Genomic DNA, 85,037 nt, shown 5'->3' with positions numbered 1-85,037 from the left:
ACCCTCTCCATAAGTTAAATTGTGAACCCATACATTACCTAAAATTACAGAAAAAAGCAACCAATACTCAATACTGTATTGGGTATTTTATAGAGAATAAATTTCAAAGCTCAAAATGCCTATAGTTCATGTAAAATCAGGGGTATAAGAGATAAAAATAAATCTTTGACATTTTTCGTATTGAGTATTGACATCAAGGATAACGATCACGTATAAATGGATCATTATTTAACGCGTACTGTAAAAGAAGGGCAGGGTAGAAACAACCTAGTATCCATTCAGAGGGGCTATGCTTGAATCTAGGTAGAAAGCTAGATTTAAGCTAAGAACGGAAAAGTCGATGAGTAAACGCTGCGTACATTAGTATATGGCCTTTTCGTCGACTTTTTCGTTCAACCTGTGCCAAGTGTAGTTTCCCTCATACATATGAATAACAGTTACGCAAACAATATGTCTCTATATGAGTAACTAAACGGAAATGAAATGAGAAAATAAATGAAATAATAAAAAGAATGGTTATGAAGAGCGGCAACTCCTCATAACCTCAAAACATTTAACAACGAACATAGCTAAATGTCCTAAAATGAGGGAACTGGTAATTCCTTCATTTTTTTGGGATCTGTACGCATTTATTTTAGCTCTGTTCCCTAAAAAACACAATAGGATAAGGATATTATCTATGGGGAATCTTTGCTCAATTTTTCACCTAAGATTTAAGAAACTTGTTACAATTATTAAATCCTCACGTAAAGCGCAACTTATTGATTACATTCTTTTAGGTTGGCAAAGCAGCACTTACAAATTAAAAGGCTCTGAGCAAAAATGGTTTATGAAACCCTACACTCAAATTGTAGCCGACACAGGTATTCCTTTAAGTACTCTAGAACGTTACATTAGAGAATTGAATGATGAAGGCTTTATAACTCGACGCCAAGCGCTTTACAGCAGAACAAAAGAGCATGGTGTGTTCGAGGTCAAGAAAGGCACCTACATATGCATCACAGATAAGCTATTAAGCTTACTAGCACTAGGAGAACACGTAGATAATTTGCCAGAACAACCAACATCAAATCAGGAAACAAAGTGTTTAAAATCAACCCTAAATGAGGGGTCCGAATCCCTCAATATGAGGGAATTATATATAAGTGATCTTTATAAAAAATCTTTAAATAATGTTATTTTTAAAAAAAGAACAACTCATGTGGATAAAAATGAAAATCAACGGTTAGTACAGCAATTTAACGGTGTACAACAGTTCTTATTTTCAGAAATAAAAGAAGAAATTCCTGATGAAGTGAAAAAAATGGTTTCTGGTACCTTTTTTAATCTTACATTTGAACATCAAAAAATATTTTCATGTCCCAAGCAACTGATAGCAGAATATTTATATGCCCTACTCAACGTAGATTTTTACATGCCTAATACCCATTGTTTCAAATATCGCAACAATATTTTGTCTAAATTGGTACGAACAAATACTTGGCGAACACCAAAAGGGTTTTATAAACATTTTTATTTAGGCCAAAGTTTTGATGAAGAGCAAAAAGTACGTGCTGAACAATGGCAACAGAAAAAAGAAGCAGAAATGAAGCCAAGAAAGGAATGTATAAAGTATCAAAATGAATGCTTAGTACAAATTGAAGAGACACTATATGAAAAAGGAACCTTAATTAACGAACTGACAGAAGAGATCTATCGACAATCTGATGAGGAAGTCATAATACAAATTAGAGAGAAAATTCAAACTCTAAGAAAAGATCTAGAATCCTTATGGGCGCAACAAGCTGCTTTAGAACAACAAATACAATATGAGGAACAGTTGTGTGCTTAAACACGAAATAAGGAATAAAATTTATTAGCCTGATTGGTCATTTAACGCAGTCTAGTAGTGAACAGTGGTTTTGCTTCTGTATTTGGCTATCCTGCAATAAAGTTACCCTATATTAATCGAGTTGGAAGGCTTTCTTTTATTTAAATTAAGAAGAGGGGAGGGGGGCTAAGGATTAATTTAATCAGAAAGAATAGTTAATTAGAGTCTTTTGAAAAAAGACGGAGCAGGAGTCAATTAAAGCTTCTGAACAGCAGGAAATCGTCCGCCAGCTGATGTGGAAACAAATGGTTAACAGGCCAAGACTCTACTTTAGGGAAGTTGATGCCGCTATTCAGCGTGTTTTCGCGGTGTATCTGTATCTCTAATGAAGAATATCCTCAATAATGCTGTGCTATAATTGACCAGTAAAAGGAGATAAAGTCTATTGGTAAAACCACTTTATCGCAACGATGAGAGGTGCAGATGGATACTATTGCCGTTATTCTCAATAATAAAGCTCGCAATCACAGTGCAGCGTCACCCTATTTGCAAGGTTTGCATGATGCCGAAATTGCATATCACCTTTATGATAAAGCTCCTGAAGAATTATCAGAAACTATAAAAGAATGTATAAAAACGTATAAGATTATTCTGGTTGGTGGAGGAGATGGAACGATACGGACTGCCGCTCATCATTGTGCCCATACCCCCATAATTTTGGGAGTACTTCCTTTAGGAACTTTAAATCACTTTGCTAAAGAAATGGGGCTACCTATGAGTGTAAATGAGTTCGTTACCTGCCTAAAAGAGCAACAAACGAGCACAATTGACGTAGCTAAGGTAAATGATTTCATCTTTATTAATAATTCATCCATTGGTTTTTATCCCAAATTTGCGGACAAACGAGATCAATACAGTAAATATTATAATAAATGGTTGAGTTATATTCCTGGTTTTTTGGGGAGTATCAAAAAGCATAAGTCATTTAATCTCATCATAAAAAGTAAAAATCGGCAGCTTTCTTTACACACTTCTTTTTTGATGGTGAGTAACAATGTTTATACTTATGAGTTTCCGATAGCAATTAAAAGAGACAGCTTTCAAAAAGCATTATTAGGAATTTATTATTTTAAACAGGGAAAAATTCGCATTTTTAAATTAATAAAGCGTTTATTTAGTAACAAAAACCTTTTAGAAATAAGCCACTCAACACATCCTATTGAAGTGCATTTTCCAGACGAGAAAAACGTTACTATCTCCTTAGATGGTGAAACTGTTCAAGTAAAAACCCCGTTATATTACGAAATATTGCCGGGTTCGTTAACATTATTAATGAGTCCATTATGCGAATAGCTCATATTTCTGACTTGCATTTTGGTATGCATAATCCTGATATTATCGAGCCTTTTATTGATGATTGTGCTTTGTTGAAACCGGAACTTTTGATTATATCAGGAGATCTAACCCAAAGGGGAAAGGCGGAGCAATTTCGGCAATTATCGGAGTTTCTAGGGAGTATAACGATTCCCCAACTGATAGTTCCAGGCAATCATGATATTCCTATGCATAATCCTTTTATGCGTTTTTGTGATCCGTTTAAACAGTTTAAAATGTATATTTCCACTGATTTGGAGGTGAGTTATGAGAGTGATGAAGTTAATATACTAGGTATTAACAGTGTGACACCGTATAAACTTAAAGATGGGGCATTAAGCATTAAGAGCTTAACGCGAATTAAAAATCATTTTTCCGCTCACTCTACGCAATTAAATATTCTGTTTTTTCATCATAACCTTAAATATTTTTCTGGAATGCACCATCCCTTAAATAATGCGGCAGAGTTTTTGGAGTATTTAAAAGACAGTCCCATTCATCTAGTTTGCACAGGGCATTTGCATTACTCTAATTTAAAATTAATTCCTAAAAGGCAAGGTTCTCCATGCGCATTACTGCATGCTGGCTCTTTGTGTTGCCAACGTACTAAAGATGAAAATAATAGTTTTTACTTTATCGACATCGAGCGCTTGTACTGTTCTATTACCCGGCGTATCTACGTAAACAATGCCTTTTCATCTGCAGAACAGTACTCTTTAGATTTTGGGGCTTCGACAATTTAAAAGAGTCTCATCAGCTAATCACAGGATCCTGGAGGTTATAGGAAATTCAAAAGGCCAACGGATTGATTTTGTACAGAAAAATGGTCTTGGTTTATCGATGGTTGTGGTGTAGCCTCGGTCTTTGCAACTGAAGTGAACTTGCTTTTCATGAGTGCACGATGGATTGGAACAGTGATAGTGCGCATGGCCTCGCATGTAATGACGGCAGCTTAAGATTTTATTGATGCTGTAGTCGACGCTCTCTCTGATTCCTCCATGCTCTGAGTAAATTGACGGTAGCGATACCAGTTCTCATCTTTCAGTAGAAGCTTTTTCAGGGTGAGGTGCATACAAAAAACAGAGTAAAATATATAGCCTTAGTTTAACACGAAACACGACAAGTCGCCGCCTACGGCGCCTTGAACTCTAAAATGAGAAATATCTTACATGCAAATAAGCTACTTTGCTGCTGGCTTATTCAAATAGCTTTTCTATAATGAAATCGTTTGGCGCAGCGTCAGTTGACAGGACGTCAGCCTTAAGGCCTTTATTGGCCTTAAGGTGTATTGTCGCTGTGCACAAGCACGACAAAAAAACAGGGTAACTCATCCTTTTTATTTAGCCCGCTATATAGCAATGCTCTATGTTGATTTTTTGATTCCTATCAATGGTAACGCCAAAAGTGCAAAATGTTTCACGAGGCTCGCCGTTAGCTAATTTATTTTCGAATATTATATGACTGTTATCTACGTCTAATTTGAGTAGATAATCAGCTTCTACCCGAATTAAAGATAATGGATGTGACTGCTTATGCGAGTAAGGTTGCTGACAGGATTTATAAAAAACATATGCTTAAGTGAGAAAATTACGATGTACACTTTTGATAATGATGGCGCTATCTTGAAACGAACAGCTAAAGAAGTCAATTTTGGTCGATTTTTGGATAGTGTTAATTTCTAAATAAGAAAAAGCTTGTTTACAAAATTCCTTATATTTTTCAGAACTACCGTTACAGTCTGACATTAGATATGCAGAAAAACTATAATAAAATAATGGATTTATCAGGCTGTGTTGCAAAAAAAATCGATGGACTAAGTATAGACAATGGATTTTTTGTGCAACACAGCCGCCCGTATTATATAATGCAATTTGCAGTTGTATCATTACTTTCAACGGTTCTTTTAGGAATAAATTTCTTAAAGAACTGAAAAATATTAGTTGGTAAAGAGTTATTTCCTGCTGTGTTTGTTGAGGAGGAAAGCTTATTTTTCTCTTCTTTTTCTATAATAAGTTGCTTAATACAATTTGATTTAACTGACGCTGGGGCAAGGAATGACAAAATTGTAGCAACGTTATCTGCAGGCAAAGGCTCCGCGGCCTTATTTTTTCTTCCTTTTGTAGCAAAAGAAATCATGGGTGCTAAAGCTCTGGAAAAATTGGATTCTCCATTGTCTCTCCAATTAAAACGTTCCGGTTCCTTAACATGGTTTTGCAAGGTGTTAAAGAAATTATCCGTTGCTTGTATCTTCTTAAATAATTTATTTTTTTCAACGTTGATATTTTTTACATGAATAGGTATCGCACTTAAAATTTCAATCACTTCACTGTGTTTCTTTTTATAAAATTTGTTATCACCTAAAGAAATAGACGTAACATTCTTTGGAAAAATAGCAAAGGCCTTCTTTAACGTGGAGGTATCCATTTCCCCCAAGCCATTATTACTCAAATTAATAGAAGTTATGTGAGAAGGAATCGCTTCAAAAAGTCGTGACAAGTGCCGTGCTTTAATTAGATGAAGGTTATTAGAGCTAAAATTCAGTGTCGTAACTCCTTTGGGAAGAGAATGCATAAATCTGATTAATGAGTCAATGCCTCTTCCAGCAAGGAGCATCCCACTAAAATCAAGCATCTCTACCGTCTCAGGAATAGCAGCCAGGATTTTTTCCAATTCATTATCATTTTTAGTATCAAAACCAGGAGCTAGCCCAAAGTATTCATTTAATGTTTCTTGCTGCAAATTATTATAAAAATTATCTGCATATAAACTTAGCGAAGTTAGGTGTTTGGGAATATTCTTCATTAGAGCAATTAATAATGTTGTTTCTATTCGGCTCAGGCCATTTCGTTCTAAATTTAGAGTAGTTACATTAACAGAAATCGACTGGAAAATTTCGATGAATCTATCATTCGTGCTTTTTTCATGTAAATAATTTCCCCCAAGATTAAGGCATTTTAAATGATCTGATAACAGAGCTATCGCCTGAATTAATTTGTCGGTCGGTATTATATCTAGTCGGTTATCACTTAAGTTCAGCTCACTAATATTACCGAGATTACCTTGACCTTGATTCGTCTCAGAAATGAAAATTAATTCAAAATCAGTTTTTCTTAAATAAAGTTTGTTATCTCTTAAATCAAGAGCATGCAGCTTATCTCTATTCGCCAGTGTAGTCAAAATCGCTGACAGAGCAGTGGCACTTTTATGCCCCAGATTATTTCCATCCAAATGAATACGAGTGATATTCGTATGAAGCCCACTTAGAGCATGAATCAATTCATCTGTTTTCAATAGATTTAAATCATTGTAACTCAATTTCACTGAGCTAACCCAGCCAGGAATAGCCTTCAAAATGCCCCTTACTTCCGCCGCATTTCGAGTGCCGAATTGAAGAAAACTTAAATCGAGAGCAACAATATAGTCCGGTATCGCCTGGAAAATTTCTATTATTTGCGAAACGCTTTTATTCTTAAGGGCGCTAGAAAAATTAAGCTTGGTGTAACCCAACGGGGTATTTTGCACATTGTGGACTAACTTACTTTGTTTTGCGCTTTTTATATAATACGTCATCTTATGTTCCCTGTTGATTTCCTTTTAAGGACTTGAGGCGTAAATTATACATAAAGAATTTTTTTTATCCATATCGTGGCAGAGATAATGGCTTTAAATTAAAGTGATAATAGATGGATCGGGTTGTTAGGTTGATGATCTCATTACGTTGATCACAAATAGATTTAAAACAAGGCCTGCTTCATGTGGTTCGTAAAAAATTGGAATCCCAGCCAGCCACACTTTTTTGGGTCCAGAGATTAGAGCTCTGCGTCAATTACAACGCGATTATCCAGAAACAGATTATGTTTTTATGACGGAGCGCAAAGCGCCCATTACTGGAGATACTTTCAGAAAAATTATCGCTAGAGCAGGGGACAAAGCGGAGCTTGGCTTGGCGATACATCCTTATATGCTTCGTCACTCAACAGGCTTAAAATTAGCTAATGACCGTCGGGACACTCGCAGTATTCAACATACCATAAGGTACACAGAAATTGCTTCTGTAAAATTTAAAGAATTTTGGGATGATTAATTAGTGCACGGAAATTTCGACGGCTAGCATTTATACCCCCTATTTCTGAAAAACTAGCGCCCAGTAATTTGAGGCACCAGAGGACTCCATAACAATCGTGCATTGGGGAAAATTAGCAACATATTCAGTTAACTCAGTTCGTTCAACCTTCTTTATCAGCACCATGAAGTTGAAAAATATTTTTAGCTATACCTAATACATTAATATTCATTATGAATCTCCCATCCAGTTTCAAACAGTCAATTTGAATACTAGGCTGGTTACTATTAAAGGCTGTGTTGCAAATAATTTTAAAAATGAAGAATCATGAATTTTGGGCGTAGCTCAACTGTATAAACCAAATTGCGCATTTATTAAGGAGCAATTTGGAATTTACAGCTGAGATCTATCCAAAAATTGCTTTTTTGGACAGTTTTTCTTTTTTGCAACGCAGCTCGAGCATCTCTTCTACTTAAAAATTCACGGAGCTTATCCCTATTCATAATTCACCTGATACTAATGAAAAAAGTGATTATCTATTAGTGAAATGGTTTTGCCAATCCTATATGTGCGGATTGCACTGATGTCTCAGGTTCTATTGGCTCGAACTTACAAGGCATCTCGAATTAAAATAGAGCTTTTCTGCATCGTTATCTCACGAGGTTTCATCGCAATGGATGCTTTAAGGGTATAATGTTTATTATTGATTACACTTAAGAGGCTATCAATGAACAAACAAGACTTTTCTTCTTAATAAAATGGTGTATTAGTCTTTTTCATATATATGATTACAGTTCTTAAATTGTTATGTAGCCCCATTGGGCATTAGTGTTGTTGTTAAACGCTTTATTTCGCAATACAGGTTGATTGAATCTAATTTGAGCAGTATAATTATGGCTCATTGTGATTCCAAATGGCGCGGCATGGTTTTAATGCGGGCCAAATATCGATGATTCAATAAAAATAGTTTTATTTTCGATATCCTTCTTGACGGTTCCACTTGCAAATTAATAACAAAGAGAGTTTTAACGTGACAGAAAGTAACAGCAATAATTCTGAATTACCTCATTCATCCAGCTCAGATAAACCAAATACTAAAAAACGTTTACAACCTGAGTCATCAATGGCCCCCAGTGCGCCCACGAAAAAAAATAAACAAGATACAACTCCGTATTCTAAACCTCCTTTAACTTTCGCAGGAGAAGTGTTTCTTTCTTTAAATAAAACCCAGTATTTTACACCAATTCCTTCTTTAAGCTTTCGCTCCTCCCAAAGTCAGCCACAAGAAACTAAAACCCCATCCATCGAGGAAAAGAGCAAAACTTCAATCGGGATTAGGAATGCAGCGAATGGCGACTCAATTTCTGTTTCCTCTGTAAGCTTTCATTCCTCCCAAACTCAACCACAAGAAACTAAAACTCCATTCCTCCCGGAAAATAGCAAAACTTCAATCGGGGTTAGGAATGCAGCGAATGGCGACTCAATTTCTGTTTCCTCTGTAAGCTTTCATTCCTCCCAAACTCAACCACAAGAAACTAAAACTCCATTCCTCCCGGAAAATAGCAAAACTTCAATCGGGGTTAGGAATGTAGCGAATGGCGACTCAACTTCTGTTTCCTCTGTAAGCTTTCGTTTCTCCCAAATTCAACCACAAGAAACTAAAACTCCATTCCACCCGGAAAAGAGCAAAACTTCAATCGGGGTTAGGAGTGCAGCGAATGGTGCCTTAACTTCTGTTTCCTCTTTAAGCTTTCGTCCTTCCAAAAGCCAGCCGCAAGAAACTAAAACTCCATCTATCCAGGAAAATAGTCAAGCTCCAATCTGGGTTTGGAATGCAGAGAATGGCGACTCAACTTCTGTCAAAACCCGTGCTCCGAAGGTGGTGAAAAAAACTACAGATTCTAACGAAAAGCATCTTGATCTTATAAATGTTCTAAATGAAATCGGCACAGAGGGGTTATTAAAAAAATTATCTAATGGTGCCAAAGGATACAATCTATCGAATTACAAAATTAAAGATGCAAAGAAAGATGAATTTATTTCAGCAATTCAAAAGATTCTAGATATAGATAAGGCTGATTTGGTTGAAAAAAATGAGGTATATATCTCCAGGGATACGATAGAAAAATATTTTAAAAAATTTGAAAAAAAGGTAAAACCTTTGTTAGTGCCGAAAGATGACGAGAGAGAACTATTGATATTAAAACTTTTCGTCCGTGCTTTTTCTATTCCCATAGTTGAGGCAATAAGAAAATATAACATTCCGCTAATTAATATGGATGACTATACTGGCGAAGCATATTCAGTTGCCGTGGCAAAACTTTTGAGTTACCACCAAGAGGTGCCCACAGAAAATAACTCATTTGCCTTACGTTTTAGCGGCAAGGGTGGAAGTACGATTTCCGATCGCTTTATTATTCATGAAATATCTAACACTCGGAAAAAAATGAATAAATCAAATCAGGAAACTTGGGATGACGATGTTCAATTGCATATGTCAATTTTTCCTGCACTTGATAAGTTTATCAAGGCAAAGGCTGATGCATTTGAAAATAAGCATATTAAACAACAAATTAATCGCAGATCCCCAGCCACTCATTTTAGACCTAAATCGGTAATTGATCTGTATAATTATTTGGTCCAAGAAAATATTATTAATGCAAATACAGCAATCAATTTTTTCGATTCATCTATAGGGTGGTTAGATAGATTAACGGCAGCTCTTCTTTGCAACAATGGGAAAGCATTTAAGGCCTATGTTGGTTTCGATCCCAATCCTAATGTGATTACTGCAGGAAATCAGCTTGTTGCGGATTTAAAACCAAAATATAACCCTGCTTTTAATGCTCAATTGTATCAGCAAGGAATCGAAACAGCGGATTCAAAAGAGATAGTCAAACGCAGTGGGGGGTATTTTTCATTTGCGTTTACTTCCCCACCATTTTTCGCTGCTCAAGAAAAATATGGTCTCAAGGGAGCTAATGAAAATGCCCAAGTTTGGAGGCTTTATAACACAAAGGATCAGTATAAGAGAGGTTTTTTAAAACCATTATTGGAAACAAACTTTAATATCCTTACTGCTGGTGGCGTTTTTGGATTACATTTCAAAGAAAAAGAGCTCTTGGCAGACGCATTAGAACTCATAAACAAAGACATCAATAATGCTAGCATGCACATGAAGGTGTGGCGTGAAGGAGTTTATTATCCTAAAGGAGGAGAAACAAAATCTTCTGAAATAATTTATTTATTCAGACGCCCCAATCGCATTGAAGAGATACCGACCCCTTTAATATCCGTGGAAGAGGAGAATGCTAATAAATCAACGTCTGTTTATTTTCATAGTGATGCAAGTCTTGAAGGTGAGCATGAGGATGATGGCGTGTTTTTTGAAGAGACTTTAAATCAAGGGGTAAATCAATCGGAGGCTCTTGTGCCGCAAGTTAGCGCATTCAGCTCAAGGATGGTATTTTTTTCTCCTTCCTCATTGAATCAGAATCCTGCCGATTCTATGCCAGCGCAGCTGCGACCTCGGACGACGCCACGCAACTAATATCGAAATGTATAAATACGGGGCTATGTTAGCCCCATTTTAATGATTTCGAGAGAAAAGGCTGGTGGGCTGAGGAATAGTCTTTCCCCCAATTATTCAGAGTCATTATAGACAAAATATTAATACCCTGAGGTATTGAAACTGTGTGGATTTTTAAACATAGGTCAATTGGGCCTCGGTAGCAATTTGTTCCTCTTCTCCATAAAAGCCATGGAATTTATCGCTCTGAGTAAGGTCACTAATGAGGGAGCGATAAACACAACCTCGGTAGAAACATAGACCTGTTAAAGGAATTACGCTGGGTAAAATGGGGCTGAGGTTTCTCCACTCCAAAATTCGCTTTAAAATCATTAATTGGCCAATCATCTGTAGTGTTAACGGATTCGGAATGAGTATATCCCGACAGGTTGCTCAATAGTGGATTCAGCTTGGATTATGAAGTTTTGAATGGCTTTAAATAATGGGGATTCAAGTGATAGATAATTATAAAAAAGATAATAAAAGGTATTACCAGTAAAATCTCAGCCATTTTTTCATGAGAGTAAAAATCTATAAAAATTTTATAAAATTAACTGTCTTAAGTCTAGGAGCGTTTTTCTCTTAATATTATCTTAATATTTGTCAAATATAATAGCAGAAATTCTTAAAATCAACCATTAGGTGCATGTATGACGATTAGAGTTCTTTCTTTTGATTTTGATGGCTGCCTTTTCCATAGAGGATATATAAATTCTGAAGATAAAGATGTTGTCAAAAGTAATGAGGCATTTTTAGAGGCAATTAAAAAGGAAAATGAAGAATTTACTACCGTTTACAGTTTAGTAGGTTCCAATAGACAATCCTATCAAATTGATATAGCTAATTCTTGGGGAAAGGGATCTTGTTTTCCTGCGATAAAAACAGTAAGTGATCATCTGGGTACAATACTAGATACATTTCTTCTTGCTGATATTTTCGGTAATTTGCCAATAGGAACCTCTTATAGCCAGGCAACAAGTAGCACAAAGCATGAGATTGAACATAGTGATTGGATGTTTGATGAGACTAAAACAACGCTTATTTATGCACAAATACATAAAATGGCTAATCAACATCCCAATGAGCCCATTATCCTGGATTTTTATGATGATCGCGGTAATGGAGCAAGAGCTTCCCATGATATTCTTGAACAATTAAGAGATTTTTATACCAAGCATCACGCTTTAATCCCTGTAAATGTGACCTTACGCTTAAATCACTATGCCGGAGGCAACGTTACATTGATGAATGAAATTAAGGGAACAGGATTTATTGATGAAAACTATCAACAAACTGTAAAAGATCTATCTCAGCAAGCAACTACAGATTATAACGATGGGCATTTTAATCCAATTCATGTGGCTACTTATGCAAAGCCTGAGGAACTCAAAAACCGAAAAGCTCGCTCTGTTAGTTCACTTCCTGAGGCGTTTCAAAATATTATTATTGAGAACCCTGTTCCTACTGTATCTGAGGAAGAGTCGTTAGCCCGAAGTAAATTTAATGAGATGTTGAAAGCAATTTCAGAGAAAGCTGAAGCATTAGCTCATACTGGAAATGATCTTTATAATGATGCACTGACGACGCAAAGTGACTCTTATCACAGTTACTTGAATGCTGCTTATGCTGCCCGTAAATTACATACTTCTCTTAATGATGCGGCGCAAACATACTTTCAGGATAATAATAAAGAAGCGTTTAAATCTGCGGCAGAAAATGCAATCAGGGAAGCAAAGGAATCTGAGCTTCAAAATCATCGCGGTTTCTTAAAACAGATTCTAAGTTATAGTAGCCTTGCTGTACTTGCGGTTCTGAGCATCGCGACGCTGGGTGCTGCTTATGTGGTTGCAGGATCTATTAATTATGCACTTAACGGTCAATTTTTCTTCTCTACAAAAATTAATACCGACTCCATTAATAAAGTTACTGAGTTGCAAGATTCGGTAGAAGAGTTAATCGGTTCTCCGTTAGCTATTTAGTCTATTTTTGCGAATAAAAAACCATGTCACTCGACATGGTTTTTTAGTTTTTTTTGCAAAAAAGAATTAAGTTTAAAACCTTAAGTTTTGGCTAGATCTTAACTGGACATATCAAACTGTTCATTGATCAATGACGCCCTGGTACGAGGTCACCAAGAACTAATGGGTTGTGTAAGCTTACCATGATGCTCCGTTGTTTATTTAATTCCGATGCCTTATCGAGGCAAGAAGTGAAAGGAACTTGTTAACCCTATTTCGTTATCCTCATCGGCACTATTACTTGTTTTTCAATTAACTCTATTCTTGAATCACACGCTATCTATTTTAAGGCAGTAGGGTACCAATAAGTTCCTCTAAAGCCATTTTTTCTTTTTAAAATATCTAAATGGCAACCACGCAGAAATAGACATCAATAGCAATGCAATAGGATAACCTACCTCCCAGCGTAATTCTGGGATATGCTCAAAATTCATCCCATAGATGCTTGCAATGAGTGTTGGGGGTAAAAAGATAACAGCAGCTACTGAGAAAATTTTGATAATGCTATTTTGCTCTATATTTATCATGCCTAAAGTGGCATCAAGTAGAAAGTTAAATTTAACGGAAAGAAAGCTCGCATGTTCTCGAAGCGCATCAATATCTTTATGAATTACAGTGAGGAAGGTGCGTGTTCCCTTAGCAGCTTCCGCTGCTTGAGTTTGTTCCCAAAACGATATGAGGCGGGTAAACGTCATTAAACTTTCACTTGTTTTAGTACCAAGATCACCATTCACGCCTATTTGTTGTAGTATTTCTTTATAGCCTGTTCCTGTAGGTGTATTTGTTTTTTGATGGAAAATTAGGTGTGAAATTTCATCATGCTTTCGGCTAATTTTTTCTAAAATATCAGCCAGTCGATCAATAGCTGCGTCCAATAACCCAATTAAAATAACAATAGCATCAAACTCTTTCTTTTTTGAACGTAATAGTTTTGCACTAAATAAATTAAAGGCATGAAGATCAATGTAACGTAAGGTAATCAACATTTTTTCCGTCAGAATAAAGGTAACTACATCAGTTTTAGCTTCAGGTAAATTAGAGAAGGCGACCATGGTTGCTGTCATGTATACTGCATCATTTTCTATATATAAGCGACTGGATGGCTCAATTTCTTCAATTTCCTCTTTAGTAGGAATTTCAATTTTAAATAGTTGTTCTACTATGTGTTCTTCTTCTTTGCTGGGAGAGATCATATCAATCCATAAAGCCTTATGAAGAAGAGGGGCGGTATCAAGGTTTAGATTTTCAGAGACTATACGGGAATCAGTTTGGGAATAGATGATTACCATGTTACTTATCCTTCTCGAATGCTATCAGATTGATTAGACGATAAATTTATATCAATTTCGTTCTTATCTCTAGCTAAGAATTATTTTAGTATGCGTAGGAATAACGCTCCAGCATGTATTATTGATATTAATTTGCTCGTGGTGCACACTGTACTATTGAAAGTCTCTTTTGCCAAATTCCTTCGTGCATGGAAGGGCACGAAATCATCGTTGAATAAATGTCTACTATAGGTTAATGTTGGGCACTTTGATTTTTGGTTTACATCGATGAGATTAACTAGACAGCAAAACAAAAATACTGGAAACCAAGGCACTCGGTTCAATTCATTAATAATGCGAATGGAAGGGTGCAATTTAAAAGCAGATGCTGATAAAAGCACGTACATTTTCTACAGCAAACAGTTAAAAGACAAAGGGCTGGATGAGCTCACCGCTTTATTGACTGGGATGCTGGATAATCGTATTTTCCCTAATACGGTAATTCTAAATCAACTCATTAAACGCCTGTCTCAATTGCATCAACCTCAGTACTCTTTGCTGGTACATCAGATGGCGGTAACCAAAAGCTTGGCCGATGCCATTACTTACGCCAGCACCCTAAATGCGATTGCCAAGAGTAAGAAGCCGGATGCCCAGCTGGCGGTGCAGTTACTTCAGGAAGCCAAGAAGGCCAACTTGGCCAATGCCATTACCTACAACAGCACCCTCGATGCGATTGCCAAGAGTAAGGAGCCGGATGCCCAGCGGGCGGTGCAGTTACTGCAGGAAGCCAAGAAGGCCAACTTGGCTGATGCCATTACCTATGCCAGCACCATCGATGCGATTGCCAAGAGTAAGGAGCCGGATGTAGTGCGCGCGGTGCAGTTACTGCAGGAAGCCAAGAAGGCCAACTTGGCCAATGCCATTACCTACGCGAGCACCCTCGATGCGATGGCTAAGAGCAAGGATCCGGATGCCGCGCGGGCGGTGCAGTTACTGCAGGAAGCCAAGAAGGCACATTTGGCCAATGCCATTACCTACAACAGCACCCTCGATGCGATTGCCAAGAGTAAGGAGCCGGATGCCGAGCTGGCGGTGCAGTTACTGCAGGAAGCCAAGAAGGCAAACTTGGCTGATGCCATTACCTACAACAGCACCCTCGATGCGATTGCCAAGAGTAAGGAGCCGGATGCCGAGCGGGCGGTGCAGTTACTTCAGGAAGCCAAGAAGGCAAACTGGGCTGATGCCATTACCTACAACAGCACCCTCGATGCGATTGCTAAGAGTAAGGAGCCGGATGCCGAGCGGGCGGTGCAGTTACTTCAGGAAGCCAAGAAGGCAAACTTGGCTGATGCCCTTACCTACGCCAGCACCCTCGATGCGATTGCTAAGAGTAAGGAACCGGATGTAGTGCGCGCGGTGCAGTTACTTCAGGAAGCCAAGAAGGCAAACTTGGCTGATGCCATTACCTATGCCAGCACCCTCGATGCGATTGCTAAGAGTAAGGAACCGGATGTAGTGCTGGCGGTGCAGTTACTTCAGGAGGCCAAGAAGACAAAATTGGCTGATGCCATTACCTACAACAGCGCCCTCGATGCGATTGCCAAGAGTAAGCAGCCTGATGCCGAACTGGCAGAAGCCTTGATTAATGAGGCCATAGAGCAATTTAAGCTGGGTGATATGAAGAAGGGGGCAAGACTAAACTTGCATGGAATGTCATTTGGCATGGTCTATTTCGGACTCAAAAGTCGTGTGCAGCAGGAGATGAAGGCAAAGGACTCTATTTCAGCGCTCACTTTAATCTATGGGAAAGGGCTGCATAGTAGTTGTTCAGGGGAAGAGGTTCATCCGGTCAAACAGGCCGTATTGCGCGTGGTCGATGAACTCTCAGACCAAGGGGTTTCTGGTCAAGAAAATAGAACTAATCAGGGGGTATTTGAGCTGTCTATACAACCCCGCCAGGTTCAATCCAACACCGTCAACCCCAACCATTTTTTTGCTCCCGGACTTAATCCTCATTCCAAACCCTTTGTGTTTAAATCCCTGGATGGTATTCAGCCTCGGTTTTAGGCATCTCCCATACTGTTAGAGCCCAGAGTTTGGGCTCTCTTTTTTCTTTACTTCACCTGCGGTTGCGGCTTTGTTTCTTAACCCCCTGCATGGTTACTTTTTCTAAAATTTAGGCGGATCTATAGGTTGCAGGCATCTCCAATGAAGTCATTTTATTGAGTACACCACAACCAATCATGGTCTCTTGTTTTTGTCTTGCAAAATCGCTGGCATGTAGGGTATTCCCTAGAATTTTTTTAAAAAGTTCGCTTGATTAATTAACGTTCAATAGTTGTGTTTTAGTGGATCCTTTACAACTAGTTGCTAACCAAGCAGGAGGGGAACAAATCACCCGTTTACTTACCTGAATCATTTTGCGTAACAATTGTGTCTGCGCGCAGACCTATTGTAGGGAAAGGAAGTGGATAGAGAACTCTCTAGCATAAATGAAGAACAGTTATATTCTGATATCAGTCAATTGATAGAGGTCACTCAGCAACGAACCTTGCATGAAATTAATAGGGCAGGGGTTCTATTATATTGGCATATAGGGCGGCGTATTAATCACGATATATTAAAACATGATCGAGCGGCTTACGGTGCGAATGTTATAAAAACTCTAGCAGATTAGTTACAGACAAAATCCGGAAAAGATTTTGGTTTGCGTGTTATACATCGATGCGCACAATTCGAGAATTTTTTTTCTGATGAGAGGATTGTTTTATCTTTAAGTCAGCATTTGAAATGGACTCATTTTGTGTCTCTACTAAACATTAACAACAAGCTTAAAAGAGAGTTCTACCCTGAAATGTGTCGAATTGAGAGATGGAGTACAAGAGAGTTCTCGAAAAAAATTGACGAGATGTTATTTGAAAGAACAGCAATTGCTAAGAAAGCTGAGGATGTGATTGAAAAAGAAATCTCAAAATTACGTGAAACGAAGATATTAGAGCCTGATTTAAGTATTCAAGACCCCTATATTTTTTCATATTTAAGTTCTGATGTATTAAATGATGAGGAAACTTTAGAAGATGCGATTTTAAAAGACATTGAGGAATTTTTATTAAGTATGGGAAAGGGTATGTAATTATAGGACATTAAGTAATCATTATTAATGAGGTCTTTAAAGTTAACAATTTGAGAACGATACGCCCCTAACATTAACTTAGAAAAATTAACCCGAATTAACTTTAACAGTTATGTTTGACGACCTTTTTAAAAATTGGACGTCAAGTGGTCAGAATAGTAACTAAACCTCCGTTTATTTAACTAAAATTAAATCGAGACTGTAGATAAATTTGTGTAACTGTCTATCCTTAGCCTTTAAGGCTGGTATGATAGACAGTTACACAAATTTATCTACAGTCTCCCGAGATCCTTATAAAAAAGAGGTATGTTCAATTTTTAGTCTCTATGAACCCTCGAGTTAAATGGCATTGTCAGCCGTGTAGAACATCACAGCATTAGAAACCCTCTTGCTAAATGGGGTTTTTAGATGCGAAGCAGCTTGAAAACCTGTAGAAGAAATAAGTAGTCTTCGACTTGCCGTTAGAGGGTGCTATTCATAGAGCGTCCAATATATATTTCAGCTGAGCAAACTGCATCCGTGTTAAAGTGTTTAAAGCATTTTATATAAATAAGTCCTTACTAACTACACATATATTATTTAAAATGTAAAAAATTATTTTCTTTTTGGTGATTCAGGCCTATAAAAGAACATGAACAACATTCCTAAGAAAATAATGAGCAATGAACTACGAAATCGTAGATTGCATGATTATTTGTATGTAATGACATTTTTAGAAGGGGCACTAATACATCCCAATAAACAAACCACTTGATTGTTTATTAAACGGACTCATAATCTTGCTGTGCTTGTAAGTATAATTTTATTAGCTGGGCTAAGTTTTTGGCTTGAACCTTATTCATAATATTTGAACGGTGAGCCTCTACTGTAGAAATGGAAATAGAAAGTTCATGGGCTATTTGCTTATTTAATTTTCCATCGATAATGAGCTTTATAATTTGCTGTTCACGTTTAGATAAACTGTTGATGCGTTTATTGAGGAGGTGCAGTGATTCGTTATTGACAGACTGATTTATATGTTTTTGAACTTTTTCCAAAAGAACCTGTTCGTTGAATGGCTTTAAAAGAAAGTCTTTTGCACCAAGTTTCATTGCTCTTACAGCCATAGGAATATCACCATAGCCCGTAATGACGATTACAGGTAAAAATATTTTTTGTTGTTTTAGTTTCTCTAAAAGTTCTAATCCGCTTATATCCGGAAGACGGACGTCGGTGATAAGCAATCCAGCATTTTTCGGGTCATAATTTTGTTGAAAAGAGGATGCGGTTCTATAGGTTTCTACTTGAAATTGTATAGACTCAAATAGCCATTGTAACGAATCACAGACAGCCGGTTCATCATCGATGATAAAGATGGTTTGCTTATTTGTTTGCATAACAATTCCTAATATCCTTATTCTGAGTCTAAGTTAGCTTTTATAGATATCCCTATAAAACATAGTGAAAACCAGGAGCAATTTACATAAATAGTCCCCTGGAGTTATTCAATTTAAATCATAACTTCTACATCATGTGCTTGCATGCCTTTTGTTCCTTTCGTGAGATTGAAAGAAACTTTTGCTCCAACAGGAAGGGATTTAAATCCGCTACCTAATATTCCACTAAAATGAACGAAGTATTCTTGTCCTTCGCTTTGAATAAAGCCAAAGCCTTTATCATCTCTAAACCATTTAACAGTGCCATTTTTCTTTTCAGACATGATTGTCCCTTTTTCATGAATTAAATATAGTTTGCGAATTATAGATGGATTTTTTTTAAAATTTGTATCGTGGAAAACATTAGTTTTATGAGAAAATATCCTTAAATTAAGTTGGTGATTTTTTCTAGAAAAAGGTCCGTCTTAAACGGTTTTTCTATAAACTCATCAATTTCGTTGTTTAATTGGGAGTTAATAATATTTTCTTTAGCGCAGCCGCTCATCATGAGAATTTTTAGTTTGCAGGAATTGCGCTTAATTTCCTGTACTAATTCAAGCCCATTCATTGAGGGGATGTTCATGTCAACGATCAAACAGCCATCCCATTCGGGAGAATATTGTTGTAATAATTGAATAGGGTGGTGAAAAATTTTTAACTCCAATGCATCTTTGTAAACTGAGCTCAATAGAAAGAATAATGCCTCGCAGAGAGCTTCATTATCATCAACAATATAGAGTTTAATTTTTTTCATTAGATGCATCGAATGGTAGGCTGAGGACAAAGCAAGCTCCTTTTCTATCATCATCTAGAAAAGTGAGTTTTCCACCATGATTTTCAATCAAAGTTCGGCATATATGTAAGCCAATACCATGCCCTTGCTTTTTCGTGGTGAAGTAGGAGGTTAATATTTTATCTATATATTCTTTCGGTACTCCTGGCCCATTGTCCCGAATCGTGACTTGCACGTATTGTTCCGATGTTGATGTTTCAATCGTAAGTTCGGGGTTTGCTTCATTACTATTTTGAAATGCTTCAATACTATTTCGCGTTAAATTTAAAATAACCTGAATAATGTGGGTTTTATTAACAGATACCCAAGGAAGGTTATCTTCTAAATTTAGAGTGATTTTCAATTTAAGATCGAGTAATTCATAGTGAAAAATAGATAGGGCATCATGTATTAATTGATTAATATCTGTTTTTTCCACGTAAACATGTTCCTCACGAATGAATTGTTTCATATTTGAAATAATCTCTCCGGCAAGTTCTGCTTGCGAGGAAATTTTTTCTAATGGGAGTGACAGTGTTTCTGCTAAATTATCGGAGTAAGATTTATTTTTCAGTATAAAAAGACAGCTCTGGCTGTAAGTGGCAATGGCTGTTAAGGGCTGGTTGATTTCATGTGCTAGTGCAGTAGACATTGCATTAATAACACTATTTTTGCATGTCTTTGTAATGTCTGCTTGAAGTTTATGTTGTAACTTATAATTGGTAGTGTCTTTGATGCGGAAAATTAATTCGTTTTTTTGGCTATAAGCATTATATATGGAGTGGAGTCGTATCTCGTAACAGTAATAAATATCACTCTCTTTATTTGGATTTTCAATAGATATGCTAGTTTTTTGGCCTGCAAGAGCATTTTTGCAGGCGTTGATAATTTTTGTTTTTAATCGTGTTTGTTCAGGAAGGGATTTGTCCATATTCATGCCGACACTAATGCTTTGTGACGTCATCCGCAGTAGAAGCTCTGTGAATAATTGATTGCTAATTTTAACATTTAACTCATCATCCAATACGGCAATAGCATCGTCGGCATGATGAAATAATTTATTGATTAGAGTTAAGAGTTCAATATCATGGGTATTACTTTGTGATGGACGTATAGACGTAGTTTCTATTCCATCAATAGCAATAAATTTTTTTCCAACCATGCTGCATTGGAAAATCACATTTCTTGATGTGCCGTCTTGTTGAAAGATTTCGATTTCATATGTTTGTTTTAAATTAGTGTGTACTAATTGTTTGATTTTTTCTATAAATGGTTTTTGGTCTTTTGTCGAAATGTAATTAAGCAAAGATTGATTTATTAATGATTTTCTTCTTGTTCCTAATAGGCGAGATGCGGAACTATTAAGTTTTTTAATAGAAAAGGAAGTATCAATTATAAAAGAAATAAAAGAGTTATGGGGTTTATTTATCAGTTTTAGAGGGGATTTTTTTGAAAAAACCCTAGTTAATATCGATTGGTTTAGCTTATTTATTATATTCACTTCATCCCAATTAATAAGTATAAAAATTTTTCTTTTATAGCAAAGACATTTATAAGAATTTTAACTTAATTTATAGTGCAAAGTTAACGTGTTTAAACGTGTTTAAATGTTTTTGAATTCTAGTAAAAATTAATATTTTGTTGAAAAAGAAAATTAATGTTCTATCAAGGAGAATAATAGTGTTAACGCGTTGTTTTTAGATGAGGACGCCTCATTACTTATTTGTATTCAACTTGTGTAGAATCTGATTTAATTTATTTTTTTCTTGCCTATGTTAACAAAAAAACAAACAAAGTAAAGCTTATGGCCTGGTCAAAAAGCAATCTGTTGGCGGGGTTGATAAAAATAGAAACCTTAGTTAACTAAAAATGGTTCAGAGGGATTGCACCGCCTATTATTCGTTTTATAAGTTACGTGAAAATAATAAATAATAATATTTTGTTGGGGTTTACTATCTATGAGGGTGCTTGTTCTTTTTACCCATGAAACTGCTGTGGTAGTGGCGATACACGCTGTCATTTTATTTATTTAAGGTAAGTATGGAATGTTAATAAAAATCAAATAGATTAAGGATTTCCATAAATTGCCCATGAAAATACTAATTGTATATTTGTTGGCTTTTCTTAATATAGGCTCTTCTTCAGCTTGCGAAGGGTTGGTTTCATGGATGCTAAAAAAAACTTGTTCTCTTTTTTATCGGTGTTTTTTTTATCAGTGCTTTTTTATTCATAAAAGCATCAAACGCTGTGCAAGCTAAAAAAGACAGTGAGGCTTTAACTATTTTACTCACTGTAGATGAGGGAGAAATCGCTGCAGCCGATGAACTATTAAAAAAAGTATGTTCTCCTCAAGTTAAACAGTATGCACAAATGTTAAAAAGGGAACATACAGCAAATATACATAAAGCTATAGAACTAAGTAAAAATGCACAAATAGGGATTACTCCAACAGTAATAACGGGCTCATTAAAAAAGCATAATAAAAAAGAACTGACTCATTTATATTCTTTAAAAAATACTGAATTAGAAAAAGAATACATAAAAATGATGATCCATGGCCATCATAGAGTATTGCATATGATGGATTATAGTTTGCTTAGAACTATTTCTAATCCCGCTTTAGAACGGTTAGCACTTGAAGCTCGACCACAATTAGAAAAGCATTTAAAAGAAGCAAAATTAATTCAAAAAACACTCAACGCTTAGTGTTCTATCAATACTAGGCTAGTAACACCAGCCGTTTATCCAGGAAATGAAATACATTAGGCTTTTTGCTGCGATCTTTGGCGTACGGCATAAATTCAACCAGGCTTACAGAGGAAATTAGCTCGAGTATTTTATCCTACCGTTCTGAAGCTAAAGAAGAATAGTATTTTCCGGATAGGCTTTAAAACCCACCCGAATTTTAGTTAAAAATTTCCAAGATTCATATGATTGGACAAGTCCTCGATACTCTATCACAACCCCCTGGCTTTAATGGAGCATCTTGAAGAGACACATAATGTCTTAAACTGTTTTGATGCACAATCGGAACAAAATAATCCCGATAAACTGCCATATGAATTAAGTTCGTATCACCATAATCAATATCCTCTTCCATAACGGTGTGGCAACCTTGAGTATCTATAAGAAGATGTTCGATAAAAAATTCGTCCTTAATCGAACCATCCTCAAAAAAATCAATGAGATGAACCTTCATGTTATATGTTTCACAAAAGATGCGGCCATCAATATTCCGGTCACCGGCAATAATCGTTTTCTCATGCAAACCTGTATCCGCTTTGATTTCCTCAGCAGTATATTGAATCGTGTTCATATAATTGAGATAATTATAGCGCGCCTGTTGTTCTGCTGCTGATGGATCCATATATCCATATTGAGCTTCCGTTAAAAATCGCTGATATACCCAGTTCTCTTCTTTATTTTTTTCCTCAAGTTTTTGGACGTATTCATGTGATACCAAACGTAACCCTTTCGCACAATAAGTATCATTCATACCCTTTTGATTATTTAGACATTGTGACATGACATTAAAAAAACAGCCGTTATTTGTCCGCATTTTTTGGGAAAATAAACTGGTGGGAAAATGTATTTTCAATAATTCATCCAGCTGTTTTTCTTTTTTATGCCATTTTAAAAGTCCTGTAAGATCGTTAAAGATTCAATGATGCTTAAAGGATATGGGAAATTCAAGTAGAGCGTAGTATTACTATTAATAGTGGCCTAGATATAACCTCAGCGTTTAGTTAGAGAATGAAATGGTTTGGCCATTTTTGTTGCGCTTCTTAGTGTAACTTTTTCCTTCTAATAATTACAGGTTATAGTGATGAGAAGCGTGTCCATTTGCCTTGTAATGAATTAGGCAAAATAATCATAAAAAAATGGGGAAAGTTCTGCTGTAAATCCGGATAAAATGCTGTACAATATGCGACAATTTATTATCCATTAAATTTTATAAGAGTATTATGACTGACTTAAACCTTTATAGAAACATTGGAATCTTCGCTCACGTAGATGCCGGAAAAACCACTACTACCGAACGTATTCTTAAGCTGACGGGTAAAATCCACAGAATGGGTGAGGTTCACGAAGGTGAATCAACAACCGATTTCATGGAGCAAGAAGCTGAGCGCGGTATTACAATTCAGTCAGCAGCTGTAAGTTGCTTCTGGAAAGGTACTCGCTTTAACGTTATCGACACCCCAGGACACGTTGACTTCACTGTTGAAGTGTATCGTTCACTGAAAGTTCTTGATGGTGGTATCGGGGTATTCTGTGGTTCAGGTGGTGTTGAGCCTCAGTCTGAAACGAACTGGCGTTATGCGAACAATTCAAAAGTATCTCGTTTGATTTTCGTAAACAAACTCGACCGTATTGGCGCGAACTTCTTAAAAGTTACCGAGCAAATTAAAAAAGTATTGGGTGCAAATCCTTTAATTATGACTTTACCAATCGGCTTCGAAGATACTTTCGTAGGGGTTGTTGATTTATTATCTCGTAAAGCCTATGTTTGGGATGACTCAGGACTGCCAGAAAATTACAAGGTAACTGATGTACCTGCTGATATGCATGATGACGTGGAAATGTATCGTGCACAATTAATTGAAACAGCACTTGAAATGGATGATGATTTGTTAATGGCTTACTTAGATGGTCAAGAGCCTTCTTTAGAAGACATTAAGCGTTGCATCCGTAAAGGTACGCTTGAATTAGCATTCTTCCCAACTTATTGCGGTTCTGCATTCAAGAACAAAGGTATGCAATTATTATTAGATGCAGTAGTTGATTATTTACCTGCTCCTCATGAAGTTAATCCTCAGCCTTTAACTGACGCTGAAGGTGAGCCAAATGGTCAATTCGCAATCGTTTCTCCTGATGAGCCATTCCGTGCCTTGGCATTCAAAATTATGGATGACCGTTTTGGAGCGTTAACTTTCGTACGTATCTATTCAGGAAAACTAAATAAAGGGGATACAATTCTTAACTCCTTTACAGGTAAAACTGAGCGTGTTGGCCGTATGGTTGAGATGCATGCGAATGAGCGTAGTGAATTACAAAGTGCTGAAGCAGGCGATATTATTGCGATTGTAGGTATGAAAAACGTGCGTACCGGCCACACTCTTTGTGATCCTAACCACGAATGTACTCTAGAAGCGATGGTATTCCCTGAGCCAGTAATCTCTATTGCTGTTTCGCCGAAAGATAAAGGCGCGACTGAAAAGATGGCTGTTGCGATTGGTAAAATGGTTGCAGAAGATCCAACATTTAGAGTAGAAACTGATGAAGATTCAGGTGAAACTATTCTTCGTGGTATGGGTGAATTACATCTTGATATTAAAGTAGACATTCTGAAGCGTACTTATGATGTTGAGTTAGTTGTAGGTCAACCACAGGTTGCTTACCGTGAAACGATTACTAAACAAGTCAATGACAGCTACACGCATAAGAAGCAATCAGGTGGTTCTGGTCAGTACGGTAAGATTGACTATACTATTCAGCCTGGTGAGCCAAACTCTGGATTTACCTTTTCTTCAACAGTTGTGGGCGGTAACGTTCCTAAAGAATTCTTCCCAGCAATTGAGAAAGGTTTCCGTTCAATGATGGGTACTGGTACGTTGGCAGGTTTCCCTGTGCTCGATGTGGCCGTTACCTTGACTGATGGTGGTTATCACCCAGTTGACTCTTCTGCAATCGCGTTTGAAATTGCAGCAAAAGGCGCGTTCCGTCAATCAATTCCTAAGGCAGCACCACAATTGCTTGAGCCTGTTATGAAAGTTGACGTATACAGTACTGAAGATGATGTAGGTAACGTGATTGGTGACTTGAACCGTCGCCGCGGTATGATCTCTGGTCAAGAGCCAAGTGCTGCTGGTGTACGTATCAAGGCCGATGTTCCTCTTTCTGAAATGTTTGGTTACATCAGTACTTTACGTACTCTTACTTCAGGCCGTGGTCAATTCTCAATGGAATTCTCTCACTATGCTCCTTGTCCAAATAGCGTAGCTGAAGCAGTAATTGCCAAAGAAAAAGAAAAGAAAGCCGCTGCTAAGTAATGTAAGTAGTGACTTTAAAAAGCCCTGTCAGTTTATACTGATGGGGCTTTTTTTTATCGTAAATAAACATAAACTATTAAAGACTACTGTTGAGTAGGTAGCTATTTAGTGCACCACGTATGAATCAAAAGATCTCTACAGTGTTCTTAAATGGAGCATGGTCGAGAATTTATTCCAGCAGTCTCAGCCATAGGACTGAAAAACCTTTTTTTGGCAATATCTTCTGGTTCTATTACTTCATCAGCTAAACCAAGCAGGGGACCGAGAATTTCTGGGTATTGCTTATAAAGTTTATTTAATTTGTCGTTTTTGGAACTTTTCGTTGTGAATTCTTGTAGTTGCTCGGGAGTTAGGGCAGTTCCTTGATAAATACATAAGACTAATTGATTGATTCTTGTGTCTATAAATAGAGCCCCAACCTCATTTTCAGTGAGTTGTTTACAGATCCGATTTACATTTTGCAGTTGTGCATACGGTATTGCTAAAAGACGTTCTAAGAATTGAGGAGATAATTCGATTTCTCTCTTCACTGTAGAGGGCTGCAGTAATTTTAATGCTTTGATGATAATCGTGAGTTCATAAATTAAGCGATAATTTGAGGTTGACCTTAATACCGCATCACTTTGTTCATTGAAAATAAATTCCAAACTGCTTTTTGATAAGGGCATATGTGCTAAATGAAGTAAATAAGCAATTGTGATCAAAAAATCACTACTCAATAGCTGTTGATGAGCCTTAATATAATCATGTAGTTTTTCTCCGTTTGCCCCTGCTATTTCTGGTTCCTCACTAAGCATTCGATAAAGATTTTCGATGGTATTTTGAATCAATGGCTTTTTCTCTGAAGCATTGAGAAAAAGAGACAGTATCGTTAGATTTTGCGTGCAATTGATGCGCATAGCTTGAAAGGGAAGGGCTTGGAGGTCAAAGGGGTCATGTACCTCTCTTTCCCATTGCTCTAGAGTATGCACTTGTTGCTGTATTAATTCGGCGATGCAGTATTTTTTACTGAGCACCCTCTTTATCAAAGGAGTGGTAATTAGAGGACAGTTTAGCAATTCACTCAGCAAGGGAATGTTTGAGTAGCATACTAAAGATTCTGCCTGCTGGTTTAAAATGATGAGGTTCGTCAAAGAAATATTTTTCTTCTGTCGGATGACATGGCTCATTAGTTGCAAGTTAAGTTGAATGCCTTGCTCACTTGCGCTAATAAAGTGTCGTGCGATAGAGCGGATGAGTAGTTCTTCATTGTCATTACGTGCATTCTTTAACCCTTTGGCTAATAAAGTTAATAGAGATTTATCTCCGTATAAGTTGGGATAATTTTGAAAACTAACGAGAATGGCAGAAAGATGGGAGGCTTGGGCACTGTAATGAAACAATAAATTAGTATTGAACTTGTTAAGGAGTTTTTTGAATTTTAATTCTTCAAGTGCATGGTAGACATCCAATGCATGGTAAGGATGGCAATGCTCAAAGCGTAAATGATATGGTTCATAGTCAGAAAATTGCTGTGTCAGTTGCTGGATATCAATCCCAAATTGTTGATTAATTTCACTCGCTCGAGCTTTAAACTCAGGAGTCAATTTAATCAGCCCAAAATAAAAGAGTAAGGGGTCTTCAATCAATCGTTGATAAAGAAAGGTAAGAACATAATCGGGTGAGCTGACGCAACCATTGGTACTCGAATCGCCAGGTAGATCATTCAGTTCTTCTATAGACTCTTTCATATTTGGAAATTCCGTTATGGCACTATTCAATTTAGGAATGAGAAAGTCCATAATGAAACGAAACTCATTCGTTGAAAGAAGGGCCAAGGCAATGAAATGATATTGACCGTCATGCGCGGCAATACTGAATGGAGTGCAACTAAGCTCATGTGCTGTTTCCAGATTTTTGCTCACAAATTTGGATGGTAAGCTAATCAGGCGTTTATTTTTCGAATGAAAATCCAGATATAAAGTTTGTGGGCTAATAAGACCAAAACATGGTTCCATTTGAATTTGATGCTGAGGGTTGCACATTCGTGCAATCCATTCCAGAAGATGGATCGGTGGAACTAAATAATGGGTTTTTCCATTATGATCAGCCAAGGTTATCGGTGAACAGATGGTTGTATCATCAGAAGGTAAAAGTAGTGTTTCTAGTAATTCATCTTTAAACGGTTGCTGGGTTTCTTCAATGGCAATAAAGATGCTACCAAGGCCTAGGTTGGCTTGTAATCTTGTTTTTATATGGTCAGGCTCAATGTTTGGATAACCGTATTGTATGTGCTTTATATAGGCATCGAATAGCATTTTATGCTCTGGCCTAGTGAGGTTGATCGCCTCAACCTTGTCATAGCTGCGTTTTGCCAGCAAATACATGTATTGTTGAAGAAAGTCCTGCTTAGTGATTGATAATATAGATTCATATTTTTTCTGGCGGATCTTTGTTAAAAAGCCCGCAATAAATGGTTGGTCTTTTGCTTCTTCTAATTCCTTTTCCAAGTATTGTCGGCAAAGATAAAGGTAAGCCAAGTAGATTTCAATGTCTGGGTGATCAAACAGCGGATGGTCTATTTCACCTTGTTGTATAACCTGTAGTAGTGCTTCTAAATAATCGCGATTAGATATTGGTGGATTGACTCCAGGAGCCAAGGCTTGTTCATCAAAAGTATTAATTAACAGGGTTAATTTACTATTTTTTACATAAGTAAGAAGCATGACAGAAATCCTGGGCGTTATGACTGAGTATTCTGGTGGGGTAGTGTTTTTTTTGGTTGAAATTTTAACATATAGAGGCTTTCTTTGAATAGTCAAAGACAAAATTTATTGAATTTTTCATGGCATGGCTTGGAGTAGTACAGACTATGTTTGCTGGACTTAAAAGCCCAGCCTGCCTTAAGTTATTCGTTATCTTTGTTTTCCAATTTATGACCATCGAGATGGCGCTCTTGACGTTCATTTTCTTGCTTGGCAATTTGCTTTTCCTTTTTGGTCCTGCCAAATTTAACGCGATTTTCAGAAGCTTTCTTTTCTTTTTCTACACGAGCTTTTGCCTTTCTTTTTTTGTTAAGATTAATGATTTCTGCCATAGTACTCTCTATCGATACGCTCTTTATACTATAGCGCAGCCAGCTATGAATCAAAAGGTACGCACGGCTACAATACTAATAATCTATTGACAATTTATGGAGCTTTAAGGAACTATCGCGTGTAGATGATTATTAAAATCAAGTCCCTATGGGACGGTAGTTAGGAACAAATCATGGACAACCTCTACCTAAACTTACAGTAGATGATTCCGTTAAGGAAGCTAGCTGTTTATATGATGTTACGCCGGATCATCAATTTGTTATTGATAATCATCGTGATTACCCACAGATCGCTTTTGCTGCGGGACTATCTGGTCATGCATATAAAATGTGTAATATTCTCGGCCAAATATTGGTAGATCTTGTAACCAAACAATCAACAGAGTTCGATATTTCGTTCTTATCATTAAATCGTTTTTAAGTATATTTTGGCGGCTAGCAACTACATACTCATCGCAACTTTGTCCATACCCCAAGGCTTTCCCTCTGGGGCTAGTGAAGATTTCTTAGCGTCTACGGACCAGTCCGATCCCCCGAAAATAGATTGATATAAGTGCAATTAGTTGATTAAATAAAAAAATTGGTAGGTTATAATGAGAAGAGAACACCTTACCTACTAGCGACAGCATGAATATGGAACCATTATGAGCATTATAGATAGCCGATTAACATCGATTAATTCTTTTGGAGAATTTGATGCATTAAAACAAAACCCTGAATTTTTTGAGGACGTGGTAAGAACAATTCTTGCGCGACACAACTTGCCTTTGTTCTTTGAATATTTATAAAACTATATTGCTGATTTGGTCAGAAGATATATTAACTTCCTGATGAACGTGAATCCTTGTTTTATCCCCAGAAAAGAAGGAGTAGGATGAGAGAGAGTGTCTCACCACATTTTTTGCTTTATCCATCGATTTGTAAAAAACAGGCTCGGCTACAATATCGTGTATCCCACCGATAATCCCACCCAGCGCTCCTAGAAAAACACTCCAACCAACCAACGTGAAAGGAGCACCAACTACAAAACCTAAGGCTAAACCTACAACTGCACCAATAATTGTTCCCCGGCCTGTACCCACTGCAATACGCTGGGTCCAAGGTAGGGTATCTGCACTCATTGTTCTTTCATCGGGCTCTATTTTGCGGGCTAAACACATAATAAATAAACCTGCAAACCAGCCAACGAGGCTACCAAGAGCAGAGCCAATAAGGGCGGCATGAATTAACCCCGCTCCAGGACAGAATGTGTAAGCAAGTACAATACCTATATAGCTAAAAAAATTAGCAGTGCTACGGGCGGCGTAAGACCAGCTGTTTTCAGTAGAGCAGGAAACTCCCCAAGACATTTCAAAATAAGAAGATACTTTTTGACCATAAAAACCTAAACCTAGGCCGGCAATAATTGAAAGAGCGCTTGCACCAAGAGCAATAGCGATTTCGACACTTAGGCCGGGTATAAGTGCAGGTCCTAAAAGTCCACCTAAAACTGTACCTAGAGCCACACCAAGAGTGAGACCTGAGCGAACGTAATTGTTATTAAACAGTGAGCGATCTTCGGTCACCAAAATGCCTCGGGCTTTTTCCTCCTCTTTGTTACGCGTCATATAATTAATAAGTGGTACAAAAGCCATGACCGCAAAAAAGGTAGCTACTGCAGCAATCGCGCTGTAGAGGGTTATATTGCTTGTGCTTGTTAGTGTGTCACAATCATCTAGGTAGGAGGAGAGGCCACCAATAAATTGTCCCATAGAAGCCCCCAGAACAAGGGCTGTTTTAGCATATTTGGACCATCCTTCAGCGCCCATTTGCGCATCAATGCTTTCTTCTTCTTGCGGTAGGCTGCCATCATAATGGTGAAGAATAAAGGCAAATAGACCGATCATTGAACCCATAAGCATGCTGTGCAGGGAAATGGATAGCTTGCGATTCGATAAAGAGCTGTTTAGCGAAGCAAAAATAATTCCTAAGGAAGAGCCTAGGCTTGCGAGGGTTTTTAAGTTTCGATATAAGGGATTTTTTGAATTGGGTTTCGTATATAAATCAAAATGCATACAAATACGATGAATCAGTTGTTCTCCTAATACCCAACAAATAAAGGTGGCAATGGTGTTGCTTAAGTTGAGTTTCATGCTGGAATCACCATCAATATCCTCAAGTGCATAATAGATGGCTATTGCTATGGCTCCTGTCATCGGTTTTGCTAATTCAACATAGCGTGCTTGATAGTTTGCTGTTTCTTTTAATACTAGGCCCATATTTATTAATCCCACTATTAATTGATAATTGGCTATCTTTTTTTCTTACTGACAGCAAGATAAGCATTTGGCGCGCATAATAAATTGATATAAAATAATAAACAATGACCAAGTTTAGAATCACATTGATGCAAAATTTGCATGAATCTAATGGGTATATAAAATGACTGATTTTATAATTAGTGATGCATTGGTATTTTTAAGCGTGGCGGAAGAGGGGAGTTTTGCTGCTGCGGCTAAAAAATTATTTATTTCCTCTTCGGTTATCAGCAAGCGAATTAGCCGTTTGGAAAATCAACTTCGCGTCCAATTGATTCAAAGAACCACGCGCACAATGGCGCTTACTGAAAGTGGTCAGCTCTTTTATGAGCATTGCAAACGGATTAAATCTGAAATTAATGATGCGGCCGATAAAATCCAGCAACAACATCAAATTCCATCGGGGCTTTTGCGGATTAATGCGCCGATGAGTTTTGGCCAGGTTCATCTTATTCCGGCGGTGAATGATTTTCTGGTTTTGTATCCGGAAATGAAAATCGAATTAATTCTTGGCAGTCAATATGCGAATTTTATTTACAAAGGATTAGATTTGGCCATTTTCATTAATGACTTGCCAGATACCTCTTTATTAAAATCGCGAAAAATTGCGATTCGTGACAGTGGTGTTTTTGGTTCTCCAGACTATTTTACACGATTTGGTGTACCTGAAACTCCAGAAGATCTAACACAGCATAATTGTCTTATTTATCAATCTGAGCCAGGAAATTCATTGGGTATAGGGCAAAAACATGAATGGCGTTTTTATGATAAAAAAGAAAAATTGAGTATTCCTGTATCTGGGAATCTACGTATTAATAGTAATCAAGGTTTGGTAAAAGCGGCATTAGCTGGAGTAGGTTTAGTTAAGTTATCTAGTTTTATGGTTACGGAAGAGGTTAAAGCCGGTAGATTAGTTAGTGTGTTAAGTGACTATTGTGCGCATGATATTAATATTCATGCAGCTTATCCAAACCAACGTTATTTACCTTCTAAAGTACGGGTGTTTATTGATTTCCTGTTGGAACGATTTGATTCAGAAAATTATTGGAAAAGTATTTGAGCGGGTGTGTAACCGATGAAATTTATAAAAGTTGTAGCCCGTATTCGCGCGGCGTAATACGGTAGGGGTGCTAATAGGGCTACGGTTATGAATTTTATAATTTATTGATTAAACTCGAGTTTGAATTATTTAACTCGTGCTGTTGAACCTGTTCAAACGGTTTTTGAAGCACGTAACACTGATATAAAGAATCAGGAATAACGGAGTACATGGATGGTGTTCTTTTACTGGTTCCCAAGACGTTTAAATGATATTTCTCTTCAAATTCCTTTTTAGTAAAAAGTACAGGTGATAAGCCTGAGGCCAGCATCATTCCATGAGTACTCAAGAGCGGTAATAAGCGCTCTAAGTTTTTTTCTGCATCGACTCTAGTGACAATATTTTCATTAATAGGGCCTCCAGAAAGGATAATGCCACGAACTTTTTTGCAATATTTTTTATAGTCATCTGATTTGCTAAAACTCTCTACTGTCATATTGATTACTTCGATATCATATTGTGCGTAGGGCGCAAAGTTTATTTGGGCAGTAGCATATTGAGATGGGTCCGGTTCTATAAATATATATTTGAACCCGGCTTGTTCCTGGATGAGTCTATCGATAAGTTTTATCGCTAAACGCCCTTTTCCACCGCCGACGTCCATAAGAACCAGTGGGGTGTGTTTTTGGGCTAAAGGTAGGATATATTGGACAAATTTTTCCACCATAAATACATCGCTTACTTCATCATAGTGTGCTTCGACTTCCGCAGATTCCCAATTACTTTGCCAAAATAATGTGGTCAATGGTTTTACTTGAGTGCGGAATTGTTTTTTAGAGATAACTTCAATATTTTCTTCGGGAATATTATTAATCAATAGTTTAATTGATTCATCAAAATCTTCTGCTTTGCAGAAAAAATGTTTTTTGGCGCATGCTTTTTTAAATTCAAAAGTAATATAATAACTGGCTTCTGAAACCTCCGCGATCATCCCCTCAAACTCGGTAATTTTGAGTACGGAAATTTCATCATGATACGCTGCAACATCTAGGTGGGTTGAGGTTTGATGCGCTGGGCGCAATGCATTTTGAACGTACTGGTTTAATTTAAATTCATTATCTATTTCTAGGATAGTACCGTATTGTGCTATTGCTGTTTTTAGTGTTGCTACATTATAATTTTTAGTTCCAGAAAGACATGGATTTTTCTGGTGAACATCCATACATAGGGCGTACAAATATTGTATTGCATTGGAAATTAGATGGTTTCTATCTTGGTTATGATGCATGTAGTCATTCTCTATATTTAGATAAATAGGCAAATAATAGCACAGTTAGCTTATTAATTGAAATGTTCGCTGGCCTACCCATAAAGCAGAGCAATTCGGTTTAGATACCGAAGATTTTTATAGTTAATTTCATTACTGCAAAAACATTAAAATAGTGGGCTTTTAATCGATTTGTGCCATAGAAGCACTGGATAATTCATACAGTTATTGCAAAGGATAGTGTATAATAAAGCCACAACTAATTTCCGTATTTAAAGTGAGTTCAGATGAGTTACGTAATTTCTGCGCTTTATAAATTTGTATTATTAAGCGACTATTTGCAGTTACAAGAGCCTTTATTAAGTTTTATGAAACTTCATAAAATCAGAGGAACTTTATTATTGGCTGAAGAAGGTATCAATGGCACTGTTGCAGGAACTAGAGAAGCAATCGATGCTCTTTATGGCTGGTTTAATGAACATAGTTCTTTAGTGAATATTGTCTATAAAGAATCTTTTGCTGATGAAATTCCTTTTAATCGAACCAAAGTAAAATTGAAAAAGGAAATTGTCACTTTGGGTGTGGAGGGAGTCTCTCCAAATGATGTTGTTGGAACTTATGTAAAACCTAAGGAATGGAATGCCTTAATTAGTTCCGATGATGTTACTGTCATTGATACGCGAAATGATTATGAAGTACAAATTGGGACTTTTAAAAATGCGATTAATCCAAATACCGCATCGTTTCGTGAGTTTCCCCAATATGTAGCAGAGAACCTTTCACCTGAAACCCATAAAAAGGTCGCGATGTATTGTACCGGGGGTATTCGCTGTGAAAAATCAACAGCTTACTTAAAAATGCTAGGTTTTGAAGAGGTTTATCATTTGGAAGGCGGGATTTTAAAGTACTTAGAAGAAGTGCCGGAAGCTGAATCCTTATGGGAAGGGGAGTGTTTTGTATTTGATGATCGTGTTGCTGTAAATCACTCATTGGAGAAAGGTAGTTACGCCCAATGTCATGCCTGCCGTTTACCGATTAGCGAAGAAGACATGCGTAGTGAGTCTTATGTTCAAGGGGTTAGCTGTCCTCATTGCGTTGATCAGCATACTGAGATACAAAAACAACGCCATCAAGAACGAGAAAAACAAAATCAATTAGCAAAAGCGCGTGGTGAAACACACATTGGTGGCGATGTTGCTGCAATTATTCAGACGCGTAAAGAAATGAAACAAAATCAACGCAGAGCAAGTGCATCAGAGTAAACATGCGTTGGGAAAAGGAGTATGCTGGGCTGAAAAGCCCAGCAGGTATCATCTGTGTTGCTAATAAATAAAAAGAAGCTTCACGCTGTTTTTGAATAAGTATAATAGGTAGAGCTCATACCACAAAAACCAATAGTATTACCGAGAGCCCCTCCAAAACTGTAACCTTGCAGTGAACCATGAAGCCAATTCAGAGATTGTTTGAATAAAATGTTAATCATTTAAATAATTCTCAAAAATAAGAGCTTAAAAACACTTCTAAAGCCCAAATTGGCAATAATGCTAAAGTTAAAGGGACGGTGTCATTTGAAGAATGGAAAATACCATTGAAAAACCACCTAAATATTTGAAATTATTACTTAAAGAAGTAGTGACAGCTCTATCCCTTTGAGTATAATGAGCCCCCAATTTTAAATTAATAAGGATGTTATGAGTCTTACAGCTCCAAATAAGAAACTGACGCTATCTGTAATGTTTGCCTTAAGTTGTTATGCAGCAACTTCAGCTTCTAGTAGTTCCCTAGATAAAGACATGAAAGCCCCTTCCGGCGGCGGCGGTATAACAGGTCTTCTTTTACAGCCCGGCGCAAACAATCTTCAATATGCTGTCTATACGACTCCATTGCCATTACCGGCGCCTAACTGGTATCCCAAAACAGTGAATCCAGAATATCGTGCTTCGTTTGATCTAGAACTAAACTATCACTTTGCTGATCGTGTTGATCAAATCGCATTAGACTGGTTGCATTTTAATAGCAACAGCAATGCCAATTTTGCCGCAACGATTCCCAATACTTCTGTTGGCCCAACCTATTATTTTGGTCCAGCTGAACAGTTCTTATTAAATACATCCGCAAGAAGTTCGGTTAAATTCGTTGTTGATGATGTGGGTCTAGTTGTTAAACATCTCATCGTTGTTAGCAAACCCATTCAGGTAGAGCCATTCTTGGGCGTTGATTTTGTTTCCTTGAAAGAAAACATCACGAATGATTATTTAGGAGCAGATCCTGTATACGGCCCCTACGCTCATAGCACCTATATTGAGTCCCATTATACAGGATTTGGTCCTCGTGTTGGACTTGAGGCTCGTTATTTTGCATCGGCCCACTATGGAATCAATACAACAGTAGCTGCTAGTGTCTTGGTAGGTGGTTTAAGGTCTAGCACTAATTTTAAATCCTGGACTGGATATAGTGGTGCCTTGGAGCACAATAATGTTCCAGCGTATACTACACTATCAAAGTTGAACCAAACGGTGATTGTGCCTAAGTTGGATGCTAAAATAGGGCTGTTCTATACTATGCCATTAAGCTCTGGAGCCAATATCTCAGCAGAAGCAGGTTATATGTTTACTACCTATATTAATGCCATTAACCAAGTACTACCAAGCACTTTAGTTCCTGGTTCATGGGAGGCAGGTTCTGTCGCAACTGTAAACCACGCACAACAACAACAAAGTAATCTATCTTTAAACGGACCTTACCTTAGTTTAGTTTGGAAATAGATTTTAGCATTTCGCTCTGGCTTTGCGCACTTTATTATGTGTTTTGAGTCAGGGCTTAAGTGTATGATAAAACCCGTATGAAATTGTCCTGGCACTCAAACATGCAGGGGCTCTTGATTATTAACGTGTTACTTAGCTAAAGCTCTAACCCAAAGAAAAGAACAAATTAGTATCAGTTACTAATGCTCTAAAAACGAACTACTCTCCTATAACGGAAAATAGTTACGGTAAATTCTTCTGAAAAACATCATTATTTAGGAGAAGTGAAAGTATAGTTTTCTTCCTCATCATCAAGCGCGGTTTTAGAATTGCGAATGCCATGCTGTAAGTTTTCAAAGAAGGCTAGTTTCTTCTTGAATGATGAGGTAATTTCAGCAGTATTTTGTTTTTCCTCACTTTGCTGTGGTGTAACTGCACCCTCTTTTTTAGATTCTGCGGATGTCTCAATAGACGCATTAGCCTCCTTCTGGGCCTCTGGTTTTTTTGGGATTTTACCTGGTACAAACTTATTCTCTGTATTTTCTGTAACCTGATTCACTTCAGTACTAACTGGTGCTGCGGTGATTTCTGGTTTGTAGCCGCTCTTAAGAATGGCTTCTTGAGCCGCTATACCTTGCATGATTGGAAGCATCTGTTGTGCCATTTTAACTATGGTAAAGTCAGCCCCAGTTATTCGATGTAAAAAGTTTTTATGCTCTAAACTATGAGGAATCTTATCAATAAAGTTTTCCAATTGCTTGACTTTCTCTTCTGCAGAAAGAGACTTATTCTGCATAAAACCAACCAAAATTTGCGCAGCCATATGTTTTTTTTGATCGACCGAATTCTTCGAGTTTTCATAATCTTTGCCATAATTAGCGGCAACGTCGACCAGGCTACCTAACATTTTGTGTTCTTCCTGAATTTGCGCATTTAAGCTGTCTTTTCTATCTTGTGTAAATAATCTTAATTTGGTTACCCCAGGATTTTCTTTTTGTTGAGCACTCGGGGTATCCTGTAACGAGGCCGCATTTTTGGCCATATCCAATACCTTTGAATAAATTCCCATAAAAGGAATTGAAACGTGTTTATTTTCATAACTACTTAGGTAGGTTACCTTATCATCAACTTTATACCCATTTAAAAATTCTTTAGTCTCCGAAGGCAGGGTGGCAAAAGCTTTTTTCAGGTTAGGATCCTTTTTATATTCTAGCTCCTCAATCATCAATCGTATGGATGCGGCTGTAGCATAATCTCCCTTTTTAAGTAAGTTCTGCGTTGTTTGAGCCCAATAAATGATGTTTTCCTGCATTTTTCCCGATGACTTTTCATGAATAATGGAGTCTCTTACTTGGTCTTGAATTTGAATGCGTATATCCTCCATTGCTTTCATATTTTCTTTATGATTTGCACGATCATCCATGTTGTAGTTTTGGTAATAACCAGCCGCAACAAGAAATAGCCTGGTTGCCATAACGTCTGGGGGATATTGTTTCATCTCAGTTTTCATGGAACTCAGAACAGTGCTGGCTGGACTATTCTGCTCTTTTTGGGGCTCATTTGATACAGACATGAGAATCTCGACAAGAAAAACACTCATAGAAATTATAGTGTATAATACTTGAACTTTCCGAAAATTTAATAAATTTCTTACTAAAAGTACCTGTCTCGCATAAGTACAAAAGCATCAGTTGCAAAGGAAACAAAGTAAATGGTGTCTCAACTTGATTTTTGTATGGGGAAATCAGCACAATAAATGCTAACCTTTTGGCGAAATTGCTTTTCATGGTTTCAATTAAAGGCTGATTTAGCTTGAGGTTTTTTAAGCGATTATCGAGTGTTTCTGGGGGGTTTTCTTAAAAAAGCGATCAAAATAGCTGCTGACCACACGGGTTATCTGTCTTGCTTTCGGGTGAATTTGAATGACGTAGTTGTTAACCGTTACAAGGCCATCCTGGACTAAACTGTCTAACAATTTAAGCTCATCATCAAAATAATCAAGCGGATAATTAAATAGCCCACATTGTTCGTGGAGATCGACTTTCAAGTAACACATAATTTCATCAATAATTTTTTTTCTTAATTGATCTTCAACAGAAATTTCTATGCCGCGCACAATAGGTAATTGATGGTTTAATATGTCACTTTTATATTGTTTTAGATCGGAAGTATTTTGTGCATATCCGTTGCGTAATTGACTGATTGATGAAACTCCAAGACCAATGAGATGCGGTGCACACTCTACACTATATCCTTGGAAATTACGTTTTAATGTTTTTGCATTCAAGGCGCGTGTCATCGCATCAGTGGGTTTCGCGAAATGGTCCAGGCCAATAGGTAAATACCCGCCTTGTTTTAGCTTTTCAGACGCTGTGGTAAACATTTCTATTCGTGTGGCGTTATTCGGTAGGTCGCTTTCTTGAATCAGTTGCATATGTTTTTTCATCCAGTGGACATGGGCATAGGCAAAAAGAGCGATTCGACTGGGGCTTAACAGAAAGACGGCATCTATATTTTTTTTAATACCTTCTATAGTTTGTTTGGGCAAGCCATAAATCAAATCAAGGTTTATGTTGTTAATCCCATACTGTCTAAAAAGATTAATGCAAGATTGAACTAATTCGAATGATTGCACTCGATTGATTGCCTGTTGAACTTCAAGATTAAAATCTTGTGCGCCAATACTCACGCGACTTACCCGCGCAGTTGCATAGGCTTTTATTTTTTCTTCATCGAGGGTACGTGGGTCGACTTCTATAGCTAGTTCGGCGTGAGGAGATATATTAAACAAAGTGTGAATGGTGTTCATCAAATCTAAAAAGAGCCTAGGTGATAATATTGTGGGTGAGCCGCCACCAAAATGAATGTGTGTTACTCTATTGTTCGATAAGAGTGTAGCAACTAACGCTATTTCTTGTTTCAATAGTTCAATATACGCTTCAATGGATGCTTCTTTATTGGAGACTTTAGTAGAGCATCCGCAATACCAACATAATTGCCGGCAAAATGGAATATGAATATAAAGTGACAGAGTTTCCTGTGAGGGGAGTGCATTAAGCCACTGTGAATAGATTGTACTGTCAATCTCTGGAGAAAAGTGAGGGGCTGTTGGGTAGCTTGTATATCTTGGAACCTGACCTTCATAATTTAATATTAATTGCTCGGAAACATCATTTGAAAACATGCAATCACCATTGTAATAAAGAGACTTAGTAATATTAGGGCGTCAGAGGCATTGCCATTCCCTCGCAGGAGAATGACAAATCCTTATTTGCCCATTTATAAGGTTATGAGTTCTTTTGATCCCTTAACTCTAACCACATTGCATTTAATATTGCAAAGGAACAGGCGAGCCCCGTTCCAAGAATCCAAGAGAAATACCACATTATCTTCTCCTTAATGTTAATATGAAGCCAGTTGTTCTTTAATGGTTTTTTCATTGACCTTACCTCGAAGGACACGATAAACCCACGCAGTGTATGCCAGAATAATCGGCAGAAAAATTACCGTTGCAATCAGCATAATAAATAAAGTCATTTGGCTCGAAGAACTATCCCATACCATTAAGCTGTGATTGGGGTGCGTTGATGAAGGCAGAATGAAGGGAAACATACTTACCCCTACAGTTGCGATTAATGAGCCCACACTCACACTGCTTAATATAAAAGCTATAAGTGTTTTATTGATTAACAGAATGGCTAGCCATGCACATATGATACTCAAAAGAGGCACGAATAAAGTAATCGGTGCTGTTTTATAATTAGTGAACCAAGCGCCGGCTTGTATGCCCACGTTTTTATACAAGGGATTTGATGGGCCATCGTGCGGCATGACATTTTGCAAGGCATAACTATCGAGCGCATTAGTCCAAAAGCCCATGATGATGAATAAGATAGTCATCAATAAAGCAGTATAGCGCGCGCTTTTTCTCGCCTTTTGTTGCAATGTTCCCTCGGTTTTTATCTGTATAAAAAATGCACCATGCATCGCGAGCATTAATACCGAAAGTACGCCACAGCAGAGTGCATAGGGATTCAGCAACTGTAAAAAAGTACCGGTGTACATGGCTCTTAAGCTGTCGTCATAATTAAAAGGGACACCCTGTAGAACATTGCCTACGGCCACGCCGAAAATTAGCGTGGGTACAAATCCACCGATAAAAAGTAGCCAATCCCAGGTGGATCTCCACGTCGGGTTATCCAGCTTAGAGCGATATTTAAATCCAACAGGTCTTAAAATTAAAGACAATAAAACAACTAACATCGCCAGATAAAAGCCCGAAAAAGATAAAGCATAAAGATCAGGCCATGCGGCAAAAATTGCTCCACCACCAAGAATAAACCAGACTTGATTTCCTTCCCAAGTAGGTCCTATCGCGTTAATTAAAATACGACGCTCGGTATCCGTTTTCGCAAGCCAGGGTAACCACATGGCAACGCCTAGGTCAAAACCGTCCATTATCGCAAAGCCAATTAATAAAATGCCTAGTAATAGCCACCAGATTATTCTTAAGGTTTCATAATCTAAAATCATGTTGCACTCCGTAATGAATGTCTTCATCAATAAGGTTTGGAGAAGATATGTAAGGTTCTACTCAATAATCATTCCATCTGGGCCAAGCCGAATGTATTTAACCATTAGGTACAGCTCCACTACAGCCAGGATGGTATAAAACAATACAAATCCTGTTAATGAGGTCAGAACCTGATTTGTTGATAAAGAAGAAGCTCCCATAAAGGTGGGTAAAACTCCTTGCACCACCCAAGGTTGTCGTCCATACTCAGCAACTACCCACCCTAGTTCTGCTGCAATCCATGGTAGTGGTAAAGAATAAAATGCCATCCGGTGGTACCAGCGTGTTGTGTGTAATTTGTTTTTAGCTGCGAGATAAAAACCTAAGGCAAACAGCAAGATAAAATAAAAACCACAGGCCACCATAATTCGGAATGAGAAAAAGAGCGGGGCCACTTTAGGTTTTAAGTCATTAGCAGCTTGATTTATTTGCTCTTCAGTCGCCTCATTAATGTTGGATGCGTATTTTTTAAGCAAAAGGGCATAGCCTAAATTCTTAACATGGCTTTGTAACTGTTCTTTTGCCTCTATATTATTCGGATCATTTTGCAAAGTGTTTAGAGCACTGTAGGCTTGTAAACCATCTTTGATGCGGCTTTTTCCATCCTCAATCAATTCATTAATACCCAACAACGGTGTGTTAAATGAACGGGTTGCGATAATACCTAAGGCATACGGAATTTTAATTGCGTATTTTGTCGTTCTTGTTTGCTCATCTGGAATGCCGAACAGAGTCAAACTAGCAGGTGCCTTTTCTGTTTCCCACATGGACTCCATAGCTGCAACTTTTATTTTTTGATCCTCATTGGCAAGATAACCACTCTCATCGCCAAGAACAACGACGGATAAGGCTGCTGCCAAACCAAATGAGGTTGCAACCGTCATGGAGCGTTTTGCAAAATCCAAGTTGCGATTTCTTAACATAAAATAGGCGCTAACGGAGAGAACAAACATTGAGCCGGTAACGTATCCAGCACTAATGGTATGCACAAATTTTGCTTGACCCACAGGATTAAATAAAATATCGAAAAAGCTGCTCACCTCCATGCGCATAGTTTGATAATCAAAATAGGCACCCACAGGATTTTGCATCCATCCATTTGCAATTAAAATCCATAACGCAGATAAATTAGTACCTAAAGCCAGTAGCCACGTACACAGCAAATGTTGCAGTTTGGATAAACGCTCCCAGCCAAAGAAAAATAACCCGACAAAAGTCGCTTCTAAAAAGAATGCCATCAGTCCTTCAATGGCTAATGGGGCACCAAATACATCGCCCACGTAGCGGGAATAGTAGGACCAGTTTGTGCCAAATTCAAACTCCATTGTTAAGCCAGTCGCCACACCTAGAACGAAGTTGATCCCGAACAAGACGCCCCAATATTTAACCATTTTTCGCCAAATTTCTTTACCGGTCATGACATAAACGGTTTCCATGATCGCTAGGAGGACTGAAAAGCCTAGTGTCAAAGGAACAAATAAGAAATGGTACAATGCAGTTAATGCAAACTGTAATCGAGACAGGTCAACTACCTCTGTTGCTGGAATCATTTAAACACCTCTTGTTTCTTGATGGGAGCTGGTTTTTCTTGTGAGCCGAGTAACCACCTATTGTTTTTTTCAAGCTGGGGATGCATTGTTCGCACACAAACCCACCACAACAAAAATAGAAGCAGTAATTTGATGACTAAAGTCAAAGAAATATCACGTGTAATAGGTTTGATGATGAGTGCTCCCAAATATTAGATATCAGATAAAGCATGCAGCTATTAGCTGCATGCTTACTTTAATTAACTAAACCGATATCCCACGCCTAAACCAACTACCCAAGGATTAATGTTCACTTTGGTGTTCAGTTGAGCAATAGGGGTGTATACTTTTACATTAGAATTGAGCCAGATTTTTTTTACATCGGCATTAATAAAAAAATGCTCATTAATTGCAAAGTCAGCGCCTACTTGTAAGGCTGGGCCAAAACTTGAACTATAATGAATTTTGCTTGCTACGGGGCCATTATTCACGTTAAAGAAATGGGTGTAGTTAATACCGGCACCTGCATAGGGCTTAATACGGGAACTAAGAGCAAAATGATATTGTGCTGTTAGGGTAGGGGGCAACACACTTACTTTACCTAAATTAACGTTACCTAAAACAGTATTGGTCGCTTCCACACTATGCCGTGAAGTTGCTAAAATAAGCTCAGCTGCGATATGAGGGGTAATGAAATAGCTAAAATCTAACTCTGGGACTATTTCATTACTAATTCGAGTGACTTTACCTCCAATTAGGCTAATAGTCGAGCTTGATTCACTAGGTAATACGCCAATGCCGCGTAATCGAATGAGCCAAGGTGAATCGGCCATCGCTGGTATTGTTGTTGAGAGTAAGGCTGTGGCAACTAACCTATTGATTAATTTCTTCATTTTTTTCTCACTTCTGATTTGTATAAGCTGAAAGAATTTTTTATTATGTTTGAACTTCTTTTAACCTCAGTGATCGCTATTAGTTTTGTTTCATTTTATATGCAGCATTCCTGAAAATACCTTGATATACATCATGGAAAAATGTAAAAAGGCTTAGAAACAAGCTAAACTCTACTAATTAGAAATTTACGGCGTCCTGATGCACAAAAAAGATACTCAATCCTGTTCTAATTGCGGATTCTCGCCTTTTTGCACGCTAGAGGAGGCCGAGGCCAACTCGCGATGGGTCAATCAAGTCAGTTCTGCTGTAAAACAACAGCATGTTCTTAAAAAAAAGCAGTCCTTGTATTTTCCCAAAACTACGTTCCATAACCTGTATGCAATTAAATCAGGGTGTTTAAAGACCTATGAGGTAGATAGTGACGGTAATGAATTAATCCGGGGGTTTTATTTTGCAGGCGAAATCTTAGGTTTTGATGCTATTGCCCGAGGAGACTATCGTTACTCAGCGATCGCTCTTTCTGATGCGTTAGTGTGCGAGATTCCCTATATTCATTTTACTGAATTGTTGTGCTCTTACCCCAATCTACAGAAGCAAATTTTATATCTAATTAGTCAGCAATTAGCTATAGGCTCCTATTTAAACTTCATAACAGCAGAGCAGCGTTTAGCCGCTTTTCTTATTGATTTGTCTAAGCGATTAGTTGTATGTGAACAACACAGAGAATTTCTTTTGCCGATGTCTCGCCAAGATATTGGAAATTACTTGGGATTAACGGCAGAAACGATTAGTCGCCTTTTTACTCAATTTAAAAATAATAAAATTATTTCTATTGAACATAAGAAAATTCAATTGCTTCAGCTAGATCAACTTAAATCAATTGCAGGTGTAGTGAATTAAGGGGATTTGATATGTAGGTCAGGCTATGGACTTAATGGCACTTCTTAAGAAAAAACAGACGATTTCGCTCTGTTCATCCCCCCGGGATTTCGCTGCGCAGCGAAATCCTTAAGTAAGTATCATTGCAGACAAACTAGACAATATTATTTAAAAACTACTTATACTGCGAAGGTTTGGTATCTGAGAAATTATATCTCAGGCCAATTAATACTGAATTTACATTCGGCTTATAGTTTCCTCGTAAACTGTCTTCCGATACAGGCTCAATCGAGGTGCGCTTAACACTATTGTATTGCATAAATTGATAGGTTAAGACTAGATCTAGATTGTTATTTAAGCGCGTAATTGCTCCTGCCTTTAATCCACCACCAGTTAACCACTGATTAAAGCTACCACTGACGCCCACATTACCCGCAGTTTCTTCACTTTTTACCACAAAGTAGCTTGGGGAAATCCCAGGACCTACAAAAAGGCGCACAGATTCATTAATTTGATAAGCTGGCAGTAAAAAGAACGAAAATCCATATTGCAATTGCTCTTTTGTAGCAACATTTTGCGTAAAAAACCAATTATTGATTTTATAGCGTGATGCACCGGTAAATAGTTCTGCATCGGCCTCTAAAGCAACTGAAAATCTAGGTTTTAACCATACTTCAAAACCAGCAAGCAGTTGCCCATGAAAATTAGTATAGGCATTATTAAAATGAGCTGTGGTGGGCGTTTCCTCTTCTAGCGGATAGGTTAACTCTTTTTGAACCTTTACTGTATTAATACCTAAATCAATGCCAGTATATACTCCGGCTTCAGCATGAAACGAAAGCATTGAGGCAATAATTATTAGGCTGTATTTATTATTCATGTTCTACCTTTTTTATAAAATACTTGGGATTGTAATTGAGTTGGAGGTACGGCTGACATTCGATGCATCGATGGCAGTAATGGTGACATTGCGTACGCGTTTTGGTGTCAAAATATTACTAATAACAAAGCGGCGACGCTGTAGGTCCAATTTAACTGTAGCGCCAGGCAAACCGTTCACCATGTAGGTTGTATTCGAGGAGGGTGGGCAATCCGCATATAAAACAAAAGCTTCTCTTGTATTCATGCGATTACGATCCGCTCCAGTTAATACCGGCGCTTTTGGCGGTGTAGCAACAATCGAAAAATTATTTTTGGATATATTAAAGAAGGTTCCATTGCTTGCCTGGATCATAATTCGTGCAGCCGAGGTGTTTATATTAGGAACACAGAGGTCCACATGACCATTATTGCTGGTGCCCACGACGAGAGGGGTAGAGTAGCTTACTCCTCCATCAGTGGATAAGAAAACATTCACTGATAGCGCGCTGACTGGGTAAGTACTTGTATTAGCGACATCCCAAGTTACAGTTTGTAGTGATTGCCCTGCCCATTGAATGTTTGCAGCAGAAGGATTAATAACCATAAAAGGCCCTGCATTATCTGCGATCATTACTCTCGTATCCATATATGCATTACACGACCCTCCCGGCGTATTGGCACGTGCAGATACTTTAAAATTCATTACTCGTGAGACGGAGGATAATACCTCCCAGGTAAAAGGGCCTCCATTGGCTAAGGCACTAAGATTAGGAAAATAGCGAGTGGGGCTAGTTTGTGGGGAGATGCTCCGGAAATTGGGCCCCCCTCTGGATGTACCTGTGGGAGGTTGAGGCGTTATTTCATTATCCATCTGTTCCCAGGCATAAGTAATGATACTACCTGAAGAGCCAGGGCTTGCTACTGCCGTTAATGCAAAAGGGGTTTGTGCTGGAATGCTCACGCCACCGTTGGTCTGGTGAATTACTGGGGCACTAGGAATGGGCGAGGTAACAGGGCAATTATGCTCTGGGCTAGAAACAAAATCTCCCATTTGTTTTAGGCTAATACCATTAAAATAAGGATCGGAATGAGCTTGCACATTCGGAGGGGAAACTCCTGCATAGCCCATGATCGTACTACCAGAGCCTGGCTCTACAGCGGTAGCTGGGTTGCGATTGTATGCATTATTTTGCACATGCTCAGCACCAAATTGATGCCCCATTTCATGGGCCACATAATCCACATCAAAGGGATCATCTATGGGTTCAGTTTTGCCTGTGGTCCCCATCGCTTTGCTTTCATTATTACAAACGCTTTCTAGTCGTGCCAAACCGCTACCTGCTGCATCAACAACATGGCCAATATCATAATTGCCAGAGCCAATAATCCCATCTACCGTTACTTGATTCTCAGCAATGAGTTTAGTGGTGTCTCCGCTGGTATAAGGTTGTGTGTCGGGATCGGTAAAGATAATTAGATCATTATTGGCAATAATTTGCATGGTGATTGCCATGTCGATCTCATAGATGCCATTAACACGATTCATTGTCGTTGCTTGCGCACTTAATGCCCCATTTATAGTGCCGCCATAAAATTGGGTATATTGCGCAGTTGCGGCCATGGCTAGGCGGTAGGTTTTGAGTTGGCAAGCATTAAATTGCGCAAATGATGGGCTGTGGCTAGGCGTTTTAAGGCCTAGGTTTATGCTGTGCACATTACATTTAAAATGATTGTTACTAATTAAATCTTTTTTCTTGTAGACCACATAATATTGATGTTTGCCTTTTCCTAAGGGGTCGATAAAAACAGGACTTTTACCTGGGCGCAAAATCATAGAGTGAAAGCCTTGAGCGGTTAAATCCAATTTTACAAACTCGCCGGGATCCGTGATTCCATAAGCATCATAGGTTTTAATCGTTGGGTATCTGGCACCAAGTTCTGGATGCAAGGTGCTGTTTTCAACAATCCGATACAATTTGCTACTTCCGTCGGGTAAGGGGAGTGCTATTTGTGTTGCTACTCCTGATCTTAATCCATCACGATGAGGAACATTTTCCAACTCTGCATACAGTTGGCTTAAATCAATTTGTATTAGACGGTAATGTGTTGCACGAATATTATTTTTACTCTTAGCGCTAAGTGTAGCTGGATTTACATCGTTAAAGAAATTATCAACTATTCTGTCTTGCGCAAAAGCAATGGAAAAAAATAAAGAAAGTAGGGTAGTAAGAAGCGTCCGTGTCATTATAAATTATCTTTAATAATCAATGTCGGTAACTTAACATTAGAATGAGTTGATGGCAATCTCTCTTGGTTGGATGTGACATCTAATTTAAAGATGTTGCGTCATCCCCTAACTTGGGATGACGCCTGCCCGGTGATTAGTACTTAAATGTCCCGTAATAGCCGACCATATTCGCAATAGTTATCGTATTGGCATAATTACTACAAGTACTGTCTCTAGTCATATTCCAGTTAAACAGTCCTGCCAATCCAATATAGGGTGGGAACTCAGGAGAGCAATTAGATTGGTCTACATCAATCCCATTAGCGATTTGTGTTTGCGGATAGCCTATAGCGATAAGCCCCTCAAAAAAGCTCGCGCCCCATTCTTCATCAAAATATGTTTGTATATTGATTAAATCAAAGCTCTTGGCATTTAAAGCATCCACCTGGGTATAGTCAATGCCTCCGGGTTGATTATTATTTCCTGCCGGTGTAATGGTTAAATAATATGGTTTACCATCTTGAAGCGATGCATAATTTAACGCATTTTTTAAATTGGCAATTACGCCATCAAAGTTGGCCTGAGGAATTGAACCACTGGTTCCACCAACGCTTTCATCATCAATATCAATACCATCAAGATTATTGGTACGAATAAATTGAATGACACTGGGTACGAAAATATTCGCATGATTCACGTAATCTGTATTAATTGCGCCCCAATCATCTTGGTTCCATCCTAAAGACATCAATATTTTTATGTTGGAGTTGGCGGCACGCGCTGTTTGCACTAATAACGCCAGACGTGTGGGCTGATCAATTTGTCCGCGCTCGTAAGTAAAAATAGCACCATTTCTCTGAGCATAGGCATGGGCAAAGGCTACAAAAATAGCACTTACTCGATTAAATGGAGGAAAAGGGGCTTGATTGGGTGGTAACCATTGGCCTACACCGGAATTGTAGATTGGGTAGAACGTTCCTGCGTAAGGACGAGGGAATTTGCTGCTTGGAAGAGCTGAGCTTGCAGTTACTGGAATGCGATTTCCTGCCACAGGTACCGAACATGTTGCTCCTTTGTACGCGCAAACTCGCGGCGATAAGGTTGATTGTGAGTTTTGGCCAGTTCCTTGTAAGGACACCATAAACGAACAGCTTGCTCCTGCTGCTAAAGTGGAGCAGGTATTGTTAATTAAAGAAGCGTTCAGCGTTTTGTTTGTGATTCCAAAACCAGGTTCTATAGTAAGCCCATTTAACACTTTTGCGCTGTTGTTTCTCGCATTATAAGTTACATAAGTGGAACCTGTGGGAGAAATTGCAATTGGGCTGGAGCTGCTGGGGGCAATTTCTACAATCGCGGCTGCTTGTGCCGCTGCCGTTAACGAGAACAGACCACAGTAGATTGGAAATAAGATGTGTTTTTTCATGAGTGTATTCGTCCTTGTTAACCCAAAGAAGCTGCCAGGGTAAATATGATTCCCTGTGTATAAAGGTTTTTAACTTTGATGCGATCAGATGAGGTTTGCGCTAAGGACCGACCCAAGGCACCTCGGTCCAAATTAAAATATTGATAGCCAGCAGAAGCATGATATTGAATATGCCGTCGTTGATCATCCCAGAGCAAGTATTGAAGGCCGGTGCCTAACTCATAAGAAAATGTTTGTTTTGTATGATCACTAAAAGGGAGCGCTGGAGATGCACTCAAAGAAGGATCGCTTGGTTTTTCATGATAAGCAGACAATTTATTCCAGCTAGGGCCAATACCAACTAAAGCATAAGGTTTTATGGCATAGCGTGTGTAAAGTGCCTTGGCTTCTACCATTAATGAATTGCTTTTTGCTCGAAAATCATAGTGCAAGGTATCGAAAAGTCCGGCGTTGATAAATGGATATTCTATTCCTTTTACGGGGCCTAGTTGGAAAAAATAACCGGCAAGGCCTAGAGATAATTGATAAGATGGAACGGTGGAATTTTCAAATGTATGACTTGCCCCTATAGCCCAAAAACCCCGTGCGCTTGTTTGGGTTTTGGTGTGATAGGCATTGGTAATTACCTCATTAATTTCCACTAAACGGTTATTTTCAAGAGTTGAAAAATTAGGCCCCCCAGAAACAAAAAAGCTGATTTGGTTGGTATTTCCAGGATTAGAGAACATCAAAAAAATACATGAGGAAACCAGGAGTTTATTCAGACTAACTTCCATATTTATTTATATCCTTATTCTGCTTATTAAAAAAGTATTCGTATAATGATGTCCAGGAGCGCCTTCGTTGTGCTTGGGATGACGTATTTTCCTTAAGCAGATGTCATTAAGTCGGTACAATTTAGGGTGTATCTCTTTGGTTATTGTAACAAAAATCTTTATTTTCATGAATGGATAATATTGTTCATCTTTAGATATTTATTATGATCCTAATATCTTGTCTACAATTAAAATTGACACTAATCTCTTTGCAAACTGCGGGAGTCAGGAAATGGCTAACTGGATGATTTATGGGGCAAATGGATATACTGGAGAATTAATTGCAAGAGAGGCAAAAGCTAGAGGATTGCATCCTATTCTTGCAGGACGTAACGAAAAAGCAATCAGAGCATTAGCAGAAGAACTAGGGTTTAATAATCGCATTTTTAATCTAAGCGATCAGAAAAATACAGTAAATCAGCTTTTAGATGTGCAATTAGTTTTAAATTGTGCTGGCCCTTTTTCTACCACAAGCCAGCAAATGATCACTGCATGTATTCAGTCTGGAACCCACTACATCGATATTACCGGTGAAATTTCAACTTTTGAATACGCCCATAGCCAAAATTTATTAGCAGAGGAAGCGAACATTGTTCTGTGCCCAGGGGTGGGATTTGACGTCACACCAACAGATTGTATTGCCGCGCAATTAAAACAAATGCTTCCTGATGCAAATTATTTGGCTCTTGGATTTGATTCGAACTCAGCTATGTCCCCTGGTACAGCAAAAACAGCCGTAGAAGGTTTGGCTATAGGAGGTAAAGTTCGTATTAATAGCCAAATAAAAACAGTTCCGCTGGCCTGGAAAACCCGCTTTATTGACTTTGGTATGGGAGAGAAATTAGCCACTACCATTCCATGGGGAGATGTAAGTACTGCATTTTACACAACGGGCATACCTAATATTGAAGTATATATTCCAATAAGCCCTAAAAGATTATCTATGTTGAAACGCGTCAATTATATCCGCTGGATTTTGGGTTGGCGCTTTGTACAACGCTTTCTTAAAAAGAAAGCTGCAGAGCAAAAGGGACCTAATCGTGAACAATTTAAAAGCCAATTAACCTACGTTTGGGGTGAAGCAATAAACGCCCAAGGGCAAAGCAAAACAGTTCGAATTACAACAGCGAATGGTTATGCTCTGACTGTGGCGAGCAGCCTAGGAATTGCTGAGTATCTGTTAAAAAATAAACTAAACGGTGGTTATCGAACACCTTCACAATTAATGGGCTTAGACTTCATCACAAAGCTAGCAGGATATAGTGATAAAGTTTGAGCATGACCATTGAGTTCCTCCTCTAAATGCAATTGATAATCATTCTCATTGACATTTGATTTTGGTAATGTAATGCTTTCTAACAAGCCACATTAAATTAAAGAAGGATTTTTATGTTTGATAAAATTAGTGCAAACTCGCAGTTACACGATCTATCATTAAGGTACTGTGCCAACTGTTTAAAAAAATTTTTCCCCAGAGCTGATCAAATAAATTCTGATGTTGTGAGATTTTTTGTACCCACTCTCGATGCGTTATCTAGAAACCATTTTGCTTATATTGAATTATCTAAAGAAATGGTCGAGGCCATTTATCGGATTGAGGATCATTTTAGTATAGACTTATCAGAAATAGCTGAGGTATTGCATGTTGAGGTAGGGGATTTACCTTCCGATGAACGCAAAGAAGAAATAGAGTCATTTTACGCCTATTCACCAGAGATCAATTTTCATTTTATTAATCAAATAAATGTTTAATCCGTTGAGCGTAGTAACTGTCCTGAATTTTAATTCAAGACAGTTGCCACCTACTTTATTTTTTTAGCTTACGTGCTTGAATACATTGCAGTAGTTTTTCATCATTCTCATTTTTATGGGGGCATTTTTGTAAGTACTTTTCTACGGAACTAAATGCTGTTTGGCTTCCCGTTGTTTGGAAAAGAAATGGGAAAATAGCATGGACTAGACAGGCACAACCCCCTTTGACCATAGAAAATCCAAATGAAATGGCAAATAATAAATGCTCCCAATACGTTTGATTGACAGAAGCAGGGTGTTCAGTAAAAAACTTCAACATAATTAACTCTCCTAAGAGTCCGATGCATAAGCAAAGGGTATTAGTTGCTGTATCTTTTCATCGTAAATAGGGACTATTTTGGTTATATTTTCTTGCGCACAAAAATAGATGTCTTTTTCTAGATTTAGATTAGCTAGGCGAATTCCCGCAGGACTAGTCAGAAGAGACTCTATTAAATTATCAGAATATACCGGGCTGATTTCGCCTAAGACTTGAAAGGAACGTAGTTGTTTATAATAAATTAGTGAGCCTGCGAGCAGATCATCTTGTTCTAAAGTCCCTTTGTAGCCGGCTAAAATAATAGAGATATTGAGGCCTAAGTTCATCGCGGTGTCTTTAGCCAGATTTCCCACTTCATCTGCGTTGATAATTGCTCCAATTAAAACAGGTACTTGATAGGGGATGCAGCTTTTAATGGATGGAATACCGTTCGTTGAGAAAAAGTGAAGCTCACGACCTTTGTGGGTCGTGTGAAGCAAGTCTTCAGGTGAGTTTCCATAAGTAAAGTGTGGTATTTTTATACAATTTTGTTCGCCAGCCGTAATTTCATTTGGGGCAACATCGAACGATGCGTTGTCACCTAAATGAATGGATTTGATCCCACCCATGAACGCAGCAATAATGGAGGTGCTCGCGCGCAAGACATCAACAATAATACAAAGATCGCCTCGCTCTGCCGCGCGATGTGCACCTGCCGCACCTACTTCAAAACGGATAATTTTATTGCTCATGGTGCTTCCTTCGGAATGGTATCTGCTCTTAAAGAAACTCGGAGTGCCTCTAAGGCCAATACATCTTTTGGGGCAATATTGGCTAAATTTACCGAAACTCCTAGCTTATTAATTAACCATGCTTGTTGGTGTTTAATGGGGGCTTCAAATAGTAAATCCTTAGGATTAGTCTCGGTTATAATACGTTCAAAATCTTCTGTTTTAATCGAAGTATCTGTGTTAAATAGGCCTGTGGTGCCTGATTCACGTGCTTCGAGAATAATTTTCCAGGCGCCTGCATTTAATTGCTCTTTAATTTCTAATAAGCGTTCCTCAAGGCTTAATAAGCTGTCCTGTTGCACGTCTTTTCTGCCTACTTCTGATAAAACAACAAAACCATAGCTTTTTGCCCGAGAGATTAAGTTGATTTTTTCTTCTAATGGGATACCTGCCATACCATCAGATAATTCCAGGCAATTAAAGCCCAAACGTACACACTCTTTAAAATATTCTTCTATCTTATTTTGCCTACGGGCTACTTCAAAAAATGTTCCTCCGGCGCAGACATGGATGTTTGCTGATTTTAACAAAGCGATTTTTTTTCGTAGTATGGGTTCTGGGTAGAGTTTGGAGGTTCCAAAACCTAATTTAACGACATCAATATAGTCTGCTGCCATTAAAAGAAGTTGCTCCGTATCCATCAGATGCATTCCGGTATCTAATAGTGAAGTTAATCCGTCGCTTCTTGGCTTTAAGGAATGTTCTGGAATAGTGATAAAAGCAAATGGAGCTGATACGGATTCCTCTAAAGAGCCTGATTTATTTAAGAGTGTTTGGATGTGTTCTATTAACAAATTTATAGTAGGATAATTGACCACAGTGGCGTCTGCTAAATGGCAGCGGGATTTTAAATGGTTTTGCAACCGAGCTTCTAATTCGACTGCCATTAAAGAGTCAAGCCCAAATTCAGCGAAATTTTTATTATCATCAATGATCACACTATCTATATTTAACATATCGCTTAATTCTACATGAATTGTATGGCGAAGGTTTTGGATAAACTCTGAGGGGATAGGGGATTCATTTTGCTGCTTGTCTGTATCCTCCTTATTCGAGATGGGATTTATCTCTTCTGCTACAGGAGTTTCCATTACCCATAGTAATTTGGTTACAAGTTGCTTATCCATGAGTTGAGATTGAATCAGTCGGCGTCTTATTTTACCACTTGTTGTTTTAGGAAGACTGCGTTCATTTATAAGAGCAATTTGATGGACTGATAATGAATGATCTTGGAGAATAATTTGTTTGATTGCACTAATAATCGCATCTAATTCAGATTCAGGGCAATTCTTATTAATTTCAACAACTACTGCCAGTTCTTCTTGATGCGTTCCTGCAATACTGACGGCTGCACAAGAACCTTGACGTATTGCTGGATGACAGGTTTCTACGGAGCGTTCGATGTCGTGCGGATAGTGATTGGTTCCATTGATAATGATTAAATCTTTTAATCTTCCCATGATGAATAATCTATTATTCATAGTAAAACCCAAATCGCCTGTACGTAAATAGTTTTTTTCACTGGTATGAGGCAGGGTGGCTTTAAAATAAGTATTGGTCTCTTGTTCTTGATTCCAGTATCCATGAGCTACGCTGGGGCTTGATAGCCACACTTCCCCGATTTGCTGATCGCCGCATGGGGTTAGGGTTTGTGGATCAACAATGATTGTTCCTTCTGAAAGGGGGCCACAACATACAACAGCTTGGGCTGTTGGGTCTGTTACAGAGACTTCCTGCAGTTTATGATTGCGCAGTTCTTCTTTATTGAAATAATGAGTTAAGCCTCCTTGTTCTCCCGTGACCATTAATGTATTTTCCGCAAGGCCATAACAGGGCATGAACATTTCTTTTTTGAAGCCACAATTCGTAAATTGTCGGGTAAATTCATCCATAACATGAGCATTGATCGGTTCGGCCCCATTTAAAAAAGCATGCATACTGCTTAAGTCAAGTTGAGCTTTGGTTTCTTCGGAAATCTTTTTATTACAAAGTGCATAGGCAAAGTTTGGTGCTGAGGTTACGGTACCCTTAAAGGCTGTAATGGCTTGCAACCAAGTGGCAGGATTACGTAGAAATGTCAGTGGAGACATGAGATAAACGGGTATTCCTGTAAAAACGGGATACAGTATTCCCCCAATTAAACCCATATCATGATAGGGAGGAAGCCAAATAACACAAACGGAATCGTGTTTTGCACTATAGTATTCGTTAATAAATTGTAGATTATTCAGTAAGTTACTATGGCTCACCATAACACCTTTGGGCTGACCAGTAGAGCCGGAAGTATATTGCAAGAAGGCGATGTTCTCCGGTTTTATAAGAGGTTCTTTATAATCATTAGCCTCATCTGTTGAAATAGTGTCCGTATTAATCCAGGTGAATTTATCAAAGTCCCATTGTGTTAACTCGTAGGCGTTTTCCTGAAAACGCTCCATCAAATAAGTAACAAAGGGTAGATTTTGTAATGCTTTAACATATTTCAATTTAGTGATTTGTTTAATAATGCTTTCTGTCGACAAAATAATTTTCGGTTCTGAGTTTTGTATGACGGCTTGTAGTTTTTCTATGAGTTTTTTTTCTGCGGGTGGATAGACGGGTACGGCAATGACTCCAGCATAAAGGCAGGCATAAAAAGCACAAATAAAATCTAATCCAGGCTGGTAAATTAATAAAACTCTATCTCCTGGTTGTGTATGTTGTTGAATTCTTGCTGCAATTGATTGTGCACGAATACGCAAAGAAGGGTAGTTCAATTTTTCTTCAATACGTGTTGAAGAATTTAAAAAAAATAATCGATCTTGTTCTATTTTTTGAGCTTGTAAATTAAGTAATTCAACCATATTTTCAGGTTTAGGGTGGTGCAGTACCATAATATACTCCTGATTAATTGAGCGCTAACCGATCACGCATACCTTGAAACGCAGCCAGTGTGATTTCAACATCTTCGAGGCTGTGTGCGGCAGTAGGAACCAGCCGGAACAGAATGGTTCCTTGAGGAACAACTGGAGCGGATACTGCAGTTACAAAAATACCGTATTCATCCCGTAAAATATGTAACATCTCAATCGCCAGTTTCATATCTCCACCACGAATATAAATTGGGGTAATCTGGGTTTGAGTTTGGCCTATATCAAAGCCCAGTTTTTTTAATCCGGTTTGCAATGCGGTAGCTATTTCCCATAATTTTGCACGTTTTTCTTTACCGGCAATGATCAGATCGGTTGCTTTATCAATTGCATGAATAAGTACTAATGGATGGGCCTTAGAAAAAATAGCGGGCCTTGAGTTAAGGCGCAGATAGGAAATTACTTCACGCGGGCCACTAGCAAAACCACCTATGGAAACAAATGCTTTAGCAAAAGTACCGAAATAAATATCAATTTGATCTTGTAGATTAAAATATTCTCCACTTCCTCGACCTTCATTGCCAAGCACACCTAACGCATGGGCATCATCGAGAAAGAGGCGAGCTTTGTATTTTTCTTTCAATGCGCAGATTTCAGGTAGATTTGCCAGATCGCCGCGCATACCGAAAATTCCCTCAGTAACTATTAAAATTCCACCTTGATTTTCTTCTGATGCTAATTTTAACTGCCGTTCCAAATCGGCCATATCATTATGTTTGAATGGTTTGATACGCACACCGGTGCGGGCCTGAGCCAGAAAGGCTGCATCAATCATGCAGGCATGGGAATATTGATCAATAACGATCGTATCCCCTTTTCCTGCCAAGCCAGTAATGGTGCCTAGTACTCCCAGATAGCCTGCAATAAATAACACCGCCTCTTCCTTTTGGGTAAGGGAGGCCAGTTTTTTTTCTAAATTGATATGATCCATGGTGTTGCCAGACATCAGTCTTGCACCCATTGGGGTTGTTGTACTCCAATTTTGGACTGCGTTAAATCCGGCTTCCTGAATTTCAGTGTTTTGTGCAAGACCTAAATAATCATTAATAGTCCAGACTATCATGGGTTTGTTTTGAAATTGCATGTGTGGGCCAGAAGGACCCTGTAAGATAGGACTGATTAAGTAGTTGTCATCATCCTTGCTTTGCGCTGCAAAATTTCCATTCTCGTTATAACATTTATCAAAAATATCTACCTTATTAGCCATTGCTCATTCCATATACATTGGGTTTAGTATTTAGTATAGAAATTAAATTAATGTACATCCATTTTTTGAACATTATTTTAAAAATATTTGGAAAATAATGGGTTATTTAACAATTATGGCTAGAATGCAACAAGCTTTACTAAGATGACAACACCGAGAATAAGAAAAGCAGAGCCAAAAACAAAGTTAATCATGCGCAGTGCATCGGTAGTAATGTGCTTTTTTAAAATGAACGCGATGGCAGCACTTAGTGTTAACCAAACCAGAGATGAGCCGAGTATAATACTCACGATCAAGATGCTGCCACCAAGCACATTCAGGTTCAGATGGTCTAATCCTAGGGCGGCTAATACGGCGAAAAATAAGAGCAGGGCTGCTGAATTAGAAAGAGACAGCAGAAAAGCCTCAATCAAAAAATGCCAGGATGAGTGTTGATGCTCTTTTATATGAGGGGTTTTAGGATTTTTTAAATATTGTTTGATTCCAAGATATAATAAGATAAAACCACCAAGGCATTGTAATTGTGTTTGATATATTGTTAATTGATTTGAGATGAACGTAAGCCCACAAGCTGTAATTAAACCAAAAACTCCGTCAGCCAATGCTGAGCCTAAACCGGTAATAAAACCTGCTTTAAACCCTAAGTTTAGAGAACGCTGAACACATAAGACAGCTATAGGGCCTATAGGTGCAGAGGCAAGAATGCCTATTATTAAGCCATAAAAAATTAAATTAATCATGGCGCTAAGGATTTTTTCTAATCGATTTAGAAGGAAGGTTTTCGGATTTAATTTCAGTCATCGGTTATCTCCACTGCTGCTTATCAAGGTAGCACTCTATATATATTAGAGCCCGAACCGCTGTTTTGAAAATTACATTGGAGAAAATATTAAACCGGGATCAGGTTTTGCCGCTCCTTTAACCCTCTTAGAATGTAAAACTTTTGCTGTAGTCATTGATATCAACAATTGTTTTGATTGCAGAAATAATTTTATCATCTACAACTTTAAAGGCTCATCAGTCAGCCACGCACGTTTACCTTTGGATTCCAAAGGAAGCCACATACAAAGCTGAACAAATTGGCCTTTTTCACCATTAATGAGATTATGGGGTAGTTAGACAAGAACCACGTACAGCAATACGGCTAAAAAGTGGCAACTACTTCCAGCCAAAACAAATAAATGCCAAAGCACATGGCTAAATTTCAATCGTTCCCAAATAAAAAAAATGACCCCAACGGTATAACATAAGCCTCCTTCTACGATATATGCTAATCCACCTGATGGTAGTAATTGATAAAGAGGTTTTATAACGATTAAAGCCATCCAGCCCATTAAAAGATAAATAATAGTTGAAAGCAGTTCAAATTTATGAACAAAAAACAACTTAAATAACACTCCAGCAAAAGCTAAAGACCAAATAATCGTAAACATGGTCCATCCCAAGGAGCCCTTAAGCGTCACCAATACAAAGGGGGTATAACTTCCTGCGATCAATAAATAAATCGAGGCATGGTCGACTATACGAAATAAATGTTTGGCTTTAGGATTGCTCAGGCTGTGATAAACAGTTGAGCTTGCATACATCAAAAGTAAGGTACTACCAAAAATAATACCGGAAACTAATTTCACGTTATCGTTTTGATGTGACGCAAATAGGGCCAATAAAATAATTGCAACGATGCTTAATAGGGCTCCGATTCCATGAGTCAATGCATTTCCGATTTCCTCAGTTCGAGTTTGCGATGTATCTAACTTAATCCACGCCATACGATTCTCTTCAACTTGAACGACCTCAATTTGTTTGATTAATTTACAATTAATAAAGAAAATAATAAATAACTTGTGAGAAAAAACTTGGATAACAGGTGTTTAATTTATTCGATTGGTGACAAAGATGAGAAACGTCGGGTATGGGCCTGACCTACAAAAAGGTGCCTGGTTGCTCGCGACCGCGAAGCCATGAGCTGCGAATTCATTGAGCAGTGTCTAAATCTTTTTAATCGCACTATCATTTTGGTCAGCGTTTTACAGTTTTTCTTGCTGAGCTATACGATTTACTAAGTTCCTTTTAATCGTAGGCCATTCGCAACGAAGAATGCTAAAAACGATGGTGTCCGTGATTTCTTTATCTTGAAGAATCATATGTTGTCGTAACAGGCCTTCTTCTGTCGCACCTAATTTCTTGATGGCATGATAGGAGCGGCTGTTACGCGAGTCAGTACCTAATTCAACACGATTAATGTTCCAGCATTCAAATGCCTGGGTTAACATCAACAACTTCGCTTCGGGATTTACTTTGCTACCCCAATAACTAGGAGTGTACCAACTATAACCTAAGGAAAGGCTTTTGTTTTCTAGTTGAATTGCATAATAGGCGGTGGCGCCTACAATAGCTTGGCTTATTTTGCAGCGGACGATATAGGTAATTTGTTCTCTCGTTGACATTTTATCCAGACAATCATCAAACCAGGAACCAAATAAGTTTTTCGTAGCTTTTTGCGGCATGTATTGCCATATTTGCTCATAATCAGCGGCTTCAGACAACGCTTCTCGATGTTGACTTGCGATAGGTTCTAATTGGATATAACTACCATTTAAGACATCGTTTTCTGGTATGAATATTTTTGCAGACATGAATAAATATGTCCTTGTTGATTATGCCGTAGCTGTATTTTTATTTCTTATATTAAAAAAGTGTAACACAAAGCCATATACTGGGACAAAGGCTAACAGGCTAATGATAATTTTAAAACAAACATCAACCATCGCTATTTCCGGCCAATGTTGGTTTAAAAAAGGATTGTTACTGTGATAAAACGCGATCGTAAAAAACAAAAGCGTATCTATTATATTACCTATCGTAGTTGAAACAGCCGGAGCAATCCACCAAGAGGAGCTATTACGCAAACGCTGAAAAATAAAGACATCTATTAGCTGCCCAATGGCATAAGCAACAAAGCATGCTAAGGCAATCCGCAATGGCATGTAGTGTAAAGTGAACACATTATCCCAATTTAAGTCTCCCATAACTTCAAGAGAGCTGGCTATAAAATAAGAAATGAGCAGTCCAGGGAGCATACTGATAAAAATAATATTTCGAGAGGTTTTAGCATTAGAAAGCCGAGTAGTTAGATCGGTCAAAATAAAAATGAACGGATAAGTAAACGCACCCCAGGTCGTGTCATAGCTAAAAAGCTCAAAAGGGTATTGCACTAAGATATTACTGATGGTTATTAAAAAAACATGGCAGACAGTAAGACGCTTAAGCAGTGACGTTGTATGCGGAATCAACTCAGTACTCTCTAATCTATAAATCTCAAAGTTCCACAAGCCTATATTAATATAGGAACAATTTGTCCAGATTTTACGTTTTCTTCATGTATTAAGTCAAATCTGAGTTATTGGTGCGGGCTTGCTTTCGAGTATTATGATCTTCCTAAAAATAATATACAGTCTAGAAAAAGTTAAATTGACGTTGCACACGAAACATGACAAGCCGCCGACTTCGCCGGCCTATGCGGCCAACGGTGTCTTGATTACTCTATTTTCGACAGAATCCTGCGTTAAGCCCCACTATTTAATCGGTGGATTAGTGTCACGCGTCAAATGTGCAATATTGTCCCCTAACACCTCGCCATGACTCTTCCAAAAAGCAAAGGTATTTTTAGTATATTTAGAATACAGACCAACCGTTAAAATATGCAGCACTGTTTCCAAAAATCTCATTCCCGCCCCACTGCGTTGCTCACTAAGTACAGCTTTAGCTTCGGGCGTTAGTAGCGCGCTCATATTACGAATTCTTTGCGATGCTATCGGTACTAAAGGCTGCTGTAAGTGAGAGAGCATCTTTGTAACAAGGGTTAGTTTATCCTGAGCACGGCTATCTTTTATGGCCAGGGGAGTGAGGTGATCACTATAGTTCTGACATAATTTAATTAATTGAAGCAAAGTTGGATTGGTCTTAGCATCAAAATAGTTAATTGGCTCCTTGGCTTGGAGAATGCTTGGTGCGATAAAAGTTGACAGGCCAGTGGTAACAGTTTGTTTTTTAGTAGTGCGTGCTGTGCTTGGCGTATTGGTATGTGCAACGGATTGCTGTGACGTTTTTCTTTTAATCGGTTCGAATTTTTGTGCGGGTCGTTGAGTACTTTCTGGTGTTAATAGCTCGTGCGCTGATACAGGTTGTGAAACGGTCTCTTCTAAGTCAGGCGCAACAGGTAAGTGTTCTGAGGGCATGCTCTGGTGTGAACTTTCAATTGAAGCGGCTGCGCTACTGTTTGCCTCTGGATTGCTAACAGGTTCTGATTGTTGGAGTATCTTTTCAGCCAATGTGATTTGCGGAGTATGTCTCTTAGCACCAAGAGACTCTTCAAAGAAAACAATCAGAGGCTCAAGGATAACCCGTTTTAAATTAGAAATGTCATTAGCACCAGGAAACTCTGTTTGCATACGCATGGTACGATAATGCTCTTCGGCATTATTCGGAGCTATATAAGTTTCATAAGCCAGAAATACCTTGGCTAGACAGGATTTACGCATAAAGGTGTTTTGTTCTATTGTCGCAGGACTGGCATGAATAAGCCTTGAAGTGATGTCATGCAGATCTTTAAGACTCATTTTTGGCGCCAGCTGTGCAACAAAGTCTTTCATGCCATCCATTACACCAAAATTATCATTGTTTACAACAGTAGGGTCTACATAACCACTTTTCGGTTTTCTTTTGAATAAGGATTGTTTTTCAGGTGATATGGTTAGTAGAACTTTTAAATCTTGGTCAGAAATGCTGCCATCAGTAAGCTTTTTCCCGTATTTTTTAATTATTTTCTTGGTTTGTTTTAGCATATAAAGCCTCTTCAATAAAACAGTATGTCCAATTATAGCGCATTAACCTTAAGAGAGGCAGCGTCAACTAAATAAACCTTCATAAAATAAGGTAAGATTATTTTTTAATTAAAACATTAGTCCAAAATATTTGTTATTTTCTTGCATTACTTCTAAATTCGGTGTGCATCTGCATCACTAATAGCTAAAGTAACCGTTGCAAAAACCAAGCGTGGTTTTTGCAACGGGTTAATCTAAATTTATTCTTTCAGATGTTATAAGAAGAGATTATCGTTGGCACTAATTTCATCACTATTTTCGTGGGCTGATACTTCCTGCATATTATCTTGCTCCTTATTTTGGAAAAAAAATGAACTTATATTCATTGCAAGCTGTTCAGGTTCTGGTGTCGTATGCTTATCCTCTTGCAGCTCAAATTCTGTGGTAATTTCTTCAATTAGTGTACGAAGCTCAGGACTATGTGGGCTGTCCTTCGCATAGAAAACCAGGCGACGATGAAAATAAGCCCGTACATCCTCAAGACTACAATCAAAAAGTAATGGACTTTTTGACAAGTATAATTGACGTAATATTTCTATTTCGTAGATATAAGCATTTACCTCCGTATTAGGCAGATTTGCGGCGACATTAAACGCATGTCCTGTTTCATGAATGACAGCGCCGATAATATCAATGGGCTCTTTCTGTAAAAAAGATTTTTGAAATACTAAGGTCCCATTTTCAATCCAATGAGTATGAAATTTGCTAAGTCGCTTGAATGTCATGGAATTAACAAAAATGGCCGGATTATTATTGGCACCAATGAAATCCCCTGGTAACACCACGTCAATTTCTAAATGCGGAATAGCAACACGGTGGTCATTAAAAACACCAACGCGACTCATCTCGCGGCATTCATTAATCAGTAGCCTAATATGATAAATTGAAAGCATGGCGTACTCCTTACACACATAAAAGATAAATCCTTGGTCATTGAACAACAATATTGATTGTCTTCTCTCAATAACTCTTCAAAGGTGTAGATTGGCAATGCTATGTGTTAATTAATCATCCATATTCAAAAGATATATCATGTGTTTGCACAGTACTCAATATGAATTATGTAAAAAATTAATCTTGTTTGGATATTTTTAGTCTACCTGGCAGGGCCCCCCGCGTATCTGGGGGAGTTACGTGCGGCTAGCGGCGAAATGCAGGTTGTCGATGAAGCTCAGGCAGATTGTCATTTGTATTGGGGCTCTGATTGTTAGTGGAGTTAGTCTTGGCAAATGAATCATGCGTTTTATTAATTTGTGCTTTTAGCACATTTAATGAATTTTGATATATCAACAAATCACGTGCTTCACTAGCGGACTCATCAGTCATTGTCGTTGACAGCGTGTCCTTACTTTTTGGGGCTAGGCTCTCTTGAGCCGATTCTTTAGGCTTTATCGTGAGCTTGTTGTGTTCCAATAACTCACTGCTTAACTCTGACTCTGCCGCGCGTTTTAATAAATATTTTCCAAGCAGCATCTGATGGTTTTTTTTCAGTTCGTTAAATAGGGAATGATGCTGTGCAGCTTGCATGGCACATTCGAATGTTGTAATCGTTACCGGGTCTTGAGCGTTTTCTGGTTCTTCTTTCTCGTGTATTCCTTTTAAGAAATTAATTCGTGTTTGAATTTGTTGTTGCATATTGGGAGATTGCAACTTTCTCTCATACTCAGAACATAATTGCAGTATTCCTTGGGGGCAGTTTATGAGTGTTCTAAGCAGGCTTTTTTCTGCACACTGTTCTTCAGCACTGGTATAGAGCCGATTGTCAATGGCTGCTTCGAATAAGGAAATCAACTCTGCATCAATTTTCTGTTCATCAAGTGTTGATTGAAAGTAGCAGACACAAAATCTTAATTGTGCTAGTGAATTCAACATGGTCCCTGCTGCTTTATAATTATAATTTAATGATTTTGCCTGGTTCAGGTTGCTCGTAAGCTTCAATAGGTAATATTGTTCATTTATTCCTTCTTTGTAGATAGGATAACCTAAAGGGCGGGTAGTAATTTGCAGGATTTGTAAAAAAATCTGAATATTAAACTCTGTATGTTGAGTACTTAATTTTTTCTCAATCGCAGTTAAAATAAGTTGATCTAACAGCATACAGCACCTCAATATTCTTTTTCTTAACAGTTGCTTAAGATAAATAATTGCACAAAAAACATAGATTGCACTATTAATGATTATTTGTGTGATGTCAATATAAATTACTTGGCTTAGTCGAGAACACAAGTATATCTTACTTAGTACATATCTATGCATCGTTTAAATTGGTATCAAAGGAATTGGTGAACGGGGGATTTTTCGTGTTTTAGCTTTATGATAAAAACATTATGGATTTTTGATTATTTATAATTGAGGAGATGATTGGTGTTCCGAGGAGGCAGCCCACATCCTTGTGGTTGCGCATCGTCCTTGATGCTTCAAATGATCCATATAAGACATCCACTGTCCTTCCTCGTACTGACTTAATCATAGCGAATAATTTTAATTAGTGACACTCAAAATAGCGCATAATCATGTAAGAGATCTCTTAATTTGCATTGCTACTTTAAAATGGGCTGAGTATTTTAGGTTAGTTGATAGATTCCTTAGGGCTCAATTGCTTCAAATAGTGTCATTTAAACCATTCCCGCTGCGAATTCAAATGAAAGAGAGTTAGTGAATAATATTTACTAAGGAATGCACTCTGTTTCGCCTACTTTCTACGGTAGAGAGGAGGCGAAAGTTAACTTGAATTTTTAGTTTCGCATTGCAATCCAATTATTTTCCAATCTTTAATGGGTTTAAAATCATTTTCTTTAGAAAATACGTGAATGGTGTTTTTAGGGTCTATTGCAAACAAAGGATAATTTATATTATTTTTCTCCTGATAATTTTCAAAAGAAAATTGATCGGTGAGCGTTGTTGTTTTAATTTTTGCCCCCTCGGCTAATAACTTATCTATGTCTTGGTAAGTCAGCGTGGAATTAAAAAGGACTCTACCGCTGTTTTTAAAATTAAATTTATCTTCATTTTGGCCTGGTTGCGGTATGACGGTTTGCATAGAAAATATATTTTTTTCAGAGAAAATAGAGCGGTAATGTTTCGAGGTAAGTATATTTAAATCCAAATAGGGAGTAATAATTAGTAATTGTTTGATTTGAATTAAATTTATTTTCTCCTCAATGTGCTGAGAGATAGGATTTCCCCATAAGGTTGGTAAATCGTTCATTCGAGCTTCGTTAAGCTGATCCCATTGCTCATCTATCAAACAGATATAAAACCCATTTTCTTTAAGTTGCATCGCAATTGCCTGAGCTACATTATTAGCACCAACAATAAGGAATCCTTGGGGCTCAGGCTCAGCAACTTTTAATTTAGTGGCGATTGTTTTCGCGGTAAGGCTTTGTAATACGATAGTTGCAATAATCATAAAGAACGTGAGAGGCACGAGCTTTTCGGCATCTGGGTAATTGAGTTCAGCTAATTTCATAGCAAATAATGAGGAAATTGCTGCCGCGATAATGCCGCGCGGAGCTATCCAGGATATTACATGTCGTTCCGGCATAGTTAAATCAGAACCCCAGGTAGAAATATAAACGTTGAGTGGACGAATTAAAAATTGTATTAGAAGAAAAAGAATTAATGCGGAGTATCCTAACTCTATAAATGAATATAAATTAATCCGGGCTGAGAGCACGATAAATAAGCAAGACACTAAGACAATACTAAGACTTTCTTTAAAATTTAAAACATGCTCCAACTCAATTTTTTTAAAATTCGCTAAAGTAACCCCCATTATAGTTATTGCTAACAATCCTGATTCCGAAACCAAATAATTTGCACTTGAGAATATAATTCCAATTATGGCAAGAACAGCGAAATTATGTAAATGCTGGGGAATCCAGTATTTTTTAAAGGCAATCCCCAAACAAATGCCTCCGACTAAGCCCAAAAAAATACCCATAAGTGATATTTTTATAAAAACCAGGAAACCAGCAGCAATTCCTTTGGCAAGGCCACTAGAAATGAGTACCTCAAAGACCAGAACCGCTAAAATAGCTCCTATAGGATCAATTAATATGCCTTCCCATTGTAATACGTTCGAAATATTAGAGTTCGGTCGTAATATTCTCAGCATGGGAGCAATAACGGTAGGCCCGGTTACTGTCATTAATGAGGCAAACAAATACGAGATTGACCAGGAAATATTCATTATTAAATGAGTACACGTCGCCACTGATACGAATGTTATCAGAGCGCCCCAGCTAATTAAATTGCGTATAACGCTACCTAAACCTCTCACTTTGGAAAAAGAGAGCGTCATGCTCCCCTCAAATAAAATTATAGCCACTGAAAAAGAGACGAAAGGAAATAATAAGTCGCCTAATTGTTTATCCGGGTTAAGCCAATGAAAAACAGGTCCTACAGAGATTCCGATAAGCAGCAAAAATAAAATAGCCGGTACCTTTATGTAAGATGCTAGCCACTGACAGAGAAAACCAGTGATCAATATTAAGGAAAATGCAAGGACTAGAGTTTCAGACATAAGCTTATGCTTCTTATTATAAATTTTAAATTTATAGGTTTCATTAACCAATAGCTAGCAAATTAATATTTTAATTTTTAAGGGGGTACTTTTCGTAATAATACCTTAGAAAACTTATTGCCAATTAGAGTAATTTCCTTAATTTAAGTTTTATTTATGAACGATAAATTTCTTCCAACCATATAAGCAGAAGTTCATCAGGTTTTTTGTTTTGAATGTTCTTTTGGTTTTTTCTTTTCCATTGCATCAATTTGCCATTTTTTAACCATTCAAAAATTTGGGGATGAATGTAACTGGCTTTGCAAATAGACGGAGTATGTCCAAGCAAGGTGGCAACCTCGCGCATACTTTCTTTAATAAGAGATATTTTTAAATTTTTTATTTCTAATAATGAAATAGCGCGAATAAAAAACTCTCTTGTCGCAATCCATGTTCTGAAGTCTTTGGCTGTAAAAGATTGTTGAGTGACTTGATGCAAATATTCATTAACGTCTTGCGATGAAATAACTGAAATATGTTGTTGTTCGTTATAATATTTAAATAGCTCATACCCTGGGATATCAGTACAATGTTTTAAAATTTGAATGAGATTTTTTTCTGTTACTTCAAAGTTCCACGGATGCTTATTTTTTCCTAAAAACTCAAAATAAACGGAGTTTTTTTTATACCGAAGATGCTTTTTTCTCAGTGTAGTCACACCATAGGTTTTATTTTGCTTAGCATAAGTGTTATTTCCTATTCTTACGGAATAATTATCTATTAGAAAAAGAATAGAACAAATGATTTGGCTCTTATCAAGGGTAGGCGGTTTACTGATTTCTTGATTGATTATTTCTCTTAAGTGAGCAAGGGAATAACCGAAATCCAATAATGATTTAAATTTTTTCTCTTGCCTTACTTGCACCCACGAAGCATGGTAAATATACTGTTTTCGGTTTTTATTGTCTCGTCCTACTGCCTGGATGTGTCCTTTCTCATTAGAACTTATCCATACATGCGTATAAGCGGGAGGGATCGCCAGCAATTTGATACGCTCCAAAATTTTTGAATCAGTTATCTTTTTTCCTTTCGCATCGTAATAAGCAAAGGTTCTTCCTTGTTTTTTTCGTTGAATTCCGACATTTTTTTTCATCCTGTCTTTCTCATAAAGGAACTGGAACAATTAAATATTCAGAATTAACATTCCTTCCATCGATATTTTAAACGCTTGAAGGTGATGGAATGAATATAATTTTTTGGAAAATCACCCGCTTTCTTAATTAATAAAATATATTTTAGACTATAATAATAATGTTGGTTATACATTAGGAATTCGAATGCTTTATCATCTTCTTTTATCCTATTTTCGCCTTAAATTGATTCGAATGCTTTTTGCAAAAATTATGGGACATTCGAAAGTAAAAAACTCTAATTTACTTATGAGTTTTTTAAGTATTTTAGAGGTGCTTGTTTCTCAAATAGGAGATAAAAGAATGCGAACAAAGTGAGCTAATACTTACTAATAGGCGATATTTCAGCTGCTTATAAGCAGTCTCAATCCATGAGACTTGAAATTATTATGAGTGAGCGGGAGTTACAATACATCTGCAACTCTAGAGGCAGGCTTTGAATTTTGAATAGAGTGTTTTGGGTTGCAATTCATGATTCAAGGCTTGTCCCGAAGCTGTTATCTGTCTGTGAAATTTCCTAATTTATTCTGTTATCTTCCCAGCAAAAAAGTGGCTCGATCTGCATCTAGGTATCCCTGATCTATCGCATCTATTAAGTATCTAGTTTTTTGATTATTATGACTTTTATTAAAAAGGCAATAATTTTTGCCAAGATCTTGACTGAATATAAGAGTATCAACATATAAGTGTTGCTTTATTCCATTAACTTGAAAATCAAACCCGTCATCGGATAACAACAGAGTAAGTTTCGAGCCGGGAAAAAAGCTTGGAAACCCGTGGTGGTAATTACCATGTGCAAGTCCTGAGTAAAAGAGATAAGGTTTGGAGTTGTGCTCCTTAAGAAATATCCTTCGAGTGTTTTCATCAAAGAGGGCATCCCTTCTTTCGTAATATGCATTCCAGTCTTCTTTTGTCGCGCGCCTAAAATATTCAGGACTTCCTTCTCTGGCTTTTTTACAGTCTAAGACAACTATCCTAATACCCGCTTGGATTGCGGCTGCAGCCACGGCTTTTGTCTCATCATCTCCATTTATTAGTCCGGAGTTTATGGCGACTGTCCCGTTACTGTCTAGTGATTGATCAAATAGGTGTTGATTCTCATCGTTGCCAAATTCAAAGAATAATGTTTCTATGCCAAGACTTTTAAAGTATTGAAAATTAGCAATCAAGAATTCTTTGGGGAATTTATGGCTATGATATTCATTAATGACAATTCCTGGTGGAAAACCTTCAACAGAACCATTTTTAATTACCGTTTTAATAGATTTATCTAATAGTTTTAATTTGTTTTGTTGTTTAACAGAACGATTAAAAAAACCATCTCTTGAAAATTTAGATTGACTCATGATAATTACCCATCATTTACTAATGAAGCGCTTTATCTTGGTTTAAATAAGAAATCCAAGCGTCCTAAAAACCTGGACACTGGTATTGGTGAGGATTAGTTTGTTCGCGCCGTTTACAAATAACTCCGCCCAACCTCGACAACAGTGTCCAGGCAGCGCATTATCATCCTTTGTTGTAAACGTATTTGTTGCATTTTAGTGAACAGTAATTATTCAATATAAACAAACATAATGGCACCAAATTAAACATAAAGTCAAGTTTTTTATGAAGCTTACGAGAGGGTTTTTAAGCCAATATAGATAAAAAACACAACTTTAAAAATAATTACTCCTTGTGCTTTTTTATTAGCCCAGTGTTTCTTTGGTTCTAATGCTGATAAGATCCTGCTCGAGCTCCTGCATCGTAAAAATTGCTATTTTGGAATAAATTCATTTCAAAATTAACGCATTTTCAATCCAGGGCAATCTTGATAAAATTTATGCAATAAGATTTATTAATGCCAATTAAATTCACTAACTAACTTTTCCTCATTAATGAGGTTAATTCTTAGGTTTAGCAACTTTGTGATTAAGATTTTGCATTGATTGTGTAGGGACAAGAATGAAAAGCAAAATAACTGATGACAAATTGCCTCCAGCACACTTAAAAAGAGCACTGGAATATGTCGTGAGCCTTTGTCCTTTAGGCTCTTCTAACAAGTTGGCAGACCAGCTACGAACTAATTTTTGGACTAGAACCGCTACTCAGCTCAGAACAAATGAAACTTACTTTATCCCGTCTCATAGAGCAACGGAAGAGGACCAAGAGCAGAATGCTACATATGAGCCTCAGCAAGGCATTTTTATGTACACCAAAAAAAATTGGCTCTATCGTTATAAAAAAATTGGAGGCTCCTCTTTACGACTTTGTCCTCTAGAAATTACGGATCAAAAAATTACTTTAGATTTATTTGATTTAGAGACGGAACAAAAATGGATTTTATTTCTTGCAATGACCTGCAAAGAATTAGGCGGGGGAACTTGCGATTTTAAGGCGGCACTTGCAGTCAAATATCTATGGGAGCATAGTGAAGAGATCTCCCGGATTGAATTAGTTAGTGCGTTAGATTTTCAGCACTGCTATGTGATCGTAAATAGAGAGGGAGTTCTTGCTGATTATAGAACGTGGGGAGAGCATGCGTGGATAATTGATCCATGGTATGGTGAAAAAGGGATAGTTTATCCGGCATCCAGCTTTTCAGAAACCATAATGAAAATAAAAGCGTTTGATTTCAATCAGCATATAAATTTAAACACGCTGGGTTATAGCCAAGGGCCTTACACACTTTCTCCTCCTTCAGAAGAGGTATGCAGATGTATTTGTGAAATTAACCCTCAGAGCCAGCCCTATCCTAAATATAAGGGGAAACCTTTAGACCATTATTTCAGTGTTGATATATATCCACGTCGAGAAGAAAAAGTAGAAACACCCTTCGCCTTCTTTAGACATTTAAATAAACACAAAGAAAGCATGACTAAATGTTTCCAGGAGATAGAAAAGAAGTCCTTTTCTTTGAAAAGTTCCAAGCATTCTTTATTCGCTCATAAACACAATGGCGAAATTGTATCTGTCGTACAAACCAGGGATAGTTTAGGCTCTGAGTCCAATGTAATGAGCCATACCAAAAGCCCTATACTGAGCTAAGGTGGGCTCTTAGTAATGAAAGCGGAAATAGCATCGAAATCTTATCGCAGTGATTCATTTTGTGAGATCCCGTTAGTAAGTTTTAAAAGTCTCGATAGGCTACTTCTTTTTAAGGTCTTACCATCTATTGGAACGTGATCTTCCGGCAATCTGTCCTTGATAACCAATCCAAGTGTTCCCTCGATAAGCGTGTTCTAGCCTGGGGAAGTGGGATGAATAATAAAGTTCCTACAAAATGACTGCCTTAAATGGTAAAGCAGTTAAAAGTTGTGTTGCTCACTATAATAGCAATTGGTTGATTCTTACAGATAAGAATGAAATTTATTTAGTTGCGAATAAATCTAAAAGAAAAATAGAAGATACTACGCTTCGAAATGAGCTTTTACATCACATAGGGCGTTGAGAGAGCTTTCTTTATTTAATGGATTAGCAAACAAAAAATGATGCGAATGTTTCTACCAGATGCACTATATATAACCCCGTGCAATTTCCTAATAATTTAAATATGTTAGGGTTTTAAAACCTCCAAATTTATTAAAAATGATATAATCAAATGAATTAAATTCTATTTGATGAATAAATTAACTTTTGTAGCCTCTTTACGGCAAAAATTGTTTTGATATTATTGTAACTGTACAAAGGAAAACTCATTAGGAATGGTAACTTACACCTGGTGAGATAAGACGATAAGGAATATTTATCCGCTTAATGTTTTAGATTTCATCTAATTAAGCCCTATTTAAAAGATCGTTGATGAGTAATACCGATGTCTGCCACCCCTTTTGAAAATGAATTAACTAAATTGCGACATGAAATTAGCTCTATAAGCCAACAAGCTTCTTCTTGTTTTGCAACAGCCAGTCCCCAAACCATGCAGCTTCGCGAGCTTGCTGATGAGCTGAGTTTCTCAACCTATGCCATCAAGAATACGATTTGCTCCATACAAAAACAGTTGAATGAGTCAAATAATAAAATCAGTGAATCTCAAAAATATGAGGCATGGAAATTACTCTTTAGCTACTATCAATTAATCGACAAAAATCGCACCTTGATTGAACAAATCATTAATGAGCGCCAAAGCAATAATTATCTTTTTGAGGATGCGCTAAACGAAACTAAAAAAAAATTAGTAGTAATTTATGACTTAATTCTCGCAATGAACTTTACCGCTGGGCATATTTACCGACGTAGTCTTTCACCTATTGAACTATCGAAACCGCCGCTCCACCAAGCACAGACTAAGGAGCGCGCAGTGAAGCCGGGTTTTATTGATAAAATAATTACCCGTCTTTGTCTGGGAATAGTGAGTCATGTGGCACAAAAAGACGTAGATATTGCCGATACGCTAAAAAAAACGTTACTCTTTGCACCTAATGACACCCATAATTATCAGTTACGGGTAGACGAGAAAACAATCGTGCAGGCTATTGAATATCGTAATCCGGTTGTTACAAATCAATGGCTTATTGTTGTTGGTGGCGCAGGAGCCGCGTACACCGATATGTTACCCATTGCTCAAGAGTTAGCTGTCCGTAATCAGTACAATTTTCTTGTGGTCGATTACCTGGTACAAAAGCCAAGTTCCTTTGCAGATCCCGTGAACACAATTTTAGCAGCAGCACGCTTTTTATTAGAAAAAAAGGGGGTTAAATCCGAAGATTTAGTCTTGCTTGGGCATTCAAACGGGGGCCGTATCGTACGAGAAGCTGCAGCTCAGCTACCTGGCTGTAGCGTGATTACCAACAATACCTACACTAGCCTCGAAGAAGTCATCATTAATCATGTGCTGCATGCTAGTGAATCACTAAAAAACACAGGTCTCTCTCTGAGTAAACACTCTGAGGAAATCATTAATGCAGTCAGCACTTTTTTTGAAAAACATCATTTAGATAAAAAAGTACTTGGCCGTTTACGCACCGCCCTTGAAAAAACAGCAAACGAGTACCAATCAGCAGCTGCTAATATCAAAATCCCAGACAATAAGCATGTTGCAGTTTATGTTGCACCTGCAACGACTCATGATGAAGCCGGCAACAAGTGCTCTAAGTCCGGAGGGGATAAAATATTATTTGATGCGATTGATGGTAAGGCGCAGGCGAAAAAAGCAAAATTAGCCGACCCTAGCCAACATCAACAACTTAAAGCAAAAGATCTATTTTTTAGTTCTGATAAGCCAGGTATCAAGGGTGTGAAATACAAAGACAGTCCCAATCCTCAACAAGCTGGACATTATACTGTGATCAAAGGAGTCTCGGAGGAAGACAATACCCATAATGTCATTGATGTAGAACTTCTAAGCCTTGCTCTTAGCGAGCTGGAGCAATTGAAGACCTATAGGCCATTGACCCTTAGAGAACAATTCGCTGCTTTATTGGATAAGCATGACCTTTCTGACAAGACTGAATATCTGTTGGCGCCCGCAGGAATTGAGCTCACATCAGCGGAACGCTTCTTATTATTAAAAGCCATGACTCGATTCGTGAAAGAGTCGGCTCATGCCGAGTTACCAACGCAAATACAACTCATGCGCCTTTTTCAAGCGAGTGACGTTGCCGCCGATATCATAAGTGCGTATGAGCCGGCTTTAAACAAGATGATTTGGGGTGATAATCCTAGCGAATGTAAATCAGGAATAAAGTTTCTTAAACGCCGCCTCAGTACGTTAACGGAGCGTTCTGTAGCTCCTGAACCCTACTTGCAGGGCAACGGTTCCTATATGAGCATCAATTTAGCCAATACTGTCTTGCGACGATTACATCAGTACTATGCTAAATTACCTCAGGAACTTTTGGTGGAACACATGACATCAGAACAAAATAAATCAGAAAAGCGCCATAGATTATTTTCCCAGGGCGTAACCATTTCTGATTTGGATCTAAGCTGTCTCCAGCCAAATCGTTATGGCCTCGTTCGCGCTTAGCTCTTAAACCCAGGGAATGTAGCCGCTGTCTACCCCCTGGGCCTCAACTTATAAATTCACTGCATCCCTCACTAAGCATAACCTCAATAGCTTGCTCCACTACTCAGGAGTCTCTCATGGTGGGTGTTTAATAACTCAGTGAGGTACGATGGTTCATTGCATTGGTGCTGTAAATCCATTAAATCTATTATCATGGGACTTACCCCTAACGCTAATGTTGCATATAGGCAAAAAAAAGGATTTTTCAACTTGAGAGGGCGATGGTCAAATATTGTACAAATGGCTCAAAAATGGTTACAATGTGCGCTTTTATCATCGATGTGAGAATTAAATGATTTCAAATGAGGTACCTTTCACACCAATTCAACATAAGGTCTATAACCTTATTAACGGAAACGAGCATGCAGAAGTCGAAAAATATCGCGAGGAAAATGTAATCTCGGCCGTTGGGATTGCAAGACTATATTTTACAGCAAATAATCACAAAAAAGTTGATGAATACCGAGCTGTGCACAATGTTTCAGTGAATAAAATAGCCTTTTGGTATGCTGAGGCTGGTAATCACGAAAAAGCTGAGGAGTACCGCAGCCAGTATGGGGCATCTCCCAACTTCATTATCCAAGGATACATTAAAGCAAAAAATTACGATAAGGTTGAAGAATACCGCGCTGCACACAATATTTCAGAGCATGGCATAGCTATGGGGTATGCTATGGTCGGCAATCACGAAAAAGTCGAGGAGTACCGCAGCCAGTATGGGGCATCTCTAAGCTTTATTCTCCGAGGATATATTAAAGCAAAAAATTACGATAAGGTCGAAGAATACCGCGCTGCGCACAATATTTCAGAGCATGACATAGCTATGGGGTATGCTATGGTCGGCAATCACGAAAAAGTCGAGGAGTACCGCAGCCAGCATGGGGCATCTCTAAGCTTTATTCTCCGAGGATATATTACAGCAAAAAATTATGATAAAGTTGAAGAATACCGCGCTGTGCACAATATTTCAGAGCATGAGATAGCTAGTGGGTATGCTATGGTCGGCAATGACGAAAAAGTCGAGGAGTACCGCAGCCAGTATGGGGCATCTCTAAGCTTTATTATCCGAGGATATATTAAAGCAAAAAATTACGATAAGGTCGAAGAATACCGCGTTGCGCACAATATTTCAGAGCATGACATAGCTAGTTGGTATGCCCTAGACGGCAATCACGAAAAAGTCGAGGAGTACCGCAGCCAGCATGGGGCATTATTAAGCTCTATTATCCTAGGATATATTAAAGCAAAAAATTACGATAAGGTCGAAGAATACCGCATCCAGCATAACATCTCTGTAAATCATATTGCCCTCTCGTATGCTCGCCTAGATAACCACGAGAAGGTCGAGGAATACCGTACTCGTTATAATGCTTCGGTAAATGAAATTGCATGTGGATACGCTGTTGCAAATAACCACAAAAAAGTAGAGAAATACTACACTCAACACCATGCGTCAGTCGAGGCGATTATTGAAGGCTATACAGCCAACAATAACCAAGAAAAAATTAAAGAGTACCAAAGCCGGGCTAATGTACACGCAGAAAGCCAAATAAAAGGCGGTATTCATTCAAAATATATAGCAGGCCCACTTCCTCGCCTGCCTCAACCTTTGTATTCATCTACAATACCTCCTCGTCTTGTCACCGAGTGTTCTTTTACGCAAGTCAGTAACCTTCCCTCGATGTTCTTTTCCCATAATATTACAACTATTGATCTCAACATTAAGACGCTTGAGGCGTCTTTTATCACGTTAAACCAAACCACGCCCGAGGTTGTACAGTGGACATTTATTTGTGCTGGCAGAAAAACCAATGCGCTGATTCCTCTTCCCCAAAACAAGGGAGGCTGTGTATTAATTTGTACTGAGAGCGAATCTGAAGAATTAAAACCTTATGTATCCCCATACCTTCATTTGCTGGTTATTAAACGCCTCGATAGCAAGTACTATGGACACTATGAGTCATTGGGAAGTATTACCGCACGGCGTATTGCACTATTCCTTTTTGCTCATCATTTCAAGCTTGATGAATTCGTTATGCTGGATGACAACATCAAAAAATTATCATGGAACCCCAGCTCTATTAACGGAAATACCTGGGATGACGCTTTTAATTTTTTACAAACTGAGCTTGGCCCAAAAGGTTGCATCAGTGTTGCTACGATGAACGGGCGTCCCAAAAATAGCGGGGAACTTGGCTCCAAGTTATTTATGATTAATATGAAGCTCATCCGTGAAGTACTTATCGATAATGAAGACATTTTTTTATTATTTCCAGATGCTCCTCATGCAGAAGCATGGGGAGAAGACTATTATTTTCAAATTTTTCTCCACCATCTGCTGAAAGAGAAAAAGACTAACTATGTATTCAAGCAAGGATTCCCCCCATTAAAAAATGAGAGTTAAATTGGCCTCAAAAAAATGTTCTAATCATAAGTATGTATTGTATGGAATTATTGTCGGTTATTTAACAAGTTTTTTATATTTCTCAATAAATGTATATTATCACTCCCGTTCTGCAAATTCTTTTTACTTGACTAAAAATACTATCCAATATGACTAAGAAACGCATAAGTACTACTAGAAAAGAAAACTTATCATACCAAGAAAAAGTTTTGAAGTTTGGGCTAGGCATTGGAATCGGTATTGTTTTATGGTTTTTAACTATATACTTTCTTTTGTTTTTATTTTAATTAATTATCATGTATTACTACGCTATAGATTGGCTCAAAGTTAAATTGACGGTGCCTTATCCCAGCAACATATCACTTTATGTACACATATTTCTTTGTCAATAAAGGAAGTTAATAAAGCCTTAAGTAAAAAATTATATACTATACTTAACAATAAATGATCTAAATGAATAATTATTGTTTTATCTTGTCTTAATCGAGCTTGCCTTTTAGGGGGATATTATGGGATTTTTTACCGATGCGAAAAAGAAGGCTAAAAATTTTGTTAACGGGGTTGCCAACGAGGTTGCAGGTAAACCACAGTTTTATCAATATGTGGAAGAGTTGGTTAATGAAATTACCGCGGTTCAACAGAGCAGCAGCGTAGCTTTTGAGCCTGAAGTAGCGGATGCACTTAAAGCCCTAAAAGCGTCGTTGAAAACAGCGATAAAAAAGTTTGATAATGAAACAAATGCAGTACATGGGCTTATCGGAGGAGGAATGCATGCTGTAAAATATAATAAAGCGTTCCATGATTTCTGTGAAGCAAGTGTTAATGCTATTCATCAACATCAATCAACAGTGATGGCTGCGCCTGGTATATGGAATAAGCTTAAAGCGTGCATCAATAATGTACTTGAAGAGTATCTTGGCATTAAGGATGCTTTAACGGTTAAAGAGAGCAATGTTGCGGCCTCAGGTGACTTTAAAAGCAGATTGGATAATGTGAAAACTGAAGGCAAGGAAAAAATGGAAGAGATTGAAGAGAAGCCATACAATCCTAATATTTAATTAAGTTGCAGGCTACAAGAGCCTGCACCATGCTCATTTATACGGTAGATTCTTTTTGGATAATTTTTTCTTAAAATCCAATATGGTTAATTTATAGACTATTGAATGGCTTGTAATTCCACATTAGCCCTAATCCTATGCGAACACCCAATTAGATTGACTTCGATTTATATCCTCATATTCTTCAGCAGAAATAGTCTCATAATCATCACTGCCAGAAAATCCATCGCGCATAGTGAGTATGGTACTAACAACCAAATCAATAGCATTTATTATGGGACTTAATAGAGCACAATTTAAGGCTTGCACCGATGACAATAGATATACTCCTGATTTTAGAAAATCATTTTTTGCCCCATTCAGATCAAAAATAGCAAGGTGTAATAACGCTATTAAAGCATAACCCAAAGCTGCTCCAGCATTCGCCAAAGATTCAACTGAAAAAGCACATGGCGCTAAAGGTATGGATGCTATTTTTGTGAAAATATCATCATCTGATTCAAAAGGCATAAATAAAACACGCTGGGCTGGTCTGTATCTACTCATATTACTTATCCTCATTCTAACATCACGTTTAATAACCGTATGTTGAAATTGATTTTTAGATATAGCTGAACCTGTTGCACCAAAAAAGGTATCAAAAATTAGATCCTTTAAGCTTTTGTTTGACATTAGTATTCTCTGAAGTTGTATGCTTTATGATGTAATCACTATCTTATCCACTTCATAATTTAAGCAGATCATAAAGGAACACTTAAAATATGTTGCTGAAGAAGTTCATAAATCCACGCAGATTGCCTTAATATTGCTCATTCTATCAGCGACTTGATGAATTGATAATGCGTTCATTTGGAAATTAATCTATTCTAAAATGGAAATTTTGATGCTCCTTATAAGGTTTAATTACAGAAACGCGTCAAATGCGTATTCCTGTGAATTTGAACGCTTTGAAGCGAAGCGACGGTTGTTTTCAGCATAGAGGCGGAATTATTGAGATGAAATTAAAAAAGTCTTGCCGTTAAATTGAATGGAATAGTTCCGCCTAAGCATAATCGGAATTAGAAACCTTTGCCCCTATAAATTCATTAATTACTTACTTAAGTTGTTATCTGTAAGCCTAAAAACCTTGTTCGAAAATGCCGGAAGTAATCCTTATTATTTTTTTAAGCTAAAAAATTATTTTTTTCAGAGATTCAGACCTATAAAAAATGTAAACAACACGCCCATTTATTTGCTATTTTTTCCTTTGAATAAATCCTATTAAAGCAGGATTTATTCAAAAAAACTGATGAATAAATAATTTAATCCTACTATAATAGGATTATATGGATAATTTAATAATAGAACTACATTAAGACTAGTATCGTAGGATTATATGGCCAAACAAATTAAAAGAATCGAAAATCCTGATTTTGACGAACCATTAACAGCGGAGTTAATTGGTAAGTTAATTAAAGCGCGACGCACACAAAGTGCGCTCCGATTAGAGGACGCTGCTGCCTTATGTGGAGTTGCTAAACATACCTTGATGAAAATTGAGCATGGAAAAGCTACCTGCCAATTAGGGAGTGTCCTACAAATCTGTGCCAGTTTAGGAATAAACCTTTATGCAAAGCCCTGGGATAAAATAGATGAAAACGAGTGGAGATAATCCGGCTTTAGATGTTTATTTGGGAACACAATTAATAGCTCAAATCAATGTTATTAATGAGCAATTATATTGGACATATTCTCCGGATTGGCTCCAAGTAGGGTATGCAGTTTCCCCTCATTTGCCTTTAATAGATCAAATTCCTTCATTAAATGTAGTGCGCTTTTTGAAAAATCTATTGCCCGAAGGAAAGGCTCTCGAAGAATTAATCGCGAATTATCATTTAAGCAAAAATAATATATTTTCCCTGGTTCGGGAATTGGGTTTGGATACTCCGGGTTCTTTAATAATTTTGAGTTCTAATCAGTCTCTGCCTACAGATAAAACATTTAGGTTACTTAGTGATAAGGAATTAGAGCAGAGATTAAATAATCGCGACACTTATGGCCTAATAATTTGGGATGGTAAGCCACGACTGTCGGTGGCAGGTGTACAAGATAAAATTAATATTGTGTTAAATGAAAAAGGGGAGTTGGGATTTGGGGATGGAATTTTATGTTCGACCCATCTTCTTAAGTTCGAAAAACATAGGCATTCTAATTTGGTATTGAATGAATATTTCAGCATGTTATTAGCAAAAGACTGTGGGTTAAATGTCGCGGATGTCCAATTGAAGCGATTTGGCCCACATCCAGCATTATTAGTGAAACGCTTCGATAGGAAATTTGATTCTAAAGGGATGGTTAGAAGAAGTCATATCATTGATGGGTGTCAGGCACTGAATTTACCGCCCGAGTATAAATATGAACAAAACTTTGGAAATGGTAGGGATGTTGCGCATATAAGAGATGGGGTAAGTCTGCCCAAATTATATGCTTTTGCTAATGAATGTATAAATCCTGCAAAAACTAAATTGCAAATCTTGGATTGGGTACTCTTTAATATATTAATTTATAACTGTGATGCTCATGGAAAAAATATTAGTTTTTTTGTAAGCCCCCAAGGGATTTCTCTAGCGCCATTTTATGATTTAGTAAACATAAAAATGTATCCTGAGTTTCAGCATGAATTGGCCATGGCGTTAGGTGATGAATTTGATGAAAATGGTATAAATGCTTATCAATTGGCTGACTTTGCGGATACTTGCGGATTAAACAGAGCTTTAGTAGCTAGGCGCTTAAAATATTTGATCGGGAAAATAAAAGGCTCATTGCATAAGCAAATAAACTTAGTGAAGGCGAATGAAAAAGAGACAATTTTTCTCAATAAGTATGCCGAAATAATATTAGAACGAAGTGAGCACTTAACAGAACAGAGTCATTATATTTCTTCTATTGATTTATAACTCCGAAGCTATAAAAAATATAGTTTTATACGAAGTTAATTGAACGAAATTGATCAGGTGCGTTTTTAAAAATATTACGTTCTCGTGGAAAATTTGAAATTACCATGTTATTTAAAGCTGAAATTAAATTATCGAATGATCCTACCAAATCAATAAAGCTCGCTGATTTTGATATTTAAGCAACTAGCAATTTATAACCGAAGTTTTTCGTTGGGCTAACTGGGTAATTGGTTTTGCGGCGTAAAAATTGAATGCTGCTTGAAATTTGAAAATTAAAAAGTAAAATGCTCCTTCATGCTATAAAAGGAAAAAAATGAACAGCTCCAGTCCGCAACAGCAACGCCCCTATTTATTGCTTAATGGGTTATTTTCGCGCTTAAAAAATAAGTTTTTTTATATTATTTTGCTTCTAATTTGTTGTTGGTATGGCTATCAAATGCATATGGACGGGGTAAGCTCAAAAGCAGATAACTCTATTTCACTACCTGAAGCGTGGGACGATATTCAATCTAATAAATTCATCCATGATATAGAAAATTCGTTTAATGGTACTTCAACGCATTCTTCGAGATAGCAGGAAGGCTACTTTTCACGCTGATGAGGTTCTCGATTGCATCGAAAGAGCGGAAATGGTTCCAGTTTTCACTGTGTTACCGATTTCTCACCGAACTGTTCATTGATAATTTCACCTCGGAATTGCACTAACACATTAGTTTTCTTTTTTGATGTGGATGCAAATAGTACCCTTATCTCTCTATAGAGAATATATTTAATTTTCTATTTATTTTTTTGCAGTAGATGCACTCATTGAGCTCTCCGTTTCTGCACCTTCGCACGCTTGGACTTCTTCTGTCTGATTATTCTTGCGCGTCCCTCTTGGTGGTTTTCGACAGGGCTCAAATCGTTGCTTGTTACCTAATGTAGTTTGTTTGACATACACATTTCCTGCATCAAATAATGAGTTGTCCAAAACAGAGCTTGTTGTGAACCACCCAAGTTTATCACCAGAGGTGGCTGACGATAGATCGCTCTGGACTCGGTTTATTGCTCCGCTTAAGAACGTAGGAAGGTAGGGACGGGCGGGGTTTTTGGAATTAATGCGAGTTAATCGGCTCTCACTGTGGGAGCCACTGAGTGGTGGACTGAAACAATTCAAAGCATTTACAGGAGTGAATAGGTGGTTAGTGTGTGAGTTCCGAGGATCGCTGGTTGGAGGACTGAGATTTTCGGAGGTATTTGTGAGAGTGAATAAGTTGTCATTGTCGCGGGTATCGCTAATTGATGCGCTGACCGTATCCACGTAAGTGAATGGATCGTCATTGTTTGAGTCAAGTGGACCCCTGGTAGGAGCAGGTATCTGCTTTTCTAATTCCATCGCCATTTCTAATCGAGCTAGCTCATTTTTTAAATGATGGAAACAACCAGGCTCATCCACTTTCACCAGTAGAGGTACCTGTGTTACTTTAACTACATCCAATGCTCTTTTTGGCACCTCATAGGGATTTTTTATATTTTTTTGTGTCGTTTCTTCGGTGTTATCTATTTTTGCTGCTCTCCAATTAGATGCTGAAGCACCCAGGATGAGTTTATCTCTATCTAGTTTGCCTTCGGTAATCGCTTCTTCTAATGCATCGAGAACACTGCCGCAATAATCAAAAAGACTAATATCAATACCATCATACTGGTATTCTATCAGTGCCTCTTTAATGTTGCTTTTCGCACCACTAGTAATTTCTACAATACCTTCTTTGATATTAAAATCAGGATCTTCGGGTATTAGATTCTCTACTCCAAATAAATCACCAGTAGATAACATTAGGTTCGTTTTGCACCGTTTTAGTTGGTTGGTAATCATCTGAAGGATAACATGAAATTGTATATCCTCGCTGCATTCCGATTCATCGGCAGAGTTCTTCTTTTTGGTGTTATACGTATCCAGCCTTGTCTTGATTTGCGTTACAGTGTGCTTGAGATGATTAGCAAAAAGGTCGCGCATTTTTATTTTTAAATAGTCATCTTCTGTGGAGGCGGCTATCAGGCAGCTATTTAATTGAGCTAAATCCTCTAAGGCTCGCTTGCATTTAACTTCTTTTTTACGTCTCTTATTCCAGTAACTATTATCTTGTTCTTTACATTCCGCATTATTAGCTAAATGTTTTAATTGCAATGGAACGTTTTTTAATACTAGGAAATTTTCAATGGATGGGTAGGGGGTTTCAATGGATTTAAGAAAGTTCAAAAAGTCACCGGGCTTGCCACCTGCCTTTAAATAGGCCATGAGAAGGATGGTATTTCTCGTGAAATCGCTAATTTCCGGGCGGTTAAATGGAGCATGCGGTGCAAATAGGTTAACAACCAAATTCAGGAGTGCACGCTCTGAATGATATTTGAGCATAACCTTTTTTTTGGATGGCGAATCAGTCTTCATAAAATGATTAAATAATTCAGGCACTTCAAAGTGGGATGATACCTCAAAATTTGTATGATTTTTCAGCATGGCATTAGCGATAGAAATTTCACCTACCTCTCGTTTACCAAGAAAAATAATATCTTCTGGTTTAACATGCTCTTTGGCATCAGGAGTTTGTTCGTAAAACTCCAAAAGAGCAAAGATAGACGCGATTGCGGAGCCTTTTCCTTTTAATTCAATATTCAATTTGATATTGGGTTGAGGTGTTTTGCTGCGCGCTTTATTTTTGTCATATAATAAATGCAGTAATTGAGTTAAAGTCGGGATTTGATGTCTTTGGGGATTGGTTTTTAATAGACTATCTTTTTTGTCGATGATGACCTGTCTCTCTGTAGATGATAATGCGATTTTTTCTTTACTATTTAGTTCATCAAAAAAATTCGATCGTCCTTCGAGCCTGGTTTTTTCTATTTCTACGTCATATGATTTTAAAGAGAAGCAGGACTGTAGAACTTTGGTAGTAAATTTCTCCACTTGCAATGTATCATCGAGAGAAATTGACTTTGGGTCAACTTGTTCGCTCGGAATACAAAGAAGCCATTCTTTTAAAAGAGCTTGACTTTTTTCATCCATGCCTTGCGTGGAAATTAAATCTGCATAAGGAGCTATTTTGCTGCCATGTATAACCATAGGCTCCCCATCTTGAGATACATGAATATCACATTCAATGCTGTGGATTCCATATCCCAATGCTATAGTGAACGCCTCTAATGAATTCTCAGGATAAGATGTTACATTTTCAAAGAATTGATGACGAGGCTTTTCAGTGACCCCCATACCACGATGGCCGGTAATGATAACTAAATCATTAAGGGATTTAGGAAGAGTACCTCTAAACATTAATCACTCCTTTTAAGCATTTAATTTGGACGGCAGGCCACCAATATTGGCGTAATAAAAAATATAATTCTTTCATTATCGATTTAGTCCTTGTAACTCAATGGCTAAATACAAATGGCAGAACTTGTATATAAAAAAATTCCTAGCAATCCTAGGATATTAATGAGATATGCATAATATCATTTTGGAGAGTGTCGGTAAATAAATCGATCTATTTGTCGTTTTTTTCATCATTAACGATACTTTATGTTGGCAATGGTACAGCCAGTACTCTTAAATCTATCCATCAATGAATCTCAAATCTTATTTGAAACAGAGATATCTTGGAGCACTCAGCTTAAGTTGATAAAAAAAACCAAAAAGGTTAAAATTTAGACAGTATACTTGAGAGTGATTTTATGCCTACTCCCGCTAATGAAGCAAAAGAGCTAATCCAGCTAATTAAAGATCAAAATTATCAACAAGCAGCTGTATATTTATTAGAGAGTGATAATTTAAATTCTGTCAATGCTTCTGCTTGGTTTATCAATCCTAAAACAGAAAATAAAAACACAGGCATTTTATGCGATGAATTTTTGAACTATCTGTTAAGTATTCATGAATCTGATATAGAACCTTATATTAAAGGAATTATCACCGGTTTTATCAACGATGATATCCATAAAAATAATCTTGCTCAAGTATTAACCAATTTACACCCAATATTAACTCACCCGAATTATTTGTTTTATATTGTAGATAGCCTTTTTAAAAAATATCCGTTGCAGGAAGCAGCCGATCTCTTATTACAATCAAATTTAGCAAAAAAAGGGGAGGGTTATGATATTTTGTTCCAAACAGCTCTAAATCAATACAATGCATATCTGCTTCTAGAACTAAAAAAATTTAACTCTGTTCTATTTAAAGAGAAAATAAGAAACCTAGATGAAGAAAAGTCCATCCGATTAAGAAAACTACTGTCCATGCCCGAAGACAAGTATTTATGGTTTAGCAATTACATCCAACCGTTAACGCATGGTTTTGGTTTTTTAGGGTATCAAGAAATCTTGCTCGTGCTTGCACAAGTCAAGAAAAGGAAAACTTATCCTTTTGATCCTGTATTATTAAAAGAGAATGAATATTTAGACTTTTTTACTGCACTTAAACAAAACCATCCTATCCAGAAGCGGTTTATTATTTCGGGATCTCACTTTTGTTATGGTGAAATTCGAATCGATACTCAAGAGAGAGCGAAACTCTGGTTGATTGATTCCCTCGGTAGTACTAAAGAAAGCAGTAACTCAAAGTATTTTAATGATTTTATTTTTAAGTTTGCGGAGACATTCCCTGAAAATGAAATTTATGTTGCTAAAGAAAAAAGACAAAATTCGCCGCAGGGATGTTCGGTATTTGCCCTCGATGATGCCATGCATTCTTACACTCTTCGTCTTCCTACGGGGCAAAATGACATTTGGGATTATTTATCTGCCTTAAAAACACCCGAAAAGGCCAATTTTTTTAATGATGATAAGGCGTTCTCTCTCAGTATTACCTTATGTCCTATACCTTTATCCCTTATTCGAACGATGCAAAGTAAAAGTGTGTATGATGAGGTCATCCCAGAAAGACTGTTAAGCGAACAAAATCTTATTATAAATAAAAAAGGAGAGACTACTAAAGAATCGAGTCAAAAATTTTTCAAATTAGGACCGCAAGGACTGCGGAATACTCGTTTAGAGTATAAATTAGAAAAAATTATCCAATATACCAGTGATTTTTTAGTAAATTGTATTTCAGAGAAAGAACTTAAAATATTAATGCACGAATTTACTCTAGAAACGTTTAAACAACATGCTGCCAAAGAAAGCGCAGAACAAAAAATATCTAATCACCCAATCCCCAAGATATAGCTTTGGACCTTTTTACATCTGACGCATTCGATATTAGGCTAACTCAACACCAGGCCAACGCGGCGCTTTTTTCAACCAAAAATCCAGAAAGTTCCTCTTATTCAACCGGAAAAAACTTCAAAAAAACGGGACTCGGATGAACGGCCTTTTAGCAGCTTATCTTAGATGAGTTAGATGCCCAAATTGTTTGCATCCAAGCGATAGTTTAATGAGGAAAGCAAATTTTCAGCGCCAGAGCAAATTTCTAATCAGTAATAGAATGGGGATCAAGATCCCCATAGATAGTGGATATAATATTGAGAAAATAGATTAAGGCACCTTTCGCTCGAATGCTTGTCGCAAAACTAATTTTTCGCGACAAGCTCTTCATTTAACAAGTGCAGGTTACAATTATATTCCCCTGACCAGTAGCTCCGCCGAATCCATTTATAACAATATCATAAACACCTCCTCCTGCACTCCACGTGACTTCGCTTTGTACGCCGCAAGAATCATCATTACCCGCTATACAGGCTCCGAAAGGAGGAACTTGTGATTGGAATACCGAAAGTTGTGTGTCTAAAGTAGTTTGGCCACAGGTGCTTGCTTTTAACTGCCCCCCGATACAAGCAATACTGTTGTATTGAAACAGTTTATAGCGGTCTGGATTGGGACCATTGTCGCCACAAGCTGGGGAACCTGTTCCTGTAAAATCAACATCTAAGTCAAAAGGCAGGGTAGTTGTGCTGTCTATGCATAATGAGCTTGAAATGGCAACAGAATAAGTCCTGGAGCCTGTATTTGCATTAGCATCGGTTGCACCTATAGTAAATGAGAAGG

64 protein-coding genes and 3 pseudogenes (1 of these 67 running past the window's edge) are annotated in these 85,037 nt (G+C 37.6%); 25 read left to right on the top strand and 42 right to left on the bottom strand.

Features of this window, described 5'->3' with window-relative positions:
* The first annotated feature begins 679 nt into the window (after positions 1 to 679).
* The 3 genes from J2N86_RS15445 (at position 680) to J2N86_RS15435 (ending at position 3,927) form a co-directional block, all read left to right on the top strand.
* Positions 680 to 1,831 (top strand): hypothetical protein, encoded by a 1,152-nt coding sequence (locus J2N86_RS15445; RefSeq protein WP_252582600.1) that lies wholly within the window; start codon positions 680 to 682, stop codon positions 1,829 to 1,831.
* A 462-nt stretch (positions 1,832 to 2,293) separates the two neighbouring features.
* Positions 2,294 to 3,163: a diacylglycerol/lipid kinase family protein gene (locus J2N86_RS15440; protein WP_252582599.1), complete on the top strand. Its 870-nt coding sequence runs from the start codon at positions 2,294 to 2,296 to the stop codon at positions 3,161 to 3,163.
* A complete protein-coding gene (locus J2N86_RS15435) occupies positions 3,154 to 3,927 on the top strand; it encodes a metallophosphoesterase family protein (RefSeq protein ID WP_252582598.1) in 774 nt (257 codons plus the stop codon). Before J2N86_RS15440 ends, J2N86_RS15435 begins: the two co-directional genes overlap by 10 nt.
* A 111-nt stretch (positions 3,928 to 4,038) precedes the next feature.
* Here the strand turns inward: J2N86_RS15435 and J2N86_RS16370 are convergent.
* Together J2N86_RS16370 and J2N86_RS15430 are read right to left on the bottom strand one after the other, a co-directional pair.
* A pseudogene (locus tag J2N86_RS16370) lies at positions 4,039 to 4,256 on the bottom strand (transposase zinc-binding domain-containing protein); the annotation flags it as partial.
* Between the two features lie 785 nt (positions 4,257 to 5,041).
* Positions 5,042 to 6,754, bottom strand: coding sequence for a hypothetical protein (locus J2N86_RS15430; RefSeq protein WP_252582597.1), 1,713 nt, complete (start codon positions 6,752 to 6,754; stop codon positions 5,042 to 5,044).
* Between the two features lie 226 nt (positions 6,755 to 6,980).
* Between J2N86_RS15430 and J2N86_RS15425 the strand changes: the two genes are divergently transcribed.
* Complete coding sequence (locus J2N86_RS15425; RefSeq protein WP_252582596.1) at positions 6,981 to 7,268, top strand: tyrosine-type recombinase/integrase; 288 nt, start codon at positions 6,981 to 6,983, stop codon at positions 7,266 to 7,268.
* 1,861 nt (positions 7,269 to 9,129) lie between these two features.
* Positions 9,130 to 10,797 carry a hypothetical protein gene (locus tag J2N86_RS15420; RefSeq protein ID WP_252582595.1) on the top strand — a complete coding sequence of 556 codons (1,668 nt, stop codon included), beginning with the start codon at positions 9,130 to 9,132 and terminating at the stop codon, positions 10,795 to 10,797.
* Between the two features lie 153 nt (positions 10,798 to 10,950).
* On the opposite strand, the gene J2N86_RS15415 is transcribed toward J2N86_RS15420, so the two are convergent.
* Positions 10,951 to 11,148, bottom strand: coding sequence for a hypothetical protein (locus J2N86_RS15415; protein WP_252582594.1), 198 nt, complete (start codon positions 11,146 to 11,148; stop codon positions 10,951 to 10,953).
* 317 nt (positions 11,149 to 11,465) lie between these two features.
* Between J2N86_RS15415 and J2N86_RS15410 the strand changes: the two genes are divergently transcribed.
* A complete protein-coding gene (locus tag J2N86_RS15410) occupies positions 11,466 to 12,794 on the top strand; it encodes a hypothetical protein (RefSeq protein ID WP_252582593.1) in 1,329 nt (442 codons plus the stop codon).
* Positions 12,795 to 13,147: 353 nt separating this feature from the next.
* Here J2N86_RS15410 and corA read toward each other — a convergent pair whose 3' ends face one another.
* Positions 13,148 to 14,122, bottom strand: coding sequence for a magnesium/cobalt transporter CorA (corA, locus tag J2N86_RS15405; protein WP_252582592.1), 975 nt, complete (start codon positions 14,120 to 14,122; stop codon positions 13,148 to 13,150).
* Between the two features lie 267 nt (positions 14,123 to 14,389).
* Here corA and J2N86_RS15400 point away from each other — a divergent pair, with 267 nt between their 5' ends.
* Positions 14,390 to 16,171, top strand: coding sequence for a hypothetical protein (locus J2N86_RS15400; protein WP_252582591.1), 1,782 nt, complete (start codon positions 14,390 to 14,392; stop codon positions 16,169 to 16,171).
* A 109-nt stretch (positions 16,172 to 16,280) separates the two neighbouring features.
* On the opposite strand, the pseudogene J2N86_RS16315 reads toward J2N86_RS15400, so the two are convergent.
* Positions 16,281 to 16,412: pseudogene (locus tag J2N86_RS16315) on the bottom strand (IS5-like element ISLlo3 family transposase); the annotation flags it as partial.
* 159 nt (positions 16,413 to 16,571) lie between these two features.
* Here J2N86_RS16315 and J2N86_RS15395 point away from each other — a divergent pair.
* Positions 16,572 to 17,237 (top strand): annotated as a pseudogene (locus J2N86_RS15395) (DUF1016 N-terminal domain-containing protein).
* 761 nt (positions 17,238 to 17,998) lie between these two features.
* Here the strand turns inward: J2N86_RS15395 and J2N86_RS15390 are convergent.
* The 4 genes from J2N86_RS15390 to J2N86_RS15375 all read right to left on the bottom strand — a co-directional run bounded on the left by J2N86_RS15390 (position 17,999) and on the right by J2N86_RS15375 (position 20,925).
* On the bottom strand, positions 17,999 to 18,613 hold the full coding sequence (locus tag J2N86_RS15390) for a response regulator transcription factor (protein ID WP_252582590.1): 615 nt from the start codon (positions 18,611 to 18,613) through the stop codon (positions 17,999 to 18,001).
* Positions 18,614 to 18,726: 113 nt separating this feature from the next.
* Complete coding sequence (locus tag J2N86_RS15385) at positions 18,727 to 18,936, bottom strand: cold-shock protein (protein ID WP_252582589.1); 210 nt, start codon at positions 18,934 to 18,936, stop codon at positions 18,727 to 18,729.
* 101 nt (positions 18,937 to 19,037) lie between these two features.
* Positions 19,038 to 19,406: a response regulator gene (locus J2N86_RS15380; protein ID WP_252582588.1), complete on the bottom strand. Its 369-nt coding sequence runs from the start codon at positions 19,404 to 19,406 to the stop codon at positions 19,038 to 19,040.
* The gene (locus tag J2N86_RS15375; RefSeq protein ID WP_252582587.1) at positions 19,393 to 20,925 is read right to left on the bottom strand and encodes a PAS domain-containing sensor histidine kinase; all 1,533 of its coding nucleotides are present in this window, start codon (positions 20,923 to 20,925) and stop codon (positions 19,393 to 19,395) included. The genes J2N86_RS15380 and J2N86_RS15375 overlap by 14 nt, the downstream gene beginning before the upstream one ends.
* A 746-nt stretch (positions 20,926 to 21,671) precedes the next feature.
* On the opposite strand from J2N86_RS15375, the gene J2N86_RS15370 reads away from it, so the two are divergent.
* A complete protein-coding gene (locus J2N86_RS15370) occupies positions 21,672 to 22,130 on the top strand; it encodes a DUF4142 domain-containing protein (protein WP_252582586.1) in 459 nt (152 codons plus the stop codon).
* Positions 22,131 to 22,350: 220 nt separating this feature from the next.
* Here the strand turns inward: J2N86_RS15370 and J2N86_RS15365 are convergent, their stop codons facing one another.
* Positions 22,351 to 22,920 (bottom strand): OTU domain-containing protein, encoded by a 570-nt coding sequence (locus tag J2N86_RS15365; protein WP_252582585.1) that lies wholly within the window; start codon positions 22,918 to 22,920, stop codon positions 22,351 to 22,353.
* A 469-nt stretch (positions 22,921 to 23,389) separates the two neighbouring features.
* Between J2N86_RS15365 and fusA the strand changes: the two genes are divergently transcribed.
* Entirely contained in the window at positions 23,390 to 25,477 is a 2,088-nt protein-coding gene (gene fusA, locus J2N86_RS15360; RefSeq protein WP_252582584.1) for an elongation factor G, read from the top strand.
* A 146-nt stretch (positions 25,478 to 25,623) separates the two neighbouring features.
* Here the strand turns inward: fusA and J2N86_RS15355 are convergent, their stop codons facing one another.
* Both J2N86_RS15355 and J2N86_RS15350 read right to left on the bottom strand, forming a co-directional pair.
* Positions 25,624 to 28,182: a hypothetical protein gene (locus J2N86_RS15355; RefSeq protein ID WP_252582583.1), complete on the bottom strand. Its 2,559-nt coding sequence runs from the start codon at positions 28,180 to 28,182 to the stop codon at positions 25,624 to 25,626.
* A 182-nt stretch (positions 28,183 to 28,364) separates the two neighbouring features.
* Positions 28,365 to 28,553 (bottom strand): DUF4169 family protein, encoded by a 189-nt coding sequence (locus tag J2N86_RS15350; protein ID WP_252582582.1) that lies wholly within the window; start codon positions 28,551 to 28,553, stop codon positions 28,365 to 28,367.
* Positions 28,554 to 29,197: 644 nt separating this feature from the next.
* On the opposite strand from J2N86_RS15350, the gene J2N86_RS15345 reads away from it, so the two are divergent.
* On the top strand, positions 29,198 to 29,341 hold the full coding sequence (locus J2N86_RS15345; protein ID WP_252582581.1) for a hypothetical protein: 144 nt from the start codon (positions 29,198 to 29,200) through the stop codon (positions 29,339 to 29,341).
* Here J2N86_RS15345 and J2N86_RS15340 read toward each other — a convergent pair.
* Positions 29,336 to 30,811, bottom strand: coding sequence for a hypothetical protein (locus tag J2N86_RS15340; protein ID WP_252582580.1), 1,476 nt, complete (start codon positions 30,809 to 30,811; stop codon positions 29,336 to 29,338). The two genes, J2N86_RS15345 and J2N86_RS15340, sit on opposite strands and share 6 nt — an antisense overlap.
* A gap of 163 nt (positions 30,812 to 30,974) precedes the next feature.
* On the opposite strand from J2N86_RS15340, the gene J2N86_RS15335 reads away from it, so the two are divergent.
* On the top strand, positions 30,975 to 31,910 hold the full coding sequence (locus J2N86_RS15335; protein ID WP_252582579.1) for a LysR family transcriptional regulator: 936 nt from the start codon (positions 30,975 to 30,977) through the stop codon (positions 31,908 to 31,910).
* A gap of 94 nt (positions 31,911 to 32,004) precedes the next feature.
* On the opposite strand, the gene J2N86_RS15330 is transcribed toward J2N86_RS15335, so the two are convergent.
* On the bottom strand, positions 32,005 to 33,177 hold the full coding sequence (locus J2N86_RS15330; RefSeq protein ID WP_252582578.1) for a methyltransferase domain-containing protein: 1,173 nt from the start codon (positions 33,175 to 33,177) through the stop codon (positions 32,005 to 32,007).
* Between the two features lie 266 nt (positions 33,178 to 33,443).
* On the opposite strand from J2N86_RS15330, the gene trhO reads away from it, so the two are divergent.
* Both trhO and J2N86_RS15320 read left to right on the top strand, forming a co-directional pair.
* Positions 33,444 to 34,418, top strand: coding sequence for an oxygen-dependent tRNA uridine(34) hydroxylase TrhO (gene trhO / locus J2N86_RS15325; protein ID WP_252582577.1), 975 nt, complete (start codon positions 33,444 to 33,446; stop codon positions 34,416 to 34,418).
* A gap of 429 nt (positions 34,419 to 34,847) precedes the next feature.
* Positions 34,848 to 35,921, top strand: a complete 1,074-nt coding sequence (locus tag J2N86_RS15320; protein ID WP_252582576.1) for an Lpg1974 family pore-forming outer membrane protein — start codon at positions 34,848 to 34,850, stop codon at positions 35,919 to 35,921.
* 250 nt (positions 35,922 to 36,171) lie between these two features.
* Here J2N86_RS15320 and J2N86_RS15315 read toward each other — a convergent pair whose 3' ends face one another.
* From J2N86_RS15315 to J2N86_RS15290, 7 genes are all read right to left on the bottom strand, one after another.
* Positions 36,172 to 37,473 (bottom strand): hypothetical protein, encoded by a 1,302-nt coding sequence (locus J2N86_RS15315; protein ID WP_252582575.1) that lies wholly within the window; start codon positions 37,471 to 37,473, stop codon positions 36,172 to 36,174.
* A 249-nt stretch (positions 37,474 to 37,722) separates the two neighbouring features.
* Positions 37,723 to 39,084, bottom strand: a complete 1,362-nt coding sequence (hemN, locus tag J2N86_RS15310; RefSeq protein ID WP_252582574.1) for an oxygen-independent coproporphyrinogen III oxidase — start codon at positions 39,082 to 39,084, stop codon at positions 37,723 to 37,725.
* A 103-nt stretch (positions 39,085 to 39,187) separates the two neighbouring features.
* Positions 39,188 to 39,286: a cytochrome bd-I oxidase subunit CydX gene (gene cydX, locus J2N86_RS15305; protein WP_252582573.1), complete on the bottom strand. Its 99-nt coding sequence runs from the start codon at positions 39,284 to 39,286 to the stop codon at positions 39,188 to 39,190.
* A 16-nt stretch (positions 39,287 to 39,302) separates the two neighbouring features.
* Positions 39,303 to 40,433 (bottom strand): cytochrome d ubiquinol oxidase subunit II, encoded by a 1,131-nt coding sequence (gene cydB / locus J2N86_RS15300; RefSeq protein WP_252582572.1) that lies wholly within the window; start codon positions 40,431 to 40,433, stop codon positions 39,303 to 39,305.
* A gap of 57 nt (positions 40,434 to 40,490) precedes the next feature.
* Positions 40,491 to 42,023, bottom strand: coding sequence for a cytochrome ubiquinol oxidase subunit I (locus tag J2N86_RS15295; RefSeq protein ID WP_252582571.1), 1,533 nt, complete (start codon positions 42,021 to 42,023; stop codon positions 40,491 to 40,493).
* A complete protein-coding gene (locus tag J2N86_RS16310; RefSeq protein WP_407659011.1) occupies positions 42,020 to 42,133 on the bottom strand; it encodes a hypothetical protein in 114 nt (37 codons plus the stop codon). Before J2N86_RS16310 ends, J2N86_RS15295 begins: the two co-directional genes overlap by 4 nt.
* A gap of 129 nt (positions 42,134 to 42,262) precedes the next feature.
* Complete coding sequence (locus tag J2N86_RS15290) at positions 42,263 to 42,895, bottom strand: OmpW/AlkL family protein (protein WP_252582570.1); 633 nt, start codon at positions 42,893 to 42,895, stop codon at positions 42,263 to 42,265.
* Between the two features lie 199 nt (positions 42,896 to 43,094).
* Here J2N86_RS15290 and J2N86_RS15285 point away from each other — a divergent pair, with 199 nt between their 5' ends.
* Complete coding sequence (locus J2N86_RS15285) at positions 43,095 to 43,796, top strand: helix-turn-helix domain-containing protein (protein ID WP_252582569.1); 702 nt, start codon at positions 43,095 to 43,097, stop codon at positions 43,794 to 43,796.
* A 154-nt stretch (positions 43,797 to 43,950) separates the two neighbouring features.
* On the opposite strand, the gene J2N86_RS15280 is transcribed toward J2N86_RS15285, so the two are convergent.
* The 4 genes from J2N86_RS15280 to J2N86_RS15265 form a co-directional block, all read right to left on the bottom strand.
* Positions 43,951 to 44,655, bottom strand: a complete 705-nt coding sequence (locus tag J2N86_RS15280; RefSeq protein WP_252582568.1) for an outer membrane protein — start codon at positions 44,653 to 44,655, stop codon at positions 43,951 to 43,953.
* Positions 44,656 to 44,667: 12 nt separating this feature from the next.
* The gene (locus J2N86_RS15275) at positions 44,668 to 46,881 is read right to left on the bottom strand and encodes a reprolysin-like metallopeptidase (protein WP_252582567.1); all 2,214 of its coding nucleotides are present in this window, start codon (positions 46,879 to 46,881) and stop codon (positions 44,668 to 44,670) included.
* Between the two features lie 136 nt (positions 46,882 to 47,017).
* On the bottom strand, positions 47,018 to 48,286 hold the full coding sequence (locus tag J2N86_RS15270) for a glycoside hydrolase family 18 protein (protein ID WP_252582566.1): 1,269 nt from the start codon (positions 48,284 to 48,286) through the stop codon (positions 47,018 to 47,020).
* A 17-nt stretch (positions 48,287 to 48,303) separates the two neighbouring features.
* Positions 48,304 to 49,062, bottom strand: a complete 759-nt coding sequence (locus J2N86_RS15265) for an outer membrane protein (protein WP_252582565.1) — start codon at positions 49,060 to 49,062, stop codon at positions 48,304 to 48,306.
* A gap of 271 nt (positions 49,063 to 49,333) precedes the next feature.
* Here J2N86_RS15265 and J2N86_RS15260 point away from each other — a divergent pair, with 271 nt between their 5' ends.
* The gene (locus tag J2N86_RS15260) at positions 49,334 to 50,377 is read left to right on the top strand and encodes a saccharopine dehydrogenase family protein (protein ID WP_252582564.1); all 1,044 of its coding nucleotides are present in this window, start codon (positions 49,334 to 49,336) and stop codon (positions 50,375 to 50,377) included.
* 113 nt (positions 50,378 to 50,490) lie between these two features.
* Entirely contained in the window at positions 50,491 to 50,853 is a 363-nt protein-coding gene (locus tag J2N86_RS15255) for a hypothetical protein (protein WP_252582563.1), read from the top strand.
* A 55-nt stretch (positions 50,854 to 50,908) separates the two neighbouring features.
* Here J2N86_RS15255 and J2N86_RS15250 read toward each other — a convergent pair whose 3' ends face one another.
* From J2N86_RS15250 to J2N86_RS15185, 14 genes are all read right to left on the bottom strand, one after another.
* Positions 50,909 to 51,172, bottom strand: a complete 264-nt coding sequence (locus tag J2N86_RS15250) for a DUF6356 family protein (protein WP_252582562.1) — start codon at positions 51,170 to 51,172, stop codon at positions 50,909 to 50,911.
* A gap of 11 nt (positions 51,173 to 51,183) precedes the next feature.
* The gene (locus tag J2N86_RS15245; protein WP_252582561.1) at positions 51,184 to 51,903 is read right to left on the bottom strand and encodes a 2-phosphosulfolactate phosphatase; all 720 of its coding nucleotides are present in this window, start codon (positions 51,901 to 51,903) and stop codon (positions 51,184 to 51,186) included.
* Complete coding sequence (locus J2N86_RS15240; RefSeq protein WP_252582560.1) at positions 51,900 to 54,812, bottom strand: phosphosulfolactate synthase; 2,913 nt, start codon at positions 54,810 to 54,812, stop codon at positions 51,900 to 51,902. The genes J2N86_RS15245 and J2N86_RS15240 overlap by 4 nt, the downstream gene beginning before the upstream one ends.
* 13 nt (positions 54,813 to 54,825) lie before the next feature.
* On the bottom strand, positions 54,826 to 56,055 hold the full coding sequence (locus tag J2N86_RS15235; RefSeq protein ID WP_252582559.1) for an aminotransferase class I/II-fold pyridoxal phosphate-dependent enzyme: 1,230 nt from the start codon (positions 56,053 to 56,055) through the stop codon (positions 54,826 to 54,828).
* A 119-nt stretch (positions 56,056 to 56,174) separates the two neighbouring features.
* Complete coding sequence (locus tag J2N86_RS15230; protein ID WP_252582558.1) at positions 56,175 to 56,795, bottom strand: LysE family translocator; 621 nt, start codon at positions 56,793 to 56,795, stop codon at positions 56,175 to 56,177.
* Positions 56,796 to 57,170: 375 nt separating this feature from the next.
* On the bottom strand, positions 57,171 to 57,824 hold the full coding sequence (trhA, locus tag J2N86_RS15225; RefSeq protein ID WP_252582557.1) for a PAQR family membrane homeostasis protein TrhA: 654 nt from the start codon (positions 57,822 to 57,824) through the stop codon (positions 57,171 to 57,173).
* A 258-nt stretch (positions 57,825 to 58,082) separates the two neighbouring features.
* Positions 58,083 to 58,691 carry a GNAT family N-acetyltransferase gene (locus J2N86_RS15220; RefSeq protein ID WP_252582556.1) on the bottom strand — a complete coding sequence of 203 codons (609 nt, stop codon included), beginning with the start codon at positions 58,689 to 58,691 and terminating at the stop codon, positions 58,083 to 58,085.
* 21 nt (positions 58,692 to 58,712) lie between these two features.
* Positions 58,713 to 59,345, bottom strand: a complete 633-nt coding sequence (locus J2N86_RS15215; RefSeq protein WP_407659010.1) for a 7-cyano-7-deazaguanine/7-aminomethyl-7-deazaguanine transporter — start codon at positions 59,343 to 59,345, stop codon at positions 58,713 to 58,715.
* A 285-nt stretch (positions 59,346 to 59,630) separates the two neighbouring features.
* Positions 59,631 to 60,899 carry a hypothetical protein gene (locus tag J2N86_RS15210; RefSeq protein WP_252582554.1) on the bottom strand — a complete coding sequence of 423 codons (1,269 nt, stop codon included), beginning with the start codon at positions 60,897 to 60,899 and terminating at the stop codon, positions 59,631 to 59,633.
* A gap of 254 nt (positions 60,900 to 61,153) precedes the next feature.
* Positions 61,154 to 61,831 carry a hypothetical protein gene (locus J2N86_RS15205; RefSeq protein WP_252582553.1) on the bottom strand — a complete coding sequence of 226 codons (678 nt, stop codon included), beginning with the start codon at positions 61,829 to 61,831 and terminating at the stop codon, positions 61,154 to 61,156.
* A gap of 247 nt (positions 61,832 to 62,078) precedes the next feature.
* On the bottom strand, positions 62,079 to 63,035 hold the full coding sequence (locus J2N86_RS15200; protein WP_252582552.1) for a hypothetical protein: 957 nt from the start codon (positions 63,033 to 63,035) through the stop codon (positions 62,079 to 62,081).
* A 625-nt stretch (positions 63,036 to 63,660) separates the two neighbouring features.
* Positions 63,661 to 65,463 carry a cation:proton antiporter gene (locus tag J2N86_RS15195; protein WP_252582551.1) on the bottom strand — a complete coding sequence of 601 codons (1,803 nt, stop codon included), beginning with the start codon at positions 65,461 to 65,463 and terminating at the stop codon, positions 63,661 to 63,663.
* Between the two features lie 154 nt (positions 65,464 to 65,617).
* The gene (locus J2N86_RS15190; RefSeq protein ID WP_252582550.1) at positions 65,618 to 66,595 is read right to left on the bottom strand and encodes a DNA topoisomerase IB; all 978 of its coding nucleotides are present in this window, start codon (positions 66,593 to 66,595) and stop codon (positions 65,618 to 65,620) included.
* Between the two features lie 567 nt (positions 66,596 to 67,162).
* A complete protein-coding gene (locus tag J2N86_RS15185; RefSeq protein ID WP_252582549.1) occupies positions 67,163 to 67,978 on the bottom strand; it encodes a TraB/GumN family protein in 816 nt (271 codons plus the stop codon).
* 601 nt (positions 67,979 to 68,579) lie between these two features.
* Between J2N86_RS15185 and J2N86_RS15180 the strand changes: the two genes are divergently transcribed.
* The 4 genes from J2N86_RS15180 to J2N86_RS15165 all read left to right on the top strand — a co-directional run bounded on the left by J2N86_RS15180 (position 68,580) and on the right by J2N86_RS15165 (position 76,083).
* Complete coding sequence (locus J2N86_RS15180) at positions 68,580 to 69,662, top strand: hypothetical protein (RefSeq protein WP_252582548.1); 1,083 nt, start codon at positions 68,580 to 68,582, stop codon at positions 69,660 to 69,662.
* Between the two features lie 766 nt (positions 69,663 to 70,428).
* Positions 70,429 to 72,582 carry an alpha/beta hydrolase family protein gene (locus J2N86_RS15175; protein WP_252582547.1) on the top strand — a complete coding sequence of 718 codons (2,154 nt, stop codon included), beginning with the start codon at positions 70,429 to 70,431 and terminating at the stop codon, positions 72,580 to 72,582.
* Between the two features lie 331 nt (positions 72,583 to 72,913).
* Positions 72,914 to 75,025, top strand: coding sequence for a hypothetical protein (locus J2N86_RS15170; protein WP_252582546.1), 2,112 nt, complete (start codon positions 72,914 to 72,916; stop codon positions 75,023 to 75,025).
* A gap of 509 nt (positions 75,026 to 75,534) precedes the next feature.
* Positions 75,535 to 76,083 (top strand): hypothetical protein, encoded by a 549-nt coding sequence (locus J2N86_RS15165; RefSeq protein ID WP_252582545.1) that lies wholly within the window; start codon positions 75,535 to 75,537, stop codon positions 76,081 to 76,083.
* Between the two features lie 135 nt (positions 76,084 to 76,218).
* On the opposite strand, the gene J2N86_RS15160 is transcribed toward J2N86_RS15165, so the two are convergent.
* Complete coding sequence (locus J2N86_RS15160; protein ID WP_252582544.1) at positions 76,219 to 76,755, bottom strand: hypothetical protein; 537 nt, start codon at positions 76,753 to 76,755, stop codon at positions 76,219 to 76,221.
* A gap of 703 nt (positions 76,756 to 77,458) precedes the next feature.
* On the opposite strand from J2N86_RS15160, the gene J2N86_RS15155 reads away from it, so the two are divergent.
* The 3 genes from J2N86_RS15155 (at position 77,459) to J2N86_RS15145 (ending at position 79,593) form a co-directional block, all read left to right on the top strand.
* A complete protein-coding gene (locus J2N86_RS15155; RefSeq protein ID WP_252582543.1) occupies positions 77,459 to 77,734 on the top strand; it encodes a helix-turn-helix domain-containing protein in 276 nt (91 codons plus the stop codon).
* Positions 77,715 to 79,019, top strand: coding sequence for a HipA domain-containing protein (locus J2N86_RS15150; RefSeq protein WP_252582542.1), 1,305 nt, complete (start codon positions 77,715 to 77,717; stop codon positions 79,017 to 79,019). Before J2N86_RS15155 ends, J2N86_RS15150 begins: the two co-directional genes overlap by 20 nt.
* 313 nt (positions 79,020 to 79,332) lie before the next feature.
* Entirely contained in the window at positions 79,333 to 79,593 is a 261-nt protein-coding gene (locus tag J2N86_RS15145; protein ID WP_252582541.1) for a hypothetical protein, read from the top strand.
* Between the two features lie 207 nt (positions 79,594 to 79,800).
* On the opposite strand, the gene J2N86_RS15140 is transcribed toward J2N86_RS15145, so the two are convergent.
* On the bottom strand, positions 79,801 to 82,329 hold the full coding sequence (locus J2N86_RS15140; protein ID WP_252582540.1) for a glycerophosphodiester phosphodiesterase family protein: 2,529 nt from the start codon (positions 82,327 to 82,329) through the stop codon (positions 79,801 to 79,803).
* 398 nt (positions 82,330 to 82,727) lie between these two features.
* Here J2N86_RS15140 and J2N86_RS15135 point away from each other — a divergent pair, with 398 nt between their 5' ends.
* The gene (locus J2N86_RS15135; protein ID WP_252582539.1) at positions 82,728 to 84,218 is read left to right on the top strand and encodes a YopJ family acetyltransferase; all 1,491 of its coding nucleotides are present in this window, start codon (positions 82,728 to 82,730) and stop codon (positions 84,216 to 84,218) included.
* 370 nt (positions 84,219 to 84,588) lie between these two features.
* On the opposite strand, the gene J2N86_RS15130 is transcribed toward J2N86_RS15135, so the two are convergent.
* A protein-coding gene (locus J2N86_RS15130; protein ID WP_252582538.1) for an Ig domain-containing protein crosses the window boundary here: on the bottom strand, positions 84,589 to 85,037 show its 3' portion. The gene runs 544 nt beyond the window's last position; the window shows 449 of its 993 coding nt (coding positions 545-993); its start codon lies beyond the right edge, outside the window; its stop codon occupies positions 84,589 to 84,591.

The sequence above is a fragment of the Legionella lytica genome (genome assembly GCF_023921225.1).
GTDB lineage: Bacteria > Pseudomonadota > Gammaproteobacteria > Legionellales > Legionellaceae > Legionella > Legionella lytica.
The sequence above is the reverse complement of the archived record's forward strand: the minus strand, read 5'-3'. Positions and strand labels throughout refer to the sequence as shown.

Coding starts and splice junctions, on each gene's coding strand:
- J2N86_RS15340 (WP_252582580.1), bottom strand. CDS start 30,811: ATGGGCCTAGTATTAAAAGAAACAGCAAACTATCAAGCACGCTATGTT.
- J2N86_RS15145 (WP_252582541.1), top strand. CDS start 79,333: ATGAACAGCTCCAGTCCGCAACAGCAACGCCCCTATTTATTGCTTAAT.
- J2N86_RS15390 (WP_252582590.1), bottom strand. CDS start 18,613: ATGCAAACAAATAAGCAAACCATCTTTATCATCGATGATGAACCGGCT.
- J2N86_RS15155 (WP_252582543.1), top strand. CDS start 77,459: ATGGCCAAACAAATTAAAAGAATCGAAAATCCTGATTTTGACGAACCA.
- J2N86_RS15445 (WP_252582600.1), top strand. CDS start 680: ATGGGGAATCTTTGCTCAATTTTTCACCTAAGATTTAAGAAACTTGTT.
- J2N86_RS15270 (WP_252582566.1), bottom strand. CDS start 48,286: ATGAAAAAACACATCTTATTTCCAATCTACTGTGGTCTGTTCTCGTTA.
- J2N86_RS15295 (WP_252582571.1), bottom strand. CDS start 42,023: ATGATTCCAGCAACAGAGGTAGTTGACCTGTCTCGATTACAGTTTGCA.
- J2N86_RS15150 (WP_252582542.1), top strand. CDS start 77,715: ATGAAAACGAGTGGAGATAATCCGGCTTTAGATGTTTATTTGGGAACA.
- cydB (WP_252582572.1), bottom strand. CDS start 40,433: ATGATTTTAGATTATGAAACCTTAAGAATAATCTGGTGGCTATTACTA.
- J2N86_RS15230 (WP_252582558.1), bottom strand. CDS start 56,795: ATGATTAATTTAATTTTTTATGGCTTAATAATAGGCATTCTTGCCTCT.
- J2N86_RS15210 (WP_252582554.1), bottom strand. CDS start 60,899: ATGCTAAAACAAACCAAGAAAATAATTAAAAAATACGGGAAAAAGCTT.
- J2N86_RS15160 (WP_252582544.1), bottom strand. CDS start 76,755: ATGTCAAACAAAAGCTTAAAGGATCTAATTTTTGATACCTTTTTTGGT.
- J2N86_RS15315 (WP_252582575.1), bottom strand. CDS start 37,473: ATGTCTGTATCAAATGAGCCCCAAAAAGAGCAGAATAGTCCAGCCAGC.
- J2N86_RS15245 (WP_252582561.1), bottom strand. CDS start 51,903: ATGAGCAATAAAATTATCCGTTTTGAAGTAGGTGCGGCAGGTGCACAT.
- J2N86_RS15135 (WP_252582539.1), top strand. CDS start 82,728: ATGCCTACTCCCGCTAATGAAGCAAAAGAGCTAATCCAGCTAATTAAA.
- J2N86_RS15330 (WP_252582578.1), bottom strand. CDS start 33,177: ATGCATCATAACCAAGATAGAAACCATCTAATTTCCAATGCAATACAA.
- trhA (WP_252582557.1), bottom strand. CDS start 57,824: ATGGCGTGGATTAAGTTAGATACATCGCAAACTCGAACTGAGGAAATC.
- J2N86_RS15265 (WP_252582565.1), bottom strand. CDS start 49,062: ATGGAAGTTAGTCTGAATAAACTCCTGGTTTCCTCATGTATTTTTTTG.
- fusA (WP_252582584.1), top strand. CDS start 23,390: ATGACTGACTTAAACCTTTATAGAAACATTGGAATCTTCGCTCACGTA.
- J2N86_RS15285 (WP_252582569.1), top strand. CDS start 43,095: ATGCACAAAAAAGATACTCAATCCTGTTCTAATTGCGGATTCTCGCCT.
- J2N86_RS15190 (WP_252582550.1), bottom strand. CDS start 66,595: ATGAAAAAAAATGTCGGAATTCAACGAAAAAAACAAGGAAGAACCTTT.
- J2N86_RS15345 (WP_252582581.1), top strand. CDS start 29,198: ATGAGCATTATAGATAGCCGATTAACATCGATTAATTCTTTTGGAGAA.
- J2N86_RS15205 (WP_252582553.1), bottom strand. CDS start 61,831: ATGCTTTCAATTTATCATATTAGGCTACTGATTAATGAATGCCGCGAG.
- J2N86_RS15240 (WP_252582560.1), bottom strand. CDS start 54,812: ATGGTACTGCACCACCCTAAACCTGAAAATATGGTTGAATTACTTAAT.
- J2N86_RS15280 (WP_252582568.1), bottom strand. CDS start 44,655: ATGAATAATAAATACAGCCTAATAATTATTGCCTCAATGCTTTCGTTT.
- J2N86_RS15290 (WP_252582570.1), bottom strand. CDS start 42,895: ATGAAGAAATTAATCAATAGGTTAGTTGCCACAGCCTTACTCTCAACA.
- J2N86_RS15400 (WP_252582591.1), top strand. CDS start 14,390: ATGAGATTAACTAGACAGCAAAACAAAAATACTGGAAACCAAGGCACT.
- J2N86_RS15255 (WP_252582563.1), top strand. CDS start 50,491: ATGTTTGATAAAATTAGTGCAAACTCGCAGTTACACGATCTATCATTA.
- J2N86_RS15435 (WP_252582598.1), top strand. CDS start 3,154: ATGCGAATAGCTCATATTTCTGACTTGCATTTTGGTATGCATAATCCT.
- J2N86_RS15220 (WP_252582556.1), bottom strand. CDS start 58,691: ATGTCTGCAAAAATATTCATACCAGAAAACGATGTCTTAAATGGTAGT.
- J2N86_RS15380 (WP_252582588.1), bottom strand. CDS start 19,406: ATGAAAAAAATTAAACTCTATATTGTTGATGATAATGAAGCTCTCTGC.
- J2N86_RS15250 (WP_252582562.1), bottom strand. CDS start 51,172: ATGTTGAAGTTTTTTACTGAACACCCTGCTTCTGTCAATCAAACGTAT.
- J2N86_RS15355 (WP_252582583.1), bottom strand. CDS start 28,182: ATGCTTCTTACTTATGTAAAAAATAGTAAATTAACCCTGTTAATTAAT.
- J2N86_RS15195 (WP_252582551.1), bottom strand. CDS start 65,463: ATGTCTGAAACTCTAGTCCTTGCATTTTCCTTAATATTGATCACTGGT.
- J2N86_RS15385 (WP_252582589.1), bottom strand. CDS start 18,936: ATGTCTGAAAAGAAAAATGGCACTGTTAAATGGTTTAGAGATGATAAA.
- J2N86_RS15180 (WP_252582548.1), top strand. CDS start 68,580: ATGAAAAGCAAAATAACTGATGACAAATTGCCTCCAGCACACTTAAAA.
- J2N86_RS15175 (WP_252582547.1), top strand. CDS start 70,429: ATGTCTGCCACCCCTTTTGAAAATGAATTAACTAAATTGCGACATGAA.
- J2N86_RS15320 (WP_252582576.1), top strand. CDS start 34,848: ATGAGTCTTACAGCTCCAAATAAGAAACTGACGCTATCTGTAATGTTT.
- J2N86_RS15260 (WP_252582564.1), top strand. CDS start 49,334: ATGGCTAACTGGATGATTTATGGGGCAAATGGATATACTGGAGAATTA.
- J2N86_RS15170 (WP_252582546.1), top strand. CDS start 72,914: ATGATTTCAAATGAGGTACCTTTCACACCAATTCAACATAAGGTCTAT.
- J2N86_RS15440 (WP_252582599.1), top strand. CDS start 2,294: ATGGATACTATTGCCGTTATTCTCAATAATAAAGCTCGCAATCACAGT.
- J2N86_RS15165 (WP_252582545.1), top strand. CDS start 75,535: ATGGGATTTTTTACCGATGCGAAAAAGAAGGCTAAAAATTTTGTTAAC.
- hemN (WP_252582574.1), bottom strand. CDS start 39,084: ATGTTTTCAAATGATGTTTCCGAGCAATTAATATTAAATTATGAAGGT.
- J2N86_RS15200 (WP_252582552.1), bottom strand. CDS start 63,035: ATGCTGTTAGATCAACTTATTTTAACTGCGATTGAGAAAAAATTAAGT.
- trhO (WP_252582577.1), top strand. CDS start 33,444: ATGAGTTACGTAATTTCTGCGCTTTATAAATTTGTATTATTAAGCGAC.
- corA (WP_252582592.1), bottom strand. CDS start 14,122: ATGGTAATCATCTATTCCCAAACTGATTCCCGTATAGTCTCTGAAAAT.
- J2N86_RS15365 (WP_252582585.1), bottom strand. CDS start 22,920: ATGAATGATACTTATTGTGCGAAAGGGTTACGTTTGGTATCACATGAA.
- J2N86_RS15415 (WP_252582594.1), bottom strand. CDS start 11,148: ATGATTTTAAAGCGAATTTTGGAGTGGAGAAACCTCAGCCCCATTTTA.
- cydX (WP_252582573.1), bottom strand. CDS start 39,286: ATGTGGTATTTCTCTTGGATTCTTGGAACGGGGCTCGCCTGTTCCTTT.
- J2N86_RS15275 (WP_252582567.1), bottom strand. CDS start 46,881: ATGACACGGACGCTTCTTACTACCCTACTTTCTTTATTTTTTTCCATT.
- J2N86_RS15335 (WP_252582579.1), top strand. CDS start 30,975: ATGACTGATTTTATAATTAGTGATGCATTGGTATTTTTAAGCGTGGCG.
- J2N86_RS15140 (WP_252582540.1), bottom strand. CDS start 82,329: ATGTTTAGAGGTACTCTTCCTAAATCCCTTAATGATTTAGTTATCATT.
- J2N86_RS15410 (WP_252582593.1), top strand. CDS start 11,466: ATGACGATTAGAGTTCTTTCTTTTGATTTTGATGGCTGCCTTTTCCAT.
- J2N86_RS15235 (WP_252582559.1), bottom strand. CDS start 56,055: ATGGCTAATAAGGTAGATATTTTTGATAAATGTTATAACGAGAATGGA.
- J2N86_RS15350 (WP_252582582.1), bottom strand. CDS start 28,553: ATGGCAGAAATCATTAATCTTAACAAAAAAAGAAAGGCAAAAGCTCGT.
- J2N86_RS15430 (WP_252582597.1), bottom strand. CDS start 6,754: ATGACGTATTATATAAAAAGCGCAAAACAAAGTAAGTTAGTCCACAAT.
- J2N86_RS15185 (WP_252582549.1), bottom strand. CDS start 67,978: ATGAGTCAATCTAAATTTTCAAGAGATGGTTTTTTTAATCGTTCTGTT.